The 113,176-nt window shown below is 68.2% G+C and carries 112 protein-coding genes, 3 pseudogenes and 1 riboswitch (2 of these 116 only partly in view); of the genes and pseudogenes, 66 read left to right on the forward strand and 49 right to left on the reverse strand.

Translation table 11 applies throughout. The features are described from left to right. Positions 1 to 1,795 carry the 5' portion of a helicase-associated domain-containing protein gene (locus tag C6Y44_RS04865; RefSeq protein WP_159416603.1) on the reverse strand. The gene continues 485 nt to the left of window position 1, outside the view, so only the first 1,795 of its 2,280 coding nucleotides appear in the window; the start codon lies at positions 1,793 to 1,795; the stop codon falls past the left edge of the window. A gap of 59 nt (positions 1,796 to 1,854) precedes the next feature. On the opposite strand from C6Y44_RS04865, the gene C6Y44_RS04870 reads away from it, so the two are divergent. Further along, a complete protein-coding gene (locus C6Y44_RS04870) occupies positions 1,855 to 2,043 on the forward strand; it encodes a hypothetical protein (protein WP_006551681.1) in 189 nt (62 codons plus the stop codon). Positions 2,044 to 2,201: 158 nt separating this feature from the next. Here the strand turns inward: C6Y44_RS04870 and C6Y44_RS04875 are convergent, their stop codons facing one another. The 3 genes from C6Y44_RS04875 to C6Y44_RS04885 all read right to left on the reverse strand — a co-directional run bounded on the left by C6Y44_RS04875 (position 2,202) and on the right by C6Y44_RS04885 (position 3,896). Beyond that, entirely contained in the window at positions 2,202 to 2,792 is a 591-nt protein-coding gene (locus tag C6Y44_RS04875) for a resuscitation-promoting factor Rpf1 domain-containing protein (RefSeq protein ID WP_120281540.1), read from the reverse strand. 10 nt (positions 2,793 to 2,802) lie between these two features. Beyond that, positions 2,803 to 2,977, reverse strand: a riboswitch (cyclic di-AMP (ydaO/yuaA leader). 287 nt (positions 2,978 to 3,264) lie between these two features. Next, on the reverse strand, positions 3,265 to 3,657 hold the full coding sequence (locus C6Y44_RS04880; RefSeq protein WP_159416602.1) for a YccF domain-containing protein: 393 nt from the start codon (positions 3,655 to 3,657) through the stop codon (positions 3,265 to 3,267). Continuing rightward, on the reverse strand, positions 3,654 to 3,896 hold the full coding sequence (locus C6Y44_RS04885) for a hypothetical protein (RefSeq protein ID WP_051032935.1): 243 nt from the start codon (positions 3,894 to 3,896) through the stop codon (positions 3,654 to 3,656). Before C6Y44_RS04885 ends, C6Y44_RS04880 begins: the two co-directional genes overlap by 4 nt. Before the next feature lie 193 nt (positions 3,897 to 4,089). Between C6Y44_RS04885 and C6Y44_RS04890 the strand changes: the two genes are divergently transcribed. After that, entirely contained in the window at positions 4,090 to 4,497 is a 408-nt protein-coding gene (locus C6Y44_RS04890) for a cold-shock protein (RefSeq protein WP_006551677.1), read from the forward strand. A 79-nt stretch (positions 4,498 to 4,576) separates the two neighbouring features. Here C6Y44_RS04890 and C6Y44_RS04895 read toward each other — a convergent pair whose 3' ends face one another. From C6Y44_RS04895 to C6Y44_RS04905, 3 genes are all read right to left on the reverse strand, one after another. Beyond that, the gene (locus C6Y44_RS04895) at positions 4,577 to 5,065 is read right to left on the reverse strand and encodes a DUF2771 domain-containing protein (RefSeq protein WP_088897816.1); all 489 of its coding nucleotides are present in this window, start codon (positions 5,063 to 5,065) and stop codon (positions 4,577 to 4,579) included. A 1-nt stretch (position 5,066) separates the two neighbouring features. Continuing rightward, a complete protein-coding gene (locus tag C6Y44_RS04900; protein ID WP_159416601.1) occupies positions 5,067 to 6,743 on the reverse strand; it encodes an MFS transporter in 1,677 nt (558 codons plus the stop codon). A gap of 91 nt (positions 6,744 to 6,834) precedes the next feature. Beyond that, positions 6,835 to 7,650: a glutaminyl-peptide cyclotransferase gene (locus C6Y44_RS04905; RefSeq protein WP_159416600.1), complete on the reverse strand. Its 816-nt coding sequence runs from the start codon at positions 7,648 to 7,650 to the stop codon at positions 6,835 to 6,837. Between the two features lie 84 nt (positions 7,651 to 7,734). Between C6Y44_RS04905 and C6Y44_RS04910 the strand changes: the two genes are divergently transcribed. Genes C6Y44_RS04910 through C6Y44_RS04920 form a run of 3 tightly spaced genes read left to right on the forward strand, consistent with a single transcriptional unit; the run spans position 7,735 to position 11,946 of the window. Further along, positions 7,735 to 8,598: a DUF3027 domain-containing protein gene (locus tag C6Y44_RS04910; RefSeq protein WP_269072356.1), complete on the forward strand. Its 864-nt coding sequence runs from the start codon at positions 7,735 to 7,737 to the stop codon at positions 8,596 to 8,598. A gap of 1 nt (position 8,599) precedes the next feature. Then, positions 8,600 to 11,410 (forward strand): sacsin N-terminal ATP-binding-like domain-containing protein, encoded by a 2,811-nt coding sequence (locus tag C6Y44_RS04915; protein ID WP_159416598.1) that lies wholly within the window; start codon positions 8,600 to 8,602, stop codon positions 11,408 to 11,410. Continuing rightward, positions 11,407 to 11,946 (forward strand): phosphatase PAP2 family protein, encoded by a 540-nt coding sequence (locus tag C6Y44_RS04920; protein WP_159416597.1) that lies wholly within the window; start codon positions 11,407 to 11,409, stop codon positions 11,944 to 11,946. The genes C6Y44_RS04915 and C6Y44_RS04920 overlap by 4 nt, the downstream gene beginning before the upstream one ends. Before the next feature lie 39 nt (positions 11,947 to 11,985). Here C6Y44_RS04920 and C6Y44_RS04925 read toward each other — a convergent pair whose 3' ends face one another. Beyond that, the gene (locus C6Y44_RS04925) at positions 11,986 to 12,237 is read right to left on the reverse strand and encodes a DUF2530 domain-containing protein (protein WP_016691319.1); all 252 of its coding nucleotides are present in this window, start codon (positions 12,235 to 12,237) and stop codon (positions 11,986 to 11,988) included. 80 nt (positions 12,238 to 12,317) lie between these two features. Here C6Y44_RS04925 and C6Y44_RS04930 point away from each other — a divergent pair, with 80 nt between their 5' ends. The 8 genes from C6Y44_RS04930 (at position 12,318) to C6Y44_RS04965 (ending at position 19,002) form a co-directional block, all read left to right on the forward strand. Further along, positions 12,318 to 13,787, forward strand: a complete 1,470-nt coding sequence (locus C6Y44_RS04930) for an NCS2 family permease (RefSeq protein ID WP_159416596.1) — start codon at positions 12,318 to 12,320, stop codon at positions 13,785 to 13,787. 44 nt (positions 13,788 to 13,831) lie between these two features. Further along, complete coding sequence (locus tag C6Y44_RS04935; RefSeq protein WP_159416595.1) at positions 13,832 to 14,263, forward strand: Rv0880 family HTH-type transcriptional regulator; 432 nt, start codon at positions 13,832 to 13,834, stop codon at positions 14,261 to 14,263. Positions 14,264 to 14,333: 70 nt separating this feature from the next. Beyond that, positions 14,334 to 15,140, forward strand: coding sequence for a TrmH family RNA methyltransferase (locus C6Y44_RS04940; RefSeq protein WP_120281549.1), 807 nt, complete (start codon positions 14,334 to 14,336; stop codon positions 15,138 to 15,140). After that, the gene (locus C6Y44_RS04945; RefSeq protein ID WP_159416594.1) at positions 15,137 to 15,409 is read left to right on the forward strand and encodes a DUF2537 domain-containing protein; all 273 of its coding nucleotides are present in this window, start codon (positions 15,137 to 15,139) and stop codon (positions 15,407 to 15,409) included. Before C6Y44_RS04940 ends, C6Y44_RS04945 begins: the two co-directional genes overlap by 4 nt. A gap of 93 nt (positions 15,410 to 15,502) precedes the next feature. Continuing rightward, complete coding sequence (locus C6Y44_RS04950) at positions 15,503 to 15,928, forward strand: DUF7144 family membrane protein (RefSeq protein WP_159416593.1); 426 nt, start codon at positions 15,503 to 15,505, stop codon at positions 15,926 to 15,928. Between the two features lie 308 nt (positions 15,929 to 16,236). Beyond that, positions 16,237 to 16,653 carry an SHOCT domain-containing protein gene (locus tag C6Y44_RS04955; protein ID WP_159416592.1) on the forward strand — a complete coding sequence of 139 codons (417 nt, stop codon included), beginning with the start codon at positions 16,237 to 16,239 and terminating at the stop codon, positions 16,651 to 16,653. Positions 16,654 to 16,865: 212 nt separating this feature from the next. After that, positions 16,866 to 17,291: a DUF7144 family membrane protein gene (locus C6Y44_RS04960; protein ID WP_039587697.1), complete on the forward strand. Its 426-nt coding sequence runs from the start codon at positions 16,866 to 16,868 to the stop codon at positions 17,289 to 17,291. A gap of 7 nt (positions 17,292 to 17,298) precedes the next feature. Continuing rightward, entirely contained in the window at positions 17,299 to 19,002 is a 1,704-nt protein-coding gene (locus C6Y44_RS04965) for an alpha/beta hydrolase (RefSeq protein ID WP_192378704.1), read from the forward strand. A 33-nt stretch (positions 19,003 to 19,035) separates the two neighbouring features. On the opposite strand, the gene C6Y44_RS04970 is transcribed toward C6Y44_RS04965, so the two are convergent. The 4 genes from C6Y44_RS04970 to C6Y44_RS04985 all read right to left on the reverse strand — a co-directional run bounded on the left by C6Y44_RS04970 (position 19,036) and on the right by C6Y44_RS04985 (position 23,195). Further along, positions 19,036 to 19,737, reverse strand: a complete 702-nt coding sequence (locus C6Y44_RS04970) for a DUF6928 family protein (RefSeq protein ID WP_192378705.1) — start codon at positions 19,735 to 19,737, stop codon at positions 19,036 to 19,038. A gap of 14 nt (positions 19,738 to 19,751) precedes the next feature. Further along, positions 19,752 to 20,621: a septation protein SepH gene (gene sepH, locus C6Y44_RS04975; RefSeq protein ID WP_183070646.1), complete on the reverse strand. Its 870-nt coding sequence runs from the start codon at positions 20,619 to 20,621 to the stop codon at positions 19,752 to 19,754. Positions 20,622 to 20,841: 220 nt separating this feature from the next. Beyond that, complete coding sequence (gene serC, locus C6Y44_RS04980; RefSeq protein ID WP_060651998.1) at positions 20,842 to 21,963, reverse strand: phosphoserine transaminase; 1,122 nt, start codon at positions 21,961 to 21,963, stop codon at positions 20,842 to 20,844. Between the two features lie 104 nt (positions 21,964 to 22,067). Beyond that, positions 22,068 to 23,195 (reverse strand): citrate synthase 2, encoded by a 1,128-nt coding sequence (locus tag C6Y44_RS04985; RefSeq protein WP_159416590.1) that lies wholly within the window; start codon positions 23,193 to 23,195, stop codon positions 22,068 to 22,070. A gap of 184 nt (positions 23,196 to 23,379) precedes the next feature. Here C6Y44_RS04985 and pdxH point away from each other — a divergent pair, with 184 nt between their 5' ends. Further along, entirely contained in the window at positions 23,380 to 24,066 is a 687-nt protein-coding gene (gene pdxH / locus C6Y44_RS04990) for a pyridoxamine 5'-phosphate oxidase (protein ID WP_174247087.1), read from the forward strand. Then, positions 24,063 to 25,331 (forward strand): MFS transporter, encoded by a 1,269-nt coding sequence (locus tag C6Y44_RS04995; protein ID WP_159416588.1) that lies wholly within the window; start codon positions 24,063 to 24,065, stop codon positions 25,329 to 25,331. The genes pdxH and C6Y44_RS04995 overlap by 4 nt, the downstream gene beginning before the upstream one ends. Here the strand turns inward: C6Y44_RS04995 and C6Y44_RS05000 are convergent. Both C6Y44_RS05000 and C6Y44_RS05005 read right to left on the reverse strand, forming a co-directional pair. Next, entirely contained in the window at positions 25,314 to 26,261 is a 948-nt protein-coding gene (locus C6Y44_RS05000; RefSeq protein WP_192378706.1) for a serine hydrolase, read from the reverse strand. The genes C6Y44_RS04995 and C6Y44_RS05000 overlap by 18 nt on opposite strands. Continuing rightward, positions 26,258 to 27,133: pseudogene (locus C6Y44_RS05005) on the reverse strand (LysR family transcriptional regulator). The gene C6Y44_RS05000 and the pseudogene C6Y44_RS05005 overlap by 4 nt, the downstream one beginning before the upstream one ends. A 167-nt stretch (positions 27,134 to 27,300) precedes the next feature. On the opposite strand from C6Y44_RS05005, the gene bla reads away from it, so the two are divergent. The 4 genes and pseudogenes from bla (at position 27,301) to C6Y44_RS28065 (ending at position 30,620) form a co-directional block, all read left to right on the forward strand. Continuing rightward, positions 27,301 to 28,278, forward strand: a complete 978-nt coding sequence (gene bla / locus C6Y44_RS05010) for a class A beta-lactamase (protein WP_225623727.1) — start codon at positions 27,301 to 27,303, stop codon at positions 28,276 to 28,278. A gap of 270 nt (positions 28,279 to 28,548) precedes the next feature. Next, on the forward strand, positions 28,549 to 29,847 hold the full coding sequence (locus C6Y44_RS05015; RefSeq protein ID WP_016694482.1) for a citrate synthase: 1,299 nt from the start codon (positions 28,549 to 28,551) through the stop codon (positions 29,845 to 29,847). Positions 29,848 to 29,897: 50 nt separating this feature from the next. Then, positions 29,898 to 30,248, forward strand: a pseudogene (locus C6Y44_RS28060) (FKBP-type peptidyl-prolyl cis-trans isomerase); the annotation flags it as partial. 6 nt (positions 30,249 to 30,254) lie between these two features. Next, positions 30,255 to 30,620 (forward strand): FKBP-type peptidyl-prolyl cis-trans isomerase, encoded by a 366-nt coding sequence (locus C6Y44_RS28065; protein WP_039958015.1) that lies wholly within the window; start codon positions 30,255 to 30,257, stop codon positions 30,618 to 30,620. A 70-nt stretch (positions 30,621 to 30,690) separates the two neighbouring features. Here C6Y44_RS28065 and C6Y44_RS05025 read toward each other — a convergent pair whose 3' ends face one another. Further along, positions 30,691 to 31,371, reverse strand: coding sequence for a TetR/AcrR family transcriptional regulator (locus C6Y44_RS05025; RefSeq protein ID WP_159416586.1), 681 nt, complete (start codon positions 31,369 to 31,371; stop codon positions 30,691 to 30,693). Positions 31,372 to 31,477: 106 nt separating this feature from the next. On the opposite strand from C6Y44_RS05025, the gene C6Y44_RS05030 reads away from it, so the two are divergent. After that, positions 31,478 to 33,277 carry an acyl-CoA dehydrogenase gene (locus tag C6Y44_RS05030; RefSeq protein WP_192378707.1) on the forward strand — a complete coding sequence of 600 codons (1,800 nt, stop codon included), beginning with the start codon at positions 31,478 to 31,480 and terminating at the stop codon, positions 33,275 to 33,277. Here C6Y44_RS05030 and C6Y44_RS05035 read toward each other — a convergent pair. Genes C6Y44_RS05035 through C6Y44_RS05050 form a run of 4 tightly spaced genes read right to left on the reverse strand, consistent with a single transcriptional unit; the run spans position 33,260 to position 35,621 of the window. Continuing rightward, positions 33,260 to 33,772, reverse strand: a complete 513-nt coding sequence (locus C6Y44_RS05035; protein ID WP_192378708.1) for a hypothetical protein — start codon at positions 33,770 to 33,772, stop codon at positions 33,260 to 33,262. The two genes, C6Y44_RS05030 and C6Y44_RS05035, sit on opposite strands and share 18 nt — an antisense overlap. A gap of 44 nt (positions 33,773 to 33,816) precedes the next feature. Next, complete coding sequence (locus tag C6Y44_RS05040; RefSeq protein WP_120281564.1) at positions 33,817 to 34,308, reverse strand: CinA family protein; 492 nt, start codon at positions 34,306 to 34,308, stop codon at positions 33,817 to 33,819. Beyond that, the gene (locus tag C6Y44_RS05045) at positions 34,298 to 35,074 is read right to left on the reverse strand and encodes a pyrimidine reductase family protein (RefSeq protein WP_174246930.1); all 777 of its coding nucleotides are present in this window, start codon (positions 35,072 to 35,074) and stop codon (positions 34,298 to 34,300) included. The genes C6Y44_RS05040 and C6Y44_RS05045 overlap by 11 nt, the downstream gene beginning before the upstream one ends. 37 nt (positions 35,075 to 35,111) lie before the next feature. Beyond that, entirely contained in the window at positions 35,112 to 35,621 is a 510-nt protein-coding gene (locus C6Y44_RS05050) for a flavin reductase family protein (protein WP_120281566.1), read from the reverse strand. A gap of 99 nt (positions 35,622 to 35,720) precedes the next feature. On the opposite strand from C6Y44_RS05050, the gene C6Y44_RS05055 reads away from it, so the two are divergent. Genes C6Y44_RS05055 through C6Y44_RS05065 form a run of 3 tightly spaced genes read left to right on the forward strand, consistent with a single transcriptional unit; the run spans position 35,721 to position 37,512 of the window. Further along, entirely contained in the window at positions 35,721 to 36,851 is a 1,131-nt protein-coding gene (locus tag C6Y44_RS05055) for a YihY/virulence factor BrkB family protein (protein WP_120281567.1), read from the forward strand. Then, positions 36,848 to 37,273, forward strand: a complete 426-nt coding sequence (locus C6Y44_RS05060) for a phage holin family protein (RefSeq protein ID WP_060652009.1) — start codon at positions 36,848 to 36,850, stop codon at positions 37,271 to 37,273. The genes C6Y44_RS05055 and C6Y44_RS05060 overlap by 4 nt, the downstream gene beginning before the upstream one ends. After that, positions 37,270 to 37,512, forward strand: coding sequence for a DUF3618 domain-containing protein (locus tag C6Y44_RS05065; protein WP_120281568.1), 243 nt, complete (start codon positions 37,270 to 37,272; stop codon positions 37,510 to 37,512). The genes C6Y44_RS05060 and C6Y44_RS05065 overlap by 4 nt, the downstream gene beginning before the upstream one ends. A 69-nt stretch (positions 37,513 to 37,581) precedes the next feature. Here the strand turns inward: C6Y44_RS05065 and C6Y44_RS05070 are convergent, their stop codons facing one another. Then, positions 37,582 to 39,474: a propionyl-CoA synthetase gene (locus tag C6Y44_RS05070; RefSeq protein ID WP_192378709.1), complete on the reverse strand. Its 1,893-nt coding sequence runs from the start codon at positions 39,472 to 39,474 to the stop codon at positions 37,582 to 37,584. 131 nt (positions 39,475 to 39,605) lie between these two features. Between C6Y44_RS05070 and C6Y44_RS05075 the strand changes: the two genes are divergently transcribed. After that, positions 39,606 to 40,280, forward strand: a complete 675-nt coding sequence (locus C6Y44_RS05075) for a GOLPH3/VPS74 family protein (protein ID WP_159416581.1) — start codon at positions 39,606 to 39,608, stop codon at positions 40,278 to 40,280. Between the two features lie 16 nt (positions 40,281 to 40,296). Here C6Y44_RS05075 and C6Y44_RS05080 read toward each other — a convergent pair whose 3' ends face one another. From C6Y44_RS05080 to C6Y44_RS05125, 10 genes are all read right to left on the reverse strand, one after another. Next, positions 40,297 to 41,802 carry a carboxyl transferase domain-containing protein gene (locus C6Y44_RS05080; RefSeq protein WP_159416580.1) on the reverse strand — a complete coding sequence of 502 codons (1,506 nt, stop codon included), beginning with the start codon at positions 41,800 to 41,802 and terminating at the stop codon, positions 40,297 to 40,299. A 118-nt stretch (positions 41,803 to 41,920) separates the two neighbouring features. Then, the gene (locus C6Y44_RS05085) at positions 41,921 to 43,114 is read right to left on the reverse strand and encodes an ABC transporter permease (RefSeq protein WP_159416579.1); all 1,194 of its coding nucleotides are present in this window, start codon (positions 43,112 to 43,114) and stop codon (positions 41,921 to 41,923) included. Further along, positions 43,111 to 44,001, reverse strand: a complete 891-nt coding sequence (locus tag C6Y44_RS05090; RefSeq protein ID WP_192378710.1) for an ABC transporter ATP-binding protein — start codon at positions 43,999 to 44,001, stop codon at positions 43,111 to 43,113. Before C6Y44_RS05090 ends, C6Y44_RS05085 begins: the two co-directional genes overlap by 4 nt. Continuing rightward, positions 43,998 to 44,534 (reverse strand): hypothetical protein, encoded by a 537-nt coding sequence (locus tag C6Y44_RS05095; RefSeq protein WP_159416577.1) that lies wholly within the window; start codon positions 44,532 to 44,534, stop codon positions 43,998 to 44,000. The genes C6Y44_RS05090 and C6Y44_RS05095 overlap by 4 nt, the downstream gene beginning before the upstream one ends. Before the next feature lies 1 nt (position 44,535). After that, the gene (locus C6Y44_RS05100; protein ID WP_159416576.1) at positions 44,536 to 44,808 is read right to left on the reverse strand and encodes a helix-turn-helix transcriptional regulator; all 273 of its coding nucleotides are present in this window, start codon (positions 44,806 to 44,808) and stop codon (positions 44,536 to 44,538) included. Positions 44,809 to 44,877: 69 nt separating this feature from the next. Further along, the gene (locus C6Y44_RS05105) at positions 44,878 to 45,255 is read right to left on the reverse strand and encodes an RNA-binding S4 domain-containing protein (protein WP_006551630.1); all 378 of its coding nucleotides are present in this window, start codon (positions 45,253 to 45,255) and stop codon (positions 44,878 to 44,880) included. After that, positions 45,256 to 46,893 carry an ABC-F family ATP-binding cassette domain-containing protein gene (locus C6Y44_RS05110; protein ID WP_192378711.1) on the reverse strand — a complete coding sequence of 546 codons (1,638 nt, stop codon included), beginning with the start codon at positions 46,891 to 46,893 and terminating at the stop codon, positions 45,256 to 45,258. 68 nt (positions 46,894 to 46,961) lie between these two features. Beyond that, positions 46,962 to 48,326, reverse strand: a complete 1,365-nt coding sequence (locus C6Y44_RS05115) for an MFS transporter (RefSeq protein ID WP_192378712.1) — start codon at positions 48,324 to 48,326, stop codon at positions 46,962 to 46,964. Between the two features lie 116 nt (positions 48,327 to 48,442). Beyond that, positions 48,443 to 49,516: a S1C family serine protease gene (locus C6Y44_RS05120; RefSeq protein WP_192378713.1), complete on the reverse strand. Its 1,074-nt coding sequence runs from the start codon at positions 49,514 to 49,516 to the stop codon at positions 48,443 to 48,445. Continuing rightward, positions 49,513 to 50,643 (reverse strand): NAD(P)-binding domain-containing protein, encoded by a 1,131-nt coding sequence (locus C6Y44_RS05125; protein WP_159419030.1) that lies wholly within the window; start codon positions 50,641 to 50,643, stop codon positions 49,513 to 49,515. The genes C6Y44_RS05120 and C6Y44_RS05125 overlap by 4 nt, the downstream gene beginning before the upstream one ends. A 131-nt stretch (positions 50,644 to 50,774) precedes the next feature. On the opposite strand from C6Y44_RS05125, the gene C6Y44_RS05130 reads away from it, so the two are divergent. The 3 genes from C6Y44_RS05130 to C6Y44_RS05140 are packed head-to-tail and all read left to right on the forward strand — an operon-like array spanning position 50,775 to position 52,577. Then, positions 50,775 to 51,665 carry an SPFH domain-containing protein gene (locus tag C6Y44_RS05130; RefSeq protein WP_159416572.1) on the forward strand — a complete coding sequence of 297 codons (891 nt, stop codon included), beginning with the start codon at positions 50,775 to 50,777 and terminating at the stop codon, positions 51,663 to 51,665. Between the two features lie 12 nt (positions 51,666 to 51,677). After that, on the forward strand, positions 51,678 to 51,887 hold the full coding sequence (locus C6Y44_RS05135; protein ID WP_060652022.1) for a hypothetical protein: 210 nt from the start codon (positions 51,678 to 51,680) through the stop codon (positions 51,885 to 51,887). A 6-nt stretch (positions 51,888 to 51,893) separates the two neighbouring features. Continuing rightward, positions 51,894 to 52,577, forward strand: a complete 684-nt coding sequence (locus C6Y44_RS05140) for a DUF2332 family protein (protein WP_192378714.1) — start codon at positions 51,894 to 51,896, stop codon at positions 52,575 to 52,577. Between the two features lie 50 nt (positions 52,578 to 52,627). On the opposite strand, the gene C6Y44_RS05145 is transcribed toward C6Y44_RS05140, so the two are convergent. Further along, entirely contained in the window at positions 52,628 to 53,179 is a 552-nt protein-coding gene (locus tag C6Y44_RS05145) for a TetR/AcrR family transcriptional regulator (RefSeq protein ID WP_159416570.1), read from the reverse strand. Positions 53,180 to 53,297: 118 nt separating this feature from the next. Here C6Y44_RS05145 and C6Y44_RS05150 point away from each other — a divergent pair, with 118 nt between their 5' ends. From C6Y44_RS05150 to C6Y44_RS05170, 5 genes are all read left to right on the forward strand, one after another. Further along, positions 53,298 to 53,684: an SPW repeat protein gene (locus tag C6Y44_RS05150; RefSeq protein WP_225623728.1), complete on the forward strand. Its 387-nt coding sequence runs from the start codon at positions 53,298 to 53,300 to the stop codon at positions 53,682 to 53,684. Between the two features lie 76 nt (positions 53,685 to 53,760). Then, positions 53,761 to 54,492 carry an enoyl-CoA hydratase gene (locus C6Y44_RS05155; RefSeq protein ID WP_192378715.1) on the forward strand — a complete coding sequence of 244 codons (732 nt, stop codon included), beginning with the start codon at positions 53,761 to 53,763 and terminating at the stop codon, positions 54,490 to 54,492. Further along, positions 54,489 to 55,622, forward strand: a complete 1,134-nt coding sequence (locus C6Y44_RS05160) for an MBL fold metallo-hydrolase (RefSeq protein ID WP_120281583.1) — start codon at positions 54,489 to 54,491, stop codon at positions 55,620 to 55,622. Before C6Y44_RS05155 ends, C6Y44_RS05160 begins: the two co-directional genes overlap by 4 nt. Positions 55,623 to 55,674: 52 nt before the next feature. Further along, complete coding sequence (locus tag C6Y44_RS05165; protein ID WP_192378716.1) at positions 55,675 to 58,152, forward strand: HAD-IC family P-type ATPase; 2,478 nt, start codon at positions 55,675 to 55,677, stop codon at positions 58,150 to 58,152. Positions 58,153 to 58,214: 62 nt separating this feature from the next. Next, on the forward strand, positions 58,215 to 58,499 hold the full coding sequence (locus tag C6Y44_RS05170; protein ID WP_120281585.1) for an antitoxin: 285 nt from the start codon (positions 58,215 to 58,217) through the stop codon (positions 58,497 to 58,499). 24 nt (positions 58,500 to 58,523) lie between these two features. On the opposite strand, the gene C6Y44_RS05175 is transcribed toward C6Y44_RS05170, so the two are convergent. After that, positions 58,524 to 59,480 carry a TIGR03885 family FMN-dependent LLM class oxidoreductase gene (locus tag C6Y44_RS05175; protein WP_192378717.1) on the reverse strand — a complete coding sequence of 319 codons (957 nt, stop codon included), beginning with the start codon at positions 59,478 to 59,480 and terminating at the stop codon, positions 58,524 to 58,526. A gap of 29 nt (positions 59,481 to 59,509) precedes the next feature. Next, on the reverse strand, positions 59,510 to 61,279 hold the full coding sequence (locus tag C6Y44_RS05180) for a glycoside hydrolase family 15 protein (protein ID WP_225623729.1): 1,770 nt from the start codon (positions 61,277 to 61,279) through the stop codon (positions 59,510 to 59,512). Positions 61,280 to 61,430: 151 nt separating this feature from the next. Between C6Y44_RS05180 and C6Y44_RS05185 the strand changes: the two genes are divergently transcribed. From C6Y44_RS05185 to C6Y44_RS05225, 9 genes are all read left to right on the forward strand, one after another. Continuing rightward, entirely contained in the window at positions 61,431 to 63,077 is a 1,647-nt protein-coding gene (locus C6Y44_RS05185) for a Na+/H+ antiporter (RefSeq protein ID WP_192378719.1), read from the forward strand. Positions 63,078 to 63,130: 53 nt separating this feature from the next. Next, positions 63,131 to 64,645 carry a SulP family inorganic anion transporter gene (locus C6Y44_RS05190; protein ID WP_192378720.1) on the forward strand — a complete coding sequence of 505 codons (1,515 nt, stop codon included), beginning with the start codon at positions 63,131 to 63,133 and terminating at the stop codon, positions 64,643 to 64,645. Positions 64,646 to 64,720: 75 nt separating this feature from the next. Next, complete coding sequence (locus C6Y44_RS05195) at positions 64,721 to 65,935, forward strand: sensor histidine kinase (RefSeq protein WP_120281589.1); 1,215 nt, start codon at positions 64,721 to 64,723, stop codon at positions 65,933 to 65,935. Positions 65,936 to 65,966: 31 nt separating this feature from the next. Continuing rightward, positions 65,967 to 66,749 carry a LytR/AlgR family response regulator transcription factor gene (locus tag C6Y44_RS05200; protein ID WP_120281590.1) on the forward strand — a complete coding sequence of 261 codons (783 nt, stop codon included), beginning with the start codon at positions 65,967 to 65,969 and terminating at the stop codon, positions 66,747 to 66,749. Next, complete coding sequence (locus C6Y44_RS05205) at positions 66,746 to 67,120, forward strand: hypothetical protein (protein WP_174246929.1); 375 nt, start codon at positions 66,746 to 66,748, stop codon at positions 67,118 to 67,120. The genes C6Y44_RS05200 and C6Y44_RS05205 overlap by 4 nt, the downstream gene beginning before the upstream one ends. Positions 67,121 to 67,127: 7 nt before the next feature. Further along, positions 67,128 to 68,924 (forward strand): sodium/solute symporter, encoded by a 1,797-nt coding sequence (locus C6Y44_RS05210; RefSeq protein WP_192378721.1) that lies wholly within the window; start codon positions 67,128 to 67,130, stop codon positions 68,922 to 68,924. 124 nt (positions 68,925 to 69,048) lie between these two features. After that, positions 69,049 to 69,414: a DUF485 domain-containing protein gene (locus C6Y44_RS05215; protein ID WP_159416562.1), complete on the forward strand. Its 366-nt coding sequence runs from the start codon at positions 69,049 to 69,051 to the stop codon at positions 69,412 to 69,414. Next, on the forward strand, positions 69,411 to 71,045 hold the full coding sequence (locus C6Y44_RS05220) for a solute symporter family protein (RefSeq protein ID WP_159416561.1): 1,635 nt from the start codon (positions 69,411 to 69,413) through the stop codon (positions 71,043 to 71,045). The genes C6Y44_RS05215 and C6Y44_RS05220 overlap by 4 nt, the downstream gene beginning before the upstream one ends. A gap of 96 nt (positions 71,046 to 71,141) precedes the next feature. Further along, on the forward strand, positions 71,142 to 71,579 hold the full coding sequence (locus tag C6Y44_RS05225) for a type II toxin-antitoxin system Rv0910 family toxin (protein ID WP_016695006.1): 438 nt from the start codon (positions 71,142 to 71,144) through the stop codon (positions 71,577 to 71,579). 33 nt (positions 71,580 to 71,612) lie between these two features. Here the strand turns inward: C6Y44_RS05225 and C6Y44_RS05230 are convergent, their stop codons facing one another. Together C6Y44_RS05230 and C6Y44_RS05235 are read right to left on the reverse strand one after the other, a co-directional pair. Then, positions 71,613 to 72,992: an MFS transporter gene (locus C6Y44_RS05230; RefSeq protein WP_404817796.1), complete on the reverse strand. Its 1,380-nt coding sequence runs from the start codon at positions 72,990 to 72,992 to the stop codon at positions 71,613 to 71,615. A gap of 202 nt (positions 72,993 to 73,194) precedes the next feature. After that, complete coding sequence (locus C6Y44_RS05235) at positions 73,195 to 74,205, reverse strand: AraC family transcriptional regulator (RefSeq protein WP_159416559.1); 1,011 nt, start codon at positions 74,203 to 74,205, stop codon at positions 73,195 to 73,197. 165 nt (positions 74,206 to 74,370) lie between these two features. Here C6Y44_RS05235 and C6Y44_RS05240 point away from each other — a divergent pair, with 165 nt between their 5' ends. From C6Y44_RS05240 to C6Y44_RS05275, 8 genes and pseudogenes are all read left to right on the forward strand, one after another. Further along, positions 74,371 to 75,345: a quinone oxidoreductase family protein gene (locus tag C6Y44_RS05240; protein ID WP_159416558.1), complete on the forward strand. Its 975-nt coding sequence runs from the start codon at positions 74,371 to 74,373 to the stop codon at positions 75,343 to 75,345. Positions 75,346 to 75,440: 95 nt separating this feature from the next. Next, positions 75,441 to 76,289: a TauD/TfdA dioxygenase family protein gene (locus C6Y44_RS05245; protein ID WP_192378870.1), complete on the forward strand. Its 849-nt coding sequence runs from the start codon at positions 75,441 to 75,443 to the stop codon at positions 76,287 to 76,289. Positions 76,290 to 76,342: 53 nt separating this feature from the next. Continuing rightward, complete coding sequence (locus C6Y44_RS05250; RefSeq protein ID WP_159416557.1) at positions 76,343 to 77,395, forward strand: BKACE family enzyme; 1,053 nt, start codon at positions 76,343 to 76,345, stop codon at positions 77,393 to 77,395. Between the two features lie 54 nt (positions 77,396 to 77,449). Beyond that, positions 77,450 to 78,010: pseudogene (locus C6Y44_RS05255) on the forward strand (RBBP9/YdeN family alpha/beta hydrolase); the annotation flags it as partial. A 59-nt stretch (positions 78,011 to 78,069) separates the two neighbouring features. Then, a complete protein-coding gene (locus tag C6Y44_RS05260; RefSeq protein WP_159416556.1) occupies positions 78,070 to 79,668 on the forward strand; it encodes a long-chain-fatty-acid--CoA ligase in 1,599 nt (532 codons plus the stop codon). Next, positions 79,658 to 80,722 (forward strand): YeiH family protein, encoded by a 1,065-nt coding sequence (locus C6Y44_RS05265; RefSeq protein WP_159416555.1) that lies wholly within the window; start codon positions 79,658 to 79,660, stop codon positions 80,720 to 80,722. Before C6Y44_RS05260 ends, C6Y44_RS05265 begins: the two co-directional genes overlap by 11 nt. A 190-nt stretch (positions 80,723 to 80,912) precedes the next feature. Next, positions 80,913 to 82,235, forward strand: coding sequence for a diacylglycerol/lipid kinase family protein (locus tag C6Y44_RS05270; RefSeq protein ID WP_159416554.1), 1,323 nt, complete (start codon positions 80,913 to 80,915; stop codon positions 82,233 to 82,235). A 60-nt stretch (positions 82,236 to 82,295) separates the two neighbouring features. After that, positions 82,296 to 83,126: a class II glutamine amidotransferase gene (locus C6Y44_RS05275; RefSeq protein ID WP_159416553.1), complete on the forward strand. Its 831-nt coding sequence runs from the start codon at positions 82,296 to 82,298 to the stop codon at positions 83,124 to 83,126. A 28-nt stretch (positions 83,127 to 83,154) separates the two neighbouring features. Here C6Y44_RS05275 and C6Y44_RS05280 read toward each other — a convergent pair whose 3' ends face one another. The 6 genes from C6Y44_RS05280 to C6Y44_RS05305 form a co-directional block, all read right to left on the reverse strand. Then, positions 83,155 to 83,775 (reverse strand): Rv1733c family protein, encoded by a 621-nt coding sequence (locus tag C6Y44_RS05280; RefSeq protein WP_159416552.1) that lies wholly within the window; start codon positions 83,773 to 83,775, stop codon positions 83,155 to 83,157. Then, positions 83,772 to 84,185, reverse strand: a complete 414-nt coding sequence (locus C6Y44_RS05285; RefSeq protein ID WP_159416551.1) for a PLD nuclease N-terminal domain-containing protein — start codon at positions 84,183 to 84,185, stop codon at positions 83,772 to 83,774. Before C6Y44_RS05285 ends, C6Y44_RS05280 begins: the two co-directional genes overlap by 4 nt. Positions 84,186 to 84,286: 101 nt before the next feature. After that, a complete protein-coding gene (locus C6Y44_RS05290; protein ID WP_060652050.1) occupies positions 84,287 to 84,505 on the reverse strand; it encodes a hypothetical protein in 219 nt (72 codons plus the stop codon). Between the two features lie 518 nt (positions 84,506 to 85,023). Continuing rightward, a complete protein-coding gene (locus tag C6Y44_RS05295) occupies positions 85,024 to 86,625 on the reverse strand; it encodes an MFS transporter (RefSeq protein WP_159416550.1) in 1,602 nt (533 codons plus the stop codon). Between the two features lie 132 nt (positions 86,626 to 86,757). Next, positions 86,758 to 87,021 carry a hypothetical protein gene (locus C6Y44_RS05300; protein WP_159416549.1) on the reverse strand — a complete coding sequence of 88 codons (264 nt, stop codon included), beginning with the start codon at positions 87,019 to 87,021 and terminating at the stop codon, positions 86,758 to 86,760. Between the two features lie 3 nt (positions 87,022 to 87,024). Next, a complete protein-coding gene (locus C6Y44_RS05305) occupies positions 87,025 to 87,267 on the reverse strand; it encodes a three-helix bundle dimerization domain-containing protein (RefSeq protein ID WP_159416548.1) in 243 nt (80 codons plus the stop codon). A 189-nt stretch (positions 87,268 to 87,456) separates the two neighbouring features. Between C6Y44_RS05305 and ppk2 the strand changes: the two genes are divergently transcribed. Genes ppk2 through C6Y44_RS05320 form a run of 3 tightly spaced genes read left to right on the forward strand, consistent with a single transcriptional unit; the run spans position 87,457 to position 92,891 of the window. Further along, positions 87,457 to 88,356, forward strand: a complete 900-nt coding sequence (ppk2, locus tag C6Y44_RS05310; RefSeq protein ID WP_159416547.1) for a polyphosphate kinase 2 — start codon at positions 87,457 to 87,459, stop codon at positions 88,354 to 88,356. A gap of 30 nt (positions 88,357 to 88,386) precedes the next feature. Further along, positions 88,387 to 91,167 (forward strand): cation-translocating P-type ATPase, encoded by a 2,781-nt coding sequence (locus tag C6Y44_RS05315; RefSeq protein WP_159416546.1) that lies wholly within the window; start codon positions 88,387 to 88,389, stop codon positions 91,165 to 91,167. A gap of 8 nt (positions 91,168 to 91,175) precedes the next feature. Further along, on the forward strand, positions 91,176 to 92,891 hold the full coding sequence (locus tag C6Y44_RS05320; protein WP_159416545.1) for a SulP family inorganic anion transporter: 1,716 nt from the start codon (positions 91,176 to 91,178) through the stop codon (positions 92,889 to 92,891). On the opposite strand, the gene C6Y44_RS05325 is transcribed toward C6Y44_RS05320, so the two are convergent. Further along, on the reverse strand, positions 92,876 to 94,285 hold the full coding sequence (locus C6Y44_RS05325; RefSeq protein WP_159416544.1) for a hypothetical protein: 1,410 nt from the start codon (positions 94,283 to 94,285) through the stop codon (positions 92,876 to 92,878). The genes C6Y44_RS05320 and C6Y44_RS05325 overlap by 16 nt on opposite strands. A 196-nt stretch (positions 94,286 to 94,481) precedes the next feature. On the opposite strand from C6Y44_RS05325, the gene C6Y44_RS05330 reads away from it, so the two are divergent. Continuing rightward, on the forward strand, positions 94,482 to 94,931 hold the full coding sequence (locus tag C6Y44_RS05330) for a DUF6325 family protein (RefSeq protein ID WP_006551605.1): 450 nt from the start codon (positions 94,482 to 94,484) through the stop codon (positions 94,929 to 94,931). A gap of 32 nt (positions 94,932 to 94,963) precedes the next feature. After that, positions 94,964 to 95,251, forward strand: a complete 288-nt coding sequence (locus tag C6Y44_RS05335) for an SHOCT domain-containing protein (RefSeq protein ID WP_159416543.1) — start codon at positions 94,964 to 94,966, stop codon at positions 95,249 to 95,251. A gap of 250 nt (positions 95,252 to 95,501) precedes the next feature. Here the strand turns inward: C6Y44_RS05335 and C6Y44_RS05340 are convergent, their stop codons facing one another. Continuing rightward, the gene (locus tag C6Y44_RS05340; protein ID WP_159416542.1) at positions 95,502 to 96,911 is read right to left on the reverse strand and encodes an MFS transporter; all 1,410 of its coding nucleotides are present in this window, start codon (positions 96,909 to 96,911) and stop codon (positions 95,502 to 95,504) included. Between the two features lie 162 nt (positions 96,912 to 97,073). On the opposite strand from C6Y44_RS05340, the gene C6Y44_RS05345 reads away from it, so the two are divergent. From C6Y44_RS05345 to C6Y44_RS05355, 3 genes are all read left to right on the forward strand, one after another. Continuing rightward, on the forward strand, positions 97,074 to 98,876 hold the full coding sequence (locus tag C6Y44_RS05345; protein ID WP_159416541.1) for a glycoside hydrolase family 15 protein: 1,803 nt from the start codon (positions 97,074 to 97,076) through the stop codon (positions 98,874 to 98,876). A gap of 314 nt (positions 98,877 to 99,190) precedes the next feature. Then, the gene (locus tag C6Y44_RS05350; protein ID WP_019289879.1) at positions 99,191 to 99,391 is read left to right on the forward strand and encodes a cold-shock protein; all 201 of its coding nucleotides are present in this window, start codon (positions 99,191 to 99,193) and stop codon (positions 99,389 to 99,391) included. Between the two features lie 32 nt (positions 99,392 to 99,423). Then, a complete protein-coding gene (locus C6Y44_RS05355) occupies positions 99,424 to 100,065 on the forward strand; it encodes a helix-turn-helix domain-containing protein (RefSeq protein ID WP_159416540.1) in 642 nt (213 codons plus the stop codon). A gap of 294 nt (positions 100,066 to 100,359) precedes the next feature. On the opposite strand, the gene C6Y44_RS05360 is transcribed toward C6Y44_RS05355, so the two are convergent. Beyond that, entirely contained in the window at positions 100,360 to 100,809 is a 450-nt protein-coding gene (locus tag C6Y44_RS05360; RefSeq protein WP_192378722.1) for a hypothetical protein, read from the reverse strand. Between the two features lie 7 nt (positions 100,810 to 100,816). Continuing rightward, positions 100,817 to 101,542, reverse strand: a complete 726-nt coding sequence (locus C6Y44_RS05365) for a GAF and ANTAR domain-containing protein (protein ID WP_159416539.1) — start codon at positions 101,540 to 101,542, stop codon at positions 100,817 to 100,819. 155 nt (positions 101,543 to 101,697) lie between these two features. Between C6Y44_RS05365 and C6Y44_RS05370 the strand changes: the two genes are divergently transcribed. From C6Y44_RS05370 to C6Y44_RS05405, 8 genes are all read left to right on the forward strand, one after another. Next, positions 101,698 to 104,070, forward strand: a complete 2,373-nt coding sequence (locus tag C6Y44_RS05370; RefSeq protein WP_159416538.1) for an ATP-dependent DNA ligase — start codon at positions 101,698 to 101,700, stop codon at positions 104,068 to 104,070. Between the two features lie 43 nt (positions 104,071 to 104,113). Further along, positions 104,114 to 104,791 (forward strand): response regulator transcription factor, encoded by a 678-nt coding sequence (locus C6Y44_RS05375; protein WP_085469313.1) that lies wholly within the window; start codon positions 104,114 to 104,116, stop codon positions 104,789 to 104,791. Continuing rightward, positions 104,775 to 105,998, forward strand: coding sequence for a sensor histidine kinase (locus tag C6Y44_RS05380; RefSeq protein ID WP_225623730.1), 1,224 nt, complete (start codon positions 104,775 to 104,777; stop codon positions 105,996 to 105,998). The genes C6Y44_RS05375 and C6Y44_RS05380 overlap by 17 nt, the downstream gene beginning before the upstream one ends. Continuing rightward, entirely contained in the window at positions 105,995 to 107,017 is a 1,023-nt protein-coding gene (locus tag C6Y44_RS05385) for a hypothetical protein (protein WP_159416537.1), read from the forward strand. Before C6Y44_RS05380 ends, C6Y44_RS05385 begins: the two co-directional genes overlap by 4 nt. Before the next feature lie 148 nt (positions 107,018 to 107,165). Next, positions 107,166 to 107,438 carry a LuxR C-terminal-related transcriptional regulator gene (locus C6Y44_RS05390; protein ID WP_016692216.1) on the forward strand — a complete coding sequence of 91 codons (273 nt, stop codon included), beginning with the start codon at positions 107,166 to 107,168 and terminating at the stop codon, positions 107,436 to 107,438. After that, positions 107,435 to 108,649, forward strand: a complete 1,215-nt coding sequence (locus C6Y44_RS05395; RefSeq protein WP_159416536.1) for a sensor histidine kinase — start codon at positions 107,435 to 107,437, stop codon at positions 108,647 to 108,649. The genes C6Y44_RS05390 and C6Y44_RS05395 overlap by 4 nt, the downstream gene beginning before the upstream one ends. Then, on the forward strand, positions 108,646 to 109,662 hold the full coding sequence (locus C6Y44_RS05400; protein WP_308257007.1) for a hypothetical protein: 1,017 nt from the start codon (positions 108,646 to 108,648) through the stop codon (positions 109,660 to 109,662). Before C6Y44_RS05395 ends, C6Y44_RS05400 begins: the two co-directional genes overlap by 4 nt. Before the next feature lie 11 nt (positions 109,663 to 109,673). Continuing rightward, positions 109,674 to 110,003, forward strand: a complete 330-nt coding sequence (locus tag C6Y44_RS05405; protein ID WP_006551592.1) for a YnfA family protein — start codon at positions 109,674 to 109,676, stop codon at positions 110,001 to 110,003. A gap of 19 nt (positions 110,004 to 110,022) precedes the next feature. Here C6Y44_RS05405 and C6Y44_RS05410 read toward each other — a convergent pair whose 3' ends face one another. The 3 genes from C6Y44_RS05410 to C6Y44_RS05420 all read right to left on the reverse strand — a co-directional run bounded on the left by C6Y44_RS05410 (position 110,023) and on the right by C6Y44_RS05420 (position 112,382). Beyond that, on the reverse strand, positions 110,023 to 110,475 hold the full coding sequence (locus tag C6Y44_RS05410) for a hypothetical protein (protein WP_159416534.1): 453 nt from the start codon (positions 110,473 to 110,475) through the stop codon (positions 110,023 to 110,025). 94 nt (positions 110,476 to 110,569) lie between these two features. Further along, entirely contained in the window at positions 110,570 to 111,343 is a 774-nt protein-coding gene (locus C6Y44_RS05415) for an amidohydrolase family protein (RefSeq protein WP_159416533.1), read from the reverse strand. A gap of 55 nt (positions 111,344 to 111,398) precedes the next feature. Further along, positions 111,399 to 112,382 (reverse strand): helix-turn-helix transcriptional regulator, encoded by a 984-nt coding sequence (locus C6Y44_RS05420; RefSeq protein WP_159416532.1) that lies wholly within the window; start codon positions 112,380 to 112,382, stop codon positions 111,399 to 111,401. Between the two features lie 99 nt (positions 112,383 to 112,481). Between C6Y44_RS05420 and C6Y44_RS05425 the strand changes: the two genes are divergently transcribed. Next, positions 112,482 to 112,853: a VOC family protein gene (locus C6Y44_RS05425; RefSeq protein ID WP_225623731.1), complete on the forward strand. Its 372-nt coding sequence runs from the start codon at positions 112,482 to 112,484 to the stop codon at positions 112,851 to 112,853. Between the two features lie 21 nt (positions 112,854 to 112,874). Here the strand turns inward: C6Y44_RS05425 and C6Y44_RS05430 are convergent, their stop codons facing one another. After that, on the reverse strand, positions 112,875 to 113,176 hold the final stretch of the coding sequence (locus C6Y44_RS05430) for a DUF5602 domain-containing protein (RefSeq protein WP_120281623.1). Its footprint extends 514 nt past the window's final position; 302 of the gene's 816 nt are visible here — the last part of the coding sequence; its start codon lies beyond the right edge, outside the window — the gene reads right to left on this strand; the stop codon is at positions 112,875 to 112,877.

Consider the following 113,176-nt stretch of genomic DNA (forward strand, 5'->3'; position numbering starts at 1 on the left):
TGGGGGCGACTGCGCGCAGGGCGAGCGTCGCGGCGACCGGGGCGGACAGCACCTCGGTGAGCAGAGCCGGATCGTCGGCGCGGACGAAGGACGTCGCGACACCGGCCCGCAGGCGTCCGTGGCGACGCGCGACGTCGTCGATCAGGTAGGTGAGCGACTGCGGCACCGGGGTGCGCGAATGCGTCGCGAACAGGCCGTGCAGGTCGCTCGCGCCGAGCCCGGCGTCGAGCGCGCGCCGGATACTGCTGTCGCCGATCCGGTAGACGGTCGCGGCACCGGCCGATTCGACGTCGGCGACGAGCGCGATCCGCTCGCCGAGTTCGGGGACGAGCGGCCCGGGGGCGACGACCGTGAGGTCGGCCTGGACGAGCACGTAGTCGACGGGCTCGGGGAGCACCGCCGCCATCTCGGCCTCGGCGTCGCCGCCGTGCAGCAGCGCCTTGCCCGGCGACGCGAGCATGCCGTGCGCGACGAGACCGAGTGTCGTCGCCTCGCGCACGGTCTCCACGACGCTCGTGGTGTCGAAGCGACCCGCCCAGCGTGGACGACGCCACGCCGCAGCGGCACGCAGGTCGGCGACGTCCGTGCCCGCTGCCGGCACGTCGGAGAGGACGTCGAGCAGCAGACGTCGGTCGCGGGCGGCGGTGGGGGACTTCACCTCGTCGGACAGTGCGGCGACCGGCTTGTCGTTCTGGTCGCGCCGGCCGATCAGCCAGGGTCGGCGCGGCAGGTCGAGCCAGGCACCGGCGAGCACGGCCCAGCGGTAGGCGGGGGAGGACGCGAGCCACGCGTCGGTGGCGGTGGTGGGGGCCCAGTGATCGTCGTCCCCGGGTGTCGGCGGGTCGGGGAGGCCCCGCGCGATCAGACCGGCACCCGCGAGGACCTCGACGACGAGCGCCGTCTCGTCGTCGTCGAGTCCGACCGCCTTCCCGATGCGATGCAGTTCGCGGACACCGAGCCCACCGGCCTTGAGGACGGGGGCGGGTTGCGCACCGAGGATGTCGAGAACGTCTTCGCAGTGCCGCAGCAGTTCGAGGGCGGCGCCGGCGGCGGTCGCATTGACGTCGGCGGTCGATCGGGTGGGTTTCGGTGCGCGCGGGGGAGCGAGCGCCGCCGGATCGAAGGGGGCGTCGTCGCGCAGTGCCTGGCCCACCCGGTGGGGGAGTTCGACGGTCTCGTCGTCGATGCGGAAGAGCAGTCCGGCGGCGAGCAGTTTCTGCACGGGCCGGTCGGCGGGGGTGTCCGCTGCGGCGTCGCGGGTCCGACCGATCGGGGACGTACGCGACAGGGTGTCGAGGATGCTGCGCTGCTCGGGCGGAAGAGCCGCGAGGAGGTCGTCGAGTTCCTGCCGGGACGGTCCGGTGACGTCGCCGGTGCGTCCGACGCGCCACGGAACGGCGTCCACGGCGGCGGCGACGAGACGCAGTTCGTCTGTGGACCCCCACACGAGCAGCAGCGAGCGCAGGGTGGACAGGATCCGGTCGACGTTCCTCGCGCTGATACGGCCGGAGACCTCGTCGAGCACGGCGGCGCGGGAGACGGGGGTGTCCATCGCTCCGAGACGGGCCAGCACCTCGATGATCCCGAAGGCGGCGGTGTCGAGTTCGTCGGCCGCACGGAACACCGAGGCGCGTTGCTGCGCTCGGCTCGCGAGCACGTTCATGCTCGCCGGTGGCGGCACCACGAGATCGGGACGGGCGCGCAGCGTGGCGGCCAGATCCGTGTCGCGTCGACCTGCCAGCCAGCGGGCGAGGGAGTCCGAGGCGGTGTCGGGAGCGGGCGTGGTCGGGGACATCCCCTCCAGATTAGAGACCTGCGGTAGCAGGCCCCGAACTCACCTGCCAAAATGAGCGCATGGCTACCTCTTCGAAAAAGCATTACGTCGACCACGGATGGCCCGAGCTGGCCGACGGTGAGCACGCTGTCACCGAACTGTCGTCCACGCGTTCCGGTCCGCTCTCCCCGTACGGTGAGGACACCGTGTTCCCGTTGCCGGTCGAGGACCTGCCCTACACGCATCCGAAGACGGTGATCAACCGCTGATCCGATCGCGGATCACCGAACAGGCTCTTCCGTACGACGCCCGGTCCCTTCGTGGGGCCGGGCGTCGTCGTGCGTGAGGGATGAACGAAGGTCGTCCGCATAGGCGGAAGGGCCCCGCACCGTGAACGGTGCGGGGCCCTTCCGGGATGTTCGGGGTGTTACTGCGGGAGCACCGCGCGAACGGCGTCCAGGATGTTCGGGTCGAGCTCGACACCGGCCTCCTGGAGTGCGGTGACGCCCTGCTCGAAGCCGGCCAGGATGCCCTGGACCTCGGCGGGGACAGCGGGGGTCTCCGGAAGCTGCGGGACAACGTTCTGGATGGCCGGCGCGGGGGTCTCGGCGGGCGCGCTGGGCGCTGCGTCGACGGAGCGCTGCGTGGGCGCGCTCGACAGTCCGAGGCTCGACGAGCAGGAGGGCCATGCGCCCCAGCCCTGGCCGGCGAGAACACGCTCGGCGACGGCGATCTGCTGCTCGCGGCTGGCCTGGCTGGCCGAGGCGGCGTATTCCTGGCCGCCGTAGGCGTTCCAGGTGCTCGGCGAGAACTGCAGGCCACCGTGGTAGCCGTTGCCGGTGTTGATTCCCCAGTTGCCGCCGGACTCGCACTGTGCGAGGCGGTCCCAGTCGGAGTCGGGGGCGGCAGCGGCCGTGCCGCTGAACGCGACACCCGTGACGCCGAGGACTGCGCCCGTCAGCGCGAACTTCGCGACGGTACGACCGGTATTGGTGGGCTTGCGATGGCGTCCGCTCATGTCGGTTCCGTGTTCCTCTCCGTACGCACCTACGAGGTCAGCTGTCGGGTTCGGGCTGAAGAGGTCGCCCGGCCGTGTCGCTCCGTTGGGAGCGCCTTCGGCTTCACCCCGAGGACCGTCGCGGTTGCGTCGGCCCGGGCCTCCTGGACACCGTCCGGCTGTGGGCCGATCGGTTCCTGGGAGACCGGTGGGTCCCCCGTTTCCTGTCCCCTGTGGATCGTTCGTCGGGACTTCCGGAACCACGGGACAGGAATTTGGCGCGGCGGTTCCGGACCGGTCGAGCCAGGCGGTTCGACCGGACATGACGGTAACGGTTCCGAGGGCGAAGTGTCACCAATTGATAACGCGCCGATTCGCGTGGCGACAGACGTGCGCGGCGCGGACCAGGGGATGAAGTCCCAGGTAGTGGGGTCCGGGTACCCGGAATTCCGTTTCGAGTCCCGCTCGTTATCCGCTCGTTATGTGAGAAAGATCACATGTAACTCGGGCGGGCATCCACAGGAACGATCTCCTTCCCCAGGGGCATCAGGGAGATCGGGATCATCTTCAGGTTCGCGACGGCGAGCGGGATGCCGATGATCGTGATGGCCATGGCAAGCGCGGTGGCGATGTGGCCGAGGGCCAGCCAGATACCGGCCACCAGGATCCAGATGACGTTGCCGATCAGCGACATGGTGCCGGCCGTCGGCTTGTCGACCGTCGTCTTGCCGAACGGCCACAGCGCGTAGATACCGATCCGGAACGACGCGATGCCGAACGGGATGGTGATGATGAGGATGCAGCAGATCAGACCCGCCGCGAAGTAGCCGAGCGCGAGCCACAGCCCGCCGAAGATCAACCAGATGATGTTGAGCAGGATCCTCATGTCCGGTCTCCGTTCCGAGCGCGCCGGCCCGAGCGCAGCGCGAAGGCGATGGCGAGGGCGAAGCCCAACGGCCATGCGAGGGTCAACAGATACAGCACGAGCCCGGGCTTGCCGTCGGTGAGCGCCGGAATGAGGAAGATGGCGACGACCGCCACCACACCGACGACGAAGCAGGCGATCGCGGCCTTCAGGAGGCCGTTACGCGGGGCGGCAGACGAATCCGAAGATGAAGTACCCACGTGACCACGGTAGTCGCCGCAAGGACGGACGGTGACGTCCGGGAGCGGGAAGACGATTCGGGGGCGGACCCACCTCTGCGGGTACACTGACAGGTGTCCACGCGTCCCGCTCGACCGAGTCGGGGCGCGTTGTTTTGCATGTTGAACGGTTGCCCCACTGTGGGGCACAGCTGTCGAGGAGCAGGTGAGCGCGGTGCCGACCGGCAAGGTGAAGTGGTACGACGTCGAGAAGGGCTTCGGCTTCCTGTCCCAGGACGAGGGCGAGGACGTCTACGTCCGCGCCTCGGCGCTCCCGGAGGGAGTGGAAGCGCTCAAGCCCGGCCAGCGCGTCGAGTTCGGTATGGCGGTGGGCCGCCGGGGTCCGCAGGCGCTGAAGGTCGAGCTCCTCGAGCAGCCCACGCTGCGGCAGGGTCGCCGCGAGGCTCCCGCCCAGCAGAAGCGTCGCGCGCCGGACGAGCTGCACGGCATGGTCGAGGACATGATCAAGCTGCTCGAAGCAGCGGTCCAGCCCGATCTGCGGCGCGGGCGTTACCCCGACCGCAAGACCGGGCAGCGCATCTCCGAGGTCATGCGGGCGATCGCGCGCGAGCTCGACCACTAGATGTAATCCTGGGACGAACCACGACGGGCCGTCCTCGCCATGTGCGAGGACGGCCCGTCGTCGTATGCGGGGCCGAAGCTCAGAACGTCTTGACGGCCCACACGGCGTGCGCGATCGGTTCACCGGCCTCGTCGACCACGGCCGACGGCAGCTGGATCTCCACTCCGAGCAGCTGCAGCTCCGGAGAGCTCTCCACGGTGAGGGTGCGGCGCGCACCGGCCTCGAACATCGCGCCGTCGATGTAGGTCTGCCCGGTCTGCGTGTCGCCGTAGACGGTGAGGATGCGCCACGGCGCGTCGGCGATCTCCGACGGAAGCGACAGCTGCAGCGGGTAACCGGCCGGCACGTCGAGCTGACCGATCGGGTTCTCCACGCAGTCCTCGAGATAGAGATTGCAGTGCTGCGCGGGGTCGACCGTCACGGTCTCTCCCCGTGCGTACGCAGTGATGGTGGGGAGCGTGGGCTCGGCCGAATCGACCAGCTTCCACACCGTGGCGGCGACTCCCGCTACCACGACCACCAGGGCCACCAGCAGCAGCGCGAGAGTCTTCTTCGTCCGGGCCTGCAACTCAACTGTTCCAATCTTCGGTGGGGGATCCACCGGCGCGCCTTCGCCCGGCAGCCGTCTCGGTGGAGACGCGTTCGGGTCGACGGCCGCCGAATCCCGGCAACAATGTCCCCCCACGGTATGTCAGCACCGTCTGCGCGAATCCGAGAACCAGCGCTACGGAGACCACAGCGAACCCGAGCCACAGTTCGGTCGGCAACAGCACACCCATCGCTCCGCCGAACACCCAGCTGAGCTGGAGGACCGTCTCGGACCTGCCGAATCCGGACGCGATCGACTCCTCGGGAAGGTCCTGCTGGAGCGATGCGTCGAGCGAGACCTTGGCCAGCGCGCTGGCGCACGCCGCCACGAGCGCCGCCAGCGCGGCGGCCAGGACGTTGCCGGTCGCGGCGACGACGGCGGCCACGACGACGACCGCGGCGGTGCACCGCACGACGATGAGAGCGGGCCGTCCGAGCGCGAGTCGCGCTCCGGTCGCATTGCCCGCGAAGTTGCCGACCGCGGCGGCGGCACCGACACCACCGAGCATCGCGGCCTGCATCAGCGGATCCTGTCCGGTGGTGTTCTTCGCGACGAATGCCATGAACAAGGTCAGGAAGCCGGTGAGGATGCGGATCGTGCCGTTGCCCCACAGCCCGGTCACCACCGCCCGTCCCAGCGGCTGCTTCCGTTTCCCGGACTTGGTGACGATCACCTCGGTCACCGTGTCGGCGTGCAGCACCTCGGTGCGCGCGTCGGAGCGGTGGTACGACAGCGTCGCCGGCACCTCGCCCTCGGTGACCTCGACCCAGGCGGGGATGCGCATGCTCAGATAGGCGCCGAATGCGGTGATCCCGGCGCACAGCCACAGCGCGCCCGACGAACCGAACGCCCATGCCGCGGCCGCCGCGATCGCGCCGGCACCGATCGTGCCGCCGACCAGGCCGAAGACCGTCAACCGGGAGTTCACCCGCACCAGATCGATCTCCGGTGGCAGGACTCTGGGTGTCACCGCGGATTTGAGTACCGCGAACGATTTGCTCAGCACCATCATGCCGAGCGCCGCCGGATACAACAGCCAGCTGTCGAAGTTGAACACCAGCACCACCGCGAGCACCGTGCGCAGCGCGAAGGACGTCGCCAGCGCGACGCGACGACCGTGCTGCAACCTGTCGAGCAACGGCCCGATGAGCGGGGCGATGATCGCGAACGGCGCGATCGTGATGAGCAGATACAGCGCGACCTTCGTCCTGTCCTCACCGGTGGCCGCCGAGAAGAACAGGGTGTTCGCGAGCGCGACGGCGATGGCCGCGTCGGAGGCGAAGTTCGCCATCGTCGCGTAGGTGAGCGCGGTCAGCCCCGACTTGTCGGCGCCGTCGGCCGTGGCCGCTCGACGGAAGGTCGCGATGCCCTTCGAGGTGAGTTCGCGGCTGCGAAGGGCCGCGACCCGCGTCACCGTCAGCTTCCGCGGCATGCGCGGAGCGCGCGGTGAGTCGGTCTCGGACGAGGACTCCGCCCGACCCGCGGCCGACGCGCCCGGCGGTCGGCGCGGATGGTCGACGGGATGCAGGGGCGGCAGGGGAGTGCGACGGCCCGAGGCGCGGCGCGGAGGCGGATAGTTGCTGTACCCCGGATGCTGCGAACCCGGGACACGGCCGTCCGCTCCCTCGGGGGCGGGTCGCTCGTCCGGTTCGGTCACGTCTTCGATTCTTCCCCACGCGACAGCGGTTGTAACACAAGGGCGGCACGTGGCCCGAGTGACGCGTGTCGCGACCGGTATGCCACCCGGATCACTCCACGAAACGCACTTCGAACAGCGTCGGCCAGTACTTGCCCGTCACCAGGAACCGATCGGTCCCGGGGATGTGTGCGATGCCGTTGAGGACATCCACATCGGCCCCCTCGGGCAGCCGATCGCGCAGCGGAGCCGCGTCGACCCGGGCCTCCACCCGGCCCGAGGCCGGGTCGATCAGCACGATCTCGTCCGTCTGCCACACGTTCGCCCAGACCCTGCCGTCCTCGGTGCACTCGAGTTCGTTGAGCTTCGACACGGCACGTCCGTCCCGGTGGACGGTGACGCGTCCGACTTCGTCGAAGGTGGCGGGGTCGCGGAAGATCAGCTCGGCCGAGCCGTCGCTCATCACCAGACGGTCGGGTTGCGCGCACAGCCCCCAGCCCTCGCCGTCGTAGTCGACCCGGCGCTTCTCGAGCAGGGTGTCGCGATCGCGGACGACGGCCGTGCCGTCCTTCCAGGTCAGTTGCCACAGCTCGTCGCCGACCACGGTGATGCCCTCACCGAAAAGATCGTCGAGGACGGGTTCGCGGGTGCGCTCGGTCTCGGCGAGGGTGACGGTCCCGCCGTCGAGGTCGACCTCCCGGGCCGACACCCACGAGCGCCCGGCCCGGCCGGTGCCTTCGAGCAGTTCGCCTTCGTCGATCTCGAGGCCCTGGGTGAACGCTTCCGGATCGTGGGGGTGCGTGGCGACGACCTCCACACCGAGTTCGGTGGCGGGTGGACCGGGTTCGGCGACGAGATCGTCGCCGCATCCGGCGGTGGTGACGCAGACGACCGTCGCGACCGCGGCCGAGAGGAGAAGACGGGGCACGCGCCCATCCTGCACCTCGCGCGTGAGCGGTGCCTGTACGACCTTCCGCGACCCGCAGGCGCCGGAGCAGACAGGTCAGGCAGAATGGAGGCCGTGAGTGTTGCCTCTGCTTCCACTTCCCGAGGAACGAACCCCGTGGTCGATCCGGCGGTGCGTTCCGTGCTCGCCGACGCCGTCGACCTCGCTCGGGCCGCACTCGACGAACTCGGGGACGGTGGAGTCGGCGCCTATCTGGGCGTGACGCGCGAGGACGAGTGCTCGGCCACCCATCGTTTCGCCTCGGAGCTGCCGGGCTACCGCGGTTGGCAGTGGGCCGTCGTCGTGGCCGCCGCCCCGGATTCGGATCGCGTGACGGTGAGCGAACTCGTGCTCCTGCCCGGTCCCGACGCGCTCGTCGCGCCCGAGTGGGTGCCGTGGAGCGAGCGGATCCGTCCCGGCGATCTGGGTCCCGGCGACCTGCTGGCTCCGGCTCCCGACGATGTGCGGCTGGTTCCCGGCTACATGCAGTCCGGCGATCCCGAGGTCGACGAGACCGCCCTGGAGATCGGGCTGGGCCGCAAGCAGGTCATGAGCCTGGAAGGTCGCCTCGAGGCAGCGCAGCGCTGGTTCGACAGCGACTACGGCCCCGACTCGGAGATGGCGAAGGCCGCTCCGTCCTCGTGCCGCCTGTGCGGTTTCTATCTTCCGCTCGCCGGATCGCTGCGTGCGGCCTTCGGCGTCTGCGGCAACGAGTTCGCCGCCGACGGTCACGTCGTGCACGCCGAGTACGGATGCGGCGCGCATTCCGACACGAGCCTGCCCACCGGTGCCGGTTCGCCGATCTACGAGGCGTTCGACGATTCGGCAGTGGAGGTCGTCGAGCTCGGACCGGCCACCCCTGCGCCTGCAGAGTCCACGGACGAGCCTGCTGTCGAGTCGTCCCCGTCCGAGCCGGAACAGACCGACTGACGTGACCCGGCCGGACCCCGCGGATCCGTTCGGGACCGCGGCGTTACGCGAAGGGATCATCGCGGCCTGGTCGTCGTCGCCCACCCGTCTCCGGGAGGACGCGGCCACCGAGGCCGACCACGTCCGCGCGGGGTACCGCGACCGCGTGCTGACCGAGCTCGCCCAGAACGCCGCCGACGCCGCCGCGCGTGCCGATGTACCCGGTGAGCTGCGGGTCTGGTTCGCCGACGGCCGTCTCCACGTCGCGAACATCGGTGAGCCGCTCGACGAGGGCGGTGTCCACGCGCTGACCGCACTGCGCTCGTCGAACAAGACCGGCGCCGGATCCACCGTGGGGCGGTTCGGTGTCGGCTTCACGGCGGTGCTGTCGGTCTCCGACGACATCGAGGTGCGTTCGCGCACCGGTTCGCTCCACTTCTCGGCCGAGCGCACCCGCGCGGTGCTCGCCGAGCGGAACCTGCCCGAGCCGGAGTCCGGTGTCCCGGCGCTGCGCCTCGTGTGGCCGACGGAGACACCGCCGGCGACCGGCAGCGACACCGAGGTCGTGCTGACCCTGCGCCCCGGTGTGGACCCGGTCGCACTGCTCGACGCCTTCCGTTCCGAGGCCCACGACATCCTGCTCGAACTCCCCGGCCTCCACACCCTCGTCGTCACCGACGACGAATTCACCCGTCACCGGCGCGAACTCGACAACGGTCTGTGGGAGGTGCGGATCGGCGATCGCACCTGGTGGGAGTTCACCGGAGCATCGGCGCGATGGCTGGTGCCCGTCGTCGACGGGCGGGTCGACCCGGTCCGCAGCGATGTCCTGCGTGCCCCCACCCGCTCCGACGAGGAGCTGTCGCTCCCTGCGATCGTCGTCGCCGACGTCGCCATGCAACCCGATCGGCGGCGCATGCTTCCCGGCGCCCACGTCGAGAACGTCGCCCGCGGATACGCGCGGTTCGTCGCGGCTCTGCCCGCCGAGCAGCGACTCGACCTCGTGCCCCTGCCGGGTTTCGCGCGCAGCGAGGTCGACGGACGCATCCGCGAAGCGATCCTCGACGAGTTGGCCGCCGGCGCGTGGCTTCCCGCCGCCGACCGCAGCGCCGATCTGGTGCCCGACCGGGCCGTCGCACTTCCCGGGCTCACCGACGAGCTCGCCGACGTCCTCGGCGAGGTCGTCCCGGGGCTCGTGATCCCCGAGCTGTGCGGGCCGCGACATGCGTCCGCGCTGTCCGCCGCCGGCGTGCATCGGCTCGGTCTCGCGCGACTGGCCGAACTGCTCTCCGGGCACGAACGCGAGCCGAAGTGGTGGAACCGCTTGTACGAGGCGCTCACTCCGCTCGTCGTCGACGCGGTCGCGGCCGAGGAACTCGCATCCCTGCCGGTTCCGCTGTCGGACGGACGGACCGTCACCGGCCCGCGCACGGCCGTTCTCGCAACGCAACTGCAGGATCTCGGTCCGCTGTCGATGCCGTGGGTGCGCCTCGTCCATCCCGACGCCGCGCATCCGCTGCTCGCCCGGCTCGGAGCCGGCACCGTGACGGTCGAGGACCTGCTCGCCGACCCGGCGCTCGTCGCGGCCGTCGAGGACACCGATCCCGACGACCTCCACCCGGACGGCGACCTCCCGGCCGGTGAGCTAGCCGACGTCGTGCTGCGATTGGTGCCGCTCGTGTCGCCCGCGGCCGTGCCTCGTGAACTCGGGGCGCTGCTGCTGCCCGACACCCACGGCGATCTCGTCCCCGCCGACGAACTCCTGCTTCCCGGTGCACCGCTCGCGGAAGTGCTGGTCGAGGACGCACCCTTCGGCACCGTCTACCCGTCCGTCGTCGACCGGTACGGGGCCGAAGCCCTGCGGGCGATCGGTGTGGGCTGGGGTTTCACGGTCCTGCGTGCGGAACTGCCGACCGGACCCGACCACGACCTGCCCGACGAGCACCTGTGGTGGGAGCGGCTCGACGACGATCCCGAGGTGCTCGTCGCCGTGCGCGACCTCGATCTCGTCGACGATCGCCGCTGGTCGCGGGCGTTGACCCTGCTGGCTGCCGAACCCGCGACGGCCGAAGCGATCACCGACCCCGCCGGATACACGGCGTGGTACCTGCGCACCCGCGCGTCGCTCGACGGCCGGCCTCTGGGGCACTACCGGTTCGCCGACGACACCCTCTTCGAAGGGCTGCTCGACCCCTGCACCCATCCCGACGCGTCGGCCTTCCGCAGCGCCCTCGCCGGAACGCGGATCGACGACATCGAACTGGCACAGACACTGCTCGACCGGCTCGCGGACGACAGCAGGTCGCCGGGACCGGCCGCGATCGTCGCCGCGCACGCCGCGCTCGCCGCGGCCTTCTCGTCGGGTGGCCTCGACCCCGAGTCGGTGACCCTGCCCGACGGGGTGCGCAGCCTGTCGGGTGTCGTCGTCGACGCAGCCGACGCTCTCGTACCCGACCGTCCGTGGTTCGCGCCCGCGATCCCGCACGACCGCCTCGTCACGGGTGGCCGGAGAACCGCCCACGCGCTCGCGGACGTGCTCGACATCGCCGTGGCGTCCGCGGTGGTCGACGCCGAACCCGTCGAGCAGGGAAGGAGTTCGACGTGGGAGCGCGAACCGGCCGCGGTCCTGGCCGGAATCGTCGCCGGGGTGCCGCTTCCGCGCGGGGTGCTCGCGCTGCACGACCGACTCGTCGTCCGCTGCTCAGGAGCCCTGACCGGTGAGGTCGAGGTCCCGTGGTGGGTCGACGCGGCCGGCACCGTCCACAGCACACCGATCGGCCTGGCCGCGGCACTCACCGCGCTCACGGCTCCGGACGTGAGAACCGAACCGTGACGCTCGATGCCGCGGTGCTCGACTGGATGGTGTCGCTCCGCGAGCCCGGGCTGACCACCGCGGTGACTGCACTCACCCACACGGGCGGGGGAGTCGCGACGAGCCTGATCGCCGCGGTGACGACGCTGCTGCTGGTGCGGGCCGATCGTCTGTCCGACGCCGTCCTCGTCGCCGGAGCGGTCCTCACGGGCTGGCCGGTGATGGTGTTGCTCAAGAATCTGTTCGGCCGCGTCCGGCCACCGGAACCCGAACGGCTCCTGGCCCTGCACACCGAATCGTTCCCGTCCGGACATGCGATGACCAGCGCCGTTCTGGCCACGGTGCTCGTCGCGGTCGTCGTGCGCACGTGGCCGCGGGGCGATCGCCGCCGGACCGCCGCGACGATCGCGCTCGCCGTCTACACCGTCGTGATCGGGCTCTCCCGCGTCTACCTCGCGGCGCACTGGTTCACCGATGTCGTCGCGGGCTGGATCTTCGGGATCACATGGGCCCTGCTGTGGGTGTGGTTGATCACTCGGGTGCGGATCCGTCGCTGACATCGCTGCGGGCGTGTCGCGGACGGCCGTGGACGAGGGTCAGTCCAGCCCCACCTGGGCACCCCGGTCGCCCCGTCGAGCGGCACGACGCTGCAGCAGGAAGAGCGCAGTTCCCAGCAGCCCCACCACGATTCCCGCCACGCAGACCGGGAGCACATCGTCCCGGAGTTCGCCGCCCACCACCGCCACGACGACGGTCGCCACCACCCACAGACCGGTCCCCACGGCGAGCGCGGGGCGAGGGTCGGCGAGGCGTCGGATGCGGGCTGCGACGAGCTGGGCGGGTTCCACGGTTTGCAGATTAGTTCCTTCGCGCTGCAATAATCGGTTCCCGTTGCGACGCCCCGTACTCGACGAGCGGATTTGTGGACATGGCCGTAGGCACCGACTCCAAGCGAACGTCCTTTCTGGACACCTATTTCAAGATCACCGAACGCGGTTCCACCGTGTCCCGGGAGGTGCGTGGCGGCATCGTCACGTTCTTCGCGATGTCGTACATCGTGGTCCTCAACCCGCTGATCCTCGGTAGCTTCTCCGCCGACGACGCGAGCGCGAAGATCGACGTGATGGGCAACATCCTGCCCATCAACCAGGTCGCCGCCGTCACCGCGCTGGTCGCCGGCTTCATGAGCATCGTCTTCGGTGTGGTCGCCAACTACCCGTTCGCCATCGCCGCCGGCCTCGGCATCAACAGCCTGCTCGCGGTGACCATCGCGCCGCAGGTCACCTGGCCCGAAGCGATGGGTCTGGTGGTCATCGACGGCATCATCATCGTCGTGCTGGCCCTGACCGGCTTCCGCACCGCGGTCTTCAACGCGATCCCGGCAGAACTCAAGGCCGCCATCGCCGCCGGTATCGGCGCTTTCATCGCCATGATCGGCCTCGTCGACGCCGGCTTCGTCCGTCGCATCCCCGACGCCGCCGGCACCACCGTGCCCGTCGGACTGGGCATCGACGGCTCCATCGCGTCGTGGCCGACCTTCGTCTTCGTCGTCGGTGTGCTGCTCATGGGTGTGCTCGTCGCACGCAAGGTGCGCGGCGGCCTGTTGATCGGCATCGTCGCCACGACGATCCTGTCGATGATCATCGAGGCCATCGCCGACGTCGGCCCGTCGCTGGGCACCAACCCCAAGGGCTGGAACCTCAGCACCCCCGAGGCCCCCGACTCCTTCTTCGGCATCCCGAACCTGAGCCTCGTCGGCAACGTCGACCTGTTCGGCGCGTTCACCCGCATCGGCGTGATCGCCGCGACCCTGCTCGTGTTCACGCTCGTCCTCGCGAACTTCTTCGACGCCATGGGCACCATGACCGGCCTCGGCAAGGAAGCCGGCCTGGCCGACAAGAACGGCACCCTCCCCGGCATCGGCAAGGCCCTCGTCGTCGAGGGCACCGGCGCCATCGTCGGTGGTGGCGCTTCCGCCTCGTCCAACACGGTGTTCGTCGAATCGGCCTCGGGTATCGCGGAAGGAGCCCGCACCGGCCTGGCCAACGTGGTCACCGGCGTGATGTTCCTGCTCGCGATGTTCCTGACCCCGCTGTACGAGGTGGTCCCCATCGAGGCGGCCTCCCCGGCACTCGTGGTGGTCGGTGCCCTGATGATCGGTCAGGTTCGCGACATCGACTTCTCGGTGTTCGCCGTGGCGCTGCCGGCCTTCCTGACCATCATGGTCATGCCGTTCACCTACTCGATCGCCAACGGCATCGGCGTCGGCTTCATCACCTGGGTGATCCTGCACGCCGCGAGCGGCAAGATCCGCACCATCCATCCGCTGATGTGGATCGTCGCAGTGCTGTTCGCCCTGTACTTCTCGGTCGATCCGCTCACGGAACTGCTCACCTAGACGGCCGGCGCGTGTTTCGGGCGATGTGACGTATTCTGCACGCCATGATCTCGGATACACGCGCACTCGCCGGTGACCTCTCACTCGCCGTTGTGCGTCTGACGCGTCATTTGCGGGGGAGACGCAGCGATTCCCGAGTTTCCCTGACCCAGATCTCGGCGATGGCCACCCTCGCGCAGGAGGGTGCGATGACCCCGGGGGCACTGGCAGCGCGCGAACGCGTCCAACCACCCTCGATGACCAGGGTCATCGCCTCTCTGCACGAACTCGGTCTCGTCGAGCGGACACCGCACCCGACGGACGGACGACAGATCATCGTGACGCTGTCCGAAGCCGGGAGCGAGCTGCTCGCCGACGAGGCGCAGGCACGCGAAGTGTGGCTGACCGAACGGCTCGACAAGCTCGATCCGGACTCGCTCGCCACGCTGCGCGACGCCGTCGGAATCCTCACGGCGCTCGTCACGGAAGACGACTGACCGCGCTGCACCGCGGTCGCGACGACCGACCCGGTGCGGGAGGGTGCGGGGCCGCTGGGAGAATGACCCGGTGGTTCACGTCATCGACATCGACGATCCTTCCGACCCCCGGGTGGACGACTTCCGCGATCTCAACTCCGCGGACCGTCGGCCCGATCTTCCCGGTGGCAAGGGCCTGGTGATCGCGGAGGGTGTGCTGGTGGTCCAGCGCATGCTCGACTCCCGGTTCGCTGCGACGAGCCTGCTCGGGGTGGGTCGGCGGCTGGACGAACTCGCCGACGACCTGCGCGACGTCGATGTGCCGTTCTACCGCACCGATGCGGCGACCATGGCGGAGGTCGTCGGCTTCCACCTCAACCGCGGGGTGCTCGCCGTCGCGCACCGGCCCGAACCGCTGTCGCTCGACGACGTCCTCGACAAGGCGACCACGGTCGCGGTGCTCGAAGGGGTCAACGACCACGAGAACATCGGCTCGATGTTCCGCAACGCCGCCGGGCTCGGTGTCGACGGTGTGCTCTTCGGGAAGGGATGCGCCGACCCTCTGTACCGGCGTGCGGTGCGCGTGTCGATGGGGCACGTCCTCCGTGTCCCCTTCGCGCACGTCGACCGGTGGCCGTACGACCTGGATCTGTTGCGCAGCAGAGGATTCCAGCTGATCTCGCTGACCCCGGACCCGCGGGCGATCCCGCTCGCCGAAGCGATGACGGGGGAGAAGGTCGCACTGTTGCTCGGCGCCGAGGGACCGGGCCTGACCGAGCATGCGATGCGGGCGACCGACGTGCGTGCCCGGATTCCCATGGCTCCCGGCACGGATTCGCTGAACGTGGCCACCGCTGCGGCGATGGCGTTCTACGAGCGGGTGCGGCTCCCGCGATGAGCCAGGCTCGCGGCCCCGCGCCCACCCCCTGGGCGACGGGGCTCACGCTGACGGCATTCTCCTTCGTCGCCACCGTCATCACCGTCGTCGCCTGCGGGCAGGTGCTCGGCCGGATCCATCCGGCCCTCGCCGTCGTCGTCAATGTCGTGACGGTCGCGGGAGTCGCGCCGACCGCGTGGTCGTGGCTTCGGGTGCAGGTACTGCGCTGGCTCGCCGCCGGTTTCGTGGCCGGTGTGCCGTTCGGCTGGCTCGCGCTGATCGTGTCCTGATCGTCCCTCCGGAGAGTTCCTTCATGGGAGCCGTTCCGCAGAACGCCTCCGAAGCGCACACTCGGAAATGTCGGGTGGGCCGGAAGGAGCATCATGTCCCACGGTGCGCATGTCGAGCGGGAGCACATGTCGATCGGTCAAGGTCTGGCGGCCGGAATGTCGGTGGGAGCTGCGATCATCCTGACCTTGATCGGCGTGCTGCAGATCCTCCAGGGGATCGCTGCTGTCGCCGACGACGAGTTGCTCGTCGCCGGGCCGGAATACATGTTCGCGTTCGACCTCACGACCTGGGGGTGGATCCACATGGTCGTGGGTGTCGCGATGGCGGTGGTGGGAATCGCGTTGATCGCCGGTGCGACCTGGGCGCGGGTGGTGGCAATCGTCATCGCCGCACTGTCGATCGTGGTGAATTTCCTGTGGCTTCCGAACTATCCGGGTTGGGCGATCCTGATCATCGCGCTCGACGTGATGGTGATCTGGGCGATCTCGGCCTGGAATCCCCGAGCGACCTACTCCTGAATCCCCGCTGTGCGCCGGGGCCGACCGATCGGCGGAAACAGGTGCCCTTCACTCGTGATGGGCGTATGGTTTATGCGTCCCTCCGGAGGGGAGGGACGGAGGTCGTCATGGCTGGTGAACAGGCCCGCCGGCGCCGGAATCGGACAGATGCCACGATCCGATCCGGTGTCGACGAGCGGATGGAGCCGTGACTGGTGGTGGTGCCGGAAACGGCACGCCGCAAGGGGAAACAGGATACGAGATCTTCAATTTCCGGGCGGCTTCACGGGCATCGTCCCGGCCGCCGAATCGGCCGAGGAGGTTCGGCTATGGATTCCTTCTGGGACTACGTGTGGTACACAGTCGTCGTATTCGCATTCGTGGCATACCTGATCGTCCTGTTCCAAATCATCGTCGATCTCTTCCGTGACCATTCGGTCTCCGGCTGGGTGAAGGCCGTGTGGGTCATCGGACTGGTGATCCTCCCGTACCTCACGGCACTGGTCTACCTGATCGCTCGTGGCCGCGGCATGGCGCTGCGGGCACAACAGGCCCAGGCCGAGGCGAAGCAGGCCACCGACGATTACATCCGAACCGTGGCGGTCGGGAAATCCCCGGCTCAGCAGATCGCCGACGCCAAGGCCCTGCTCGACTCCGGGGCGATCACGTCCGCGGAGTTCGAACACCTCAAGGCACAGGCACTCGGCACCGTCGCGCCCGGACGTGACGGCGTGCCCATCGCGTGAACGATCTTGCGGGGAGGGCATCCGAGGCCGGTGCCCTCCCGGGGTCGGCTCCTGCGTTCGACGCATCGCATCGCGTCGAGTAGCCGGCGATTGAAAGTGCAAGGGTGGCGGCGTAACCCGGTGGCACCCTTGTTCCTCCGAATCGGGTCGCGGCCGGTCCTCGCGAGGACCGGCGCACGACCGATGTCTCCTTCGTACACGAGAGGATCGTCATGTCTCATGACGTACGTCCCGACAGGGACGGGATGAGTGTGAAACAGGGCATCGCCGCAGGCACCTCGATCGGGGCCGCGATCATCCTGGCAACGGTCGGCGTCGTCCAGCTCTTCCAGGGCATCGCGGCGGTGGCCGAGGACGAAGTCTTCGTGCGGGGCGTGGAATACACGTTCAAGTTCGACTTCACCACGTGGGGATGGATCCACATCGTCCTCGGTGTCGTGATGCTGGTCGCCGGTCTCGCGTTGATGAGCGGCGCCACCTGGGCCCGTGTCACGGCGATCGTCCTCGCTGCGTTGTCGATCATCGCGAACTTCCTGTGGTTGCCGTACTACCCGTGGTGGTCGATCCTGATCATCGCGCTGGATGCGGTCGTGATCTGGGCGATCTCGACCTGGCAGCCGCGCGCCGACTACTACTGACGCGACCGTGCAGGACGACGGCCGCAGCGTCCGGGGCGATCCGGTCGCGAACGTCGCGACCGATGACCCCCGGTCGCGGACACGACGGAAGGCGCTGCACCTCACACTTCCCGGGTGTTGGGGTGCAGTGCTTTTCGCGTGCCTGTCGTTCACTCCGTCGCTGCTCCCACGCGGCGGGCTCCTGCAGGGGATGATCTGCGGGATCACTGCCGCGATCGGATACGGTCTCGGTGTGCTCGTCGCGTTCGTGTGGCGTGCGTTCGCCGACCGTCCTCCTCGACCTCCGAAGGCGACGTCGTGGTGGATCTTCGGTGTCAGCGCGGTGGTCCTCCTCGCGATCTTCTTCGGGCTCGGTCAGTACTGGCAGCACGAGATCCGCACTCTGATGGGGGTTTCCGAGTACAACCTGGCACTCACGGTTCTCTCTCCGGTCGTCGCGATCGTGATGTTCGCCGTGCTGCTGGCGATCGGACGTGGAATTCGTGCCCTGTATCGCTGGGCGGCAAGGACTCTCGACCGGTGGATCGGGCAGCGGGCCGCGAACGTCGTGGGGTGGGTCCTCGTCGCGGGACTCGTGTACGCGCTCGTCTCCGGAGTGCTCCTCGCCGGCTTCATCGACGCGGCCAACGCGGCGTTCTCGGCGAGGGACACGAGAACCGAGGAAGGTGTGCAGCAGCCGACGACCGTTCTCCGCTCGGGTGGGCCGGATTCGGTCGTTCCGTGGGATTCCCTCGGGTGGCAGGGGCGAATCTTCGTCGGACAGGGGCCGACCACCGAACAACTCGGGGAATTCACCGAAGGTCCTGTCCTCGAACCGATCCGGATCTACGCCGGGCTGGCGTCGTCCGAGGACACCGAGGGTCGCGCGGCACTGGCGGTCGAGGACCTGACGCGGGCGGGTGGGTTCGAGCGCAGCAACCTGGTCGTCGTGACGACGACGGGGAGTGGCTGGGTGGACCCGGCCCTGGTGGACTCGGTCGAGTACCTCACCGGCGGCGACGTCGCGACGGTCGCGATCCAGTACTCCTATCTGCCCTCGTGGATCTCCTATCTCGTCGATCAGTCGAAGGCGCGGGAAGCCGGACGCGACCTGTTCGACGCGGTCTACGACGTCTGGTCGAAGCTTCCCCAGGACGCCCGCCCCCGACTGCTCGTGGCTGGGGAGAGCCTCGGTTCGTTCGGCGGGGAGACCGCCTTCAGCGGCGAGTACGACCTGCGCAATCGCACGTCGGGCACGGTGTTTGCCGGACCTCCGAACTTCAACGTCCTCTTCCGGGAGTTCAGCGATCGCCGGGAGGCCGGCAGCCCCGAGATCGAACCGGTCTTCCGGGACGGCCGCACGGTGCGGTTCACCAACGACCCGCAGGCGGAGATCCCGCCGGCGGACGGGCCGTGGGAGGGGAGCCGGGTGCTGTATCTGATGCATCCGTCGGACCCGATCGTCTGGTGGAGTCCACGCCTGATCACGAGCGAACCGGACTGGATCGGCGAAGCCCCCGGCCGCGACGTGCTCGAAGACATGGTGTGGATCCCGTTCGTGACCTTCTGGCAGGTCACGGCCGACCTGCCCTTCTCCACGGGCGTTCCGGCCGGCCACGGCCACAAGTACAGCACCGAGTACGTCGACGCCTGGGCCGTCGTCCTGCAATCCCCGGAGATCACACCCGACGATATCGACGAGCTGAAAGCAATTGTCGGAGAAGAGGAATGACTGCTCCGGTCGGAATCGGTGTCCGGTGCCGGGTCAGTGCGCCGCGAGTCGCCGCCACCAGGAGGTCTTCGGTGCGGGGACGGAGATCTGCGGGACGGGGGTGCGCAGCGTGAAACTCCACGTCTCGATGTCTCGCGGGTCGAGTTCGTCGTCGCGGCGCCCGACGTAACGGAACCCGAGCCAGGCCCCGTGGGCCTCCTCGACGAGCTTGCGGGGGTGGAAGGGCAGGGACTCCGGGGGAGGGGGCACGTTCGGCGGCCAGCGGAGCGGATGCTCACCCGCCCAGAACGGGCGCTCCCACACGAACGGGAGTCCCTGGTCCTCGAAGAACTCGACGGTGTTCGCCCCGAAGCTGCGGCGCAGCGTGCCGCACTCCCACACGGCGAACGATCCCCACGCGCCGGCCGGGTCGGAAGCCAGCAGGCACGTGCGTTCGGCGGCGGGCGTGCGCAACCACATCGCGGGTAGCTCCGAGGGATGGCGCAGCGCGAACCGGCGACTCGACACCACCGTCACGCCGGGATAGCTACCGATCCAGAATTGTTCGACGCCGTCGTCCTCGCCGGTATCCCCGGCTTCGGTCAGCGGTACCCGTCCGCCTGGATCGACCTGGAGATCCGGGAACAGTCGTGACAGAAGTGCTTGTGCCGCATCGCGATCCGGGGAGAACTCGTGCAGGACCGCTGCGGGATCGGGTGCGTCGACGTACCAGAGCGTCGACACCGTCGCCGACATCGTCGACGACTTCCTCAGACGCGCCCGTTACTGCGCACACCGAGCAGCACGTCGTCCCACGAGGGCAGCGCGGGCTTACCGCGCTTGTCCTTCGCGGGAGCCTGTGCCGCACGTGATGCGTCGGTGTCGTCGGGCACCGTGACGGCGACGGCGGTCTCCTCGTCGGCGACCGGCTCGGGCGCCGGTTCGTCGGCGGCGGGAGCCTCCAGCGCGATCGGGGCGTGCCGCTCGGCGTTCTCCGCCTCGGTGGAATCGTCGACATCGCGCGCCGAGTAGACCGGGGTCAGGTAGCGCAGGGGACGACCACAGTCGGGATCGACGAGATCGGCGGCGATGTCGTCGAGCGCGGTGATCGTGCCGCCGTGAGCATCGGGCTGGTAGCGCCAGTGGGCGCGGTTCGTGGAGCGACCGGCGTGCCACCGCAGCTGTGCGACCCAGAAGCCCTCGTCGTCGCGCCAGGCGTCCCACTCGGCCTCGTCGAGGCTGTGTCCGCGAGCGCGGAAGGCCTGCGTGACGATCTCGTGGAGGGTCTCGACGGCGGGGCCGTCGGGACGGACGGGATGCCCCTTCTTGGCCATGTCGGCCGCCCGGGACCGCTCGAGCAGGACGGGATAGGCGAACCGTTCGACCTTGGCGACCGGGATCCCGGCCTCGTCGGCCACCTGCTCGACCGAGGCGCCGCCGCGGATGCGGGCCTGGATCTCGCGAGGACGGAGCTGGCTGGTCGTCTCGATCTGGATCTGGCCGAGACGGGCCAGATCACCGCGAGCGGCCGCGCGCAGGGTGTCGTCGACGGGAATGCGGAACTTGTCCCCCGTCGTGGGATCGGCGAGCACCACATGCTTAGCATCGGGCTCGAGACCGACCACTCGAAGCTCTCGCACCTTGACCTCCTCGCGCCGATCGCGATTGACCCGCCCGACTGTAACCGACCTGGATATTTTTCGTGGCCGGACACGCCGCGCCACGCCGAGCGACATCGCAAGAAATCCGACGCGGCGCGTTATCGTCCAGGGTTCGCCGAAATGTCTCGATGCGAGGTCGAGACTATGACGACAACGGGGCCGGATCCGACATCGGACCCGGCCCCGCTGTGCGGCGTGCTCAGAGCTGGGAGACGACCCAATCGATGCTCTTGGTCAGCTGCGTGACGTCCTCGGGATCGATGGCCGGGAACATGCCGATGCGCAGCTGGTTGCGGCCGAGCTTGCGGTACGGCTCGGTGTCGACGATGCCGTTGGCCCGCAGGATCTTCGCGACCTGCGCCGCATCGACGGAGTCGGCGAAGTCGACGGTGCCGACGACCTGCGAACGCAGCGACGGATCGGCGACGAACGGCGTCGCGTACTCGGAGGCCTCGGCCCACTCGTACAGGCGCGAGGACGAATCCTTCGTGCGCGCGACGGCCCAGTCGAGGCCGCCATTGCCGTTGAGCCACTCGATCTGGTTGGCGAACATCAGCAGGGTGGCCAGCGCCGGGGTGTTGTAGGTCTGGTCCTTGCTGCTGTTGTCGACGGCGATCGGCAACGACAGGAACTCGGGGGTGAAGCGACCCGACTCCTTGATCTCGGCGACACGCTCGAGCGCGGCCGGGCTCATCAGCGCGATCCACAGGCCGCCGTCGGCGGCGAAGCTCTTCTGCGGGGCGAAGTAGTACACGTCGACGTCGGAGATGTTCACCGGCAGGCCACCGGCACCCGAGGTCGCGTCGATCGCGATCAGGGCGTTGTCGGAACCGGCAGGGCGCTGCACGGGGACCGCGACACCCGTCGAGGTCTCGTTGTGCGCCCAGCCGATGAGGTCGGCCGACGCGTCGGCGACGATCTCCGGAGCCGAGCCCGGCTCCGAACCCACGACGATCGGGTCGCCGATGAACGGGTTCTTCTTCGCGACCGTCGCGAACTTCGACGAGAACTCGCCGTAGGTGAAGTGCTGCGAACGCTCCCGGATCAGACCGAAGGCCGCGGCGTCCCAGAAAGCGGTGGTGCCACCGTTGCCGAGGACGACCTCGTAGCCCTCGGGCAGGGAGAACAGGTCGCGCAGACCCGAGCGGACACGGGCGACGACGTCCTTGACCGGCTTCTGCCGGTGGCTGGTGCCGAACACCGAAGCGCCGACGTCGACCAGCGACTGCAGCTGCTCGGGACGAACCTTGGACGGGCCGCAGCCGAAGCGGCCGTCTGCGGGCTTGAGGTCGGCGGGAATGATCGGTGACGCGTCTGCCATCGGAATGCGTGTCCTAAGAGTCGAGGGACATGGTGCACAGGTAGTCTAGACCGCCCCCTCGGAGCCCCGGCCGGGCGCTGGTCGGCCCGGCCGAGGAAGAGGCATCAGCGATGCGTGATCGAATCCCAGCCCGTGACCTCGGAGGCAGGGCGCGGATCGGGGCCGGTGTAGATCGCCGCGGGACGCACGAGCTTGCCCAGACGCTTCTGCTCGAGGATGTGGGCGCACCAGCCGGCGGTCCGACCGCAGGTGAACATCGCGGGCATCATCGCCGCGGGGACCTCGGCGAAATCGAGGATCACCGCGGCCCAGAACTCGACGTTGGTCTCGATCGCCCGGTCGGGACGACGCTCGCGCAGCTCGGCCAGGGCAGCTTGCTCGAGCGCGGCCGCCGCCTCGAAACGGGGAGCGTCGAGCCGCTTCGCGGTGCTGCGCAGCACCCGGGCGCGGGGGTCCTCGGCACGGTAGACGCGGTGACCGAAGCCCATGAGCTTGTCCTTGCGGTCGAGGATGCCCTTGACCAGGCCGCGCGGATCGCCGGTGCGTTCGGTCTCCTCGATCATCGGCAGCACGCGCGCGGGAGCACCGCCGTGCAGCGGGCCGGACATCGCGCCGACCGCGCCGGAGAGCGAGGCGGCCGCGTCCGCGCCGGTCGAGGCGATGACCCGGGCGGTGAACGTCGAGGCGTTCATGCCGTGCTCGGCCGCCGAGACCCAGTAGGCGTCGATCGCCTCGACGTGCTTGGGATCCGGGTCGCCCTTCCAGCGGACCATGAAGCGCTCGGTGACGGTGCTCGCCTCGTCGATGCGCTGCTGCGGCACGGCGGGCTGGTAGATGCCGCGGGCGGACTGGGCGACATAGGACAGGGCCATCACCGCGGCGCGGGCGAGATTGTCGCGGGCGGTCGCATCGTCGATGTCGAGCAGCGGCCGGAAGCCCCAGATGGGTGCGAGCATCGCCAGACCGGCCTGGACGTCGACGCGGACGTCGCCGGTGTGGATCGGCAGGGGGAACGGCTCGGCCGGGTGCAGGCCGCGACCGAACTCGCCGTCGACGAGCAGGGCCCACACGTCGCCGAAGGTGATTCCCTTCTCGACGAGCTCTTCGATGTCGACCCCGCGATAGCGCAGCGCGCCACCGTCCTTGTCGGGCTCGGCGATGTCGCTCGTGAAGGCGACCACGCCTTCGAGTCCTGCGACGAAATCCTCGGGAACTGACGCGCGCGCTGCCATGACGGTTGGGCTCTCCTCGTTCGAGCACGGCCCGGTCCGAGCCGCGCTGCCGGTGGAATGAGGTCACCGTCAGGTGTGATCGGCGCCCCACTCGGGTCGTCGTGAAAACTGTAGCGCCCGTGGTCCGGGCGTCGCCGCCCGGATGCCGGGAGTACCGTCGTCGTTCGTGCCGTCCGATTTCCCGTTGCCGCGCCCCGAGGGTGACGACCTCGCGCGTATGCGTGTCGACTACAGCCCTGCCGGGCCGACCGACGAGTCCCCGGCCGACCGCGATCTCACCCCCGGCGATGTCGCCGAGGGCTGGCTTCCGCTGGTGCGTACGTGGTTTGCGAACGCGGTCGCCACCGCGGTGCCCGAGCCGAACGCGATGGTGCTCGCAACCGTCGACGAGCACGGCCACCCGGCGACCCGCACCGTGCTGTGCAAGAAGATCGACGCCGACGGCCTGACCTTCTTCACCAACTTCGAGTCCGACAAGGGCCGCCATCTGGCCGGGCACCCCTATGCCTCGGCGACCTTCCTCTGGTTGCCCGTCTACCGGCAGGTGACCGTCCGCGGACCGGTCGTCCGCGTGTCCGACGAGGAGACCCTCGCGTACTGGCAGACGCGGCCGCGCGGATCCCGCCTGGGCGCATGGGCGTCGCAGCAGTCGCGTCCCGTGGCCGAACGCGCCGATCTCGAGCACGCCCTCGTCGAGGCCGCCGAGCGCTACGAGGTCGACGACGACATCCCGGTGCCGCCGTTCTGGGGCGGATTCCGCATCGTCCCCGAGTCGGTCGAGTTCTGGCAGGGCCGGCCCAACCGGTTGCACAACCGGATCCGGACCCGGCTGGTGGACGGTCGCTGGATCACCGAGCGTCTGCAACCGTGAGGCGGCTGCTCGCCGACACCACACCGCTGCGCAACAAGGACTACGCCCGGCTGTGGTGGGCCGGAATCGTCACCGTCATCGGTGCGCAGATGGCGGTCGTCGCCGTTCCTCAGCAGATCTACGAGATCACCCGCAACTCTGCCTATGTGGGGCTGACCGGTGTGTTCGGGCTCGTGCCGCTCGTGGTCTTCGGACTGTGGGGAGGGGCGCTCGCCGACGCGATGGACCGCCGCAAGTTGCTGCTCATCACCTCCACCGGTCTCGGCGTCACGTCCGTGTTGTTGTGGGTGCAGGCGGCGAGCGGGCTGAACAACGTGTGGGTGCTGTTGTGCCTGTTCTCGCTGCAACAGGCGTTCTTCGCGGTGAACCAGCCGACCCGCGCGGCGATCATCCCTCGGCTGCTGCCGGTAGGGCAGATCGCAGCCGCCACCTCGCTGAACATGACCGTCGTGCAGTTCGGCGCCATCGCGGGCCCGCTGTTCGCCGGGGCCCTCATACCCGTCGTGGGACTGTCCACCCTCTACCTGCTGGACGCGATCTTCCTGCTGGCCACGCTGTGGGCGGTGGTGCGACTCCCGGCGATTCCGCCGCTCGGCGAGGTCACCAAGGCCGGGCTGCGCGCGGTCTTCGACGGCTTCCGGTACCTGTCCGGCCAGAAGATTCTGCTGGCGTCGTTCGTCGTCGACATCGTCGCCATGGTGTTCGGGATGCCGCGTGCCCTGTTCCCGCAGATCGCCCACGAGTCGTTCGGCGATCCGGCGCAGGGCGGCTTCGCCCTCGGTCTGCTGTTCGCGGCGATGTCGGTCGGCGCGGTGGTCGGCGGCGTCTTCTCCGGATGGCTGCCGCGGGTGCAGCGCCAGGGTCTCGCCGTGATCGTGTGCATCGTCCTGTGGGGCGTGGCGATGGTCGGCTTCGGCGCCGCGGTGTGGTGGGCCGAGCCCGACGGCAGCGGTCTGCTGCTGTGGGTCGCCCTGTTCTTCCTGGCGTTCGGCGGGGCGGTCGACATGGTGTCCGCGGCCTTCCGCTCGACGATGCTGCAGACCGTCGCCACCGACGAGATGCGCGGCCGGTTGCAGGGCGTGTTCATCGTCGTCGTCGCGGGAGGACCGCGCATCGGCGACGTGCTCCACGGCGCCGCCGCGGCCGCGGCAGGAACCGCGGTCGCCGCGGCCGGCGGCGGCGTCCTCGTAATCGTCGGCACGCTCGTGTGCGTCGTCGCCTTCCCGGCCTTCGTCCGGTACCGGGTCTCACGCACTCTCGGATGACGGACCTGCGGAGTCGCCCGGCAGGGGAGCACGCAACTCCGTGACGGCGATGCGCGCGGCTTCACCGATCGCAGCGTCGACGACCGGCAGAACGGGATCCGCGCGGGCGGCGCGGGTGAACACCGCGATGGCGATCGGATACTCGCCGGGGAACTCGACGACCGCCACCTCGTTGCGGATGATGCCGATCGTGCCGGTCTTGCCTGCGATCGCGACCCCGCGATGCGGGAAGCCCGACGCGATGCGGTGCGGCCAGATCTGGGCGCGCATCACCTGCTGCGCGAAGGCGGTGCTCTCGGGCGAGAGCACCGAGCCCGACCACACGGCCTCGAGCAGCCGGGTCATCTCCTCCGGGGTGGTCGCGCTCGTGTAGGCCGGGTCGTACGCCGAGACGGTCCAGGCGGCGTCGATGTCGGTGAGCGCCCGGAACGCCTCGACGGTGGTGCGGGTGTCCGTCTCCTCGACGAGGCGCTGATAGACGTCCGCCGTGCCACCGATGATCCGGGTCCGTGTGAGTCCGAGGCGCGCGAGCAGTTCCTCGACAGCGGTCGTGCCGATCTCGCCGAGCAGCACGTCGGCCGCCGCGTTGTCGGACACCGTCATCATCGATGCGGCCACGTCGCGTCGGCTCATCGTCACCGGATCCCGGAAGCTCGCGATCCCGGTCGGGCCGGGGGTGCAGTCCGACGGCACGATCCGCAGCTGCCCGGATGCGTCGAGCCGGCCTGCGTCCACCTCCGCGCAGAACGCGAGGAACAGCGGAAGCTTGTACACCGCCGCGAGCACCACGCGTTCGTCCCCGCGCACCGACAGCATCGCCGCACGCGGATCCGAACACCGGCGGGCGTGCAGCCATCCCGTGCACCCGGCATCCGCGAACACCGCCCGGATCCGGTCGACCGCACTGTCTCGCCGTTCCCCGCCATTCACCGGACCCGTTCCTTGAACAGCACGCGGTCGAGGGTGTCGACGTGCGCACCGACGTCGGCGTCGGCACGCCGGACGATGCGCACCCGCAGGGCCAGCGCGCACGGAGCCCAGTCCAGCCAGGCCACGCCGGGCGCCGAGCCGGGTGGTGAGGTCGACATCCCGAAGTGGGTACCGGCGGCCACGGCGGCGAGCACCGCGCGGTCGTCCGCCGCCGGGGTGGTCTCGACATCGAGTCCTCGTTCGCGCAGCAGATCCTGCACCGCGTCGAAGGCCGCGGGGTTCCCCGTCCGCGGCGGCGCGGCGAACGTCAGGTCGGAGAGCATCGGCAACCGGGGCCGGTCGGAGCGGGCGCTGCGGTGGTCGTCCGGCACGACCAGCCATCGCCGGAGTTTGACCACCGGTCCGGCGTCGAGTCCTTCGGTCAGGGCCGGATGTTCGACGACGGCGAGATCGCACATGCCCGAGCGGACGGCGTCGACGAGTTCGACGGTGCTCGCGGAACGCGTCGACACCGTCGCCTCACCGCGTCTGCTCAGAGCGGTGACGCACAGAGTGACCAGACGGTCGGGCAGTGCGCGGGTGGCACCCCAGTGCAGAAGACCCCGGGCGCGGGCGACGCGTCCGGCCTCGGCGAGGAAACGATCGGCGTCGTCGACGAGGAGACGAGCGCGGGGGAGCAGCTCGGCTCCGGCGGGCGTGAGGACCGCTCCCTGCCTGGTGCGATGCACGAGTTCGGAACCGAGCTGTTGCTCGAGTTTCCGAAGTCCTTGTGACAGAGGAGGTTACGTCATGTCGAGCACCGCCGCGGCCCGGCCGAAGTGTCCTTCCTCCGCGACGGTGACGAAGAACCGGAGGTGGCGGATCAGGTCCATGGCAGGGGATTCAATCAGTACGGGCGGACGATTCGCCGACCCGGCGTGTCGCGCGGCCGGATCCCGTCCGTCGTTCCCGTCTTCAACAGCGGCGATAGTTTTTCCGACTCGTGCGGACGGCGGGTGGATATTGGCGGGACGATTCCCGTCGGTGGTGTCCTGTCGGCATGACACCCACCGATTCAATCCTCCGGAACAGATTGTCGCGCAGGGGTTTTCTCCACTCCGCCCTTGCCCTGTCCTCCGTCGCCGCAGCGGCGGCCTGCGGGTCGCAGGACGGTCCGGTCGACACGATCCCGTCGACGACGGCCGATTCGGTGCCCGACACACAGTTGCTCGCCGCCGGTGTCGACGAGCGTCTCCGGGAGATCGAGGACCGCTACGCCGTACGACTCGGTGTGGTCGCGCAGTCGCCGGTGACCGGGCGCGTCCACACCTACCGGGCCGACGAACGGTTCGCGATCTGTTCTCCGTTCAAGGTCTACGCCGCCGCCGCGATCCTGCGACTCGAGGCGGAAGGATCCCTCCGTCTCGACGAGACCCTCCCGATCGACCCGGAGGACATCGTCGTCAATTCGCCGGTGACCTCGGAACATCAGGGGCGCGTACTGCCGATCGACCGGCTGTGCGAGGCCGCACTCACCCGCAGCGACAACACCGCCGGAAACCTGATGCTCCAACGGATCGGCGGACCCGAGGCCGTCACCGCCTTCGCCCGTTCCGTCGGGGACGAGACCACCCGGCTCGATCGCTGGGAACCCGAACTCAACGAGGCGGCACGGGGCGACGAGCGCGACACCACCACCGCTGCCGGACTCGCTCGCGGCTTCCGAGAGGTGCTCCTCGGCCCGGGGCTGCCCGCTCCGCAACAGCGGACTCTGCTCGGCTGGATGCGCGCGACCACCACCTCGGACACCCGGATCCGCGGGGGATTGCCGCCGGGATGGACGTCGGCGGACAAGACGGGCGGGGGCAATCACGGGACGGTGAACGACGCCGGGGTGGTGTGGTCGCCGGACGGGCAACCGCTGCTGCTGGCGATCCTGTCGGACTCGACCACCGGTGACCCCGACGCGCCCCTCGAGGGCGCGCCCGTCGCGGAGACCACCGCCGTGCTGGTCGACGCACTCTTCGCCGTGCCGTGAGTACAGGGGCCGGCGTGGGGCACCGATACGCGCAGATCCCCGCGTAACGACCTTGGTGAGACCCGGGTAGTATTGCCGCAGGTTATCGGCGTGTGCCGGCCTTGCGGCGCAGTCGCGGAGGGTGCGGGCGAGCGTTCGGAACCCACATGGACGACATACCGATCGGGGACTTTCGGCGGACCCTGCCTCAGCGCATACCCCGCGCTACGGCTAGGTTCTACGTGAATGTCCGGAAGTTTCTCGTAGGTCTGAGCTTGAGAGGGATCCTTCGTGCCCGCTGAGAATGACACCAACCCCACCCTCAGCTACCCCGGTGGCGAACACACGATGTCGATCGCCAAGGCGACGGAAGGCAATGACGGTATCGAGCTGGGCAAGCTCCTCGCGGCGACCGGGTACACCACCCTCGACCCGGGTTTCGTCAACACCGCCTCCACGAAGTCGGCGATCACGTACATCGACGGCGAGAAGGGCATTCTGCGGTACCGCGGATACCCGATCGAGCAGCTCGCCGAGAAGTCGACGTTCATCGAGGTCAGCTACCTGCTGATCTACGGTGAGCTGCCGACTGCGGAGCAGCTCGAGGTCTTCACCGACAAGATCCGCCGCCACACCCTCCTGCACGAGGATCTCAAGCGGTTCTTCGACGGCTTCCCGCGCAATGCGCACCCGATGCCCGTCGTGTCGAGCGCGGTCAACGCTCTGTCGGCGTACTACCCCGACTCCCTCGATCCGGACGACTCCGAGCAGGTCGAGCTGTCGACGATCCGTCTGCTCGCCAAGCTGCCGACCATCGCGGCCTACGCCTACAAGAAGTCGGTCGGTCAGCCCTTCCTCTACCCCGACAACTCGCTGTCGCTGGTCGAGAACTTCCTGCGCATGACCTTCGGCTTCCCGGCCGAGCCCTACGAGATCGATCCCGAGATCGCTCAGGCGCTCGACATGCTGCTCATCCTGCACGCCGATCACGAGCAGAACTGCTCGACGTCGACGGTGCGCCTCGTCGGTTCCTCCGACGCCAACCTCTTCACGTCCATCTCGGGCGGCATCAACGCACTGTGGGGCCCGCTGCACGGCGGCGCCAACCAGGCCGTGCTCGAGATGCTCGACGGCATCCAGAAGTCCGACGGCGACGTCAAGGACTTCGTCCGCAAGGTCAAGAACAAGGAAGACGGCGTGAAGCTCATGGGCTTCGGACACCGCGTCTACCGTAACTACGACCCGCGGGCCGCGATCGTCAAGAAGACCGCCGACCGCATCCTCAAGAAGCTCGGTGCGGGCGACGAACTGCTCGAGATCGCCATGAAGCTCGAAGAGGCCGCCCTCACGGACGACTACTTCATCGAGCGCAAGTTGTACCCGAACGTCGACTTCTACACGGGCCTGATCTACCGTGCGATGGGCTTCCCGGACCGCATGTTCACCGTGCTGTTCGCCCTGGGTCGCCTGCCCGGCTGGATCGCGCACTGGCGTGAGATGCACTCGGACCCGACCCTGAAGATCGGCCGTCCGCGTCAGATCTACACCGGTTACACCGAGCGCCCGTACACGTCCCTCGAGGAGCGCTGAACCCTCGTAGCGACCGGAAAGATCGACCGAATCCCGACGAGGAGACACGCATGACAAAGCCCGAAATCGAGTTCCAGGAGGGTCCCGCCCCCACCCAGTTGGTCATCAAGGACCTGGTGGTCGGCGAAGGTGCCGAAGCGGAGCCCGGATCGAAGGTCGAAGTCCACTACGTCGGGGTCGAGTTCGATACCGGTGAAGAGTTCGACTCGTCGTGGAGCCGTGGTGAGTCCATCACCTTCCCGCTGTCCGGTCTGATCGCCGGCTGGCAGGAGGGCATCCCGGGCATGAAGGTCGGCGGCCGTCGCCAGCTGACCATCCCGCCGGAGCTCGCCTACGGTCCCGCCGGATCGGGCCACCGCCTGTCGGGCAAGACGCTCGTGTTCATCATCGACCTGCTCGCCGTGCAGGTGCCGCCGGAGGTTCCGACGGTCGAACCGGCCACCGGCCCGGCGCCCGCCGATCTCGTCATCGAGGACATCACCATCGGTGACGGCGACGAAGCGCAGCCCGGCGGCGTGGTCGACGTGCACTACCACGGCGTGGAGTACGACACCAACGATGTGTTCGACTCGTCGTTCGCTCGTGGCGACTCCGTCCGCTTCCCGCTCGGACGTCTGATCCCGGGCTGGCAGGAAGGCATTCCGGGCATGCGCGTCGGTGGACGCCGCAAGCTCACGGTGCCCCCGCAGCTCGCGTACGGACCGGCCGGTTCCGGGCATCCGCTCGGAGGCAAGACTCTGGTCTTCGTGATCGATCTGCTCGGCGTCGGATAACCGGACCCGCAACGACATCCGAGGCCCGCAATACCGGTGAGACCACCGGTGTTGCGGGCCTCGTCGTCGTTCAGTTCCGGGGCGCCCCGAGCATCGACAACGCGAGGTCGACATAGTTGCGGGCCAGATCGTCGACGTCCACGCGGCCGGGCCGGTACCAGCGGGCGACGTCGATCCCCAGCGACAGGATCGCCAGCGCTGCGGTGGGCACGTCGCCGACCCGGAACGCGCCACTGTCGACACCCGAGGAGATGACCTCCCGGACCACGGCGTCGGTGCGCCTGCGGATCTCCGCGATCTCGCGGTAGTGCTCCTCCGAGAGCGCGTGCAGTTCGTACTGCGCGACCCGGCAGGTCGTGTGGTGCACGGCGTGGATCCGCACGAAACGGTCGACGATGGCGCGGATCCGCTCGATCGGGTCGGTGGAACTCGCGGCGGCGCTCTCGACCTCCTCGAGGACGTGGTGGTGCCCGTTGCGGCCGGCCTCGAAGAGTACGGCCTCCTTGGACGGGAAGTGCACGTAGAGCGCCGCGGGGCTCAACCCTGCGCCGACGGAGATGTCGCGGGTGGTGGTCGCGTGATAGCCGCGGCGTGCGAAGGACTCCACCGCGGAGGCGACCAGCCGGCGCGCGACCTCGGATCCACCGCCTGGCAGCGCTGTGACAAGAGAGGCGTCGGGGGTCTGCTCGGGTGTGTCGGTCACGGGGTCCGTCCTGCGGGTCGCGGAGAAGGCGTCGTTGACATCATGCACCGTCGTTGGTCTACTGAGTGAGCGCTTAGTTCGCTCTTGCTCAGTTCGTTCCTGCTGAGTTCGTTCCTGCTACGGCCGATATCCGAGTCGCCCGAAAGGATCCTCGATGCCCTCTCCCGTACTGTCCCGCCGCGACCTGGACTTCCTCCTGTACGACTGGCTCGACATCGAGTCCCTCACCGCTCGGGACCGCTTCGCCGAGCACTCCCGGGAGACCTTCGACGCCGTGCTCGACCTGAGCGCCGACATCGCCACCAAGCACTTCGCGACCCACAACAAGAAGGGCGACGCCCAAGAACCCCGCATCGGTGAGGACGGTCGCGTCGAGATCATCCCCGAAGTCAAGGACGCGCTCGACCTGTTCTGCAAGGCAGGACTCCTCGCCGGCGGGTTCGACGAGGAGCACGGCGGCATGCAACTGCCGGTCACCGTGCAGCGCGCATCGATGGCGTGGTTCCAGGCCGCGAACGCCGGCACCTCGGCCTATCCCTTCCTCACCGCCGCCAACGCGAGCCTGCTGGTCACCCACGGCAGCGACGAGCAGATCGAGACCTTCGTGCCGCCGATGCTCGAAGGCCGCTTCTTCGGCACCATGTGCCTGTCCGAACCGCAGGCCGGTTCGTCGCTCGCCGACATCACCACCAGGGCCGTGCCCGCCGCCGACGGCACCTACCGGCTGACCGGCACCAAGATGTGGATCTCCGGCGGTGACCACGAACTCACCGAGAACATCGTCCACCTCGTCCTCGCCAAGATCCCCGGCGGACCGGACGGCGTGAAGGGCATCTCGCTGTTCATCGTCCCGAAGTTCCTCGTCGAGGCCGACGGCACGCTCGGCGAACGCAACGACGTTGCGCTCGTCGGCCTCAACCACAAGATGGGCAACCGCGGCACCACCAACACCCTGCTCAACTTCGGCGAGGGCGTCCACACCCCGGGCGGTGAGGCCGGCGCGGTCGGCTATCTGCTCGGTGAGGCGCACAAGGGCCTGTCGTACATGTTCCACATGATGAACGAGGCCCGGATCGGCGTCGGCTTCCTCGCCACCTCCCTCGGCTACGCCGGGTACCTGCAGTCGCTCGACTACGCCCGTACCCGCACGCAGGGCCGGCCGCTCGGCGCCAAGGATCCGGCCTCGCCGCAGGTGCCGCTCGTCGAACACGCCGATGTGCGACGAATGTTGTTGGCGCAGAAGTCCTATGTCGAGGGAGCGCTCGCGCTGGGGCTGTACTGCTCGAAGCTCGTCGACGTGCAGCGCACCGCCGAGAGCGACGACGAGAGCACCCGCGCCGGTCTGCTGCTGGACCTGCTCACTCCCATCGCGAAGTCCTGGCCGTCGCAGTGGTGCCTCGAGGCCAACAGCCTCGCGATCCAGGTGCTCGGCGGCTACGGCTACACCCGCGAGTTCGACGTCGAGCAGTTCTACCGCGACAACCGCCTCAACCCCATTCACGAAGGCACGCACGGTATCCAGGGTCTCGACCTGCTCGGCCGCAAGGTGATCATGCAGGGCGGTGCCGCTCTCGCGCTGCTCGGCGACGCGGTGGGAGAGACCATCACCCGGGCGACGCAGGCCGGGGGTGACGCCGCCGCCTACGCGGAGCAACTGGGCTCGGCCGTGGCGCGCGTCGCGGAAACGACCGCGACGTTGTGGTCCACCGGCGATTCCGCTGTGGCCCTGGCCAACTCGTCGGTCTACCTCGAAGCTGTCGGGCACGTGGTGGTGGCGTGGATGTGGCTCGAGCAGCTCCTCGCGGTGGGCGACCGCGAGGGCGACTTCTTCGATGGGAAGCGCGCCGCCGCGCGGTATTTCTTCCGCTTCGAACTGCCCAGGACCGGTCCGCAGTTCGATCTGCTCGCGAGTCTCGACCGCACGACCCTCGACGTGTCACCGTCGGTTCTGTAGCGACACCTTCCAGGCGACCGTCAACGACCCGCCGACCGGTAGCGCATGCCACCGGTCGGCGTGGTCGTCGAAGGTGTCCACGATCCGGTCGACCACCGGGGTGACGTCGTGCGCGGACACATATGCCGGAAGGCTCCGCGCCAGACCGCGCCGCACCTCCCAGGCGGGAACGGCGATGCGCGCCAGTGTCTCCGACCTGATCGTGTCGGCCTCCGCGCGCGGCGACATCGTCTGCTTCTTCGACCGGCGACGCCGTCCCGCGCGGGTCCGCTCCGCGTTGTCGACGGGCCAGAACATGCCGTTGTCGCCCGCGGCCAACTGCCCGAAGACACCGAGTTCGATACCCGCCTCCTTCTCGACCAGCAGGTGCACGAGGTCGTGGGGGAGATAGGGGTGACCGCCCGGGCCGTTGCGCGGAGCGAGCTCCGGACCGGTGTCGCGGTGCACCGCGATCTCGTACCCGATGCCGGGACCCTTCGTGAAGACGACGCGCATGCTCGTCACGTTAGGCCCCGGGTGTAGGAGATCGCATCCGATTTTCAGGCGGACGCACGCTCGACGAGCAACGACAAGGCGTGACGCACCGTCTTCGCGAGCACATCCTGGGGATCACCGTCGAAGCGCTGCTCCTCGCTGCGGGTGCCGTCCGGACCGGTCGTGGCGAAGCAGACCGTGCCGGGCGGCCGGCCGTCCTGTGGGTCGGGTCCACCGGCGCCGCTCACGGCGACGACGATGTCCGCGCCCAGGAGGCGGGAGGTGCTCTCCGCCATCGTGCGCGCCGCGCTCTCGCACACGACCGGGCCTTCCGCAACCTCGAGCAGGCCGTACTTGACCTCGCGCGAGTACGCGACGATGCCGCCGCGGAACCAGTCGGAGCTGCCCTTCGCGGCACCCAGGCGGGCTGCGAGCGTGCCCGCGGTGAGCGACTCCGCGCAGCCGAGTGTCAGCTCTTTGTCGGAGGCGAGCCGTGCCAGCTGCTCGATCAACTCGTCGGAGGTATCCGTCCCCTCCACCACGTCGTCATCGGCCATGCGTGTCTCCTTCCAGAGCATCGGGTCGCACCCAGCGGGTGAGCAGGGTGCCGTCGTCGTCGCACACCAGGTGCGCACGTCGCAGGGGTGTCAGAGCGGCGGTCGGCGAGTGCGCGATACGCGCGGCGTTACCGGCGGCCAGGACCGGAGCCCAGGTCAGGCACAGCTCGTCGACGACGCCATCCTCGATCAAGCGGCCGAACAGATTCGGTCCGCCCTCGCACAGCACCCGGAGCCAACCCGCCTCGCCGATCGCCGCGAGCAGGGAGGGCCCGTCGATCACCGCGTCGGCGATGACGCGGACGTCGCCTCCGGCGGCCTCCACCGCGCGCCGGGCGGTCTCGGGGGCCCGTGCGGTCGTGAAGACCACCGGTGGGATCGTCGTGTCGGTGAACAGACGCAGGTCGGACGGCAGGTCGCACGAGGCGGTCACCACCGCGACCGGCGGTATCGGAGAAAGTCCGGCCTCCTCGCGGCGCGCGCGCAGGGCCTCGCTGGTCCTCGCGCCGCCGTAGTTCTCGGCCCGCACGGTGCCCGCGCCCACAAGGATCACATCGGCGAGTTCGCGCAACAGCCCGAAGACCTTCTTGTCGGCGGGCGAGCCGAGGGCACCGGATCGTCCCTCGACCGCCACGGCTCCGTCGAGGGAGGACACGAAGTTGATCCGCATCCACGGCCGGGGCAGGTCGTCGGGGTAGGCGTAGAGAGCGCGCAGCGCCGTGTCGTCCACGTGCTGCGCCGCATCGGTGTCGTCGAGTCGTCGCATGTCGCCGATCAGACCACTCCCGCCCGCCGGATGCACGTCACGCGCCGTGCCCGGCGTCGAGATCGCCCACGGACTTGAAGGTCATGAGGCGGTCCAGGTCGCCGCGGAGCTCACCGCGCTCGGGTTCGAGGAGGAAGCCTCCGTGGTCGCCGGTCGTGAAGGTCTCGAGGATCCGGCCGACGAACCACGCGCGCGGACCGTCCAGCACAGGCAGTCCGTGGGGTCCCTCGCGCCATGAGCAGCGCTCGAACTTGTCGATGTCGTCGCCGGTGTGCTCGCCGAACAGGGCCGCCAGTTCGCGGTCGGCCGGGGTCAGGACGTGCACGGCGAGGTGCTTCGCCTTCGACGCCACCCGGTAGGTCCGGTTCTTGTTCGACAGCGCCACCAGGAAGCGGGCCGGATCGATCGCGGACTGGGTCGCGAAGCCGATCAGGCAACCGCTGCGTTCCTCACCGTCGAATGCGGTGACGATGAACATCGGGTAGTCGAGCTGCGAGGCGATGTCCGCGAAACCGTCGGCGGATCCTTCGAGTGGGGTGTCGGCCATGAGCGGAATCGTACGGCCGCTGCACTGCTCCGGCGGTGGGTTCGGCCGCGGCGCGGCTGTGAGTTTGGTCGGTGTGTGACATGGGGTACCCGCCGCAGTATGGACGCCGAGCACAAAGGTGACGGATCATCGGGTGCCACCCTCGCCCCCGATGACCCGCGCAAACCCGACTCTCCGACCGATCTGTCCACGCCGTCGTGGAAATATGTGCTGCGCAGGACGATTCGAGAGTTCAGTCGAGACCAGTGCACCGATCTCGCCGCCGCACTGACGTACTACGCCGTCCTGTCGTTGTTCCCCGCCCTGCTCGTCGTGGTCTCGTTGCTCGGCGTGTTCGGTCAGGGGCAGACGACGGTCGATACGGTGCTCGGCATGGTCGAGGACCTCGGACCGTCCTCCGCCGTCGACACCCTGCGAGGGCCGATCGAACAGCTCGTGTCTGCACCGACAGCCGGATTCGCCCTGGTCGTCGGTATTCTCGGCGCGTTGTGGTCCGCATCGGGATATGTCGGCGCGTTCGGCCGCGCCATGAACCGGATCTACGAGATCGAAGAGGGCCGGCCCGTCTGGAAGCTGCGCCCGTTGATGCTGCTGATCACTGCTGTGGCCCTGGTGGCCGCCGGTGCGACCGCCCTGATGCTCGTGATCAGCGGTCCGGTCGCACGCACGATCGGCGACGTCATCGGTCTCGGCGACACCGCCGTGACGGTGTGGAACATCGTCAAGTGGCCCGTGATGCTCGCACTGGTGGTCATGATCGTCGCGGTGCTGTACTACGCGACGCCCAACGTGTCCCAGCCGAAGTTCCGCTGGGTCAGTCTGGGATCGCTCATCGCGATCGTCGTGTGGATCGTGGCCTCGGTGGTATTCGCCTTCTACGTCTCGAATTTCGGCAGCTACAACAAGACCTACGGTTCACTCGCCGGCGCGGTGATCTTCCTGCTGTGGTTGTGGATCACCAATCTGGCCCTGTTGTTCGGTGCCGAGTTCGACGCCGAGATGGAGCGTGGCCGTCAGCTGCAGGCCGGTATGCCTGCCGAGAAGACACTGCAACTGCCCGAACGTGATTCGCGCGTCAGCGAGAAGAACGCCGCCAAGCTGGAAGAACTCGTCGAGCACGGGCGCAGGCTGCGTGAAGCCCACAGCACCGACAACCCCGACGGCTCCTCCGGAGAGGCGGCCGACCCCGTGGGCCCTACCGTGCCCACGACGGAAAGGAATCCGCGATGACGACACCCACCGGTAATGCACGCCCCGTGGCCGAACAACCGAAGAATCTGTCCACGGTCGAGCTCACCGAGCGACTCACCGAACAGGTCTCGACCCTGGTGCGGACCGAGGTCTCGCACGCGCTCGAGGAGGTCAAGTCCAAGGGCACCCGCATCGGTGTGGGCGTGGGGATCTCGGGTGCGGGAGCGATCCTGTTGTTCCTCGGTCTGGCGACGCTGATCGCGACGGCGGTGCTCGGCCTCGCCACCGCCGTCGAACCGTGGCTCGCGGCTCTGATCGTCGCGCTCGTGGTGCTCGCCGTCGGTGGCATCCTCGCCGCGGTCGGGGCCTCGAAGGCGAAGAACGCCGCACCGCCCGTGCCGGAACGCACGGTCGCCAGTGTCCGCGCCGACATCGACGCCGCGAAGGGAGCAACGAAGTGACCGCATCCGACAACGGTGGTCGTCCGGACGAGGTGGCCGACATCGAACGTCAACGGGCCGAACTCGCCGCGACCGTCGGCGAACTCACCGACAGACTCGACGTGCCCACCCGGGTCAAGCAGTCCGCGGCCGAACGCGCCGAGGAGGTCCGCAACCGGCCCGATCTGATCGCGGTGGCCGGAGGAGTCGTCGCGGCCGTGCTCGTGCTGGTGCTCGTGAGGCGCCGACGACGGAAGTGACCTGAATGCAATGCACTCGGCGGACGGAGACGAGGTCTCCGTCCGCCGATCCGTGCGGGTCGGGGTCGGTCAGCCGCCGAGCTGTTCCTTCAGCGCGTCGAGCACGGCGGGGTCCTCGATCGTCGACGGCACGGTGTACTCCTCGTGGTCGGCGATCTGCCGCATGGTCTTGCGGAGGATCTTGCCGGAGCGCGTCTTCGGCAGGGCCTGGACCACCGTCACGTCGCGGAAGGTCGCGACCGCACCGATCTGGTCGCGGACCATCGTGACGAGTTCCTGACGCAGGGTCTCGGGATCGATCTCCACACCGGCCTTGAGCACCACGTAACCCGACGGACGCTGGCCCTTCAGTTCGTCGCGGATGCCCACCACGGCGCATTCGGCGACGGCGGGATGCGACGCCACCACGGCCTCCATGCTGCCGGTCGAGAGCCGGTGCCCGGCAACGTTGATCACGTCGTCGGACCGGCCGAGGACGAAGACGTAGCCGTCCTCGTCGACGTAGCCCGAGTCGCCGGTGAGGTAGTAGCCGGGGAAGGTGTCGAGGTACGAGCGGCGATACCGGTCGTCGTCCTGCCACAGGCCGGCGAGCGTGCCCGGCGGCAGCGGCAGGCGGATGACGATGTTGCCCTCGGTGTTCGGATCGACGGGCTTGCCTTCTCCGTCGACGATCTCGACCCGGTATCCCGGCACGGGGACGGTGGGGGAGCCGGCCTTGAGCGGCATCGCCTCGAGGCCGCGCAGGTTGGCGGCGATCGCCCAGCCCGTCTCGGTCTGCCACCAGTGGTCGACGACCGGGCGGTCGAGCACCTTCGTCGCCCAGTGGTAGGTGTCGGGGTCGAGGCGCTCACCGGCGGCGAAGAGCGTCTGCAGCGAGTCGATGGGGTACTTCTTCAGTTCCTCGGCGTTCGGATCCGCCTTGCGCACAGCGCGAATCGCCGTGGGAGCGGTGAACAGGGCCTTGACGCCGTTCTCGGCGATGATCCGCCAGAACGCACCCGCATCGGGGGTGCCGACGGGCTTGCCCTCGTACATCACCGTCGTCGCTCCGACCAGCAGCGGGCCGTAGACGATGTAGGAGTGGCCGACCACCCAGCCCACATCGGAGGCGGTCCACCACACGTCGCCCGGATCGATGTCGTAGATGTTGCGCATCGACCACGTCAGGGCCACGGCGTGTCCACCGTTGTCGCGGACCACGCCCTTGGGCTTCCCGGTGGTGCCGGAGGTGTAGAGGATGTAGAGCGGGTCGGTCGCCGCGACCGTCACGGGCTCGGCAGGGGCTGCGTCGGCGCACAGCTCGTCCCAGTCGAACCACGCCGCCGAGGACGTCTGGTAATCGGCCGCCGAGCCGGGGATCTGCTCGCGGTTCTTCACGATCACGGTGTGCGGCGGGGTCGGAGACAGACCGATCGCCTGCTCGACGATCGGGAGGTACTCGACGGTGCGGCCGGGTTCGAGGCCACCGGAGGCCGTGACCAGCACGACCGGCGTGGCGTCGTCGATGCGGGTCGCGAGTTCCTTCGCGGCGAACCCGCCGAACACCACCGAGTGCACCGCCCCGATACGGGCGCAGGCGAGCATCGCGATCGCGGCCTCGGGGATCATCGGCATGTAGACGATCACGCGATCGCCGGCCGCCACACCCTGGTCGCGCAGCACACCGGCGAACTTCGTGACCTCGTCGAGCAGTTCGGCGTAGGTGTAGGTGCGCTTGGCCGGGACCATCGCCGAATCCCAGATCAGGGCCGGACGGTCGCCGTTCCCGGCGGCCACGTGTCGATCGAGTGCGTTGACGCTGGTGTTCAGGGTGCCGTCCGGGAACCACTTGTACGACGGTGCCGCCGAGTCGTCGAGGGCTCGCGTCGGCGCGCTCTCCCACTCGACCGCGCGGGCGGCCTCGAGCCAGAATCCCTCCGGATCCTCGGTGCTCCGGCGGAACGCCTCCTCGTACGAGCCCATCGTTCGTGTCCTTCCTCGACGGCGGTTGTGGCCCGAACCACTCTATGTGACCTGCAAGGGGGGTGGCTGCAGGTCTGCGTCGGACGGACACAACCACGCGACGAACGGACGAAGTGCCTACCCTGAGCCGCATGACCTCGATCGCGGAAGACCTGCTGCTCCTGCTTCTCGACGACGAATCGGGAAAGCCTCTCGTCGACGGAGTGAAGTTGCCCCGCGTCCTCGCGGGTGCGGTGCTCCTCGAACTCGCCCTCGACGACGTGGTGGCCGTCGACACGGAGGGCAAGCAGGTGAGGAAGGGGCGGATCGCGATACGCACCGCGGCGCGCCCCGCCGATCCGATCCTCGCCGAGGCGGTCGAGCGGCTCGGCTCGGGTAGGCCGCTGAAGCCGACGTCGGCCATCGAGAAACTGCAGAAGGGCCTGCGGGAGAAGTTTCTCGCGCGGGTCGTCGAGCAGGGTTGGGTCTCGGAGGAGCGCGGGAGGATCCTCGGTGTGTTCCCGACGAAGAAGTGGCTCGCGATCGATTCCACCCACGAGCAGCGCGTCCGAGAGCTGATCCGCGCGGCATTGATCGACGGCCTGACCCCGGAGCCACGCACCGCGGCGCTGATCGCGCTGCTGTCGGCGGCGGATGCGGCGCCGAAGGTGTTCCCGGACGCCGACAAGCGGGCGGTGAAGAAGCGGGCGAAGGAGATCGCGCAGGGCGAGTGGGCTGCCAAGGCGGTGCGCGACGCCGTCGCGTCCGTCAACGCGGCGATGACGACGGCCCTCATAGCCGGCGGAGCGGTCGCGGGTTCGAGCTGATCCGGATCGCGCCGGGTCAGCAGTGCACGCCGAGCTTCCGGTACCGCTCGATCCGTCGCCGGTAGCGGTCCTCGGCGGGTTCGTCGGTGAGGATCGCGAGTTCGCGGGCGACCGCGGCACCGATCCGCTTGACGAACGAGACGGGTTCCTCGGTGGCATCGGGATGCTCGGGGACGACCGCGTCGACGACACCGTTGCGCAGCAGGTCACGGGAGCGGATCCCCTGCTCCTGCGCCATGGCGGGTGCGTGAGTGGTATCGCGGTGCACGATCGCACTCGCGCCTTCGGGCGGGAGTGGCGCGAGCCAGCCGTGCTGCGCGCACAACACGCGGTCGGCGGGCAGCAGGGCGAGCGCGCCGCCGCCGGTGCCCTGACCGAGCAGCACCGACACCGTCGGGGTGGGCAGGGTGACGAGATCGGCGAGGCAGCGGGCGATCTCGGGTGCGAGCCCGCGCTCCTCGGCCTCCTTCGACAACGAGGCACCGAGGGTGTCGATGACGAGCACGAGCGGCAGGCGCAGTTCGTCGGCGAGACGCATCGCGCGGCGGGCCTCGCGCAGTGCTCCCGGCCCCATCGTGCGTTCGGGTGACTGTCCCGCGCGGTCCTGACCGAACATCACGCACGAGACGCCGCGGAACCGGGCGAGCGAGAGCAGGACGGTGCGATCGGACTCGCCCTCACCGGTCCCGGACAGAGGAACCTGCGCGGAGGCGGCGTGGCGCAGCAACTGCCGGATCCCGGGCCGTTCGGGGCGTCGGCTGAGCATCACCGACTGCCAGGCCGGGATGTCGGGCACGTCGTCGACGGCGGTGATCGCCGGACTCGACGTCACCTCCGGCCGGTTGCCCTCGACCAGCACGCGCAGCAACCGGTGCACGACCTGCCGCACACCGCCGAGGGGCACGACCCCGTCGATCACGCCCTTGCGGTACAGGTTCTCCGCCGTCTGGACGTCCTCGGGGAAGTTCTCCTGGTAGAGCGCCTTGTAGACGCGCGGGCCGAGGAAGCCCACGAGCGCACCCGGTTCGGCGGCGGTGACGTGCCCGAGCGACCCCCACGACGCGAACACCCCGCCCGTCGTCGGATTGCGCAGGTACACGAGATAACCGAGATGGGCGGCCTTGTGTGCAGCGACGGCGGCGGCGATCTTCACCATCTGCACGAAGGCGAGGGTGCCCTCCTGCATGCGGGTGCCACCCGAGGTGGGCGATGCGAGCAGGGGCAGTCCCTCGGCGGTCGCGCGTTCGACGGCGGTGACGATGCGTTCGGCGGCGGCGACGCCGATCGAGCCTGCGAGGAAGGAGAATTCGCACACGATCAGAGCGACCCGGCGGCCGTGGACGGTGCCCGAACCGGTGAGCACGGATTCGTCGACCCCGGACTTCTCGGCGGCCCTGTCCAGATCGGCGAGGTATTTCTCGCCCGCACCGACATCGATCGGCGGAACGTCCCAGGAGACGAAGCTTCCCGGGTCGAGCACCTTGTCGATGAACTCCTGCGCCGAGATCCTGCCACCGGCCACGTCGCCTCCACCTGTCTTCGTCCGTCGAGGTCAACCTATAACGGCGCGAACGAGGGGGAGGACATGTGCGCGTTCTTGCGACACACCGCACATATCCTTCCCCTCGTTGTGGGATCGGCTAACGGCCGAGCGCTTCCTTCCACGTGACCGTCCGGCCGATCCGCAGGATCGACCGCTGGTAGATGCGCGCGGCGATCACACTGAGCACCGCGATGGCGGCGACCATCAGCACGATGGTGCCGACGATCTGCACCGGGGTGGCCACGCCCGCGGCGATGCGCAGCGGCATGAGGATCGCCGAGAACGGCGGGATCCAACTCAGCGTGGTGCTCCATCCGGCTTCGGGGTCGTCGACCGACGAGAACGCCGCGAAGAACATCGCGAGGATCAGCATCACCAGCGGACCCGAGGTGGAGTTGACGTCCTCCTGCCGCGACACCATCGACCCCGCCGCCGCGTAGAGGACGGCGAAGAACGCGAAGCCGAGCACGAACCAGCCGAGGGTGCCGGCGAGCACGCCGAGGGCGGTGCCGGTGATCGTGAGGGTGTCGGTGGCGAGCGCCGTGCCGACGCCGACCGCACCGTAGGCCGTGAGCTGCAGGAGCCCGACCGCACCGATGCCGAGGATCTTGCCCCACAGCAGCTGCAGCGGACGCAGCGTGGACAGCAGCAGTTCGACGACGCGCGAGGACTTCTCCTCGACGACACCCATCGCCACGTACATGCCGAACATCAGGATCTGCATGTACAGCAGGATCACCGCGATGATCGAGAGGATGATGCGTTGTCCCTGTTCGGGATCCGGCGGGTCGAGGGCGTCGACCGTCACGGTCGCCGCGGACACGTCGGCCGCGACCGCGGCGGGATCGACGCCGCGGTCGGTCAGCGCGGCGATCTGGGCCTGCTGCACGACAGCTGCCTCGACGACCGCGCGGACGTCGGTGTCGAGCTCCGATTCGGTGATCGCCGTGACGGATGCTCCGTCGCCGGGGACGAGCGCGACGTCGAGATCGCCGGAGGACACCTGCTCGCGGGCGGTGGCGGCGTCGGGAACGTCGGAGACCTCGAGCGGAGTGCCGACGGTCTCGCCGAGCGACTCGATCGTCGTCTGCAGCGCGGGTGCGCCCACGACCCCGACGGTGGGCCGGTCGTCGTCGCCACCGGACAGGACCGAGGTGGCGACGATGCCGACGACGATCGCGACGAGGATGATCGCGTTGCTGATCAGGAAGCTCTTCTTCTGGACCTGCGTGACGAACTCGCGCGACGCGACGAGACCGACCGCGCGGGCGTTGCTCAACGGGGCGCTCATGCGGAAACCACCTCTCGGAACAGCTCGGTCAAGGACGGGCGTCGGAGCGAGAACTCGTGGACCGGGCCGGTCGCCAGGGCCGCCTTGAGGATCAGCTGGTCGTCGGCGCCGGGGGTGACGGTGAGCACGGTGCGCTCGTCCTCGTACTCGGCGTGCGTGACGCCCGGCAGACCGTGCGCCCAGCCTCGGGGTGCCTGCGGCGCGTGGACGACGAGGAGCGCGTCGCCCTTGGATCGCAGGTCGTCGACGGTGCCGACGGCGCGCATCCGACCCGCGCCGATGATGCCCACGCGGTCGCACAGGCGCTGGACCAGGTCGAGCTGGTGGCTCGAGAAGACCACCGGCACACCCTCTTTCGCTTTCTCGAGCAGGACGTCGCTCATGACGTCGACGGCCACCGGGTCGAGGCCGGAGAACGGCTCGTCGAGGACGAGGACCTTCGGGTCGTGCACGAGAGCCGCGGCGAGCTGTACGCGCTGCTGGTTGCCGAGCGACAGGGCGTCGACGGTGTCGCCGAGACGTTCGGCGATGCCGAGCCGCTCGGTCCACCGCTGCACCGCCTCCGACGCCTCCGACTTCGAAAGACCGTGCAGGCGAGCGAGATAGGACAGCTGCTTACCGACCTTCATCTTCGGATACAGGCCGCGTTCCTCGGGCATGTACCCGATGTTGCGGCGCATCTCGAGGTCGACCGGCTTCCCGTCGATGCGGACCTCGCCGGAGTCGGCGGCCAGGACGCCGAGGGTGATCCGCATGGTGGTGGTCTTGCCGGCGCCGTTGCTGCCGACGAAACCGAACAGCTCGCCGGGGCGGACCTCGAAACTCACGCCGTCGAGAGCGACCGTGTCGCCGTAGCGCTTCGAGAGATTGTCGATCGTCAGTGTCACAGCAGGTCCTCCGGATCGTCGTCGGGGCGGGTCCAGGCGAGCAGAACGGCGGGCAGGCAACCGCTGAACAGGATCGAGGCGAGAACGAATCCACCTGCGGAATAGGCGAGTGCCCGATGGTCGATCGAGTCGATCGCCGGGCTCCACAGCAACGCGAAGATCGGGATCATCAGCAGGCCCTGCGCCACGGACAGGCCGATCGAACGGGCGCTGTTGCGTTCGGCTATCTCGCGTTCGTCGAGGGCGTGGCGGGGCGCGTCGGACTGTCTCCCCGACACGATCTGCAGGCAGGTCCACGCGGGAAGGAACGCGAGAACGACCGGCAGCCACACCAGGGAGACCATGATCGTGAAGTACGACGCGACGGCGGTGACGAACATGGCGCCGATGAGTGCGACCACTGTGCCGGCGAGGATGCGACGGCGATGTTGCGTGCGCCAGTTCGGCAGCCACCCGGAGGTGAGCTTCTCGTTCTCGAGGAACCGGCGGGTGCGGTAGTGCTCGTAACGGTCGATCAGTGAGGCGGTGGACACGTCAGGCCTCCTTTCGAGGCTTGTACAGCTCGGTCGACAACGGCGTGAACTCGGTACGGGAGAAGACGGCTTCGACCGGCAGTCCGAAGACATCGCAGATACGGAAGGCCAGATCGAGGCTCGGGTAGTGGTCGCCTCGTTCCAGGGCGCCGACGGTCTGCGGGTTCACCTCGACGAGTTCGGCCAGTTGCGCGCGGCTCAGTCCGCGTTCCGCGCGCAGGACGCGGATGCGGTTGTAGATGGGGAGTGTTTCCCCACGGCGTACCGGACTCATGGAACAAAGTGTTGTGAAAACACAACATTTTGTCAATAGATGAGGACGGATCGATAAGTCGTGGTGTTGTCAGTCGTCGTCGGCGAAACCGCGGAGACGGTCGAGTTCGCGGCGTTCCTTCTTCGTCGGACGGCCCGCCCCGCGGTCGCGACGGGGGAGCGCCGCGAGGATCTCCTTCGGCGGAGGCGGGGGACTGTGATCGATGTAGGCGGTCGCGGCGATCGGTGCACCCACGCGCTTGTTCACGAGCTGGGTGACCTCGACGATCTTCTCCGTACCGTGCGCGCGTACGCGGACCTCGGCTCCGATCGTCACCGGCGTCGACGGCTTGGCCGTCACACCGTCGACGCGGACGTGCCCGGCGCGGCACGCGCTCGCCGCGGCGGACCGGGTCTTGAACAACCGGACCGACCACGTCCAGCTGTCCACGCGCACGCTTCCACCCATCTACAGCAACTCCTCGCTCAGCTTCCCGTCGTCGAGCATCCATCGACGTGTCGTCCGTGTGGTCTCCAGCATGCGGCGATCGTGCGTGATCAGCAGCAGGGTTCCCTCGAAACTGTCGACGGCCTGCTCGAGTTGTTCGATCGCCGGCAGATCCAGGTGGTTGGTGGGTTCGTCGAGCACCAGCAGATTGACGCCGCGTGCCTGCAACAACGCGAGGCCCGCGCGGGTGCGTTCACCCGGCGACAACGACGACGCCGTCCGCAGGACGTGGTGACCCTTGAGGCCGAACTTCGCCAGCAGGGTCCGCACGTCGGCGTCCGGCCAGTCGGGCACGTTGCGCCCGAACGCCTCGACCAGCGGTTCGTCCCCTTCGAACAGGCTGCGGGCCTGATCGATCTCGCCGACGAGCACACCCGAGCCCAGCGACGCGCGACCGGAATCCGGCTCGATCGTGCCGAGCAGCAACCGGAGCAGCGTGGACTTCCCGGCGCCGTTCGGGCCGGTGACGACGATGCGGTCGCCCCACTCGACCTGCGTGGTGATCGGCCCGAGGACGAAGTCGCCCCGCCGGACGACGGCCTCGTCGAGGGTCGCGACCACCGTGCCGCTGCGCGGGGCGGCGGCGATGGACATGCGCAGTTCCCATTCCTTGCGCGGCTCCTCGACGACGTCGAGCCGCTCGATGCGCCGCTGCGTCTGACGCGCCTTCGCCGCCTGCTTCTCGGTGGCCTCCGCGCGATACTTGCGTCCGATCTTGTCGTTGTCCTTGGACTTGCGGCGCGCGTTGCGGACGCCGTGTTCGAGCCAGTTGCGTTGCATCCGAGCGCGTTCCTCGAGCTGCGACTTGGTGTCGGCGAACTCCTCGTACTGCTCACGCGCGTGCCGGCGAGCCACCTCGCGCTCGACGAGATACGCCTCGTACCCACCCTCGTAGACCGAGATCTGCTGTTGCACGGGATCGAGTTCGACGATGCCCGTCACGGTGCGCGCGAGGAACTCGCGGTCGTGGCTGACGACCACCAGTGCCGTGCGCGTCTCCTCGACGAACCGTTCGAGCCGTTCGAGGCCCGCCAGATCCAGGTCGTTCGTCGGTTCGTCGAGCAGGAGCACGTCGTAGCGCGAGAGCAGCAGCGCCGCCAACCCGGCGCGCGCGGCCTGGCCACCGGAGAGCGACGTCATCGGAGCGTCGAGACCGACGTCCAGACCGAGGTCGTCGACCACCTTCTCGGCGCGCTCGGCCAGGTCGGCGCCGCCGAGCGCCAGCCACCGTTCGAGGGCCGGGGTGTAGTCGTCCTCGCCGGACTCGCCGAGGCGCTCGGCGGCGGCGTTCATGACGCGTTCGGCCTCGGCGACACCGGTGCGCCGGGAGAGGAAGCCGAGGATCGTCTCGCCCGGCACCCGTTCGGGTTCCTGCGCGAGATAGCCGATCGTGGCGTCGGGCGGGCTGAGGATCACCGAGCCGGTGACATCGGCGTCACCGATCCCCGCGAGGGTCGTGAGCAACGTCGATTTCCCGGCGCCGTTGGCCCCCACGAGGCCGATCACGTCGCCGGGTGCGACGGTGAGATCGAGTCCGTCGAACAGGACACGTTCCCCGCGGGAGGCCGACAGGCCGTCGATACGAAGTGTTGCGCTCACGCTCCGAGTATCCCGGTCGAGGTGGACCCGGGTTCGGGCGCGGGTCCTCCGTGCCACGGAACCACCCGTCAACTCCGGCACTCCGCGGGGACGACCTCCTCGTCCACCGGGGCGACCTCCTCTGCCTCCACCGGGACGAGATCGAGCGGATCGGCGATCTCGTCGCGCGGCGTCCGGGCCGCGACGATCACGATCACGGCCGCGACGGCCGGCACGATCCCCGCCACCGCGAAGGTCGGCGCGAGCCCGACCGTGAGGGCCAGCGGTCCGGCCGCGGCCATCGACAGCGGCATGAACACGATCGAGACGAAGAAGTCGAGACTCGACACCCGGCCCAGCAGGTGCGCGGGTACCCGCCGTTGCAGCAGGGTGCCCCACACGACGGATCCGGCATTGAAGAGGGCGCCGACGACGAACACCGCCACGACCATGATCGGTACCGACCCGGAGACGCCGATGACGACGAGGGGGATGCAACCCAGCCCCCACATCAGGAGCGGGACGGTGAGATAGCGCCTCGGCAGCCGCAGCGACGCCACGAGCATCGACCCGACGGCCCCACCGACACCGAATCCGGCCATCACCATCGCGTGCTGCGACGGCCCGCCCCCGGTCGCCTCGCGGATCGCGAACGGGATCAGCACCTCGATCGGTCCGAGCACGCAGAAGACCACGACGGACCCGAACAGGAGCGTTCCGAGCAACCACGGCGTGCGCACGGTGAACCGCATACCCTCCGCGAGATCGTCGACCACGGAACGGAATCCGCTCGATCCACCGGCCTGCGTGTCGTCGCGGCGGACCGCGGTCGGGTGCATCGCGAGGATGCACAGCGCCCCGACCACCTCGAGGAGCGCGACCGTGCACATGGCGACCGCGGGGGACGAGGCGGCGACGACGGCGCTCGCCGCCGCCGGACCGGCCGCCTGCATGAGCGTCGGCCGGAGCACACCCTCGACACCGTTGGCGGCGAGCAGGTCCTGTGGCGGGACGATGGACGGCAACAGTGCCGAATAGGCCGGGAACTGGACGCCGTTGGCGAGTCCGAGTGCGAAACCCGCGACGGTGAGATGCCAGAACGCGATCGATCCGTTCACGGCGAGCGCAGCCGTCACCGCGACCAGCACCGCCCGTGCGATGTACGTCGCGAGGAGCAGGGTGCGCTGCGGGATCCGATCGGCGAGCACGCCCCCGAGAAGTGCGACGAGGAGCATGCCCACGGCCGGTCCCACTGCGACCGAGGACAGTTCGGCCGGGCCGCCACCCATCTCGACGACCTGCCACACCACCGCGATGAGCCAGGTGCCCACGGACAGCAGTCCCGCCGCGAGCGCCAGGATCAGCAGGCGGTACTGCGGATGGGCGAACGGCCGCACGGGCCCGCGCGCCAGGCGCGGACGCCGGTGCGTCGGTGATGCGGTGTGGTTGCTCATCGCGTTCCCCCGGTCGTCGGACGGTCCGATGAGATCTTGCGACCTCGAGGCGACTCGAGGTCAAGTGTCTTCGCCCCTCGGGCGACCGATCAACCGATTTTCCGTGGGCGTCGCCGTCAGCGTGCGGGTCCTGATTCGAGAACGATGTCAGCGGAACGTCTTTCGCCGTTCTCGATGGTCCACTCGATCGACACGACGTCGCCGGGGCGGTGACGGAGCAGACGTTCCTCGAGTTCCCCGGTCGACGAGACGCGCTCACCGTCGAACGACACCACGACGTCGCCGGCGTCGAGACCGGCGTGATAGGCGGGACTGTCGTAGGACACCCACAGCACCTCGGCCCCGAGATCCTGCCCGTCCCTGCGGGCGGTGGTGACGCTCGCGCCCAGCCGAGGTGTGGGGCCCACGTGCACCGACCCGTCGCTCACTCCCGTCCGAACCTGTTCGACGACCGTGATCGCCTCGGTGATGGGCACGGCGTACGCCTCGGGGGTCGTATCGGGCGAGGTGTCGGTGTTCCGCTGCACTGCACCCGCGGTGTTGATCCCCACGACCGTTCCGTACTCGTCGACGAGCGGCCCGCCGGAATCGCCCGGCCGGATCGGGGCGTCGGTGCGGATCATCCCCGTGAGGCGGTGACGCGAACCGTCCGTGGCGTCGCGGACCACCACATTGCGGTCGAACTCGACGATGGTGCCGGGGGTCGCCACGACGACCCCACCACCCTCGGAATTACCGAAGGCCGTCACCCGGCTGCCCACCGGCGGCAGGTCCTCGGCGATCGCGGCGGCCGGAAGATCGCTCGCGGTGCCGAGTCGCAGGACGGCGAGATCGCGTTCGCGGTCGTAGCCGAGGACCTCCGCGTCGTAGATCAGTCCGTTCGCACCGCTCACCGCGCTGATGTCGGTGGCTCCGCTCACCACATGATGATTCGTGACGACCGTGCCGTCGGGAGTGATCACGATCCCGGTGCCCGTCATGCCCGTCCATCCCGCGCTCGCGTCGATCGTCACGACGACCGGCAGGGTGCGGGCGGTGAGTTCGTCGGCGGTCAGCGGCGTCGGGGGAGGGGCGACCGGCGCCGGTGGTGGGGGAGGGAGCGCCACGTCGACCAGGGCCGGTGCCGATGCGACGAGGCTGGCGGTGGTCGCGAGCGCGACCAGCAGCACCGATCCGCCCCGCCCACTCACTGCTGCGGCACCTCGCCGGTGAGATGGTCGAGCAGTTCACGCGCCGCGGCGCGACCGGCGCGGTTCGCCCCGATCGTGGACGCCGACGGGCCGTAGCCGACGAGATGGACGCGCGGATCCTTCGCGACGCGGGTCGCGAGCCGGCCGTCCATCGTGATGCCGCCACCGGCGTTGCGCAACGACAACGGTGCGAGATGGTCGAGGGAACTCCGGAATCCGGTGCACCACAGGATGACGTCGACGTCGAGTGTCCGGCCGTCGCTCCATCGGACGCCGGTCTCGGTGATCTCGGAGAACATCGGGGACCGCTCCAGCGCGCCGCGTTCGCGCGCGGCCCGCAGCGCCGGGGTGAGCGGGAGCCCGGTGACGGAGACGACCGATCCGGGTGGCAGTCCGCGTCGTACCCGATCCTCGACGAGCGCGACGGCAGCGTGGCCACGCTCGGCCGTGAAAGGTTCCTCGCTCCACGCGGGTTCGCGTCGCGTCACCCAGGTGGTCTCGGTGACGCGGGAGATCTCGTCGAGGAGCTGGACCGCGGAGATGCCACCACCGACGACGAGCACGTGCTGCCCGGTGAACTCCTCGGCCGTTCGGTAGTCCTTGGTGTGCAGCTGCCGTCCGGTGAATCGCGCGGCGCCGGGATACCACGGGACGAAGGGCCGCTCCCAGGTGCCGGTCGCGTTGATGATGCCGCGTGCCGCGTAGACGGCCGACTCGGTCTCGACGCGCAGTCGCTCGCCGCGGTCGCACACGACCCGCACGGTGGTGGGGCGGTGGACGGGAAGGTCGAACTCCTTCTCGTAGGCGGCGTAGTACTGCGGTACCGCCGAGGCGGCCGGAACCTCTCCCGCGGAGGTGTCGACGACGTCCGCGAACGCGAGGCCGGGCAGGTCGTGGACGCCGTTGACGGTGCTCAGTGTCAGCGACGGCCAACGGTCCTGCCATGCCCCGCCGGGACCGAACGAGCGGTCGAGGACGACGAATCCGGTCTCGGGTGCGACTCCGAAGCGGGTGAGGAAGTAGGCGGTCGACAGACCGGCCTGCCCGGCGCCGATCACGACGATGTCGACCGGCGTCGCATCGGCGGTCTGTACCTCGGCCGCATCGAGTGCCTCGTCGGCGAGCATCGCGAGCCTCCCTCTCGGATCGTTGTCCTTCATCATGCCGCGATCGCGGCCGGTGCGCGGAGGGAACGCTGTCCGGGTCCCGAGAAATGTGATATCACTTTAATATCGCTTTGACTCTGGGAGGTAGGAACATGGATGTCGTGCAGTCGCCCGTGACCGTCGAGCGGCCGGGCCCCTCGTCCAACGGCTGGTCGGTGCTGATCGCCGCTCTGGTCGCAATCGCCGTCGGCGCCGGACTGATCGGCTGGGGAGCGGTGGACGTCACCGTCCCGCTGATCGTCGCCGGTGGCGTCATCGTCGTGCTCGCCCTCGTGGCACTCGCCGGACTCGTCCTCGTCGAACCGAACGAGGCCCGCGTCCTCCAGCTCCTCGGCAGCTCGTACACCGGCACCCTGCGCGAACCCGGTCTGCGCTGGATGAACCCGCTCAACACCCGCCGCAAGATCTCCACCCGCATCCGCAACCACGAGACGGGCAGAGCCAAGGTCAACGATGCCGACGGCAACCCCATCGAGATCTCGGCGGTCATCGTGTGGCAGGTCGAGGACACCGCGCGCGCCGTCTTCGACGTCGACGACTTCGAGGAGTTCGTCGCCGTCCAGACCGAGGCCGCGGTCCGCCACATCGCCGGTTCGTACCCGTACGACGCTGCGCCGGAAGTGATGTCGCTGCGTCAGAACGCCGACGAGATCACCACCAAGCTCTCGGCCGAGGTCCACGACCGCGTGCAGTCCGCCGGTATCCGCGTCATCGAGACCCGCATCAACCAGCTCGCCTACGCACCCGAGATCGCCCAGGCGATGCTGCGACGTCAGCAGGCCGGCGCCGTCATCGCCGCCCGCGAGCAGATCGTCAAAGGTGCCGTCTCGATGGTCGGCACCGCCCTGGCCCGCCTCGAGGCCGAGCACACCGTCGAACTCGACGAGGAACGCAAGGCCGCGATGGTCTCGAATCTCCTCGTCGTGTTGTGTGGAGACCAGAGTGCTCAGCCCGTCCTCAACACGGGATCGCTGTACCAGTAGGGATCATGCGGCATGGCCGAACGTAAGAAGGTGCTGCTGCGCCTCGACCCGGCAGTCCACGACGCGCTCGCGCGGTGGGCTGCCGACGAGTTGCGCAGCACCAACGCCCAGATCGAGTTCCTGCTCCGGCGGGCCCTCACCGAGGCCGGCCGAATGCCGCGCGAGGTGGGGCGCATACGCGGACCGGGCCGTCCGCGTGCCGATGCCGACGACGAGGAGTGAGCAGACATGGCCGGCACGGCACGACGGGAAGGTGCCACCGACGAGACGGGTCGCTACGCGGTGCTCTATCCCGCGCTCGCCGAGGCGGCCCACCGCGTAGGCGCGACCGCGATCGGTCTGATCGACGTGGGACGCCCCGCGGCGCTGAACCTGTGCGTCGACCGAGTGGGCATCACCTACAGCGACGGGGTGTTCCTGGGCGACCCGGATTCTCCTGTGCAGGAGAGCTGTTCGATCGTCCACGGCGGGTCGGTTCCCGACCGGGCGATGCCTCCGGTGGTCGCGCGCGTCGCCGTGACGCGCCACCGCCCCGACGTCGAGGACGCCCTGCTCGCCGAGGACGCACCCGTCCGGTTCTGCGGCGACGTCGTGGAGCTGCTGCCCGAGGCGATCGCGGCGGTACCCGAGGGTGCCCTGCCGGTCGTGACGACCACCTGGGCGCTGTCGCGTCTGGCGATTGCGCGGCGCCCGTCGTTCGTCGACCGCCTTCGCGAGGCTGCCGGGAAGCGGACGGTCGCGTGGGTGTCGGCCGAGGGTGTCGGTGTCGCGCCGTCGGTCCCGACGCTCGGTGATCGTCCGGCCTCCGGCCACAGCATCGTCGGCATCGCGCTGTACGAGGGTGCCGAGCAACGGGTGGATGCGGTGGCGCGCTGCTGGTCGCGGGGCCGAATTCTCGACTGGTTTCACTGATTTCGGTGGTTCCACCCCAGCTCGGCGGGCTCGGATCCACCTGAACCCGATCAGGCGGCGAAGGTCGGTAGCAGGGTCCGCGTGATGCGAGCGGGCCAGTCCTCGTCCACCTCGCCGCGGCGCGCCTGCTCGGCGAAGTAGGCCCCGACCACGCAGTCCAGGAAGGTCTCCACATCGAGATCGGCGCAGACGGTTCCGTCGTCGCAGTGGCGTCGGATCGTCTCGGCGAGCACCTGCCGGTGGCGCATCAACAGTGACCGCATCAGCTCGGTGAACCACGGTTCCTGTTCGGTGACGAGCGCCGCGAGCCCCCCGAGCCCGATGCCCTCGTCGACGGAGAGGCGGGACTGCTCCACCACCCACCGCAGGAGCTCTTCGGCCGTGGCCTCCGGTGCCGGTGCCGTCGGCCGGGTGAGGGGTTCCATCACCGCCTTCAGCATTTCACTGCGGTCCCGGTACCGGCGGTAGATCGTGGTCCGAGCCATGCCCGCGAGGTTCGCGACGGCCTCGATCGTGACGGCCTTGGGCCCCTTCGTGCGCAGCAGTGCGAGCACGGCGTCGGCGATCCGCTGTTCGGGTGGGGATGTCGTCGCGGGTTCCATCGTCTCCGGCCTTCTGTGTGGTGAGTCGAGTCTCCATCGAAGCATGCCCACCGACATGACGCTACACTGGATGTAGCTACACAACATGTAGCGTATCGATGAATCAGGAGGCTCGGAATTGTCTGCTCGCACGTCGTGGCCGGGAGGAATCGCGCTGTTCCTCGGCCTGCTCACCATGTCGTCCTCGTTCTGGACCGAGACCACCGCACTCGGCCGCGGAGCGACCCTGGGATTCGGTGCGCTGGCAAGCATCTATGCGCTGTGGTCGCTGATCGCGCGCGATCCCACGAAGGATCACTGGGCCCTGTCGGTGGTGGGTCTGGCCATGCTGGTCTCGCCGTGGGTCGGGCAGTTCGCGGGCGACGGCGCCGCATGGACCGCGTGGATCTCCGGTGCGTTGATCATGGCCCTCGGTGCCACCGCCTACCTTGCGGACGATTCGGCCGACCTCACGCGACGAGTCGAGCACGAGGAGCGGGCGAACTACGAGGCCGCCCTGCGCTGATCCCGTCTTCGGGACATGCCGCCCGTCGCTGATGGAATGATGCGGTGTGTCCGGTGACGAAGGGATGGGGCGACACATGATCGGGATCAGCCGCGACGGCGACGTCGTGACCGTGGAACTGCAACGCGAGGAGCGTCGTAACGCGCTCAACACGCAACTGTGCGTGGAGATCCGCGAAGCGGTGGACAAGGCCGTGGCGGACGACGCGCGTGTCGTGGTGATCACCGGGCGGGGCACGAGCTTCTGCGCCGGGGCCGATCTCTCCGGCGACGTCTACGCCGAAGGGTTCACCGACAGCCTCGCCGAGACGCTGCGCACCATCGTCGAGGCCCCGATCCCGGTGATCGCGGCCGTCAACGGCCCGGCCATCGGTGCCGGCACCCAGCTGACGCTCGCGGCGGATCTGAGGGTCGTGGCGCCCACTGCACGTTTCTCGGTTCCTGCTGCGCGCCTGGGCATCTCGGTGGATCGGTGGACGGTCCGGCGACTCGCCTCGCTCATCGGCGGCGGTCCGGCACGCGCGGTCTTCCTCGCCGCCGAACCCGTCCACGCCGAGGAAGCTCTCGCGCGTGGGCTCGCCAATCGCATCGGCGACCTCGCCGACGCGCAGGCATGGGCGCACGAGATCGCGAAGCTCGCGCCGCTGTCGCTGAACGCGATGAAGTTGTTCCTCAACGACGACGGCACCCGCGACGAGGCCACGCCCGAGCAGACCGCCGCACTCGCCGCGGCGTGGCTCAGCGAGGACGCCCAGGAGGCCAGGCTCGCTCGTGCCGAGCGCCGCGACCCGATCTTCCGCGGACGATGAACATCCGGTCCGCCGTCTCGGCCGCGCTCGCCGGAGCGGGCACGCTGTGGGTCGCGCGCGCCGTGAACGGCCTGCCCGGTTCCATCGGCGCCTCGGTCTCCGACATCCGTCCCTACGCCGCCGCGTCGCCCCGCTACCGCGACGGTCGTTTCCACAACACCGACCCGGCGTCCGTGCTCGGCCCCGAGGCGGCGGGCGGTTTCGCGAAGGACCTGCTCACCCGCGGATCGCGGGGGAGACCTCGCACCGAGGTGCCGTTGTCGACCTATCTCGCGCCGGTCGACGCGGCGGAACTCGCCGTGACGTGGTTCGGGCACTCGACCGCCCTCGTCGAGGTCGACGGCTACCGGGTGCTGTGCGACCCGGTGTGGAGCGAACGCGTGTCACCCTCACCCACCGTCGGCCCGGCACGTCTGCATCCGGCGCCTGTCGAACTGCAGACCCTGCCGCGTCTCGACGCGGTGGTGATCTCGCACGACCACTACGACCATCTCGACCGGTTCACGGTCGAGAGCCTCGCCGTGCTGCAACCGACCGTCCGGTTCGTCGTGCCGCTCGGGGTGGGCGCGCACCTGCGCCGCTGGCGGATCGCCGAGGAACGCATCGTCGAACTCGACTGGGACGAACACGTCGAGGTGGACGGCCTGCGCATCACGTGCACCGAGGCCCGGCATTTCTCCGGGCGCGGCCTGCAGCGCAACATCACGTTGTGGTCGTCGTGGGTGTTCACCGGGCCGACGCGCCGGGTGTTCTTCGGCGGTGACAGCGGCTACACCCCGCGGTTCGCCGACGTCGGCGAGGCCTACGGTCCGTTCGACCTGACATTGCTGCCCGTGGGTGCCTACGACAAGCGATGGCCCGACGTGCACATGAACCCCGAGGAAGCGGTGCGCACGCATCTCGACCTCGGTGGCGTCGACCGTCGCGACAGTCTGCTGGTCCCCGTGCACTGGGGAACCTTCGACCTCGCCTTCCACGCCTGGTCGGAGCCCATCACCCGGTTGCTGCCCGCCGCGCGGGAGTCGGAGGTGACCACCGCGGTGCCGATGCCGGGTCAGCGGATCGACGTGTCGAAGTCCGATGCGTCGAAGCCCGTCGCGGTCGATCCGTGGTGGCTCACGTCGAGCTGATCCACCTGCCGCGGCACCGGCTGTTCGCTTTCGTGCCCTAATCTGGTTCGTCATGGCAGTAGAAGAGCCCACGACGGTGGTGGGAACGGACGAGGCGCCGGTCCTCGCATCCGACCATGCAGCCACCGGGCTGTCCACCGAGCAGGTCGCCGAGCGTGTGGCACGTGGCCTCACCAACGATGTCCCCGACCGCGCGTCCCGATCGGTCAAGGACATCGTCCGGGCCAACGTGTTCACCCGGATCAACGCGATCCTCGGGGTGCTGCTGCTGATCGTGCTGGCCACCGGCTCGATCATCGACGGCATGTTCGGTCTGCTGATCATCGCGAACAGCGGCATCGGCATCATCCAGGAGGTGCGCGCCAAGCGCACCCTCGACAAGCTGGCCATCGTCAGCCAGACGAAACCCGTCGTGCGCCGGGACGGCGTCGCCGCACCGATCGCTCCGCGCGAGGTGGTCCTCGACGACATCATCGAGCTCGGCCCCGGCGACCAGCTGGTCGTCGACGGCGAGGTGGTCGAGGCCCAGGGTCTCGAACTGGACGAGTCGCTGCTGACGGGCGAGTCGGATCCCGTGCACAAGGTGCCCGGTTCGACGGTCATGTCGGGCAGCTTCGTCGCCTCCGGCTCCGGCTCCTACCGTGCGACGAAGGTCGGTCGCGACGCCTACGCGGCGCGACTCGCGGAAGAGGCGAGCAAGTTCACACTCGTGAAGTCGGAGCTGAACGCGGGCATCAACAAGATCCTGCGTTTCATCACCTACCTGATGATCCCCGCGGGTCTGCTCATCATCTACAACCAGCTCTTCTCCAGCGGCGAGTCGCTCGGCCCCGCGCTGAGCGGCATGGTCGCCGCCCTCGTGCCGATGGTGCCCGAAGGTCTCGTGCTCATGACGTCCATCGCGTTCGCGGTCGGTGTCGTCCGCCTCGGACGTCGTCAGTGCCTCGTTCAGGAGCTGCCGGCGATCGAAGGCCTCGCGCGCGTCGACGTGGTGTGTGCCGACAAGACCGGCACGCTCACCGAGAACGGCATGCGCCTGTCCGATCTCGAGCCCCTCGACGGCAGCAACCTCGACGAGGCCCGCGCCGCCCTGGCCGCGCTCGCGGCCGACGACCCGCGTCCGAACGCCAGCGTCCTCGCGATCGCCGAGGCGTTCCCCACCGCCCCCGGCTGGGGCGAGCCCACCGCGGTCGCGCCGTTCTCGTCGGCGAAGAAGTGGAGCGGCCAGTCGTACGGCACCCACGGCAACTGGCTGCTCGGCGCACCCGACGTGCTGCTCGACCCCGGCACCGAGGCGGCGCGACGCGCCGAGGAACTCGGCTCGAGCGGGCTGCGGGTGCTGCTCCTCGCATGCAGCGACCGCCCGGTCGACGACGAACTCGCCCCCGGCACGGTCACGCCCGTCGCGCTCGTCGTCCTCGAACAGCGGGTGCGCCCGGACGCGAAGCCGACCCTCGAGTACTTCGCCGGCCAGCAGGTCGACGTCAAGGTCATCTCCGGCGACAACGCGATCGCCGTCGGTGCGGTCGCCTCGTCGCTCGGCCTGCCGGGTAGTGCGTCTCCCATCGACGCGCGTTCCCTGCCGGAGGGCGAGAACGAACTCGCCGACGTCGTCGAAGGCTCGACGACCTTCGGCCGGGTCCGTCCCGATCAGAAGCGCTCGATGGTCGGCGCGCTGCAGTCGCGCGGCCACACCGTCGCGATGACCGGCGACGGCGTCAACGACGTGCTCGCCCTCAAGGACGCCGACATCGGAGTCGCGATGGGGTCGGGCAGTCCCGCGACCCGCGCGGTCGCACAGATCGTCCTTCTCGACAACAAGTTCGCGACGCTGCCCTATGTGGTGGCCGAGGGTCGCCGGGTCATCGGCAACATCGAACGCGTCTCCAACCTGTTCCTCACCAAGACGGTGTATTCGGTGCTGCTCGCCTTCCTGGTAGGCATGTCGGGTGTGCTGTCGCAGGTGTTCGACTTCGAGCCGTTGCCCTATCCGTTCCTGCCGCGGCACGTGACGATCGCGGCGTGGTTCACCATCGGCATCCCCGCTTTCCTGCTGTCGCTGGCACCGAACAACGAGCGGGCACGCTCGGGCTTCGTCTCCCGCGTGATGCGGCTGGCGATCCCGTCGGGGGTGGTCGTCGGTGTGGCGACCTTCGTCTGTTACGTGCTCGTCTACGGCGGCCCGGAGCAGACCGAGCAGCAGAAGATCCAGGCCGGCACCTCGGCCCTGATCACCTTGCTGATCATCGCGCTGTGGGTGCTCGCCGTGGTCGCCCGCCCGTACCAGTGGTGGAAGATCGCGCTGCTCGCCGGTTCGGTGCTCGGCTACGTGATCCTGTTCTCGGTGCCGTTCACCCGGGAGTTCTTCGCACTCGATCCGTCGAACGTCGCGTACTCGACGATCGCGGTGACGTGCGGGCTGATCGGAGTCGTTCTCGTCGAGGCCCTGTGGTGGGTGTCGGGACGTCTCCACGGGGAGCGCCGCCGCCTGTTCGCCGCCCCCGACGATCTGCTGCCGGGCGTACACTGACCCGCAGCGCACGGATCGGTGCGCCCGAACCTCACGGCGATCCGACGAGGGAAGGACGAACGATGGGTTTCATGGATTCGGTGAAGGGCCTTGTGAACAAGGGCAAGGACTACGCCTCGAAGAACCCCGACAAGGCCGATCAGTTCATCGAGAAGGCCGGCGACCAGGTGGACGGACGTACCGGCGGGAAGTACGCGCAGCACGTCGACAAGGCGCAGGATGCGGCCCGTCGACATCTGGGTACCACCGACAATCCCGCACCGGGCGCGCAGCCCGGACCTGGCGGGGAGCCCGGTCCGGAGGGTGGTCCCGGCCCCGAAGCGCAACCGGGTCCGCGTCAACCCTGATCGAGGCAGGGGCGGCAGCCCCGTTCACGGCAGGTACGGCAGTACGGTGTCGCCGAAGGTGTCGATGAACGGGCGCTGATCCGGCCCCACATGGTGCAGATAGATCTCGTCGAAACCGAGTTCGGCGAATTCGCACAAGCGGTCGACGTGTTCGGCGGGATCGTCGGACACGATCACCGCGCCCTCGAGGTCGCCGTCGTCGAGTTCGGCGGCGCGGGCCTCGAATTCCTCGGGCGTGGCGAGTTCTGCCATGAGGTCCGGCGGTAGGGCGTTCGTCGCCCACTGTTCCCGTGCGATCTCCCGAGCGCGCTCCCGCGTGGGCGCCCAACTCAGATGGACCTGCAGCACGGTCCGTCCGCGTCCGCCCCCGTCGCGGTAGGCGCCGAGGATCCGCCGCAGCTCCTCGAGCGGGGCGTTCACGGTGACGAGCCCGTCGACCCGGTCGGCGAAACGACCGGCCGTCTCGGGAGTCAGTGCGGGAAGCAGAATGTCGGGAGGAGTCTCCGGCCGGTCCCAGACCCGTCCGCGGTCGACCTTCACCGCGCCGTCGTGGTCGACGACTTCGCCCGCGTGCAGGCGTCGCACGATGTCGAGGTTCTCGCCGAGGAGTTGCTGCCGTTCCTCCTTGGGTGGCCAGGCGACTCCGGACATACGTTCGTTGCAGTGCTCGCCGCTGCCGAGTGCGAACCAGAAGCGCTGCGGGAACATCGATGCCAGAGTGGCGGTGGCCTGGGCGGTGACGACGGGGTGGTAGCGGAAGCCGGTCGCGGTGACGACGCCGAAACGTAGGTCCGTGGTGGCCAGGGCCGCTCCGAGCCACGACCACGCGAACCCCGAGTGTCCCTGGCGGTGCGACCACGGTTCGATGTGGTCCGAGCACATGGCCGCCCCGAAACCGGCCGCTTCCGCGAGCCGGACGTCTTCGAGCAGGCGGGATGGGGACGCCTGTTCGTGTGAGGCGTGAAAACCTATCAGCGTCATACCTGTCCGCTCCTCCGGTCGATCGGCGATCAGTACTTCTCGATGAGGGTCAGTGCAGCCGTCATGAGTGCGAGGTGGCTCAGTCCCTGGGGGAGATTGCCGAGGAAAGTGCCGTCCTCGGCGATCATCTCCGAGTACAGGCCCACGTCGTTGGCGAGCGGTACGAGTTCGCCCATCAGTTCGGCGGCCTCGTCGGCCCGTCCCGTCTCGGCCAGTGCCGCGACCATCCAGAACGCACAGGCGACGAACGTCCCTTCCTCCTTGTCGGCGCCGCTGAACCGGTAGAGCAGCGGCCCGCGACCGAGTTCCCGTCGCAGGGCGTCGCAGGTGGCCTGCATGCGCGGACCCCGGTCGTATCCGCCGACGGCTCCGAGCAGGACGGACGCGTCCAGCCGATCGGTGCCGGGATAGGCGGTGTAGCAACCCAGTTCGTCCGACCAGCAGTTCTCTTCGATCCAGTCGCGGATGAGATCGCGTTCGCGGCGCCAGCGATCCGCCGTTCCCGGGATCTGCCCGACCTCGGCGAGATGGACGGCGCGGTCGAGCGCGTGCCAGCAGCTCATCTTCGAGTTCGTGTAGTGCTGGCGGTCGAGCAGCTCCCAGATGCCGTGATCGGCCTGTTGCCAGACATCGCAGGTGTGGTCGGCGATGCGGGCGAGCAGACGCGCGGTCGCGATGTCGAGCACGTAACCCTCACTGCTGTAGAGGGTCACGATCTCGAACAGGTCGCCGTAGATCCCGAGCTGCACTTGGCCTGCGGCCCTGTTCCCCTCGACCACCGGGCCGATACCGCGCCAACCCGGAACATCCAGCCGCCGTTCGTCGTCGGGAGTTCCGCCGTCGAGCCGGGTGAACACCTCCGCATCGGCGCCCTGATCGCGCACCACGCGGAGCAACCAGCTCATCGCGGCGTGCACCTCCTCGCGATCGCCGAGACGGATCAGCGCGTGCAGGGTGTAGGCGGCGTCGCGCACCCAGGCGAAACGGTAGTCCCAGTTCTTCTCGCCGTCCGGGCTTTCCGGGACCGACGTCGTCGCCGCTGCGGCGATCGCGCCCGATCGGTTCTGCAACAGTTTCAGTGCGAGCGCGCTCCGGATCACCGCGTCGGCCCACGGTCCGTCGTAGTGCAGGAGCGACGACCACTGCTTCCACCGGTCGACGGTACGGTCGATGTTGGCGTCGATCGCGTCGGCGTCGGGCAACGGCAGGGGTTCGTTCTCCGTCGACAGCACAGCGATCAGGTGCCGGGATCCGGCCGAGGTGACGAAACCGCCGCCGATCGAGCAGTGCTCGATCACCGGTTCACCGGTGCCGGACGTGCGGACCCCGATGCTCACGGTCCCCACGCGCAGGACGGGTCCGTGTTCGGTTCGGTCGCACCAGGGCTGGTACCGGCCCAGTCCGGTGCCGGGGGCGACCGTCCAGCGCATCGCGACCTCGCCGTCCAGGCCTTCGACGCGGCGGGCGAGCTCACCCCAGGGCAACCGCCCGGCGACACCCGTATCGATCGAGTCGGTCACCCGGACCCGGCCCTGTGCGGTGGTGAAGACGGTGCTCAGCACGTTCGTGCCCGGCACGTATGCGCGTTCGACGGTGAACTCGTCGACAGGCTGCAACTCGACGGAACCGCCCGCCGGTGCGTCGAGCAGTCGTGCGAAGACGGGGTGCGAATCGAGGAGCGGTACCGGATACCAGTCCACCGAACCGTCCTCGGCGACGAGGGCGACGGTGTCGCCGTCGCCCAGCGCGGCGTAGGTGCGCAGGTCCGCATAGCCGTCGTCGTCGCGGGCTGGGATCACACGCACTCCTCGCTGGGGCCGGGTACACGGCGGTCGATCGGTTGCATACCCCGACCGGGTCGGAGCAAACGACCTGCACGTTCGCGACGGCCGACCGCCGGCTGTGTCACCATCACACCGTGAACCGGACGCCTGGCACGGTGCCGTCGCGATGAACGGCGCGTGGATCCTGCTGGTCGTCATCGCCGGGATCGCGGTGACCGCCCTCGCGTCGCGACGCGACCTGCAGGCCCCGCTCGTGCTCGTCGCCGTCGGAGCACTGGTGTCGTTCGTGCCGGGTCTGCCGAGGCTCGAACTGGATCCGGAGATCATTCTCGGGGTCGTCCTGCCGCCGCTGTTGTATTCGTCGGCCCTGAGGTTCTCGGTTCCTACCTTCCGGCAGTATCTGCCGTCGATCCTGCGGCTCGGGATTTATACGGTGCTCGTCACGGCGTTCGTCGTGGCGTGGACGGCGTCCGCGATGATGACGGCGCTGTCCTTCGGTGCGGCGCTCGCTCTCGGCGCGGTCGTCGCACCGACCGACGCGGTCAGTGCCGTCGCCGTGGGGCAACGGCTCGGACTGCCGAAACGGGTCATCGCGGTGCTGACCGGGGAGGGTCTGGTCAACGACGCCACCGCCCTGACCCTGTTCACCGTGGCGATTTCGGCCGTCACGGGAACACACATCCTCGCTGATTCGCCGCTCCTGTTCTTCCTCTACGAGGTCGCGGGTGGGGTCGCTGTCGGTCTGGCACTCGCATACATCGTCCACCTGATCCGCGTCCGGATGTACGACTCGCCGCTCGAGACCGTGCTGGGGCTGGTGCTGCCGTTCGCGGCGTATCTCGCCGCCGAGGAGCTCCACGCCTCGGGAGTGCTCGCCGTCGTCGCTGCCGGACTGTTCATCGGGCACCGTGCCACCGAGGTCTCGGTGAGCACGCGACTGCAGGAACGCGCGGTGTGGAAGAGCATCGACGTGGTGCTCGAGACGTTCGTCTTCGCCTACATGGGCCTGCAACTGCGGTTCGTCCTCGACGAGGTCCGCGACAGCGGCGCCGACCTGCGCCTCGCGTTGCTCGGTGCGGTGGTGATCCTGCTCGTCGTCATGATCGTGCGACCTGCGTGGGGTCTGCTGCACTGGGGCCGGCGCGCGCTCGTGCGGCGCGCCGGATCCGAACGCCTCGGCCGCGACCAGCTGAACTTCCGGGAACACGTCGTGGTGTCGTGGGCGGGAATGCGCGGGGTCGTCACCCTCGCCGCGGCCGGTGGGGTGCCCGTGGTGATCGCATCGGGTGCTCCCTTCCCCGGCCGCGAGATGATCCAGATCTCCGCGCTGGTCGTCGCCATCGGCACACTCCTCATCCAGGGCGCGACGATGCCGTGGCTCATCCGCCGACTCGAGGTCACCGACCCCTACGAGCGGCTGCGGACCGAGGAACAGATGACCGTGGCCCGCAGGATCTCGGCGGAGTCCAGCGACCGTGTGCTTGCCGAACTCGCCGCGCAGCCACCCGACGGCGTGGACCCGGAGATCTACGACAGGCTGCTGGCCAAAGCACGCACGTCGCTCCGGTCGCGGCAGGAGGCAGAGACCGTCGAGGACGCGGCTGCAGACGCGGGAGCGCGACTGGCCGCGCTGTTCGACGACATCCGGCGAGCGTCCCTACGGGCGCGACGACAGGATCTCATCGACGCCCGCGATCGTGGGGAACTCGACGACGAGATCCTCCGCGACGTGCTCGAGAGCCTGGACATCGACGAAGCGGCGGTGGAGGAGCGCATCCGCCGCCGGCGCCGGGAAGACGGTCCGCAGCGGTAGCGCGACGGTGCACAACGGTCGGGCGACAGGGCGCAACGGTAGACTTTCCGCAAGTGAACACCCCGCACGGCCCGGAACAGGTGCCGCACGATCCCCGCACCGACGTCTCCGTGCGATTCGCTCTCCGGTCGACTGCTCGTCTCAAGACCGAACTCCTGGCCGGCCTGGTCGTGGCGCTCGCCCTGATCCCCGAAGCCATCGCCTTCTCCGTGATCGCCGGTGTCGACCCCCGGGTCGGGCTGTTCGCCTCGGTGACCATGGCGATCACCATCGCGATCGTCGGCGGACGGCCCGCGATGATCTCGGCGGCGACCGCAGCGGTGGCGCTCGTGATCGCTCCGGTGTCCGAGCAGTACGGTGTGGACCATCTCATCGCGACCGTGATCCTCGGCGGCATCTTCCAGGTGCTGCTCAGCTTCCTCGGCGTGGCCAAACTCATGCGGTTCGTGCCGCGCAGCGTCATGGTCGGCTTCGTCAACTCGCTCGCAATCCTCGTCTTCGTCGCCCAGATTCCGCATCTCGTGGACGTGCCGTGGATGGTCTATCCGCTGGTGGCGGCAGGTCTGCTGGTGCTGGTGTTCCTCCCGAAGATCACCGAGGCCGTACCGGCTCCGCTCGTCACGATCGTGCTCCTCACCGTCGTGACGGTGGCCTTCTCTCTGAACGTGCCGGATGTCGCGGACCAGGGTGAACTGCCCGAGAGCCTGCCCTCGCTCTTCTTCCCGGACGTGCCGCTGACCTTCGAGACCCTCCGGACCCTCGCGCCGTACGCGCTCGCGATGGCCCTCGTCGGCCTCATGGAATCGCTGATGACGGCCAAGCTCGTCGACGACATCACCGACACCCGGTCGGACAAGACCCGCGAGGGCTGGGGTCAGGGCATCGCCAACATCGTCACCGGATTCTTCGGCGGCATGGGCGGCTGCGCCGTCGTCGGCCAGACCATGATGAACGTGAAGGTCTCCGGGGCACGGACCCGTCTGTCCACCCTGGCGGCCGGCGTGTTCCTGCTGATCCTCGTGGTCGCGCTCGGCGACATCGTCGGGTTGGTCCCGATGGCCGCCCTCGTCGCCGTGATGATCATGGTGTCGATCGCGACGGTCGACTGGCACAGCGTGCACCCGCGGACGCTGCGGTTGATGCCGCTCAGCGAGACCGTCGTCATGGTCGTCACGGTCGTCGCCACGGTGAGCACCGGCAATCTCGCGATCGGAGTGTCGCTCGGAGTGCTCACCGCGATGGTGCTGTTCGCCCGCCGCGTCGCGCACATGACCACCGTCGAGAGAACCCTCACGAGCGACGACACGTGCACCTACCAGGTCACGGGGGAGCTGTTCTGGGCGTCGAGCAACGATCTCGTCTTCCAGTTCGACTACGTCGGCGACCCGGAGAACGTCGTCGTCGACCTCACGGCCGCCGACATCTGGGACGCGTCCACTGTCGCGACCTTCGATGCGATCCAGCAGAAGTACGCGGCCAAGGGCAAGACGGTCACCATCGTCGGACTGGACGGCGCGAGCCTCGAACGCCTCCGCCGGTTGTCCGGCCGACTCGGCGGGGAGAACTGACCGCGCATCCCCGGAGCAGGCCGCCGTTGTCGAGGCGCAACTCGACGTCGGATCGATTCGACGTAACGTGAGCGCATGATCGCGATCGAGCTCGCCGCGGTGGTACTGCTCCTGGTGCTGGTCGTGGTCTCGGTGGTGCTGTGGACCCGCCGGGTGGTCACCACACCCGCCGAACGCGCGGTCCACGCGACCCTGCACACGGCGTCCCTCGCGGCGCGCCCCCTGCGCGCCGGGCTCGACGCGTCGTCCGCGAAGGAGGCCGCTCCGCACCTGCGGATGCTGCTCGCCGAAGCGCGCGCGGTGGCGCTGCTGGACGAGAACGGTGCCCTGCTCGCCTGGGACGGCCCGTTCGAGGAACTGACGGACGCGATGATCACCGCCGCGGGCCGGGCCGTCGCCGACAAGCGTCGCGTGCTCGTCGGACACCACGACCTGCGGCGGGACCACGGCGACCTCGCGGCCCGCGCACTGATCGCCCAGCCGCTCGCCGTGGAGGACATGGGTGTGGCGGGGGTGCTCGGCGTCGTGACGACCGTCGAACCCGGCCCGGCGCTGCTCGGCGCGATCACCGAGGTGGCGCGGTACGCGTGCAGTCAGATCGAGCTGGCCGAGCTCGATGCCTCCCGCGCCCGGCTCGACCGCGCGGAGGTCCGTGCGCTGCGCGCCCAGATCAGTCCGCACTTCATCTACAACGCGCTCAACACGGTGGCGTCGTTCGTCCGGACCGACCCCGACCGGGCCCGCGAACTGCTGCTGGATTTCGCCGACTTCACCCGCTACTCGTTCCGCGCGGCCGGTGAGTACACCCTGCTCGCCGACGAACTGCGCAACATCGACCGGTACCTGACGCTCGAGCGTGCCCGCTTCGGCAACGCCCTCGAGGTGCGCCTGCAGGTCGCACCCGAGGTGCTCAACGTGACGCTGCCCTTCCTCGCTCTGCAGCCGCTCGTCGAGAACGCCGTGCGACACGGGATCGCGGGCAAGGAAACCCGCACGGGCACGATCACCATCACCGCGGCGGACGAGGGCACCGACTGCGTCATCAGCGTCGAGGACGACGGCATCGGCATGGACCCGGAACTGCTGCGATCGGGCACGCTCGACGCGATCGCCGAGAGCGAGCACGGCAGCGGTGTCCGCGAGTCTGCGCACGTGGGCCTCGCCAACGTCGACGACCGGCTGCGTGCGGCCTTCGGCAACGACTACGGCCTCGTCGTCGAGACCGCGCCGGGGGCCGGCACCCGGGTGAGCATGCGCGTGCCGAAGTTCAGGGCGGGTATCCGGCCGTGAGGAACACCCGGCATGGCACGATGGATTCGCCGTGAACGAGATCACAGACAACCTGACCGTGCTGGCGGTCGACGACGAACCGCCCGCCCTCGACGAGCTGACCTACCTGCTGCGCGCGCAGGAGGAGATCGGCGTCGTACACACCGCGGGAGACGCGACGACCGCTCTGCGCGTGCTGCGCGACGGAGGCATCGACGCGGTCTTCCTCGACATCAACATGCCCGGACTCGACGGGCTGGAACTCGCGGGCATCCTGCGCAATTTCGCGGTGTCCCCGGCCGTGGTGTTCGTGACCGCGCACGACGATCGTGCGGTCTCCGCGTTCGACCTCGGCGCCGTCGACTACGTCCTCAAGCCGCTGCGGGAGGAACGACTCGCCGAAGCGGTCCGGCGGATCGCCGAGCGCCGCCGGCCTGCCGCGCAGGCGACATCCGACACCGGTCAGAGCGACGACGTGATCCCGGTCGAGCTCGGCGGTGTCACCACGCTCGTGCCGCGCTCGTCGGTCCACTGGGTCGAAGCCGAGGGCGACTACGCGCGACTGCACACCGCGACCGGTTCGCACCTGGTGCGTATCCCGATATCGACGCTCGAGAACCGCTGGGCCGATGCCGGCTTCCTGCGCGTGCACCGCTCCTATCTCGTGGCGCTGCCGCTCGTCACCGGTATCCGCAGTGTGGGTTCGGGTCTCGTCGTGTGCCTGCGCAGCGACAGCAACTCCCCGCCCGTCGAACTGCCCGTCAGCCGTCGGCACACGCGGGAACTCAAGGACCGGCTCATCCGCGGTCCGATGCAGTCGTGGACGTCGCGATGAGCACCACCGGCGGGTCACCCCCGCAGCGGCAGCGTGTCGTCCTCGCCGAACGGCGTGGGGCGCGCATGGTCCGCACCCGGGTCGAGGTGCAGCAGCAGACTGAGGTGGGCGACGCGATGGTTCGCGGGCTGGTCCGGGCACAGCTCGGGCTCGCCCTGCGGGTCGCGCTGTTCACCGTGTGTCTGCTGGGCGCCATTCCGGTGCTGTTCCACGTCGCTCCCGGTCTCGCCGCGGTGACGGTCCTCGGGATCCGCCTGCCGTGGGTGTTGCTCGGTGTGGTCGGTTATCCGATCCTGCTCGGTATCGCGTGGGTGTATCTGCGTCTCGCCGAACGCAACGAGCAGGATTTCACCGACCTCACCGACGATTGACGACCCCATGAGCGGATCGATTCCCGTCGTCACCGTCGTCGGTCTCGTCGCCGCGGCGATCGCCACCGTCGCGATCGGTGTGTACGGCGTGCGGATGGCGCGCACCACCTCGGATTTCCTCGTCGCTTCCCGCAGCGTCGGCCCACGCTGGAACGCCGCAGCCATCTCCGGGGAATACCTCTCGGCGGCATCCTTTCTCGGGGTGGCCGGGCTCGTCGCGAAGTTCGGTGCCGATGCCCTGTGGTATCCCGTCGGTTTCACGGCCGGCTATCTGGGTCTGCTGTTGTTCGTCGCTGCGCCGCTGCGACGTTCGGGCGCCTACACCGTCCCGGACTTCGCGGAGTTCCGGCTGGGGGAGAAGTGGCTGCGCACGCTGTCGATGATGGTCGTGGCGATCATCTGCATCCTGTATCTGGTGCCGCAGTTCCAGGGCGCGGGACTCACGCTCAACATCCTTCTGGGAGTGCCCGACTGGGTGGGCGTCGCCGTGGTCGGGGTGATCGTCGTGGCCAACGTGGTCGGTGGCGGGATGCGGTCGATCACCTTCGTGCAGGCCTTCCAGTACTGGCTCAAACTCACCGCGGTCGCCCTGCCCGCCCTGGTCCTCACGTTGCACTTCGTCGGCGACGACCGGGGTGTCGACGAACCCGTGCCGCCCACCGTCACCGAGACCACCACCGTCGACGTGACGATCGATGTGGTCGTGCAGGTCGCCGAGACGCTCCCCGTCGTGGCGACCGGGGAGATCGACGGCCGGCCGGTCGCGGGTGTCTTCGAACTCGAACCGGGGGAGCACGTCCTCGGGGCCGGAACCGAACTGGTCCTCGACGCGGGGTCACCGGTGCCGGTGGTCGCCGGTGCACCGACCGACAACGACACCTGGTCGTCGCCGGGGGCGGGGCTGGGGGCGAGCAGCGAACATCCGCTGTTCCAGGTGTATTCGCTGATGCTCGCGACCTTCCTGGGCACGATGGGTCTGCCCCACGTGCTCGTGCGCTTCTACACCAACCCCGACGGACGGGCGGCGCGCATGACGTCGTTCGCCGTCATCGGCCTGCTCGGGCTGTTCTATCTGTTCCCCACGCTGCTCGGGGTGTTCGCGCGCCTGTACGTCCCGCAGCTGCTCATCACCGGACGCTCCGATGCGGCAGTGCTGTTGCTGCCGGGGTCGGTGCTGTCGGGCTGGGGTGGGCAGTTGCTCGCGGCGCTGGTCGCCTCGGGTGCGATCGCGGCTTTCTTGTCGACGTCCTCCGGACTGCTGGTGAGTGTCGCCGGCGTGTTGTCCACGGACGTGCTGCGCGGCCGGGTGCGCGACTTCCGGGTGGCCGCGGTGCTCGCCGGTGTGGTGCCGCTCGTGCTCGCTCTGTCGGTGACCTCTCTCGACCTGTCGCGTTCGGTCGGGCAGGTCTTCGCGATCGCCGCGTCGACGCTGTGTCCGCTGCTGGTGCTGGGGATCTGGTGGCGCGGCCTCACCGCGATCGGCGCGGCGGCGGGGATGGTCGTCGGTGGTCTCGTCGCGGGCGGTGCCGCCCTGGCGACCGTGCTGCTGCCGATCGATCCGTCGGTGGCCGCCGGGTGGCCGACGGTGCTCTCCGCCTATCCGGCGGCGTTGAGCGTTCCGCTGGCGTTCCTCACGATGATCACGGCGAGTCTGCTGACCCGTCGGCGGATCCCGCGCGACGTCGGCAGGACCTTCTCCCGCATGCACGTGCCCGAGCGGCTCGGGATGGGCCGCGACCGCGAACTCGGCGCGTTCGGTGAACGGGGCCGTGACCCCGGGAAGAGTCGCCGTTCGTCGCGGTGACGCGACCGTTCGTCGCACGAGGGCACCCCTCGTCGTTCCACCTCTTGTCTCCTCTATTCGTGTGACAGCCGTCTCATTAGCGTTGTGATCATCCTCACCTCACACGACGACCAAGGAGTCGGCAGTGACCACAGCACCACTCAGCGAGAGTGGCGTACCCCAGCAGCGACGGATACCGACGCCGCAGGAGTTCGTCACGATGCAGGAGAGCCCGGAGTTCCAGGAACTGCGCAGCCGTCTGCGCCGTTTCGTGTTCCCGGTGACGGCGTTCTTCCTGGCCTGGTACGCCCTGTACGTCCTGCTCGCCACCTACGCGGACGAGTTCATGGCGACGAAGGTCATCGGCAACATCAACGTCGGGCTGATCCTGGGTCTCGGCCAGTTCGTCACGACCTTCGTGATCACCGCTGTCTACGTGAAGTTCGCCGGCCGTGAGCTGGATCCGCGTTCCGCCGCGATCCGCGAGGAACTGGAAGGACCCCTGCAGTGACCGTTCTCGCGCAGAGTGGGGCCGACGTCGGCAACCCGATCCTCAACATCGCCATCTTCGTCGCGTTCGTCGTCGTGACGATGGGCCTGGTCATCAAGGCCAGCCGCACGACGAAGAAGGCCTCCGACTTCTACACCGGCGGCGGCCAGTTCTCCGGCCCGCAGAACGGCTTCGCCATCGCCGGCGACTACCTGTCGGCCGCCTCGTTCCTCGGTATCGCCGGTGCGATCGCCGTCTACGGATACGACGGCTTCCTGTACTCGATCGGCTTCCTCGTCGCATGGCTCGTCGCCCTGCTGCTCGTCGCCGAACTGCTCCGCAACACCGGCCGGTTCACGATGGCCGACGTGCTGAGCTTCCGGCTCAAGGAACGGCCCGTCCGCATGGCAGCGGCGCTCTCGACCCTCGCGGTGTCGCTGTTCTACCTGCTCGCACAGATGGCCGGCGCCGGCGGACTCGTCGCGCTGCTGCTCGACATCGAGGGCAAGGCCGGCCAGGCCATCGTCGTCGCGGTCGTCGGTGTGCTCATGATCGTGTACGTGCTGATCGGTGGCATGAAGGGCACGACCTACGTGCAGATGGTCAAGGCCGTGCTGCTCATCGCCGGCGCCGGCCTGATGTTCGTGCTCGTCCTGTTCGCGGTACGGGGCAACTTCTCGCAGCTGCTCGCCGACGCCCAGGCGATGGTGTCGAGCTCGTCGAACGAGGCCGTCGCCCAGCGTGACGTGCTCGCCCCCGGTGCCAAGTACGGCATCAGCAACATGTCGCAGATCGACTTCCTCTCGCTCGGCATCGCACTGGTCCTCGGCACCGCCGGTCTGCCGCACGTGCTGATGCGCTTCTACACCGTGCCCACCGCCAAGGAAGCACGTCGCTCGGTCACCTGGGCCATCGCCCTCATCGGCGCCTTCTACCTGTTCACCCTGGTGCTCGGTTACGGTGCCGCGAAGATGGTCGGCCCCGACGCGATCCTCGGCGCTCCCGGCAAGGAGAACGCGGCGGCTCCGTTGCTGGCCTTCGAACTCGGCGGCACGCTGTTCCTCGCGATCATCTCGGCTGTCGCCTTCGCCACGATCCTCGCGGTCGTCGCCGGTCTGGCCATCACCGCCTCGGCGTCCTTCGCCCACGACATCTACGCCAGTGTCATCAAGCGTGGCAACGCCACCGAGGACGAGCAGGTGCGGGTCTCGCGGATCACGGTCGTCGTGATCGGTCTGGTGGCGATCGTCCTCGGCATCCTCGCCATGGGACAGAACATCGCCTTCCTGGTGGCCCTGGCCTTCGCGGTCGCCGCCTCGGCGAACCTGCCCACCCTGCTGTACTCGCTGTTCTGGCGGAAGTTCAACACGACCGGCGCCCTGTTCAGCATCTACGGTGGTCTGATCAGCTGCCTCGTGCTCATCGTGTTCTCCCCGGCGGTGTCCGGTGCACCCTCGGCGATGTTCCCGAACGTGGACTTCTCCTGGTTCCCGCTGTCGAACCCGGGCATCGTGTCCATCCCGCTCGCGTTCGCGCTCGGCGTCGTCGGCACCTACGTCGGACGCCGCAAGCAGGAGGACCGGTACAAGCAAGCGGAGATGGAGGTCCGCTCGCTCACCGGCGTCGGTGTGGAGAAGGCCGTCTCCCACTGATCCTCTGCGCCGCGTGGCCCGCTCCCGATCCGGGGGCGGGCCACCGTCGTGTCGGGGTGCCCCGCCGGCGGAACGGACCGTCTACTGTTGCGGACCATGGCGAAACTCGAAGTGTCCACCGACCTTCCGCTCGACCCGCACGCAGCGTGGGAACACGCCTCCCGCCTCGAATCGTTCGGGGAGTGGCTGAGCATCCACGACGGGTGGCGCAGCGACCTGCCGGACACCCTCGCCGAGGGCACCACCCTGCAGTCGGTGGTATCCGTCAAGGGCATGCGCAACCGCGTCACGTGGACCATCGTCGAACTGGACGCGCCGCACCACGTGGTGCTGAAGGGAACCGGCAAGGGCGGCACGAAGTTCTCGATGCGGCTCGCCGTCGCCGCCCGCGGGGACGGTTCGACGCTGTCGATGAAGATCGACCTCGGTGGTGCACCCCTGTTCGGTCCGATCGGGTCGGGGGTGGCGCGTGCCCTGCACGGCGACCTGCAGTCGTCGCTCGACACCTTCGCGCGCCGCTACGGCGGGAACTGACACCTCGGCGCAGCGTGACATGACGCCCCGGTCTCATCGAACAGGTAGGTGAGAATCCGATGCGGCCGTGCTCCGACGGTGCAGCCGTTCCACGCCGCTTGCATACCAACGCTTACCGAAGAGCAGCGCCACGATCGCGAGTGCGTACACGAGCGGGGTCAGTTGTAGTGCGGCGAGCAGGCCGAGACGGTCGGCGAGGATCCCGACGACGAACGGTCCGGTCGCCAGCCCCAGGACATTGTTGGCGACGGTGAGAGTGCCCAGCGCGGAGGCCCGCACCGACTCGTGGGTCAGTCGTGCCACCATGGCCGCCGTGGGACCTGAGGACCCGGCGGCGAAGAAGGCGCCGATCCCGATCAGGGTCAATTGCGCCGGGCCGGGTGCCAGCTGGAATCCGATTCCGAGGGACACGAGCGAGACGATGCAGAACGCGACGGCGCTGGTCCACTTCGCCGACGGGTTCGTGCGGCTGACCCGGTCGGTGATCATCCCGCACACCACCATGCCTGTGCCGATCAGCAGTACGAAGATCGACGCGACCATCCCGGCCTTGTCGGGGGCGAGGCCGTACTCGCGGTTGAAGAAGCTGGGCGTCCAGGCCAGCAACACGGCAGCGGTGAACATCTGCAGGCCGCCCCCGAGGTAGGCGCACCAGACGGCGGGGCTGGTGAACAGTGTGGAGATCGGGACCCGGATCGGGGGTGACGAATCCGGACGAGGAGACGATCCGGTCGGTACCGTGTCCTGACCGGCCTTGTGCGCTGCCAACCTGCCTTCGGTGACGAGGGCGCGGAACAGGGCGACGAGGATCAGGCCCAGCACCGCCATGGCTGCGAACGACCACCGCCAGCTCAGGTGCACCGCGATGACGCCACCGAGCGCGACGCCGATGACCGAACCGAACGAGCCGCCGGCCATGAAGGCGCCGCTGAGTGCGGAATGGACCCGCGGGACGAAGACACTCAGGATCACGGCGATTCCGACGCTGCCGTAGGCGGCCTCGCCGACCCCGACCAGGAAGCGGGCGACGAGAAGCTGTTCGTAGTTGGCTGCCACGGCGCAGAACAGCGTCGCGATACTCCAGATCACCGCCATCAGGGTGAGGCTCCGTACCCGGCCCCACCGATCGGCGAGGAGTGACAGTGGGAAGGTCAGCAGGCCGACCATCAGGGCGACGATGCTGGTGAGCGACGCGAGTTGCGAATCCGACAGTGCCCAGTCCGCTTTCAGGAACGGGAAGACCGCGCTGAGTACCTGGCGCGACATGTAGTCCGAGAGCAGCAGTGCGAAGGTCAGCGCGAAGACCAACCAGGGGTATGCGGGCCGACGGCGTGGACGCTTCTCGTGTGCCGGATCGACGAAATTCGTTGTATCGTACGGAGATTCGAGGGCGAGTGCGGCGGAGGTGCCGATCGGGGTGGGGAGAATTCCCATAGGAGCTCCTCGGAGGAAAGGGGATGGGGCAGGACCCGAGCAGTTCCACGACTCTCGCGCGGAGAAGGGGGCGGCGGGGCGTGCACGCCGGTTTGCCATCGTCGTGGTGCACATCACAGTAGTGGGTGTGCGAGGTGTTCACTTATCCCGACGGGACACGGCTCTGTCCAATTCGGGACACTCAGGCTTCGGAGCGTTTGCGCCACTCTCGGGGAGTCATACCGAATCGGCGGGTGAACCAGCGTGAGAACCCGCTCGGGGCCGAGAACGACAACATCTCGGAGATCTCGGCGAAGGTGTGACGCCCGCTCGCCACCAGTCGCTGCGCGAGTTCGGCCCGGGTGTCGTCGACGACCCGGGTGAAGGTCTGCCCCGACCTGGCCAGGTGCCGGTGAACGGTGCGGCGATCCACACCGAGACTCGCCGACACCTGGTCGACCGAACAGCGCCCGGTCGGTAACAGCAGTTCGACGAGTTCCCGGACCCGCCGCTCGAGCACGGGGGTCTCGGATGCCGAGAGGTCGTCGAGGACCTGTTGCGAATAACTGCGGAGGACGGGATCGGAGAGGCGATTGGGTAGATCCAGATCGCCGGTGTACACAACGATTCCGGAATAGTTGCCGTCGAAGACGAGGGGAGCGTCGAAGACGCGACGGTGCGTGCTGTCGTCGCCGGGCCGGCCGTGTTCGAAACACACCGACACGGGCCGCCAGCGGTCGCCGAGCAGGTACTGCAGAAGTTGGTGGATGACGGCGACCGCAAGTTCCGTGGCCTGGCGCACGGGCATGGGTTCGCCCGGTTCGACGCGAAGCACGATCGTCGACAGTCCGTCACGCTCGGTGATGTCGATGAACAGCGCCTCGTTGTACGTGTGCTGGAAACGGATCAACATGCGCAGGGCGCTACGGGCGTTCGGCTCGTCGCGGATGGCCACGCTCAAGGGTCCGAGAGTCGACAGGCGTCGCCGTTCGGCGAGTCTCAGCGCGAAATCCTGGTGGGCGGTGACCGCAGCGGACAGTTCCAGCAAGCGGACGATCGACGCTGCCGGTACCCACCGGTCCTGCAGGTCGAGTCCGGACGGGTCCAGTTCGACGCTGCGCAACAGTTCGATCGGATCGGCCGAGAGCGAGCGGGCCAGTTCGACGAATCCCGTCAGTGTTGCGTAGCGCGCCAACGGCTTCGGCAGCGTCATCGCGCATCTCCTCGATTTCTCGGCGACCGGACAGGACTGTCCCCGAATGACAACGAATATGTCCCGTAGGGATAAGCATCCCGGACGCCCGCTCATTAGTGTCGTGTTATCGGCGTCACACCCCCTCCGCGGTAGCAGAACGCCCGACATCCAAGGAGAACACAGATGGCACACGCGATCCGCTTCCACGAGACGGGCGGCCCCGACGTCCTCGAATGGGAAACCGTCGAGGTCGGCGACCCCGGCCCCGGCGAAGTGCGGATCCGGCACGAAGCCGTCGGCCTGAACTTCGCAGACACCTACTTCCGCACCGGGCTGTACCCGGCACCGTTGCCGGCGGGAATGGGTGTCGAGGCAGCCGGCGTGATCGAGGCGGTCGGTCACGGTGTCACCGACTTCCGCGAAGGCGACCGCGTCACCTACACCGGAAGTCCGCTCGGGGCATACAGCACCGAACGGATCATGCCGGCCGAACACCTCATCGCGCTGCCGGACGCGATTCCCTTCGACACCGCGGCCGCGATGACCATGCGCGGCCTGACCGCGGCATACCTCCTGCGCCGCATCCATCCGCTCGGAGCGGGCGACACGGTCCTGCTGCATGCCGCAGCCGGGGGTGTCGGATTGATCTTCTGTCAGTGGGCGAAACGATTGGGAATCAACGTCATCGGAACCACGTCCAACGAAGCGAAGGCGGAGGTCGCTCGGTCCTACGGCTGTGCCGAGGTCATCGTCCACACCCGTGAGGACATCGCAGAACGCGTGCGCGAGCTGACCGACGGAGCCGGCGTGCCGGTCGTGTTCGACAGCGTCGGAGCCTCGACCCATCGTTCCTCGCTCGATTCCCTCGCCCGCCGAGGCCTGCTCGTCGCGTTCGGAACGGCGTCCGGCCCCATCCCACCGATCAGCGCCATGGACCTCGCGGTCAAGGGCTCGCTGTTCGTCACCCGGCCCGCGCTCGCGGACTACATCGCCGATCCCGTCGAGCGCGCCGAATTGGCGAACGAGCTGTTCGCACAGGTCGCCGCCGGAGACATCGAGATCGAGATCAACCAGAGATACGCACTCGCCGATGCCGCACGAGCACACCGCGACCTCGAAGCCGGCATCAGCGTGGGCTCGTCGGTGTTCTCGCTCTGACCTTCGCCCGATCCACCCCCCGTCACGCCCAGGAGACCGTCATGATCACCACCGACCACGCCCATGTCCGGGACGAGGCACGTCACCGATTCCCGATGGACGCACGACCGTTGACCGGCAGCATCGGCGCGGAACTGCACGGCGTAGACCTCGCCGAGGTGGCCCGCGACGACAAACGGTTCGCAGAATTGAAAGCCCTGCTGCTCGAACACAAGGTGCTGTTCTTCCGCGACCAGGACATGAGCCGGGCCGAGCACGTCGCCCTCGCCGAGCGTTTCGGTTCGCTCGAGGACCATCCGGTTCTCGGCAGCGATCCGGGACATCCCGGCCTGGTCCGCATCTACAAGGACCTCGACAGCCCACCGGAGGCGTTCGAGAACTCCTACCACTGCGATGCCACCTGGAGGGAGAACCCGCCCATGGGATCGGTGCTGCGATGCGTCGAAGGTCCGGCCGTCGGTGGCGACACCATCTGGGTGAACATGGCACTCGCCTACGAGCAGCTCCCGGGGCACGTGAAGGAACAGATCGCCGGGCTGCGCGCGCGCCACAGCATCGAGGCATCGTTCGGCGCGCGACTGCCGATCGACAAGCGACTCGCGCTGAAGGACCGGTTCCCGGACGCGGAGCACCCCGTCGTGCGCACCCATCCCGAAACGGGCGAGAAGGTCCTGTTCGTCAACAGCTTCACCACACACTTCACGAACTTCCATACGGCCGACAACGTCCGTTGCGGTATCGACTATGCACCCGGGGCGGGCGAGCTGCTCCGGTTCCTGCAGAGCCGGGCGACGATCCCCGAGTACCAGGTCCGGTGGCGATGGACGCCGAACAGCGTGGCGATCTGGGACAACCGGTCCACCCAGCACTACGCGGTCCAGGACTACTGGCCTGCCGTCCGGAGGATGGAGCGCGCCGGAATCGCCGGCGATCGTCCCTTCTGACTCCGAGAACTTCCTTTCCTCATCACGCACGACCCGATCCCCAGGAGACCACGATGCACTTCCACGACGATGCCTTGTTCCCCGAATGCCAGGAGAAGCTGGTCATCACCGCCGCCCCGTACGGACCCGAATGGGAACCGGAGGATTTCCCGGAAGACCTGCCGCTGACGATGGACGAGCACGTCCAGCAGGCGGTGGACTGCTACGAGGCCGGAGCCACGGTGCTGCACATCCACGTTCGCGAACTCGACGGCAAGGGCAGCAAGCGACTGTCGAAGTTCAACGAACTGCTCTCCCGCCTGCGCGAAGCGGTGCCGGACATGATCCTGCAGGTCGGAGGATCGATCTCCTTCGCGCCGGAAGGTGAAGGTGCCGAAGCGAAGTGGCTCTCGGATGATGTTCGGCACATGCTCGCCGAACTGGATCCCAAGCCGGACCAGGTGACCATCGCCATCAACACGAGCCAGATGAACATCATGGAGCTCATGACCGCGGACGACATCGCCGGCACCTCGATGGAGCGTCCGGAACTCGCGGTGACCTACCGGGAGATGACCGTGCCCGCCGGGCCGGAATGGGTCGAGGAGCACCTGCGACGCCTGCAGGCCGCCGGCATCCAGCCGCACTTCCAGCTGTCGTCGATCCCGCAGCTCGAGACCGTCGAACGCCTGATTCGACGCGGCATCTACACCGGTCCGCTGAACCTGACCTGGGTGGGGATCGGCGGCGGTTTCGACGGACCGAACCCGTACAACATCATGAACTTCATCCAGCGTGTCCCGGACGGTGCCTGCCTGACACTCGAAACCCTCATGCGTTCGGTGTTGCCGGTCAACACCATGGCCATCGCCATGGGGCTGCACACCCGCTGCGGCAACGAGGACACTCTCTGGGGGCGCAAGGGCCAGAGGATGACCTCGGTCGAGCAGATCCGGCAACTGGTTCGGCTCGCCGGCGAACTCGGCCGGGAAGTCGCCACCGGTAAGGAAGCCCGCGAGATCTACCGGATCGGCGAAACCTACCGCGACGCCGACGAGACGCTCGCCAAGCTCGGCTACGCCCCCAACCGCCGCCCCGGTCAGGTCGGCTTCACCCACCACAGCTGACACCCAGTGGCCCCCCCGCTCGGAAATGCACCGCGCCAAGAAAGTTTCGGAGAGATGAACGACGACACCGAACCGACCGTGATCATCGTGCCCGGTCTGCGCGACCACGTCGCCGACCACTGGCAGACACTGCTCGCCGATCGGCTCGACCGGGTGCGCACCGTACCCCCGCTCGACCACGACCGACTGAGCCTGGACGCACGGATCGCCGCGCTCGACGCGGTCGTCGGCGACGTCGACGGTCCGATCGTGCTGGTCGCGCACAGTGCCGGCGTCCTGATCGCCGTGCACTGGGCCCACACAGCGACCAGACCGGTTCTCGGTGCGCTGCTCGCAACACCGGCCGATATCGAAGAGCCGCTCCCCGAAGGGTATCCGACCACGGCCGACCTCGATCGAGGCGGTTGGCTCCCGATACCGCGTCGCCGCCTTCCCTTCCCGAGCATCCTTGCGGCGAGCAGCAACGATCCACTCGCGGACCGGTACCGGGTCGCAGGATTGGCGGAGGTGTGGGGGAGTCGATTCGTCGACCTCGGTGAGGTCGGGCATCTGAATCCCGCGTCCGGCTTCGGCGACTGGCCCGCCGCCGATCTGTTCCTGCAGGAACTGCTCCAGCGGTCCGGAGCGACAACGCGCGAGACCGCCCCCGTCCGAATCCTGAAAGCGAACCAGCGATGCTCAACCTGTCCGTTCTCCTGGAGGATTCCGCCCGCCGGTATCCCGACCGGGACGCCTTGGTGCTGGGGAACACTCGGATCGGCTACGGCGAACTCGACGCCCGAGCGAACCGGGTGGCCAACCTGTTGATCGCGCGTGGAATCGCGCCGGGCGACACCGTGGCGATGTCGATCCCCAACGTGCCGGAGTTCGTGATCGTCTACTACGGCATCCTCAAGGCCGGCGCCGTCGTGGTGCCGTTGAACATCATGCTCAAGGGACCTGAAATCGCCTACCATCTGCAGGATTCCGGCGCCCGGGCGTTCTTCTGCTCCGAAGGTGGACCCGACCTGCCCATCGGTGAATACGGTCGTGCCGGTTTCGCCGCAGCACCGAAGTGTCGCGACATGTTCGTCGTCGGCGGACTCGATGGTGCGGACAGTCTCGATACTGCGCTGGGGGAAGTATCGGATGTCCGCTCGTCGGTGGTACGTGATCCGCAGGACACGGCGGTGATCCTCTACACCAGCGGAACCACAGGAAAACCGAAGGGAGCCTGCCTTTCCCACTCGAACATGGTGACGAACGCGCTCACCGCGAACCGTCTGTTCGACAGCAGTCCGATGTGTACCGACACGTACCTGGTGACCCTGCCGCTCTTCCACTCCTTCGGCCAGACCGTGACCATGAACGCGGGACTGTCGGTAGGGGCCACGCTGGTTCTCCTGCCACGTTTCGATGCCCGCACCGCACTGACACTGATGATCGAGCAGGACGTCACCGTCTTCGCCGGGGTCCCGACGATGTACTGGGCTCTGCTCGATGCGGTGGACGAGACGGTCGACGTGCAGCGGATCGCCGCGACGATGCGCCGGGCGATCTCCGGTGGCGCCGCCCTGCCCGTCGACATCCTCACCCGCTTCTCCGAGCGCTTCGGTGTCCGGATCCTCGAGGGCTACGGGCTGTCCGAGACGTCTCCGCTCGCGTTGTTCAGCGATCCGGAACGCGACCCGCGGCCCGGATCGATCGGCGTCCCGGTCTGGGGAGTCGAGGCCCGCCTCGTCGATGCCGACTGGAACACCGTCACCGAAGTCGACACGGTCGGAGAACTGGCATTGCGCGGCCACAACGTCATGTCGGGATATCTCGGGCGGACGGATGCCACCGCCGAAGCGATGCGAGACGGCTGGCTGCGTACAGGCGACCTTGCTCGCAGGGACGCGGACGGCTTCTACTACATCGTCGATCGAGCGAAGGATCTGATCGTGCGCGGGGGCTTCAACGTCTACCCCCGCGAGATCGAGGAAGTACTGATCACCCACGAGGCAGTGTCGCTTGCAGCGGTCGTCGGCGTCCCCCACGAGGTGTACGGCGAGGAGGTCGGCGCATTCGTCATTCTCGAGGCAGGGGAGCAGACCACGGAAGAAGAGTTGATCTCCTGGTGTCGAGACCGGATGGCAGGATACAAGTATCCGCGCTCGATCGAGATCGTCACGACGCTTCCGACGACCGCGACGGGAAAGATCCTGAAGCGCGAACTCGTCACCACGGTACGGACAGGCGCGGTATCGACGGGCACGGGATCGACGAGTCAGGGATCGCCGGATGTCGGGTGAGGTGACGTCGGCGCCGCAGGACGTCGTGCGGCCGGAGTCGACGCCGAGGGGTGTGCGTCCCCGCGCGGCTGCCCTCGTCGCGGGTATCGGGGTGTGCGCGGCCGGCGCTGCAATCGCGATCGTGCTCGGCCGACTGCTCCCCGCCGTGAACCCGATGCTGATCTCGATCGTGCTCGGAGCGCTGGTGGCCAATCTGATCCCTGTCCCGGCGTGGATCGGCCCCGGCGTCGACTTCTCCGCCAAGCGGCTGCTGCGCCTCGGCATCGCCGTGCTCGGCCTTCAACTGGTCTTCCACGACATCCTCGCCCTCGGGTGGGGTGTCATCGCCCTCGTCGTGATCATCGTCGCGGCAGGGATCACGGGGACGATGTACCTGGGCCGGGTCCTTGGGTTGTCGTGGACGCAACGTGTCCTCATCTCGTGCGGATTCTCGATCTGCGGCGCCGCGGCGGTCGCTGCCGCCGACGGAGTCGTCGACGCAAGGCGCAACGAGGTGATCACCTCGATCGCGTTGGTCGTCGTCTTCGGCACACTGATGATCCCCGGTGTTCCGCTGCTGGTAGGAGTGCTGGGGATGGACGACCGGCAGTCCGGCATCCTCGCCGGCGGGGCGATCCACGAGGTCGCGCAGGTCGTCGCCGCCGGCGGCATGATGGGTGGCGGAGCCCTCGCCGTCGCCACCGTGGTCAAGCTCGCCCGCGTCCTGATGCTGGCCCCGGTGATGGCATATCTGGGCGTGGTCCGTCGACGGCGCGGTCGCGAGGAGGGCGCCCACGAGGACACGATCGGGCGGCAGCCGCCGCTGGTGCCGGTGTTCGTGATCGGATTCCTGGTAGCTGTGGCGGTGCGGTCCTCCGGCGTGCTGCCCGACGTCGTGCTCGAACAGGCCGCGCTCGTGCAGTCGGCGTTGTTGACCACGGCCATGTTCGGCTTGGGCCTCGGGGTTCGTGTGGGACTGCTGCGCTCGATCGGACTACGACCGTTCGTAGTCGCTGCTGCCTCCACGCTGTGGGTGATGCTGATCGCCCTCGTCGGCGCCCTCCTGCTGAGCTGAACGGTCCGCGTCCGGCTTGCCGGCACAGCGGAACGTTCGGTGTCGCAGAGTTCTCTACCGGCAAAACACCTCTCGCCCGCGCACGATCGTGCCAAGCTCGGAAGTGGTGGTCGGTCCTCGACCCGAGAAGTTCGTCCGGCCCGCAAGGTCGGCTGTCCGGGCGCGCAGGAACGATTGCGAGGTCGAGTCGATGGCCGAGGAACACGAATCGCACCGGGGCCCGGTATCCGCCGACGCCCGCTGGTGGGCGTGGACCGCTGTCGTGGTGCTGATCGTCGCGATCGTGCTTCCGGTCGCCGAAGCCGGTCTGCGTGGTGTCCTCGCGCTGCTGCTGGTCGCGGTGGCCGGTGCAGCCCTGGCCGTTGCCGGGGCCTACTGGTTCCTCACCCACCGGGGGGTGGTCCGCGCGGTGGCTCTGACCGTGACCGTCCTCGTGCCGGTGGTCGTGGTGGTCGTCTTCGCACTGTCGGGTCACCTGTGGGTCGCTGTTGTGTCGGTGCTGCTCGTCGCCGTGGCGGTCGCATGCGGACGCCGCGCCCTACGAGGCGATCGCGTGAATCCGCAGCCGGAATTCCCGGCCGTTTCCGTGCACCATCCGTTCTTCGTGATGAATCCACGCTCGGGCGGGGGCAAGGTCGTCCGTTACGACCTGCAGCGCAAGGCCGAGGAACTCGGCGCCGAAGTGGTGTTGCTGAGCGGACCGCAGCAACTCGACGTCACCGAACTGGCGGAGAAGGCCGTCGAACGAGGGGCGGACCTGCTCGGCGTCGCGGGTGGCGACGGAACACAGGCCCTCGTCGCGGCGGTCGCAGCGGAACACCGACTTCCGTTCGTGGTGATCAGCGCCGGAACCCGGAATCATTTCGCTCTCGACCTCGGGCTCGACCGGGAGGATCCCGCTGCGGGTCTGGACGCCCTCCGTGACGGGGTCGAGCTGCGCGTCGATCTCGGCCGGATCAACGAGCGGCCGTTCGTCAACAATGCGTCCTTCGGGGTCTACGCAGAGGTGGTGCGGAGCCCTCAGTACCGTGCCGACAAGACGGCGACGGTGCTGCAGATGCTGCCCGATCTGCTCGGTGAGCAGGGCAGGCCGGGTCTGCGGGCGCACATCGACACCGAGACCGTCGAGGGACCTCAGGCGGTGTTGGTCAGCAACGGTCCGTACGCCTTCGACGACCTGGCAGGAATGGGCCGCCGGCCCCGCCTGGACAGCGGCCGGCTCGGTGTCGTCGCGATCTCGGTCTCGAACGCACGCCAGGCGGTGGGCCTGTTCCGTCGCACCCACAACCGAGGCCTGTTGCAGCGCACCGCCACAGAAGTGGTCGTCGATGCGGACGTACCGGAGATTCCGGTCGGAGTCGACGGTGAGTCGGTGATGCTGTCGACACCCGTCCGATGCACGATCTCCACCGGAGCGCTACGAGTTCGTGTTCCCCGCAACCGTCCGGGAGCGCGTGTGCCGCCCCCGCACCTCGATTCCGTTCGGTTGCGGAAGATATTGTGGCCGAATTGAACTCTTCGGATCTCACATTCCGGCGCATCCTACGACTTCAATGAAGGGATGTGCAGATGGATGGCGTATACCGGTGATCCCGTCCTGATGGACGACCTCCTGTTCCGGCCGGTGCACTCCCTGATCGACCAGAGCCTGCATTCCAAGATGGGCGCAACTACCACGAACGGGGACGGCTTCGGCATCGGCTGGTACGGAGAGGGCCCGAGGCCGGCATTGTTCAAGTGCATCGAACCCGCCTGGAACGAGAGCAACCTCCGCGAGCTCGCCACGCAGATCCGTACGCCGTTGATGTTCGCGCATGTCCGCGCCTCGACGGGAACTCCGGTGCAGCGCACCAATTGCCATCCCTTCCGCTACGAGAACAGGTTGTGGATGCACAACGGGGCGGTGCACGGATTCCACCTCATGAAACGGGACCTAGCGATGGCCGTCGATGCGAGTCTCTACGACGCGATCCGGGGATCGACGGATTCCGAGATGCTGTTCTACCTCGCGCTCACCTTCGGCCTCGCCGACGACCCGTTCACCGGCGTCGCGAAGGCCGTCGGTTTCGTGGAGGACATCGGAGCCTGCATGGGCATCGAGAATCCCATGCAGGGAACGATCGCCACCACCGACGGCAGCAGCGTCTGGGTGTTCCGGTATTCGACGGAGCGAAAGACACGCTCGTTGTTCTACTCGGCCGACATCAAGGCGATACGGGCGCAGCATCCCGAAGTGGAAGTGCTGTACCAGCTGGGAGACGACACCCGCTTCGTGGTGTCCGAACCCCTTCGGGATCTCGAAGGGGCCTGGCTGGAGGTTCCCGAGTCGAGCGCGGGTGTCGTTCGGGGGAGCGACCAGGAGTTCCGGCCGTTCGCGCCGATCTCACCCGTGCGCTCGATGTGATCACGACGAGTTTCTCGCTACCGGTCGGTCAACCGATGGACCACCCGGGGGTGTGGTGCGCCCGGCGCCATTCATGTTCCCATTCCTGCATTCGGTGGTGCTCGTTGTACCGATGTATGCCGTACCAGAACCCGACCCCGCCCACCAACGCGGCCGCCCACACGGCTATCGCTGTGAGCACGGCCGTAGTGGCGCTGTCCGTCCCGCTGTGGGGAGCATCGACCGGGACGCCACTGGGGTCCACCCACAGGTCGATCGTCGCGCCGGGTTGCGCGTCGAGCGGCCGACTCAGCCGACCGGTGTGGGTGTGCCCGTCCACATTCCACCGCACCCACCGGAGTTCGGCCTGGTCGACGGCCGGCGGGAGCGGTGGGGCGGTCTCCGGCGCCGCGGCAACGGTGGGGGCGCTGTCCAGAACGGTTGCTTCGACCTGACGGTGGGTGTGGATGTCCTGGCGGGCCTGCTCGACCAGCGTGCCGTAGGTGACGGTGCCGACGGTGGCTGCCAAAGGCACCATCATCACCACGAAGACGACCACCACGAGAGCTGCCGTCGACTCGAGCCGGTCGCGACGGCGCAGCAGCGGGCTCCGGTGCCAGGGCGCGCGCCGCCACAATCGCACGGAGCACGACGGCCCGGTGGTCATCATCGGCTCGGCATCTCGCCGCGCCCCGGGGTGTCTTGTTCCAGGGCACGAGTCTGGAGCTGCTCGAATTCGACTGTGGTGATCGCCCCGGACTCGTGCAGCGCCTTCGCGTCGGCGATCTGATCGACGGCGGATCTGCCGGCTGCCTGCCGGATGTACTGGTCGGTGGCGTGTCGGGCGGCGAGTTGAGCCTCTCGGGCCCGGATGGCCATGTCCTGTCCGCGCACGATCAGGTAGAGCAGAGCGCTGAAGAAAGGAATCAGGATCAGGGCGATCACCCAGACGGCTTTGCCCAGCCCGGACACAGTGTGGTCGCGGAACAGATCCGTCAGGATCAGGAAGAACACGAGCAGGTACGCCACGAAGGCGAACACGATGATCGTGTACCACAGGAGATCCCAGAACGAGTCCATGATGTGCACCTCCGGTGAAGGGACCGGCGAGACAGGCCGAGAAGTTCGGAGTGGTCTGGCCGCGGGGGAGAGTACGTCTTTCTGCCACCGCACCGCCGTAGCTAGGGCACCGCGGCTTTCGGCTTTTCGACCAGGTCGAGCAGACGTTGGCGGGCGAGGCGTTCGCCCAGCTCCGGCAGAGCCGGCGCCGGAATTCCTCGCAGGTCCTCCAGACAGCTCGCAACCACTGCCTCGATCCGATACCGCGGGAGGTGGCCCTCGAACTCGGCGGCAAGCCGATCCGCGATCTGACTGTCGGGTGTGGCGCGCACAGTGCTCATCTCGAGTCCTGCGTTCTCTGGTCGCCGAAGTCGAGAACGACGGTGTCACCGCGTTCGATCGTCCGGTCACCGACCTCGTGGTACGGGGCAGCGCTGTCGGTCCGGACACGACGACGGTGAATCGTCCTGCTCGTGCCCGAATCGGCGTGACAACGCTGCCGGCTCCGCTGCAATCACAATTCTGCGAGGGCGTCGCGCAAGGGCTCGCCGCTCGATCGGTCCCCCAGCATCGATATCATCGACACGGTCGCTTCCCACACCGGGCGCTCATCGCCCTCTTTCGCCGAATTGTGCGCCTGCTCGGTCGGACACTGCAACATATTCCGGTAAATTCGATCGTCGATTCAGCAACGACGGGGCGCACAACGTATCAATTGTCGCAACGCGACGTATTCGGGTGCTTTTATGTCCGAACGCGAGTCGTGGTTCGGAGTTGTCGAAGTGGTTCACATGCCGACGCGTCGCGGAACGGCTTTCCTTGTCACGCCGGCGCCGACGGGTGCAGTGCGGAAACGGTGTCAGAGCAGTCCTGGTGCGGCTCCCGGTGCCGCGGGCGGCGCGTCGGGTTCACGCATCATCCGGAAGGAGTTCAGCAGTCCGAGCAGTCCGGTGAGGATCGGCACGAGCAGCGCGGCCTGCAGCGCGACGGGACGGGCGTCGGTGTTGATGCGGATGATCTCGTCGCGGATCTCGGGTGGCCGGCCGGCGAGCAGGTCCTGGAGTTGCGTATTGCTCATGACCTCGGCGTCCTCCTCGAGGACCTGCGCGATGTGTTGCTTCTCGTCGGGCGGCAGGACGGTGCTCGACTGCGTCATGGCGGTGAACGTGAGGGACAAGGTGGCCAGCATGACGGCCCCGGCGAAGGCCAGCCCGAACGACAGCCCGAACGACCCGGCCGCGGAATTGGTGCCCGCGGCCTCACTGACCCGCTCCTCCGATATCGGGGCGAGGGTGTAGTTGTTCAGTTGCGAGACCAGCAGTCCCAGCCCGGCGCCGGCAACGACGAGTGGTGCCAGCAGCGCCCACCCGAAGTCCGCGCGGGGTACCAACGGGAGCAGCACGGCGACGCCGACGGTGACGAGCAGGAACCCCCACCGAATGATGACTGCGGGACGGCGATTGCCTGCCTTGTTCCCCGCGAGCAGAGCGACGGCGAACATGCTCAGCGACAGCGGTGCGAGTGAGAGACCGGCCTGCATGGCGTTGTACTCGAGCACCATCTGCAGATAGATGGGCAGCGCGATCATCGTCCCGCCCAACGCGATCTGCTGAAGCATCTGCCCGGTGACGCCGAGCCGGAACACCTTCGACCGGAACAGGCCCGGGTCCAGCAGGGCGGGCTCGCCGCGCCGTGTGCGGCGGATCAACCAGTAGGTGAGAGCGGTGAGCGCGGCAGCGCCTGTGAGCAGCAGTGCCGCGACCGCGTCGCCGCCCTCCTGCCACACCAGGATCCCGAGCACGATCCCACCCATGCCGACGACCGACAGCACGGCTCCGATCGGGTCCACGCCGCGCGGCCCGGTGTACGGCACGTCCCGGACGAGCCCGATGCCGGCCAGTACCACCGCGATGATCACCACTTCCAGGGCGAACCCGACCCGCCACGACAGATAGGTGGTGACGAAGCCGCCGAGTAATGGGCCGACTGCAGCGGCGATCGCAGCTGCCGCGCCGACGAGTGCGTAGACCTTCTTCTGAGCGGCGCCGTGGAAGTTGCCGTGTACCAGTGACTGCATGGCAGGCAGCAGCAGTGATGCGCCGATCCCACCGACCACCGCCCACAGGAGGATCACCACGGTCAGTCCCTGGGCGAGGGTCATCGCCGCAGCGCCCGTCGCGTAGCCGAGCAGTCCCAGCACGTATGCGCATTTGCGACCGATCAGGTCACCGATCTTGCTGCCGATCAGAATGAACGCCGCCGAGACCAGCGCTTCGAGCGCGATCGCGGACTGCACACCGCTGACGGTGGTGCCGAGGTCGCGCACCACCGCCGAGATCGACACGTTCATCAGTGACGTGTCGACGACAAGGACGAACATCGCCATCGCGAGAAGCACGGCGAGCAACCGACGTCGGCCGGAGAGCTGACCTTCTTCGGCGGAAGAGATCCCGTCGGCCATGGCAGATCACCACCTCACTGTCGTGGACCGGCGGCGATCCGGCCGGTCGACCAGTGCTGATCAGACAGTAGGCCCCCCGAGCGCCCCTCACATCCGGAAGTCGACAGCGCGGCAAACTTGAAAATGCAGCGCCTACAGCAGATCGGACGTACAACCCTTTACGATGCGCCGCGTCGCGTCGGCAACCACCTCGGTGAAGGAACCCTGCTCTCGAGAATGCGACGTTGTCTGATCGCGCCATTGCCCGAGCAGTGCTCCGAGCGCCGTTCCGCCGGCCGTGGGGCCGACGAGGCCGATGCCCACCGGCGGGAAGAGTGCGGCCACCACTCCCGCGGACAGACCCCAGCCGAGACCGACCGCCGCGCCCTGACGGGTGGGGTGCTCGTACTTGCTCACGTCCTACCTTCCGACCTCCGGAATCGTGGGCGGAAGAACGGAATCGAGAAGCGTAGGTTCGGAGAGTTCACGTTTCACCGCCTTCTCGACGAGGAGCGGAACGAAGTCTCGAACCCTGCTCGTGGCGAATCGGCGATAGACGCCGTACACCGCACGTGCGATGTCGTCGGGAGGAACGAGCGGATATCGAACGATCAGGCGTTCGGTCACCTGCTGGATCTGACGGAACTCGTCGTCACCGCTCATCGGCCAATCGTGACGTCGGCCCCGAGATCCGTCAAGGCTCGAAACGGCATCGGATGCACCGCTTCCGGGCACGATTCGACAACACCTGCGGCACGTGGTGACCGGTCCGCGTCCATCGCTCCGAACCGATCGTTCTCCCACGAACGTGGGGTCGGAGGCGGACAATGGGTGGACGTCCGAGGGAGAACCGTGGGACACAAGACGGGGCACGAGAAGCACCGGAAGAGATCGCCGGAGAAGTCGCTCACCGCGCGTTCCGATTCCGGCGCCCTTCGTCCCCCCGGTCCACCGCAGCAGGGCGCATCGCCGGTCCGCGAACCCATGAAGAACAAGGAGTACCGTCGCCTGCTCCGTCCGTTGCACGCAGAACTCGTCGCCGTGCAGGAATGGGTGAGATCGTCCGGAGTTCGTATCTGCATCCTGTTCGAGGGCCGCGACACCGCAGGTAAGGGGGGTGTCATCAAGGCGATCACGGAACGAGTGAGTCCCAGGGTCTTCCGCGTCGTGGCGCTGCCCGCACCCACGGAGCGTGAACGGTCTCAGATGTACATCCAGCGCTACGTACCCCACCTACCTGCCGGAGGCGAGGTCGTGATCTTCGATCGCAGTTGGTACAACCGCGCCGGCGTCGAACGAGTGATGAACTTCTGCACGGAGGAGGAGGCACAGCATTTCCTCCAGATGATCCCGACGGTCGAACGCGCGATCGTGGACTCCGGCATCATCCTTCTGAAGTACTGGCTGGAAGTGGGCCAGGAGCAACAGACGCTGCGCCTGCAGAGTCGCATCGACGATCCTCGGAAGACCTGGAAGCTGTCGAATCTGGATCTGGAGTCGTACACACATTGGTACGACTACTCCCGGGCACGGGACGAGATGTTCCACTTCACCGATACCGGCTGGGCCCCTTGGTATGTCGTCGACAACGACGACAAGAAACGTGGCCGGCTCAACGTCATCGCCCATCTGCTCGACCGGATCCCCTACGAGCCGCTCGAGCGCCCCGATCTGGTTCTGCCGCCGCGACAGGACGCCGATGGGTACACGGCGCCGACCCAACCTCTTCACTGGATACCCACGCTCTACTGAGGCTCTTCCGGTAGGGAAGGACGAACCGCGATGGCCACTACGAGATCCGGACCGGACCGAGCGAAGATCCTCGTCCCCGATCGAGAAGAACCGTCCTGGTATGCCACGGACGCCGCCGACGTGATCGCAGCGCTGTCCTCCGACGAACGATCCGGTCTCACGACGGCCGAGGCGGACGAACGTCGCCGACGTTTCGGACCCAATACGATCGTGTCCGAACCCGCACCGTCCACGTGGACGATCGCACTGCGGCAGGTACGGGATCCGATGAACCTGATGTTGATCGCCGTGACGGCGGTGAGCATCGTGATCGGGGAGATCTCCACCGCTCTCGTCGTCGTCGTCCTGGTCGCACTCAATGTGGTACTGGGCACGCGGCAGGAAGTGAAGGCCCGTGCAAGCGTGGACGCCCTCGCGAGAATGCAGACTCCACAGGCGCGAACGATCCGCGACGGAGTGTTGAGCGAGATCGGGGCCACCGACCTGGTGCCGGGCGACATCGTGCAACTCGAAGCCGGCGACCTCGTGCCCGCGGACGGACGTGTGATCACGTCGGCGACACTCGAGACGCAGGAAGCAGCGCTCACGGGAGAAAGTGCGCCGGTTCCGAAGGACCCCGCGACCCTTCCTGTCGGTGACGTCCCCCTGGGCGATCGCTCCGACATGCTGTTCCAGAACACATCCGTCACTCGTGGTACCGCCAGGATGGTGGTGACGGAGACGGGCATGGACACCGAAATGGGCCGGATCGCATCGATGCTGTCGGCGGTTGCTCCGAGCAGGTCACCGTTGCAACGCGAACTCGACTCGCTGACCCGACTGCTCGGGGTCATCGCCTGGACCGCGGTTGCCGTCATCGTCGTCATCGGCGTGATCCGCGGGCAAGATCTGACCACGGTGCTGTTGCTGGGCATCGCCATGGGGGTGTCGGCGATCCCGACCGGCCTGCCGACCTTCGTGCAGGCGATGCTCGCTTTCGGTGCCCGGCAACTCGCCGAAGCGAAGGCCGTCGTCAAGAACCTTTCCGATGTCGAGACCCTCGGTGCCACGAACGCGGTCAACTCGGACAAGACCGGTACGCTCACGATGAACCAGATGACCGTGCGCTCGTTGTATTTCCACACCCGGTGGTACACCGTGGACGGTGAGGGATACAGCAAGGCCGGGCGGATCACGCGTGCCGCCGGCGACGAGCTGCCCGACTTCACTCTTCTCGCATACGGATTGTGCCTCGACAGCGATGCCACGGTCTCCGACAGCGGAGTGGTCGTCGGAGATCCCACAGAGGCAGCTCTGGTCGTGCTCGCCGCCAAACTCGGCATCGACGCTCCGCTCACCCACCGGTCGTATCCCCGCGTCGCCGAAGTGCCGTTCGACTCGGCGTACAAGTTCATGGCGACGTTCCACCACCTGCCGGTCGACGGTGCCACGCGATTCGTCGAGCTCGTCAAAGGCGCCCCGGACGTGGTTCTGGCACAGTGCGGCAGCGCCTTCCGTCCGGGACGACGAGCGGCGCCACTCGACGAGGCTCGTGACGAGATCGTCGCGGCGAACCGAACCCTGTCCGAAAAGGGACTGCGGGTCCTGGCATTCGCGGCCCGTATCGTCGACGGGCAGGAGGAAGCGGTGCGGGCCGACCCGATGTCGTTCGTGGAGGATCTCACCTTCGTCGGGATGGTCGGCATCATCGATCCGCTTCGGCCCGAAGCGATCGAGGCGGTGCGCACCGCGCACGCGGCAGGTATCGATGTCCGCATGATCACCGGCGATCATGCGATCACAGCCTCCGCGATCGGTGCCGAACTCGGTCTCGGACCGGGCGTCGTCAGCGGACCCGACCTTCGCGCGATGCCCGACGAGACTCTGGCGGCAGAACTTCCGAACCTGCACGTGTTCGGTCGGGTTACTCCCCAGGACAAACTCCGACTCGTCGATCTCATGCAGAAGGGCGGCGCGGTCGTCGCGATGACCGGAGACGCCGTCAACGACGCCGCAGCTCTGAAGAAGGCCGACATCGGAGTTGCGATGGGGTCGGGCAGCGAAGTGACGAAGCAGGCCGGAAGAATCGTGCTGACCGACGACAACTTCGGGACGCTGGTCACTGCGATCCGTCTGGGACGCAACATCTACGAGAAGATCGTGTCGTACATCCGGTACCAGATGTCGAAGCTGTTGTCGCTCGTACTGCTCTTCCTCGTCGCGAGCATCTTCGACATCAACGACGGCGTCGCCCTGACCCCGTTGATGGTGCTGTTCCAGCACTTCTTCATCACGTTGTTCCCGGTGGCCGTCATCATGCTCGACCCGCCCTCGCCGGATCTGATGAGCAAACCGCCTCGCGACCCGAACACGCCGATCGCCAACAGGGCAGCCTTCGTACAGTGGTCGGTCTACGGAACCCTCCAGTTCGCCGTTGCACTCGCGGCGATGCTCCTCGCTCCCGGTGGGATGAGCACGACGGAGCCGACCGTGGCGATGACGACCGCGTTCGTCGTGTTGTCGTTCGGATCCGTTCTCGCAGGACTGTCCATGCGACGCGATCCGGAATCCGGATTCTCCGCCCCGATCGTGGGTGCCCTCCGGATCCTGTCGATTCCGGTGGTGGTCACGGTGCTCGCCGTCGAGTTGGACTTCCTTCAGGACCTCCTCATGACGACGTCGCTGACAGGTGCTCAATGGCTGGTCTGCATCGGCTGGTCGGTGATCATTCCCGTCGTGGTGGAAGCGGAGAAGGCGATCCGGCGTCGCCGACGCACACCGGACCTGTCGATTCCCGCTCCGATGGCGGTTGCTCCTGTGCGTGCTCACTGAGGCCGGTCATGTCACGGATCGAGGGCCTGGGGACGCTTCCCGGAATTGTCACGGCTCGTGCCTACCGTCGTGAGTGGTTGAGACCGGACATCACCGCCGGCCTCGTGCTCACCGCGCTGCTCATCCCGGCCGGGATGGGCTACGCCGAAGCTGCCGGATTGCCCGCCTATGCCGGGCTCTACGCGACCATCGTTCCGCTCCTGGCCTATGCGGTGGTCGGTCCGTCGAAGATCCTCGTCCTGGGGCCGGATTCATCGCTCGCACCACTCATCGCTGCGGCCGTTCTACCACTCGCCGTCGCGAACGATCCGGAGAGCGCGCTGGTCTTCGCCGGGGTCCTCGGCGTGCTCGTCGGCGTGATCCTGCTCGTCGGAGGTTTCCTCCGCCTCGGCTTCGTCACCGAACTGCTGTCCAAACCGATCCGGTTGGGTTACCTGAACGCCATCGCACTCGTCGTCATCGTCGGACAACTTCCGAAACTGCTCGGCTTCTCGGTCGACGCACCGGGTCTCCTGGGTGAGATCCGAGAAATCGCAGAGACCGTCACGAACGGTGGGATCGACCCCGTCGCAGCCGGTATCGGGGTCGCCTCCCTCGCGGTCATCGTGGGATTCCGCTTGTGGTTGCCGAGGATCCCGGGCGTCCTGGTCGCGGTCGTCGCAGCGATCATCGCCTCAGCTGCACTCGATCTCACCGACGACATCGGGATGGTAGGTGCACTGCCCGCGGGACTCCCGCTCCCGTCGTTCGGCGGGGTCGAGTGGTCGGACGTCGCCCGTCTCGTCGGACCTGCAGCCGGTATCGCGCTGATCGCTTTCGCCGACACCGGAGTGCTCTCCCGCACCTTCGCCGCGCGACGGGGTGAGAACGTGAACGGGAGCACGGAGATGAAAGCGGTGGGCGTCGCGAACATCGCCGGGGGACTGTTCGGAGGGTTCCCGATCTCCGCAAGCGGATCTCGGACGCCGGTCGCCGAGCAGAGCGGCGCGCGAACCCAATTCGCGTGTGTCGTGGGAGCGCTGGCAGTTCTCGTCTTCGTTCTCGTCGCTCCGGGGTTGACCACCTATCTACCCGATGCGACGCTCGGCGCCGTGGTGATCGTCGCCGCCACCGCCCTGGTCGATGTCCGGGGAATGGTCCGGATGTGGCAGATGAGCACGGTCGAGTTCGGGCTGGCCGTCGCGGCCTTCCTCGGGGTCGCTCTGGTGGGGGTGCTGCAGGGCATCGTCGTCGCGATCGGTCTGTCCTTCGTCTCGGTGGTCGCGCGCGCCTGGCAGCCGTACCGCACCGAGCTCGTGCGGACCGCCGATCGTCCGGGATTCCACGACGTCGAGCGTCATCCCGAAGGCAGTCGTATCCCGGGTCTGGTGATCGTCCGGTTCGACGCCCCGCTGTTCTTCGCCAACGGGGAGATCTTCGATCAGTACGTGCGGTCGGTGGTGGCCCGAACCGAAGCGCCTGTCGAATGGGTGGTCATCGCGGCCGAACCGATCACGGGACTCGACACGACCGCCGTCGACGAACTCGTCGACCTCGACGCCTATCTGGAAGGAAACGGCATCCGCCTCGTGTTCGCCGAGATGAAAGGGCCGATCAAGGACCGGCTCATCAGATTCGGGGTGGGCGACAGATTCGACCCGAGCCGGTTCCATCCGACCCTCGAGGACGCTGTCGACGCCTTCATCGGCAGGACCGGTAGCGGCAACGATCAGGTCGTCGGTTGATCCTCGGTCGCCGGTCGGTCCTCCACGGTGCGGGCCGGCCTGATCACCAGCTCGAGGGCGAGCAGTACCAGAACAGCACCCAGCACGATGAACGCGACCACCAGACCTGTCGGGTAGCGCCAGAACATCACGAGCAGTGCGGCCACTCCGATGACGACCGCCCGGATCGCGACGCGGGCACGGAAGGCCGCTTCTTCGAACGCATTCGGCGGGCGGGGCCGACGTAGCCGCTGGACGGCATCGAGGCTGCGGCCGAACCCACGCCGAACGGTCCGGGCGGAGGACGAGCCACCGGTGAGGTAGGCACCGAGAGCGATCACCAGTCCGAGCACCGCGACCGCCCGAAGGCTGGTCCGCAGCGGCATCAGCACGGCATCGATGATGGCTGCTGCCGCCTCCGGCGACAGGACGTCGGGCGGGACATCGTCGAGATACAACGACCGGACGATGATGAGCGCGACCGCCAGAACGAACATTCCTACGACCAGTGCGAGGCCGACCAAGGCGAGTGCGCGTAGGCGACGGCCCGGCGGCGCGACGGCGACTGCGCCGGCAGCAGCGGCGAGGGTGATCCAGGGCAGCACATCCGAAATGTTGTCGAGAGTGTTCACGGCTCGCTGCGCCCGGACCAGTTCCGGTGATCGGAACAGGACCAACTGCTTGTCGACACTCGGGATCTTCTCCGCGAACGTGAAACCGCGGTCGAGGAGACGGCCCTTCACGTTGTCGATCACCGTGCCGAGCGAAATGCTCACCGTGCCCGAATCGTCGACCGTCACCGACGACGGCCCGACGTCGCCGGTCACCACCGCGACCAATGCGTCGTGGGCGGCGCGGTGGGCCTGGATCCACAGATCCTCGAACTGCTCGCTCTGCACCAGTGACAACACTGTCTCGTTGACGAAGTTCCGCGCCTGTCCGGTGATCACCGGTGCCAGTCCCTCGACGGCGCGGTCGACGCGCGGCGCGTTCTCCGTGGCCGGAACGGCGTCGGTGAGAGCGACCAGAGCGTCGGTCGTCAGACCTTCGACGTCGACGCGTGTGAAGATCTCGTCGGTGACGGAATTCGCGATCTGCGTCTGGATGGCGGGGTTCGAGCCCAGCGGGGCGACGGTTGTCACGTACCGGTCGGTGTCGAGGATCTCGCTGCGCACGAACCGTGCGGTGACCGAGAGGACGGCCAGGACCGCGACCAGCACGGCGAGCAGTGCAACGGCAGCCCAGCGCCAGCCGTGTCTCGCGGGCCGCGGCTCGGGAACGGGCTCCACCCCGACAGCGGCTCGTTCCCGAAGCGCAGCGACTTCTGCACGCAACCGATCGAGTTCGGCGCGCTCGTCGTCGTCCAGTCGGTCGGGTCGGGGACCTTCACCGCCCGTGCCGATGTTTGTGGTCATCCCTGCATCGCCCCCTTTCGGGGCCGGACCCATTATGCGCTGTTGCCGACAACTCCGGTTGGAATTTGGATCCTGTTCCCTTCAGAAGTCGACTTCGAGTGGTCATACTCGACAGGAGGGGATCTGTTGTCGACGACACCGACGGAAGTCCACTCCCGGCTTCCGCCAACGATCTTTCATCGAAAAGAGGCTTCAGGTGACCGATTCGGATATCGACGAGATGGGCCCGGTCGACTATCTCGTCATCGAATTCCCCGCCGACCGACCACCGAACGGTTCTGCTCTACCGCTGCTGCTCGACCTCGTCGAGCGAGGCATCATCCGGGTGCTCGATCTCGCGTTCGTCCGTAAGGACACCGACGGTTCGGTCGCCGGGATCGACATCTCCGAGGTCGGGCTCGAAGGAGAAGTCGACGTGACGTTGTTCGCGGAGGCGTCGTCGGGCCTGCTCGGCGACACCGATTTCGACGAAGCGGGGGCTGCGCTCGAACCCGGCTGCTCGGCGGCCGTGCTCGTCTACGAGAACACCTGGGCTGCTCCGCTGGCGCGGGCACTGCGTCGCAACGGCGCCGAACTCGTCGCGTCCGGGCGTATCCCGGTCCAGAGCATCCTGGCTTCGCTGGAGAAGCTCGACGTCGAAATGTGACTCGAGCGAACGAAATACACGAGGAGATCGACATGCCAGGACTACTCCGCGGGGTGGCTCGCACCGCAGTCGTAGCCGGGACGGCGACGGCCGTCTCCAACCGCGTCTCCCGTCGGCAGGGAGAACGATGGGCATCGCAAGGCCAGGCCGGCTACGGGCGCCCCGCACAGTACGCACCCGGACCCGAACCCATGCCCGCGCCGCCTCCGGGTGGAACGGACCGCATCGCCGCGCTGAAGGATCTCGCAGAATTGAAGGCCCAGGGTGTGCTCACCGAGGCCGAGTTCGAGAGGGAGAAGGCGCGAATTCTTGCATCCTGAGCCCGAGTCCGGCCTCTGCGTCGAGCGGACACGACCGCTCCCACGCGGCGGCGACGGGTCGAGGAACGAGCTTCATGGGCGACTGGAGGTGCCGTCAGCTCTTCGGGCACGACGTCGACGTCGGGGAGGTCGAGCCGGAATACTGGTCGACCTCCCCGACGTCGACCTGAGATCGTAACGGTGAAGCACTGCATCTGTTGAGAGAGAGCGTATTCCGTGTGTCTCCGGCCCTATCCTCGCGACATGGTCGTCACTGGGCTCCGAAGGCGGAAGGCGTGGCACTCGAGGTCGCGGGAAGGAACGCGGACGCGACGAGTCCGACGAGCCCGATGCACGCCAGCACGATCATCGCGGCCGCATACGACCGGTCCGGCGTGGCGAGACCGACGACGAGGACGGTGCCTGCCACGGCGGTGCCCAGGGACGAACCCAGATTGGACACGCACCGCGACAAGCCGGAGATTTCACCCTGCTGTTCCTCCGGGAACGCCGACTGCACGACGTTCACGGACGGAGTGAGCATCGCACCCAGTCCGACGCCGATGAGCAACAGGCCCGGGGCGAACGCCCATGCGCTGGTCCATGCACGGACCAGCAGGAGCAGAACCACGATGCCGCCGAGGGTGACGACGAAGCCGCTCATGATGAGGGCACGCTGTGAATGCCTGGCGGCCAATCGTTCCGCCAGCAATGAGGAACCGAGGATGCCGGCGGTGGCGGCGGTGAAGATGATGCCTGTCTCGATTGCGTTGTAGCCGCGGACCACCTGCAGGAATGCCGAGACGACGAACGCGACGCCCATCAGCAGCAGCCACTGGATGTTCTGGGTGACGAGCGCGAGATTCGATGTGCGATTACGGAACAGGTCGGTCGAGAGGAGTGGCACTCTGCCGGCCCGTTCGAAGCGTCGTACGTGCAGGAAGAACCCGGCGACGAGCAGGATTCCGATGCCGATGAGGCCGGCGGATACCGAGAGTGCATTGTCCGCCTGGAGAATCCCCATGACGATACAGACGAGACCTGCGGCGGACAGGACGGCGCCGATCCCGTCGAAGGGAGTGGTCGGATCCGGGGGCAGGGGATCCTCGAGTCCTTTGCTCAGAACGACGATGGCGGCGACGATCAGTGCCTGGAAGACGAAGGCGGCCCGCCAGTCGATCGCAGTAGTGATCAATCCACCGATCAGCGGCCCGGCTGCGGCGCCTATCCCACCCATGCCGGTGATCACGCCGAAGGCCCGTGCCCGGGACTTCATATCGGTGAAGAGCATCGTCGTGAGGATGTATACGGGCGGGATGAGCAGTGCGGTGCCGATTCCCTCGAAGATCGAATTGCCCAGGATCAGGATTCCCAGACCCGGTGCTGCTGCGCTGAGAAGTGCCCCCACGCCGTACAGTACGAGTCCGGCGACGAAGCACCGCTTGCGACCCCATCGGTCCGTCAGTTTCCCACCCGGAATCATGAAAGCTGCCATGACCAGAAGGAACACGGTGATCGCGGTCTGCACACCCTGCACCGTGGTGTCCAGGTCGACGCTGATGTCGTTGATCATCACGTTCATGTTCGAACCTGCGAAACTGCAGATGAACTGAGCGAGGGCGAGTGGGAGCAACATTCGCCGAATAGGGGCGGGTGGTGCTGCCGCCGGATTTTCGGTCATCTCGTACTTCCCGTCGCGGAGGACGTCGCCGAAACTCTGAACGTCATGATCCACCGCGGTGGTGGACGGTGGCGCAGACGAGTCGAAACCGTGACCTTGACCTGATATCCGAGACCGGAGGAAGATCGAAGAACTCGACTCCTCTTCTCACGAGGTAACGTCATGCTTCTCGAGGACTACGGCTTCATCGGTGACCTGCAGACCTCCGCGCTCGTCGGCCGGAACGGCTCGATCGACTGGCTGTGTATGCCCGCGTTCGACTCCGGGTCGTGTTTCGCGGCCCTGCTCGGCGGCCCGGAGCACGGACGCTGGCTCGTCGCGTCTGTGGCGGAACCCGTGGCGGTCACCCGTCGCTATGTCGACGACACCCTGGTGCTCGAGACCGACTTCGAGACTGCAGAGGGCGCCGTCCGTCTGATCGACTTCATGCCTCGTCGGGGATCGGGTCCACCTCGGCTGATCCGTATCGTCGAGGGGTTGCGGGGCCGTGTGCCGATGCGAATGCACTTGGCGATACGCCCCGATTATGCGGCGGTTACACCGTGGGTCGAAGCGGTGGCCGACGGTGCTGTCGCGACGGCCGGCCCGGACGCCTTCCACCTGTGCACGACGGTGCCATTGGAGATCCGTGCCGGGACCGTCGAATCCGAGTTCGTCGCCGTGGAGAGCGGCCGATACCGATTCGCTCTGGACCGGTACCCATCCTTCGAACCTGCCCCCGTCGTCGAGGATGCCGAATCTGCGCTCGCGCGCACCGTGGAGTGGTGGCGCGACTGGACCGGTCGGTGCACCTACAAAGGGGCGTATCGTGACGAGGTGATCCGATCTCTGATCGTGCTCAAAGGGATGACCGACGAGACGACCGGTGCGATCGTGGCGGCCCCGACCACCTCCCTGCCCGAAGCGCTCGGCGGGGTACGCAATTGGGACTACCGCTACTGCTGGTTGCGCGACTCGGTATTGGCACTCGAAGCGCTGCTCGCCGGGGGATACACCGGCGAGGCTCTGGCCTTCCGCGACTTCCTGCTCCGGGTGGGAACGGGTGATCCGGCCGATGTGCAGATCATGTACGGGATCAGGGGAGAACGTCGACTGACCGAGTTCGAGGTGGAACATCTGCCCGGTTACGAAGGATCGGCGCCCGTCCGGGTCGGAAACGCCGCAGCCGAACAGTTCCAGCTCGACGTGTACGGCGAGGTCCTCAGCGTGGCGTACAAGGGAGCCGAAGCGCTCGGCAGGATCGAGCCGCACATGTGGCCCCGCTGGCAGGCCGTGATCGAATACGTCGAAGGAATCTGGCAGGAACCCGACGACGGGATCTGGGAAACACGTGGCCCCCGGCGCCATTTCACGCAGTCCAAGGTCATGGCCTGGGTCGTCTTCGACCGCGCGGTCCGGCTCGCCGAGGGATTCGGGCTCGACGCACCTCTCGAGCGGTGGAGGCGGACCCGAGACGAGATCCACCACGAGATCTGCGAGCGTGGATACGACCCGGTTCGCGGCACGTTCACGCAGTACTACGGGTCCGCGGAACTCGACGCCAGCGTGCTGCTCATCCCGCTCGTCGGCTTCCTGCCCCCGACCGACGACCGGGTCACCTCCACCATCGACGCGATCCGGAACGAACTCGGTCGCGACGGCTTCGTGTCCCGATATTCCACGACGGATACCGACGACGGGCTCCCCGGGGACGAAGGGCAGTTCCTGGCCTGCTCGTTCTGGCTGGTGAGTGCATTGGCGCTCAACGGCCGGGTCGACGAGGCCCGCGTGTTGTTCGAGCGGTTGTTCGGGCTCACCAACGACCTCGGACTGCTCGCCGAGGAGTACGACGTGCCGGCGGGGAGGCAGGTCGGCAACTTTCCCCAGGCGTTCAGTCACCTCACTCTCGTCGGCGCGGCTTGCGCGATCACCGTCGCCGAACGGGCACGGGCAGTGGATCCGGCCGACGGAGCACCGGCCGTCTGATCCGACATCATCAGAACACCATGTGTCCGTGAGGTATTCACCCACACCGTGCGTGCTGTATGTATCCTGTGGGTACATGCTGTCCCGCATACGCGCCCGTGTTCGTCGGTGTCTGTTCATCGAGCGAACTACATTGATGCACTGGGAAATCGGTATAAATCGTACGAATGTCGCCGATTCGGCGCGGACGCTTCCCCGGACCCGCCGAGCACGTTTCAATGACAGGTGCAGAGGGGCTGTCGGGAGCGCAGGGGATACGCTTCCGCGTCGCTTGCTCCGTCGGGGAAGTTTGCGAACGGTGGCAGGGGAACAAGATGGAACACGGTGTTGTGTTGTGGTTCGACGCCGGTCTGGGTCACGGCTTCATCCGTGACGACGACGGTACGGAGATCCTGGTGCACTACTCACAGATCGATGGGAGCGGCTACCGCTTCCTGACAGGTGGCCAACAGGTCCGATTCGAGATCGGTTACGGGATCTTCGGTCGACAGGCGGTCAACGTGCAGGTGTGCTGACATGCGGAACGTTCGGATGGTGTGATCGTGTAATGGACACACGGGCGAACGAGTGGGCGGAGGAGGCCCACATTCCGGCTGCAACTCCGACCGAGGAGCAGGTGTGGGCCTCGCGGGCCGCGATCGAGCGGGCCACGGGCGTGCTGATGGAGCGGTACGGACTCGATGCCGAGCAGGCGAAAGAGACGTTGCTCCAGGCGTCCCGTCACGCTGCCGTGTCGATGGTGCAGTTCGCGGGGGACGTGCTCACTTCGGGTCGAGCAGGTGAACCCCCCGAGATCCGAGTGGTGCTGGACGCCGCGTCCGCGCCTTCCGGTTTACGGAAGGCCGTCGCCTTCATCGAGTCCGAAGCGGCTCGTCCCATCAGGTTGGCGGACATCGTGGCTGCTGCGGGGGTCGGAGCCCGAGCTCTGCAGTACGACTTCGTGCGCCACCTTCATACGACGCCCACGCGATACCTTCGGTCGGTGCGTCTCGAGCGGGCTCATCGGGAGTTGCAGGCCGCCGACCCACAATGTGAGACGGTCGCGTCGATCGCTGCGCGGTGGGGCTTCTCCTCGCCCGGACGATTCGCGACGCAGTACCGGTCCGTCTATGGCAGATCCCCTCGCGTGACCCGGTCGGACGCGCTGTGGTCCGATCGAACTACTGCCGATCCTGCAGAAAACGAATAGACTGCACCGGAAGCGAACGATGTGTTCGCTGTGGACGCTGCCGGCGGGGCGCGAGACTTCCGACGCAGGGGGTCGGATCTGTCGACCTGCCCCGTCGGCGGTACTCCGAGTGCTCACAATCGGTCTCGGTGAGGATAATTCGGCGTATGCTCGGGACATCGGTGATCGCCTGTCACCCCCTGCATGGACGGTCACCGCCGCCGGGTGGATCAGAGGTAGGCCACTCAGGCGATGCCGGACCCTGTCGCCCATTTCCCCCTGCTCGGGCGGCAGGGTTTCGGCGCTGTCGGCACATTATGTGTCGGAATCCGGCCCCGGGTCCGGGGAGCTCCCGGTCTCCTCGTCGACATCGTTTCCCGCGGCATCCGCGTTCGCTTCGTCGATCGCGTCGGGAGAACGATCGGCCCCCGGGCCGCGAGAGTCCGGGGCTCCGGAGTCGTAGCCTTCCGGATCTTCCTTCCCGTGTACACCGTTCCCTTCGGGAAGAGACGGGGGGAGTTCGGCCGAATACGGTGCACGCGGTGGGGCGATCTCGTCGAGACGTTCGTTGATCGCGTGGGCGATCAGATCGTGCTGCAGGCGGGGGAGCGGCAACAATCCGTTCAGATACGCCTCGATCTCGACCTTTCCCACTTCGCCCCCGAGGGCGAAATAGGGGAGCCACAGTTCCTCCACACCCAGTCCGGCGGCACGGAGCGCAGCGAGGAATCTGTGACGGTGTTCGCCGTCGGGGAGATAGTGCATTGCGACCTCAAACCGTTTCGTTGTAGGTCGACGCGACTATCTCCGCTGCCACCTCCCGTACGGCGATGCGCCGCTGTGTAGACAATTCGAGTAGTCGCTGCACGGCACGATCGGCATCGATGTTCTCGCGCAGCATCACGATTCCTTTGGCAGTAGCGATCAGGTCCCGGTCGCGCAGGGCCCGAAGCAACCGCTCGTTGAGCGCCTCGGCTTCGGTCAGGGTGTGCATGTTCGCCAACAGGATCGCGGCCTGCTCGGCGAAGCGGCCGAGGATGTCCTCACTGTCTGCTGTATAGACACGGGGGCGTGCGGAATAAACCTTCAGTGCGCCCATCATCTCGCCCGCGTACTGCAGGGGAACACTCAGCGACGACGACATTCCCAGCTCGGCCGCCTGCCTGGACCATTCCGGCCAGCGCTTCTCCTCGTCGAGGTTGTCCACGCGCACCGGCACGCCGTCCCGGATCGCCGCCAGACAGGGACCGTCGCCGAGTTCGTACTGCAGTGCGTCGAGACGTTCGACCATCTGTCCGGTCGCGGCGGAGGTGGACCGGTTGTTCTCGTCGTCGACGAGAGTGATTCCCGAGCCGTCCGTGTCGGGCAGTGTGTCCTTCGCCAGCGAGGTGATCAGTTCCAGCACGGTGGTCACGGTCTGTTCGGACAGCAACACTCCGGCCATGCGGGCGAACACCGCGGCCCATGCATCGGGAGTCGGATCATGCGACTCCGTCATATCCCACCTCCCGCCCGAACGCACGCTCGTGCATCACCGATACACCGATACACCGACGCTACCCGCTTCCGCGCATCGGCGTTCGCGGACATACCGCCCCGATCGCTCCGTGCGACACCGCACCGGAACGCGCCCGGATTGGCAGAATCCGGAGTATGCCGACCCGGACGATCGACGGTCACCGCATCACCCTGACCAACCTCGACAAGGTGCTGTATCCGAGCACCGGGACGACGAAGGGTGAGGTGGTCGAGTACTACGAAGCCGTCGCCGAGGCGATGCTTCCGCACATCGCCGGCCGGGCCGCGACCCGCAACCGGTGGCCGAACGGTGTCGGCGAACAGTCCTTCTTCGAGAAGAACCTCCCCGACCACGCACCGGCCTGGATCGACCGTCGCACCCTGCACCACAAGGACCGCCGGGTCACCTACCCGCTGTTCGATTCCGCCGCCGGGCTCGTCTGGCTCGGGCAACAGGCCGCCCTCGAACTCCACGTGCACCAGTGGCGTTTCGACGGAGAGAAGGCCGGGCCCGCGACCCGCATCGTCTTCGACCTCGACCCGGGCCCCGGCGTGGGCCTGGCCGAGTGCGCGGAGGTCGCCCGCCACGTCCGCGACACGGTCGCCGAACTCGGATGGACGGCCTATCCGGTCACCAGCGGCAGCAAGGGCATCCACCTGTACGTCCCGCTCGATCGGATGCTGTCGTCGTCGGGGGCGTCGAAGGTCGCGAAGCAGGTCGCACGCAATCTCGAGACCATCCTTCCCGACCTGGTGACCGCAACGATGGCGAAGTCGGCGCGCGAGGGCAAGGTCTTCGTCGACTGGAGCCAGAACAACAGTTCCAAGACGACGGTCGCGCCGTACTCGCTGCGCGGTCGCGACGAGCCGTGGGTGGCGGCGCCGCGCAGCTGGGACGAGCTCGACGACCCCGACCTCGCGCAACTGCAGTTCCGGGAGGTCCTCGCCCGCATCGACGAGTTCGGGGACCTGCTCGCCGGTCTCGACCCGCCCCTCGGCAAGGCTGTGTCCGGAGACAAGACCGGGTCCGGAGACAAGACCGGGTCCGGCGGAGATGCTCTGGACACCTACCGCGGCAAGCGCGACGCGTCGCGCACCCCGGAACCGGTACCCGACCGCGTCCCCGAGGACGGTCCCGGCAACAGGTTCGTCATCCAGGAGCACCACGCACGTCGCCTGCACTACGACCTGCGGCTCGAACGCGACGGTGTGCTGGCCTCGTGGGCCGTACCGAAGAACCTGCCGGACACCTCGGGGCGCAACAATCTCGCGGTACGGACCGAGGACCACCCGATCGAGTACCTGACCTTCCACGGGACGATCCCGAAGGGCGAATACGGCGCCGGCAGCATGACCGTGTGGGACACCGGCACCTACGAGACCGAGAAGTGGCGGGACGACGAGGTGATCGTGCGGTTCCACGGCGACAGGGTCGAGGGACGGTACGCGCTGATCCGCACCGAGAAGAACCAGTGGCTGGCGCACCGCATGAAGGACCAGTCGTCGCCGAGCACCGAGTCGTCCGATGCCGATCCGGCCTCCCTCGTCGGATCGTCGGGGTCCAAGGCCTTCCCGCGCGATCTCGCGCCCATGCTCGCGACCCCCGGTGACGTCTCGGGTCTCGACGCCGAAGACTGGGCGTTCGAAGGCAAATGGGACGGATACCGCGCCATCGCGGAGATCGAGGACGGCACCGTCAGGCTCCGCAGCCGATCCGGTCGCGATGTCACCGGCGACTACCGGAAGCTCGTCGAACTCGCGACGATCCTCGACGGTCACCGGGCGGTGCTCGACGGGGAGATCGTCGCCGTCGACCGCTCCGGGGTGACGAGCTTCTCGATGCTGCAGCGCGGCGTGAACTACGAGTACCGCGTGTTCGACGTGCTGTATCTCGACGGGGTGTCGCTGCTGCGCAAGACCTACGACGATCGCCGACGGGTCCTCGAGGCGCTCGCCGCTGCCACGGACGGACTGATCGTCCCGGATCTGCTCCCGGGTGACGGCTCGAAGGCTCTCGAGCGCAGCCGCGCGAAGAACTGGGAGGGCGTGGTCGCCAAGCGCCGGGACTCCGTGTATCTGCCGGGCAAGCGCGGCGCCGGATGGATCAAGTCGAAGAACTGGCTCACCCAGACCGTCGTGCTCGGCGGATACCGCCGTGGCAACGGCAACCGTGCCTCGACCTTCGGCTCCCTGCTGCTCGGCGTCTACGACGACGACGGTGAGTTCGTGTACGTCGGCAAGGTCGGCACCGGTTTCGACGACGAGACACTCCTGTCGGTGGCGAAGGCTGTGAAAGGGCACACGAGCCGCACGAACCCGTTCGCGAACGAGGTGCCGGCCGCCGAACGCCGCGATGCGGTGTGGTTGCGGCCCGAACTCGTGGGGGAGGTGCGGTTCGGGGGATGGACGGAAGGAGACCGGGTGCGGCACGCGAGCTGGCGTGGTCTGCGCGACGACATGGACGCGTCGAGCGTGGTGCGAGAAGAGGAAACAGGCACTGACTGCTAACGTTCGTCCGAAGTCGGGTGATCGGGCATTAGGGGAGGCATCAATGGCCGAGGGCTCGCGTGGCGTCGTCCGTCGGATCGGTTTGGTCGAGGATCACGAGTCGGTCGCGCTCGGGTTCGCAGCGATGCTCGCCGATCAACCCGATCTCGAGCTCGTGGGTACCGCCCCCACCGTCTCGGGTCTGCTCGAGCAGGTCACCGACCTCGACCTCGCCGTTCTCGACCTGCGCCTGTCCGACGGATCCTCCCCGAAGAGCAACGTCGAGCAGCTGCGCGCGGCGGGCCTCGAGACCCTGGTCTTCACCGGCGCCGAGAACCCGTATCTGCTGCGTTCGGCCGCCCGCGCCGGTGTGCTCGGGGTGGTGCGGAAATCCGAGCCCGCGGCCGTGGTGATCGAGGCGATCCGCGTGGCCGCCGCGGGAGGGCAGGTCGCCAGCACCGAATGGGCCGCGGCGATCGACGGTGATCCCGAACTCGACGACGTCGGTCTGAGTCCACGGCAGCTCGAAGTGCTCGAACTGTATGCGTCGGGGGAGAAGCTCGACCGGGTCGCCCGGCTGACAGGCCTCGCTCCGCAGACCGTCAACGACTACCTGCAGCGAATCCGCCAGAAGTACGCGGAGGCAGGTCGTCCCGCGCCCACGAAGACGGATCTGTACAAACGTGCCGTCGAGGACGGATGGCTGCCGATGCCCGAACGGTCGGATGTCCGCCGTCGCTGACGAGCCGGCCGCGGGCGCCGGGGAGAAGTCGCACGATCGCAGCACGGCGGCTGCCGACCGACTTCTCCGGATGTTCGCGCGATTCGTCGCGATCGGATATCTCTGCTACTTCGCGTTGCTCGTGCCGGAGATCCTCGAGGCGTCGGCACTCGTCGAGTGGTGGTGGACTCCCACCGCGGCCGTCCTCATGTTCGGATCCGGGGTCGCGCTCGGCTTCGCCTCGTTCCGCGGCACGGTGTGGATGCAGCGGACCGCAACCGTCAATGCGCTCGCCTACGCCGTGATGGTCGCATTGTGGTTCGTGGCGTGGAACGGGACGCAGATCCCGCAGGACCAGTCGTTGTGGTTCACCGCCTTTCCCGGCCTCGCGTCGCTCGCGGCGGCGGTCGCGTGGAGACCCCGGCGGGCGTTCGTCCACATGATCCTCGCGGTTCTGCTCGCGCAGTGCGCGAATCACCTCGTCCGCGACGCCCCATTCGGATACTTCCTGGCACCCGACCTGGCGTTCGCGTTCGTCTTCTGCACGGTCTTCCTCGCGGCTGCGGTGGTGGGCCTCGGCACCGGCCGCACCCTCGACGAGACCATCGCTGCCACCCAGGCCACGGCGGCCGCCGCGGCCGCAGCGGAGGCACGGAACGCCGAGCGCGCACGGTTCGATGCCCTGGTCCACGACCGCGTGATGTCGACCCTGCTGGCGGCGTCACGTAATGCACCCCGGGAGTCGCTCGTCGAGCAGGCCGAACGAGCGGTCGCCGAACTCGACGAGTTGCGGCGCGGCACCGATCGGGAGTCGGCGCTCGACGCCGCCGCGGTCGTGGCGCGGCTCCGATCGGCGGCGACCGAGGCCGACGAGGACGTCGTCTTCACCGGCCGTGTCGCCCCGGGATCCGGCGACGTTGCGTTCCCACCCGAACCCGCACGCGCGACCGCCGCTGCCCTCGCCGAGGCGGTACGCAACAGCGTGCGGCACGCGGGTAAGGACGCGTCCCGCACGGTCGAGGTCGACGTGGCACCGAGATGGATCTCCGTGCAGGTCGTGGACGACGGCAGAGGTTTTGAACCCGACGCCGTCGACCCGCACCGGCTCGGTCTCGAAGTGAGCATCCGCGGACGTATGCGCCGACTGTCCGGTGGACGGGCGGTCGTGCAGTCCGCGCCGGGGGCCGGGACCCGGGTGTTGTTGTACTGGCGGGATCCGGCCGCATGAACACTGCGAACTCGACCGTCTCCGATCTGCTGCGGATGCACAGCCGGCCCGCGCGGGCCTTCGCCGTCCTGTACGCGGTGACCTGCGTGGTGCTCGCCATGAACACCGCGCCCCGTGCCGAGGTCCGCTGGCCCGTCGCGATCGCTGTGATCGTGTGTGTGGCCGCCGCCTACGCGCTCGTCGTGGTCGAGGGGGACCCACTACCGGTGCGACCCGCACTGGCGATGACGTTCTCGGGCGCGATCGCGTCGGCGTCGGTGCTGTGGGTGGTGCCCGCCGATCCGGCACCGCACCCCATCGAGCTGTGGCCGTTCGGGATGTCCACGACGATCCTCGTGTTCATGTGCGTGCGGGGACGCACGGCGTTCGCCTGGTGCGGGATGCTCCTCATGCTCGTCGTCGCCGCGCTGTGGTCGCATCTCACGGGCCCAGGGATGGGCTACGGGCTCGGCCTGACGATCACGAGTGCCGGACCGGTGCTCATGGGCACCGTCTGCGCCTACACGATCCGCCCCCTGGCGCGGTCGATCTACCTGCTGCGCGCCCGGTCGATGCAGCGGATCGCAGCGGAGTCCGCAGCTGCCGCGGCCCTGGAGGAACGCGACGCTCGTCTCGGCAGCCTCGATGCGTCGGCGCGGCCGTTGCTCAAGCGGATCGTCTCGGGCGAACCCCTCGACGAGAACGAACGGATCGAGTGCGGACTCGTCGAGGCACGACTGCGCGACGGTCTGCGTGCGCCCGTACTCCAGGTACCCGAGGTCGACCGGGCTGCCGCTGCGGCCCGCAGGCGCGGCGTCGAGATCGTCATGCTCGACGACCACGCCATGGACTCGGCATCTCCCGAGGTCCGGCGCGCCGTCTACCGGGAGGTGGTGGACGCGCTCGATTCGGTGAGCGAAGGGTCGGTGACCGTGCGTGTGTTGCCGCCGGCCCGCGCGGCGATGGTGACGATGCTTGTGAAGGGCGAGGATGTGCGCCGAATCGAGATCGGGCACGACGGCCGGCGCACCGGTAATTAGGCGAAACACCGATGCCCATATTTTCTTGGGCAGAGAAAAATCTGTCTGGGTAGTTGTCGGTTTCAACCGTTACGTTGTAGGCACTCGAAACGGAGTTCGTCGGGGGACTCGGTTCGATCCCATGTATTCATCTCGGTAGGGACGCGCTATGACGACGATGCTCGAACATTCCCCGGCACAGAAGCCTGCGCCTCAGAAGCCCGCACTCTCGGCTCGCGAGATCGAGATCCTGCGGGCCTGGCTGCTCTGCGAGTCCAAGTCCGAGGCGGCTGCGAGCCTGTTCGTCACTGCAGCAACGGTCAGCACCCACATCGTCCGCATCCGCGAGAAGTACGCCCGCGTCGGGCGTACGGCGACCACGAAGACGGCACTGCTCGCCCGCGCTCTGCAGGACGGTGTGGTCTCCATCGACGAGCTGTGACCCGTCGGCCTGCCACCACACAGGGTGGACACACGACGGATCCGACGAGCGCGGCCGACCGGATCCACCGGGTCTTCGGCCGGTTCATCAGCGCGGGCTATGTGTTCTACCTGCTGTTCGTCGTCCCCACAGCGGTGTCGCAGGCCCACCTCACGGCATGGTGGTGGTTGCCGACGGCACTGCTCGCGATCTTCGGCACCGGGATTGCGCTCGGGGTGGCGACCTTCCTGAGCGATGTCCGGTGGATCGGGCGACTCGCAGCCGCCAACGCCGTCGCCTTCCTGGTCGTGGCGGTCCTGTGGTTCCCGGCCTGGACGGGTGAGGTTTCCACGAACACGGCCTGGCAGGCGCTCTTCCCCGGAGTGGCAGGACTGTCCGCCGCGGCAGCGTGGCGGCCGCGGACGGCGCTCGCCTACCTCACGGTGGTGGTGTTCGTCGTGCAGGCCACCAACTATCTGCTGGTGAACACCACGACGGGGTACCGCTTCGTCCCGGAACTCGCGTTCGCACTCATGTTCTGCGGGGTCTTCGCCGCTGCGGCGATCGTCGCCTTCCGCACGGGCGACGTCCTCGATTCCACCGTCGCGGCCACCGAGCGATCCGTTGTCGCGGCGGCCGCGGCCGCGGCCAGGACGGTCGAACGCGAGCGGTTCGACGCGCTCGTCCACGACCAGGTGATGTCCACCCTGCTCGCCTCGGGTCGCGGCGCATCCGACGGCCCCGTCGCAGCCCAGGCCCGTCGTGCGCTGGAGATGTTCGACTCCCTGCGGCGCGGCGACGACACCGAGAGCAGCTTCGACGCCGACCGGGTGGCGGCCCAGTTCCGTTCGGCGGCCTCCGAGGTGGACGAGGACGTCGAGTTCACGACCGCGACGAGTGCCGATGCCGGGCCGTACTACCCGGCCGACGTGATCAGGGCGGTCGGAGCCGCACTGGCCGAGGCCGTGCGGAACAGTGTCCGCCACGCCGGCCCGGGCACACAGCGGGCCGTGCACGTCGACCTCGGACCCGGATCGGTCCGGGTGGTCGTCCGCGACGACGGCCACGGATTCGACCCCGCCCAGGTCGATCCCTACCGGATGGGCATCCGCGCGAGCATCCACGGACGCATGCGCGGCCTGGCCGGAGGCGACTCGCAGATCACCTCCGGCCCCGGAGGTACGACGGTGACGTTGTTCTGGTGCGATCCGGCCGAGCGTCGCGCACCGTGACGACCACCGAATCGACCCGCGACGTGCGCGACCTGCTGGGGATGCGCACCACGGCCGCACGTGTACTCGTGAGCCTCTACGCCCTGGTCTGCCTCGTGCTGGCGGCATTCGGCGCGGAGCACACGTCCGCGAGCTGGCCTCCCGCCCTCGCCGTGCTCGTGTGCACGTTCGCGGCGTTCACCCTCATCACCGTCCCAGGCGACCCGCTGCCGATGCCGGCGACGATCCCGCTCGCCGCCACCGGGACGGTCTCGTCGGCGCTCGTCTTCTCGGTGCTGCCGGTGCCCTCCCCGGGAGGCATCGCGACCTGGCCGCTCGGGATGTCCACGGTCGTCTTCACGTTCATGTGCGTGCGCGGACGCACCCTCGCGGCGTGGATCGGGTTGGCCTGCATGATCGCGACCGCGACCTTCTGGACCTACGCCACCGGACAGGGGATCGGCCCCGGCCTGTCGCTGTCGCTCGTCAACGCCGCCCCGGTCCTCATGTCCACCTTCTTCGCCTTCACCCTGCGACCACTCGCCGGATCCATCTACCTGCTGCGTGCGATGTCGTTGCAGCGCAGCGCCGAACAGGCCGCCTCGGCTGCAGCGCTCGAGGAACGCGACGCGCAACTCGACCGGCTCGACTCCCTGGCCCGGCCCCTCCTCGAACGCATCGCGACCGGGGAGGTACTCGAGGCGGGGGAGCGACGCGCCGGTGTGCTGCTCGAAGCACGTCTGCGGGACGGGCTTCGAGCACCGGCCCTGCAGGATCCCCAGGTCGTCGAGGCGGCCGACGCCGCGCGCCGACGAGGCGTGGACGTGGTGATGCTCGACGATCACGGCCTGGACGGGGTGCCCCCGGACGAACAGGCCCGCCTCCGACGTGCGGTCGCCGACGAACTCGACTCGGTGTCACACGGTTCCGTCACGGTACGGGTCCTGCCCCCGGGACGCCGGGCCCTCGTGACGATCCTCGTGCGGGGGGACTCCGTGCGCCGCATCGAACTGGGCAAGGCGCCGCAGAGCTAGAGTCACCTTCCGTGACCGTGCTGAAGTCGTTGCTGCTGTTCGCCGTTGCCGCCCTGTTCGAGATCGGTGGTGCGTGGCTGGTGTGGCAGGGCGTGCGCGAACACCGCGGCTGGATCTGGATGGGGCTGGGCGTGATCGCTCTCGGCGCTTACGGTTTCGTCGCCACACTCCAGCCCGACGCGAACTTCGGTCGCATCCTCGCCGCGTACGGCGGTGTGTTCGTGGCGGGTTCCCTGGTGTGGGGCATGGTGATGGACGGCTTCCGGCCGGACCGGTGGGATGTCGCGGGCGCGCTCGTGTGCCTCGCCGGCGTCGCCATCATCATGTATTCGCCTCGGTGACGAGGTGTTCGTCCGGGCGTCACGGCACCACGACACCGCCGACTGCGGGGGTCGAGTTGCACAGCGGTCCACTGCCGAGATTCACCGAACCGAACACCGTCGCCACGACCTCACCCGGACCGGTGTCGACCAGTGTCGACAGGTTCGGGTACGCACCGCCCAGATCAACGATGCCGGTGCGGCCGTTGTTGCGGTTGAGCCATGCGACGCTGACCTGTCCGGCTGCCGGGACCGGCCACAGGGCCTCCCGCGTGGAGAACAGGACGTGGCCGCCGGGGATGCCCTCGTCCGGTCCGGGTTGCGCCGTGACCGAGGTGAACGACGCCAGGCTGCCCTGGTTGATGCAGCCGATGGTGATCGCCGTGCCCAGGGGCTGAGGGGGTGCAGCGGTGGCCACACCGGTGAATGCGATTGCGGCGGCGACGGGTGCCGCCAGGGCGAGAACTCGACGTGGAATTCGCAGTGCAGGCATGGTGCTGCTCCTCGGAAAGGGAAGGTCACGTCCGGGAGCCGACCACAGCGAGGAACACCGCGGCGCGTCCCGCGCACCGATGACGAGCGTGAGTCTATCGAGACACCGAAGTCCCAGGAGCGGTTTCGGTCTCGATCCGATACAGCGCGGAAGCATTGCGGCGCAGCACCGCGTCGGCGAGCTCGTCGCCGAGGACGTCCTCGACGAGGGTGATGTCGCTGTCCCGGAACGGTCGCGGTGCCCGTGTCGACGGCAGGTCGGTGCCGAACACGAGTGCACCGGGATTCACATCGGAAACGGCGCGCAGCGTGTCGGCCACGGGCAGGTCGACGCGTCCGAACCCCGTTGCCTTCACGTGGATACCGCTCTCCACCAGCCGCAACAGAGACGGCAGACCCTCCTGCGACAGACCCAGGTGGTCGACGGAGACAGCGGGTAGTCCGGAGATCGTCGTGTGCAGTTCGGCCAGATCGCGCGAATCGATGTACAACTCGGCGTGCCAGCCGACGAGATCGTGGACCCGCCGGGCGAGGCGGTCGAGGTCGGACAGCGTCGCCGATCCGCCACGTCTGACGTTGAACCGCACGGCGCGCACTCCCGCCGCGTCGAGCCGCACGATCTCGTCGTCCGAGGCGGTGGCCGGAAGCTGTACGACGCCGACGAAAGTGGGCCCGAGCCGGTCGAGCGCGTCGAGGAGATAACTGTGGTCGAAGGCCTGGAACGAGCCCGACACCACCGCGCCGCCGGTGACACCCAAATGTGCGACCCGCGCGAGATAGTCGTCGACGGTGAACGGTTCGGGCAGATAGCCGTCGTTCTCGACGAGAGGGAAACGCGGATCGATGATGTGCAGGTGGGCGTCGAACATCTCCCCACGATAGGAAGCCCGGTCCGGTCGGGACAGGGTTCGGCTCGACGGGAGTTCACTCGCCGCGGCGATGCGCGGTATGACGGCGGAGGAGCGACTCGGCCAGTCCCGCCACGAGGTCCCGTGCCTCGGGTGGCCCGACGATCTCGATGTGCTCGCCGAACTGCAGCAGTTGCCGCACACCGTCGATCGAGTCGTAGGTCACCGTGATCCGCGAGACGTCCGGTCGCGGCCCCGCACTGCTCCCGCGCAGGCGGGCCCCGAGGATACGCCGGGCGAGGTCGAGGCGGTTCGTCGCGAGATCGGCGGTGACGACGACGTCCTCGCGTCGTTCGAGCGCGTCGCCGAGTTCGCGTGCCAGGGCGGACAGGGTCCGGCCGGGGGACAGGTGTCGAGGTCGGTCGAGCACTGTCCACGCACTCAGGCGGGTCAGCGCGAACAGTCGTGGTCGTCCCTGATCGTCGGCCACGAGATACCAACGGCCCGCGCGGGAGAGCACACCGTAGGGATCGACGACGATCTCGCGTTCGTCGCGGTGCCCGCTCGAGCGGTACGTGATGGCGAGTTGCCGGCCGCGCCGCAGGTCGCGGGTGAGCGCCGCGACGTCGACCTGGTCCTCGGTGGCGAACCATCCCCGGTTGTCGACGGTGACCACCTCGGTCAGCGGCAGCAGGTCGTTCTCGCGTGCGGTGGAGGGCGTGCGCCGGGCGCGTGCGGTGAGCTTGTGGACGGCGTCCCTCGCGGCGGCGTCGACACCGAGTTGCCGGGCCCGGCCCATGTCGACCCCCAGGGCGCGCAGGACGTCCACCTCGGACGCGTTGAGCCGGTTCAGGTCGGTCTGCCGGCCGGGGAGCATCACGATGCCGCCGTACCTGCCGCGTTCGGCGACCACCGGAAGATCCGCGGCAGCAAGCGTTTCCACATCGCGCAGCACGGTGCGCTCGGAGACGCCGAATTCCTCCGCGAGTTCGGCGGCCGTGACCCGTCTGCGGGCCTGCAGGACGACCAGCATGCTCAGCAACCGCTGCGGCCGGTTCATCGACTGTCCGATCTCCTTCCGAAAACACGACAGGAACTGTCGGGTTTCGGTGTCACGGTAGTCCTCGAAGCCTTCACCGCCTACCGGAAGGAGATGTCGATGACCGTGTCGTCGCCCAACCTGTTCCTGATCTACGTGACCGACGTCGACCGCGCGACCCGCTTCTACAGCGATCTGTTCGGCATGATCCCGCAACTGGCGACCCCGCGCTACGTGTCCTTCGAAGTGACGCCGGGAGTGCTGTTCGCACTGTGGTCGGGTCACGCGGAGACGATGGATGCGAACGCGCCGCGGTTCTCGGAGGTGGGCCTGATGGTGCCGGGATCGGCCGCCGCAGTCGATGCGATCCACGACGAGTGGGTAGGAAAGGGGGCGACGGTCGTGGAGGCGCCGCACGACGAGGTGTTCGGGCGGACGTTCGTGGTGTCGGACCCGGACGGGAACCTCATCCGTGTCTCCCCGCTGGACTGAGTCCCCGCTCGGCCGACCGGTCTACGACGCCTCGCGCATCGTGAGCCCGCCGAGTTCGACCGTGTACGTCTGCGACGCCTCGTCCCACCACACGGAGTAGGTGGTGGGGTAGAGGCCTCCGCGCTGGTACGCCTCGGGCAGGCGGAGTTCCTCGTGGTGCGCGGGCCGCGTCGCGAGCCACTCGCGGCTCAGCATGGGTTCGATGAACGCCTGCCGTCCGTCCCACGTGCCGTAGAGCACGGTCTCGGTGAGGTGGTGTCCCGCCGCCGGATCGTGCTCCGCCTCGGTGGTGTCCACCCAGTGCAGTCCCATGCCCGCGACGG

This window comes from Rhodococcus rhodochrous, from assembly GCF_014854695.1.
GTDB lineage: Bacteria > Actinomycetota > Actinomycetes > Mycobacteriales > Mycobacteriaceae > Rhodococcus.

Coding starts and splice junctions, on each gene's coding strand:
- C6Y44_RS04870 (WP_006551681.1), top strand. CDS start 1,855: ATGGCTACCTCTTCGAAAAAGCATTACGTCGACCACGGATGGCCCGAG.
- C6Y44_RS04875 (WP_120281540.1), bottom strand. CDS start 2,792: ATGAGCGGACGCCATCGCAAGCCCACCAATACCGGTCGTACCGTCGCG.
- C6Y44_RS04880 (WP_159416602.1), bottom strand. CDS start 3,657: ATGAGGATCCTGCTCAACATCATCTGGTTGATCTTCGGCGGGCTGTGG.
- C6Y44_RS04910 (WP_269072356.1), top strand. CDS start 7,735: ATGGAGGCCGTGAGTGTTGCCTCTGCTTCCACTTCCCGAGGAACGAAC.
- C6Y44_RS04930 (WP_159416596.1), top strand. CDS start 12,318: ATGGCCGTAGGCACCGACTCCAAGCGAACGTCCTTTCTGGACACCTAT.
- C6Y44_RS04935 (WP_159416595.1), top strand. CDS start 13,832: ATGATCTCGGATACACGCGCACTCGCCGGTGACCTCTCACTCGCCGTT.
- C6Y44_RS04945 (WP_159416594.1), top strand. CDS start 15,137: ATGAGCCAGGCTCGCGGCCCCGCGCCCACCCCCTGGGCGACGGGGCTC.
- C6Y44_RS04950 (WP_159416593.1), top strand. CDS start 15,503: ATGTCCCACGGTGCGCATGTCGAGCGGGAGCACATGTCGATCGGTCAA.
- C6Y44_RS04955 (WP_159416592.1), top strand. CDS start 16,237: ATGGATTCCTTCTGGGACTACGTGTGGTACACAGTCGTCGTATTCGCA.
- C6Y44_RS04960 (WP_039587697.1), top strand. CDS start 16,866: ATGTCTCATGACGTACGTCCCGACAGGGACGGGATGAGTGTGAAACAG.
- C6Y44_RS04970 (WP_192378705.1), bottom strand. CDS start 19,737: ATGTCGGCGACGGTGTCGACGCTCTGGTACGTCGACGCACCCGATCCC.
- serC (WP_060651998.1), bottom strand. CDS start 21,963: ATGGCAGACGCGTCACCGATCATTCCCGCCGACCTCAAGCCCGCAGAC.
- C6Y44_RS04985 (WP_159416590.1), bottom strand. CDS start 23,195: ATGGCAGCGCGCGCGTCAGTTCCCGAGGATTTCGTCGCAGGACTCGAA.
- bla (WP_225623727.1), top strand. CDS start 27,301: ATGACACCCACCGATTCAATCCTCCGGAACAGATTGTCGCGCAGGGGT.
- C6Y44_RS05030 (WP_192378707.1), top strand. CDS start 31,478: ATGCCCTCTCCCGTACTGTCCCGCCGCGACCTGGACTTCCTCCTGTAC.
- C6Y44_RS05035 (WP_192378708.1), bottom strand. CDS start 33,772: ATGCGCGTCGTCTTCACGAAGGGTCCCGGCATCGGGTACGAGATCGCG.
- C6Y44_RS05040 (WP_120281564.1), bottom strand. CDS start 34,308: ATGGCCGATGACGACGTGGTGGAGGGGACGGATACCTCCGACGAGTTG.
- C6Y44_RS05045 (WP_174246930.1), bottom strand. CDS start 35,074: ATGCGACGACTCGACGACACCGATGCGGCGCAGCACGTGGACGACACG.
- C6Y44_RS05050 (WP_120281566.1), bottom strand. CDS start 35,621: ATGGCCGACACCCCACTCGAAGGATCCGCCGACGGTTTCGCGGACATC.
- C6Y44_RS05055 (WP_120281567.1), top strand. CDS start 35,721: ATGGACGCCGAGCACAAAGGTGACGGATCATCGGGTGCCACCCTCGCC.
- C6Y44_RS05060 (WP_060652009.1), top strand. CDS start 36,848: ATGACGACACCCACCGGTAATGCACGCCCCGTGGCCGAACAACCGAAG.
- C6Y44_RS05070 (WP_192378709.1), bottom strand. CDS start 39,474: ATGGGCTCGTACGAGGAGGCGTTCCGCCGGAGCACCGAGGATCCGGAG.
- C6Y44_RS05075 (WP_159416581.1), top strand. CDS start 39,606: ATGACCTCGATCGCGGAAGACCTGCTGCTCCTGCTTCTCGACGACGAA.
- C6Y44_RS05085 (WP_159416579.1), bottom strand. CDS start 43,114: ATGAGCGCCCCGTTGAGCAACGCCCGCGCGGTCGGTCTCGTCGCGTCG.
- C6Y44_RS05100 (WP_159416576.1), bottom strand. CDS start 44,808: ATGAGTCCGGTACGCCGTGGGGAAACACTCCCCATCTACAACCGCATC.
- C6Y44_RS05105 (WP_006551630.1), bottom strand. CDS start 45,255: ATGGGTGGAAGCGTGCGCGTGGACAGCTGGACGTGGTCGGTCCGGTTG.
- C6Y44_RS05115 (WP_192378712.1), bottom strand. CDS start 48,326: ATGAGCAACCACACCGCATCACCGACGCACCGGCGTCCGCGCCTGGCG.
- C6Y44_RS05125 (WP_159419030.1), bottom strand. CDS start 50,643: ATGCTCGCCGACGAGGCACTCGATGCGGCCGAGGTACAGACCGCCGAT.
- C6Y44_RS05130 (WP_159416572.1), top strand. CDS start 50,775: ATGGATGTCGTGCAGTCGCCCGTGACCGTCGAGCGGCCGGGCCCCTCG.
- C6Y44_RS05135 (WP_060652022.1), top strand. CDS start 51,678: ATGGCCGAACGTAAGAAGGTGCTGCTGCGCCTCGACCCGGCAGTCCAC.
- C6Y44_RS05140 (WP_192378714.1), top strand. CDS start 51,894: ATGGCCGGCACGGCACGACGGGAAGGTGCCACCGACGAGACGGGTCGC.
- C6Y44_RS05145 (WP_159416570.1), bottom strand. CDS start 53,179: ATGGAACCCGCGACGACATCCCCACCCGAACAGCGGATCGCCGACGCC.
- C6Y44_RS05155 (WP_192378715.1), top strand. CDS start 53,761: ATGATCGGGATCAGCCGCGACGGCGACGTCGTGACCGTGGAACTGCAA.
- C6Y44_RS05160 (WP_120281583.1), top strand. CDS start 54,489: ATGAACATCCGGTCCGCCGTCTCGGCCGCGCTCGCCGGAGCGGGCACG.
- C6Y44_RS05165 (WP_192378716.1), top strand. CDS start 55,675: ATGGCAGTAGAAGAGCCCACGACGGTGGTGGGAACGGACGAGGCGCCG.
- C6Y44_RS05170 (WP_120281585.1), top strand. CDS start 58,215: ATGGGTTTCATGGATTCGGTGAAGGGCCTTGTGAACAAGGGCAAGGAC.
- C6Y44_RS05175 (WP_192378717.1), bottom strand. CDS start 59,480: ATGACGCTGATAGGTTTTCACGCCTCACACGAACAGGCGTCCCCATCC.
- C6Y44_RS05185 (WP_192378719.1), top strand. CDS start 61,431: ATGAACGGCGCGTGGATCCTGCTGGTCGTCATCGCCGGGATCGCGGTG.
- C6Y44_RS05195 (WP_120281589.1), top strand. CDS start 64,721: ATGATCGCGATCGAGCTCGCCGCGGTGGTACTGCTCCTGGTGCTGGTC.
- C6Y44_RS05205 (WP_174246929.1), top strand. CDS start 66,746: ATGAGCACCACCGGCGGGTCACCCCCGCAGCGGCAGCGTGTCGTCCTC.
- C6Y44_RS05210 (WP_192378721.1), top strand. CDS start 67,128: ATGAGCGGATCGATTCCCGTCGTCACCGTCGTCGGTCTCGTCGCCGCG.
- C6Y44_RS05225 (WP_016695006.1), top strand. CDS start 71,142: ATGGCGAAACTCGAAGTGTCCACCGACCTTCCGCTCGACCCGCACGCA.
- C6Y44_RS05235 (WP_159416559.1), bottom strand. CDS start 74,205: ATGACGCTGCCGAAGCCGTTGGCGCGCTACGCAACACTGACGGGATTC.
- C6Y44_RS05240 (WP_159416558.1), top strand. CDS start 74,371: ATGGCACACGCGATCCGCTTCCACGAGACGGGCGGCCCCGACGTCCTC.
- C6Y44_RS05245 (WP_192378870.1), top strand. CDS start 75,441: ATGGACGCACGACCGTTGACCGGCAGCATCGGCGCGGAACTGCACGGC.
- C6Y44_RS05250 (WP_159416557.1), top strand. CDS start 76,343: ATGCACTTCCACGACGATGCCTTGTTCCCCGAATGCCAGGAGAAGCTG.
- C6Y44_RS05260 (WP_159416556.1), top strand. CDS start 78,070: ATGCTCAACCTGTCCGTTCTCCTGGAGGATTCCGCCCGCCGGTATCCC.
- C6Y44_RS05265 (WP_159416555.1), top strand. CDS start 79,658: ATGTCGGGTGAGGTGACGTCGGCGCCGCAGGACGTCGTGCGGCCGGAG.
- C6Y44_RS05270 (WP_159416554.1), top strand. CDS start 80,913: ATGGCCGAGGAACACGAATCGCACCGGGGCCCGGTATCCGCCGACGCC.
- C6Y44_RS05275 (WP_159416553.1), top strand. CDS start 82,296: ATGGCGTATACCGGTGATCCCGTCCTGATGGACGACCTCCTGTTCCGG.
- C6Y44_RS05280 (WP_159416552.1), bottom strand. CDS start 83,775: ATGATGACCACCGGGCCGTCGTGCTCCGTGCGATTGTGGCGGCGCGCG.
- C6Y44_RS05285 (WP_159416551.1), bottom strand. CDS start 84,185: ATGGACTCGTTCTGGGATCTCCTGTGGTACACGATCATCGTGTTCGCC.
- C6Y44_RS05290 (WP_060652050.1), bottom strand. CDS start 84,505: ATGAGCACTGTGCGCGCCACACCCGACAGTCAGATCGCGGATCGGCTT.
- C6Y44_RS05295 (WP_159416550.1), bottom strand. CDS start 86,625: ATGGCCGACGGGATCTCTTCCGCCGAAGAAGGTCAGCTCTCCGGCCGA.
- C6Y44_RS05305 (WP_159416548.1), bottom strand. CDS start 87,267: ATGAGCGGTGACGACGAGTTCCGTCAGATCCAGCAGGTGACCGAACGC.
- C6Y44_RS05315 (WP_159416546.1), top strand. CDS start 88,387: ATGGCCACTACGAGATCCGGACCGGACCGAGCGAAGATCCTCGTCCCC.
- C6Y44_RS05320 (WP_159416545.1), top strand. CDS start 91,176: ATGTCACGGATCGAGGGCCTGGGGACGCTTCCCGGAATTGTCACGGCT.
- C6Y44_RS05325 (WP_159416544.1), bottom strand. CDS start 94,285: ATGACCACAAACATCGGCACGGGCGGTGAAGGTCCCCGACCCGACCGA.
- C6Y44_RS05335 (WP_159416543.1), top strand. CDS start 94,964: ATGCCAGGACTACTCCGCGGGGTGGCTCGCACCGCAGTCGTAGCCGGG.
- C6Y44_RS05340 (WP_159416542.1), bottom strand. CDS start 96,911: ATGACCGAAAATCCGGCGGCAGCACCACCCGCCCCTATTCGGCGAATG.
- C6Y44_RS05345 (WP_159416541.1), top strand. CDS start 97,074: ATGCTTCTCGAGGACTACGGCTTCATCGGTGACCTGCAGACCTCCGCG.
- C6Y44_RS05350 (WP_019289879.1), top strand. CDS start 99,191: ATGGAACACGGTGTTGTGTTGTGGTTCGACGCCGGTCTGGGTCACGGC.
- C6Y44_RS05355 (WP_159416540.1), top strand. CDS start 99,424: ATGGACACACGGGCGAACGAGTGGGCGGAGGAGGCCCACATTCCGGCT.
- C6Y44_RS05360 (WP_192378722.1), bottom strand. CDS start 100,809: ATGCACTATCTCCCCGACGGCGAACACCGTCACAGATTCCTCGCTGCG.
- C6Y44_RS05365 (WP_159416539.1), bottom strand. CDS start 101,542: ATGACGGAGTCGCATGATCCGACTCCCGATGCATGGGCCGCGGTGTTC.
- C6Y44_RS05370 (WP_159416538.1), top strand. CDS start 101,698: ATGCCGACCCGGACGATCGACGGTCACCGCATCACCCTGACCAACCTC.
- C6Y44_RS05375 (WP_085469313.1), top strand. CDS start 104,114: ATGGCCGAGGGCTCGCGTGGCGTCGTCCGTCGGATCGGTTTGGTCGAG.
- C6Y44_RS05380 (WP_225623730.1), top strand. CDS start 104,775: ATGTCCGCCGTCGCTGACGAGCCGGCCGCGGGCGCCGGGGAGAAGTCG.
- C6Y44_RS05385 (WP_159416537.1), top strand. CDS start 105,995: ATGAACACTGCGAACTCGACCGTCTCCGATCTGCTGCGGATGCACAGC.
- C6Y44_RS05390 (WP_016692216.1), top strand. CDS start 107,166: ATGACGACGATGCTCGAACATTCCCCGGCACAGAAGCCTGCGCCTCAG.
- C6Y44_RS05410 (WP_159416534.1), bottom strand. CDS start 110,475: ATGCCTGCACTGCGAATTCCACGTCGAGTTCTCGCCCTGGCGGCACCC.
- C6Y44_RS05415 (WP_159416533.1), bottom strand. CDS start 111,343: ATGTTCGACGCCCACCTGCACATCATCGATCCGCGTTTCCCTCTCGTC.
- C6Y44_RS05420 (WP_159416532.1), bottom strand. CDS start 112,382: ATGAACCGGCCGCAGCGGTTGCTGAGCATGCTGGTCGTCCTGCAGGCC.
- C6Y44_RS05425 (WP_225623731.1), top strand. CDS start 112,482: ATGACCGTGTCGTCGCCCAACCTGTTCCTGATCTACGTGACCGACGTC.